Source organism: Streptomyces sp. NPDC020917, assembly GCF_044333795.1.
Classification (GTDB): Bacteria; Actinomycetota; Actinomycetes; order Streptomycetales; family Streptomycetaceae; genus Actinacidiphila.
On the sequence record NZ_JBIRRR010000003.1, the window covers coordinates 519042 to 634384 of the forward strand.

73 protein-coding genes and 6 pseudogenes (2 of these 79 cut by a window edge) are annotated in these 115343 nt (G+C 69.3%); 37 read left to right on the forward strand and 42 right to left on the reverse strand.

Annotated features, from left to right (window positions below):
* On the forward strand, window positions 1–59 hold the 3' portion of the coding sequence (locus ACH4TG_RS09215) for a fumarylacetoacetate hydrolase family protein (RefSeq protein WP_398241540.1). It extends 847 nt beyond the left edge of the window; the window shows 59 of its 906 coding nt (coding positions 848–906); its start codon lies off the left edge, out of view; its stop codon occupies window positions 57–59.
* Entirely contained in the window at window positions 56–907 is an 852-nt protein-coding gene (locus tag ACH4TG_RS09220; RefSeq protein ID WP_398241541.1) for an SMP-30/gluconolactonase/LRE family protein, read from the forward strand. Before ACH4TG_RS09215 ends, ACH4TG_RS09220 begins: the two co-directional genes overlap by 4 nt.
* Before the next feature lie 216 nt (window positions 908–1123).
* Here the strand turns inward: ACH4TG_RS09220 and ACH4TG_RS09225 are convergent, their stop codons facing one another.
* From ACH4TG_RS09225 to ACH4TG_RS09250, 6 genes are all read right to left on the reverse strand, one after another.
* On the reverse strand, window positions 1124–3046 hold the full coding sequence (locus tag ACH4TG_RS09225; protein WP_398241542.1) for an alpha-L-fucosidase: 1923 nt from the start codon (window positions 3044–3046) through the stop codon (window positions 1124–1126).
* Between the two features lie 194 nt (window positions 3047–3240).
* Window positions 3241–4770, reverse strand: coding sequence for a sugar ABC transporter ATP-binding protein (locus tag ACH4TG_RS09230; RefSeq protein WP_398241543.1), 1530 nt, complete (start codon window positions 4768–4770; stop codon window positions 3241–3243).
* A complete protein-coding gene (locus tag ACH4TG_RS09235; RefSeq protein ID WP_398241544.1) occupies window positions 4767–5822 on the reverse strand; it encodes an ABC transporter permease in 1056 nt (351 codons plus the stop codon). Before ACH4TG_RS09235 ends, ACH4TG_RS09230 begins: the two co-directional genes overlap by 4 nt.
* Window positions 5819–6907: an ABC transporter permease gene (locus ACH4TG_RS09240; RefSeq protein ID WP_398241545.1), complete on the reverse strand. Its 1089-nt coding sequence runs from the start codon at window positions 6905–6907 to the stop codon at window positions 5819–5821. The genes ACH4TG_RS09235 and ACH4TG_RS09240 overlap by 4 nt, the downstream gene beginning before the upstream one ends.
* The gene (locus tag ACH4TG_RS09245) at window positions 6904–7992 is read right to left on the reverse strand and encodes a mandelate racemase/muconate lactonizing enzyme family protein (protein ID WP_398241546.1); all 1089 of its coding nucleotides are present in this window, start codon (window positions 7990–7992) and stop codon (window positions 6904–6906) included. Before ACH4TG_RS09245 ends, ACH4TG_RS09240 begins: the two co-directional genes overlap by 4 nt.
* A gap of 73 nt (window positions 7993–8065) precedes the next feature.
* Window positions 8066–9136, reverse strand: a complete 1071-nt coding sequence (locus ACH4TG_RS09250) for a sugar ABC transporter substrate-binding protein (RefSeq protein WP_398241547.1) — start codon at window positions 9134–9136, stop codon at window positions 8066–8068.
* A 326-nt stretch (window positions 9137–9462) separates the two neighbouring features.
* On the opposite strand from ACH4TG_RS09250, the gene ACH4TG_RS09255 reads away from it, so the two are divergent.
* Window positions 9463–10137: a GntR family transcriptional regulator gene (locus ACH4TG_RS09255; protein WP_398241548.1), complete on the forward strand. Its 675-nt coding sequence runs from the start codon at window positions 9463–9465 to the stop codon at window positions 10135–10137.
* A 103-nt stretch (window positions 10138–10240) separates the two neighbouring features.
* On the opposite strand, the gene ACH4TG_RS09260 is transcribed toward ACH4TG_RS09255, so the two are convergent.
* Together ACH4TG_RS09260 and ACH4TG_RS09265 are read right to left on the reverse strand one after the other, a co-directional pair.
* Window positions 10241–13051 carry a galactosylceramidase gene (locus ACH4TG_RS09260; protein ID WP_398241549.1) on the reverse strand — a complete coding sequence of 937 codons (2811 nt, stop codon included), beginning with the start codon at window positions 13049–13051 and terminating at the stop codon, window positions 10241–10243.
* A gap of 556 nt (window positions 13052–13607) precedes the next feature.
* On the reverse strand, window positions 13608–14807 hold the full coding sequence (locus tag ACH4TG_RS09265; protein WP_398241550.1) for an ROK family protein: 1200 nt from the start codon (window positions 14805–14807) through the stop codon (window positions 13608–13610).
* 165 nt (window positions 14808–14972) lie between these two features.
* On the opposite strand from ACH4TG_RS09265, the gene ACH4TG_RS09270 reads away from it, so the two are divergent.
* From ACH4TG_RS09270 to ACH4TG_RS09295, 6 genes are all read left to right on the forward strand, one after another.
* Complete coding sequence (locus ACH4TG_RS09270) at window positions 14973–16265, forward strand: ABC transporter substrate-binding protein (protein WP_398241551.1); 1293 nt, start codon at window positions 14973–14975, stop codon at window positions 16263–16265.
* A gap of 143 nt (window positions 16266–16408) precedes the next feature.
* Window positions 16409–17275 carry a carbohydrate ABC transporter permease gene (locus ACH4TG_RS09275; protein WP_398241552.1) on the forward strand — a complete coding sequence of 289 codons (867 nt, stop codon included), beginning with the start codon at window positions 16409–16411 and terminating at the stop codon, window positions 17273–17275.
* Complete coding sequence (locus ACH4TG_RS09280; protein WP_398241553.1) at window positions 17272–18096, forward strand: carbohydrate ABC transporter permease; 825 nt, start codon at window positions 17272–17274, stop codon at window positions 18094–18096. Before ACH4TG_RS09275 ends, ACH4TG_RS09280 begins: the two co-directional genes overlap by 4 nt.
* A 45-nt stretch (window positions 18097–18141) precedes the next feature.
* The gene (locus ACH4TG_RS09285; RefSeq protein WP_398241554.1) at window positions 18142–19455 is read left to right on the forward strand and encodes a Gfo/Idh/MocA family protein; all 1314 of its coding nucleotides are present in this window, start codon (window positions 18142–18144) and stop codon (window positions 19453–19455) included.
* Between the two features lie 148 nt (window positions 19456–19603).
* Window positions 19604–22828: an NEW3 domain-containing protein gene (locus ACH4TG_RS09290; RefSeq protein WP_398241555.1), complete on the forward strand. Its 3225-nt coding sequence runs from the start codon at window positions 19604–19606 to the stop codon at window positions 22826–22828.
* Window positions 22829–23080: 252 nt separating this feature from the next.
* Window positions 23081–25765: a GH92 family glycosyl hydrolase gene (locus ACH4TG_RS09295; protein WP_398241556.1), complete on the forward strand. Its 2685-nt coding sequence runs from the start codon at window positions 23081–23083 to the stop codon at window positions 25763–25765.
* A gap of 199 nt (window positions 25766–25964) precedes the next feature.
* Here ACH4TG_RS09295 and ACH4TG_RS09300 read toward each other — a convergent pair whose 3' ends face one another.
* Together ACH4TG_RS09300 and ACH4TG_RS09305 are read right to left on the reverse strand one after the other, a co-directional pair.
* Window positions 25965–29330, reverse strand: a complete 3366-nt coding sequence (locus tag ACH4TG_RS09300; protein ID WP_398241557.1) for a hypothetical protein — start codon at window positions 29328–29330, stop codon at window positions 25965–25967.
* A 663-nt stretch (window positions 29331–29993) separates the two neighbouring features.
* Window positions 29994–33605, reverse strand: a complete 3612-nt coding sequence (locus ACH4TG_RS09305; protein WP_398241558.1) for a glycoside hydrolase family 3 C-terminal domain-containing protein — start codon at window positions 33603–33605, stop codon at window positions 29994–29996.
* 1185 nt (window positions 33606–34790) lie between these two features.
* Between ACH4TG_RS09305 and ACH4TG_RS09310 the strand changes: the two genes are divergently transcribed.
* The 7 genes and pseudogenes from ACH4TG_RS09310 (at window position 34791) to ACH4TG_RS09340 (ending at window position 44878) form a co-directional block, all read left to right on the forward strand.
* Window positions 34791–37565 (forward strand): hypothetical protein, encoded by a 2775-nt coding sequence (locus tag ACH4TG_RS09310; RefSeq protein WP_398241559.1) that lies wholly within the window; start codon window positions 34791–34793, stop codon window positions 37563–37565.
* 449 nt (window positions 37566–38014) lie between these two features.
* Window positions 38015–38218 (forward strand): cold-shock protein, encoded by a 204-nt coding sequence (locus ACH4TG_RS09315; RefSeq protein WP_398241560.1) that lies wholly within the window; start codon window positions 38015–38017, stop codon window positions 38216–38218.
* A gap of 216 nt (window positions 38219–38434) precedes the next feature.
* Complete coding sequence (locus ACH4TG_RS09320; RefSeq protein WP_398241691.1) at window positions 38435–39517, forward strand: fatty acid desaturase family protein; 1083 nt, start codon at window positions 38435–38437, stop codon at window positions 39515–39517.
* A 92-nt stretch (window positions 39518–39609) separates the two neighbouring features.
* Window positions 39610–39852 carry an SCO5918 family protein gene (locus tag ACH4TG_RS09325; protein WP_398241561.1) on the forward strand — a complete coding sequence of 81 codons (243 nt, stop codon included), beginning with the start codon at window positions 39610–39612 and terminating at the stop codon, window positions 39850–39852.
* Window positions 39853–39968: 116 nt separating this feature from the next.
* Window positions 39969–40330, forward strand: a pseudogene (locus ACH4TG_RS09330) (transposase); the annotation flags it as partial.
* An 804-nt stretch (window positions 40331–41134) separates the two neighbouring features.
* Window positions 41135–41590 carry a hypothetical protein gene (locus ACH4TG_RS09335; protein WP_398241562.1) on the forward strand — a complete coding sequence of 152 codons (456 nt, stop codon included), beginning with the start codon at window positions 41135–41137 and terminating at the stop codon, window positions 41588–41590.
* Between the two features lie 78 nt (window positions 41591–41668).
* On the forward strand, window positions 41669–44878 hold the full coding sequence (locus ACH4TG_RS09340; protein WP_398241563.1) for an NEW3 domain-containing protein: 3210 nt from the start codon (window positions 41669–41671) through the stop codon (window positions 44876–44878).
* Window positions 44879–45069: 191 nt separating this feature from the next.
* Here ACH4TG_RS09340 and ACH4TG_RS09345 read toward each other — a convergent pair whose 3' ends face one another.
* From ACH4TG_RS09345 to ACH4TG_RS09355, 3 genes and pseudogenes are all read right to left on the reverse strand, one after another.
* Window positions 45070–45546, reverse strand: coding sequence for an SDR family oxidoreductase (locus ACH4TG_RS09345; RefSeq protein ID WP_398241564.1), 477 nt, complete (start codon window positions 45544–45546; stop codon window positions 45070–45072).
* A gap of 52 nt (window positions 45547–45598) precedes the next feature.
* Window positions 45599–45802, reverse strand: a pseudogene (locus ACH4TG_RS09350) (SDR family NAD(P)-dependent oxidoreductase); the annotation flags it as partial.
* An 8-nt stretch (window positions 45803–45810) separates the two neighbouring features.
* The gene (locus ACH4TG_RS09355; RefSeq protein ID WP_398241565.1) at window positions 45811–46176 is read right to left on the reverse strand and encodes an MMPL family transporter; all 366 of its coding nucleotides are present in this window, start codon (window positions 46174–46176) and stop codon (window positions 45811–45813) included.
* 184 nt (window positions 46177–46360) lie between these two features.
* Between ACH4TG_RS09355 and ACH4TG_RS09360 the strand changes: the two genes are divergently transcribed.
* The 3 genes from ACH4TG_RS09360 (at window position 46361) to ACH4TG_RS09370 (ending at window position 47853) form a co-directional block, all read left to right on the forward strand.
* On the forward strand, window positions 46361–46648 hold the full coding sequence (locus ACH4TG_RS09360) for a hypothetical protein (protein ID WP_398241566.1): 288 nt from the start codon (window positions 46361–46363) through the stop codon (window positions 46646–46648).
* A 405-nt stretch (window positions 46649–47053) separates the two neighbouring features.
* The gene (locus ACH4TG_RS09365) at window positions 47054–47629 is read left to right on the forward strand and encodes a helicase associated domain-containing protein (RefSeq protein ID WP_398241567.1); all 576 of its coding nucleotides are present in this window, start codon (window positions 47054–47056) and stop codon (window positions 47627–47629) included.
* Window positions 47630–47691: 62 nt separating this feature from the next.
* Entirely contained in the window at window positions 47692–47853 is a 162-nt protein-coding gene (locus ACH4TG_RS09370; protein WP_398241568.1) for a hypothetical protein, read from the forward strand.
* A 443-nt stretch (window positions 47854–48296) separates the two neighbouring features.
* Here the strand turns inward: ACH4TG_RS09370 and ACH4TG_RS09375 are convergent, their stop codons facing one another.
* Window positions 48297–50447 (reverse strand): alkaline phosphatase family protein, encoded by a 2151-nt coding sequence (locus ACH4TG_RS09375; RefSeq protein WP_398241569.1) that lies wholly within the window; start codon window positions 50445–50447, stop codon window positions 48297–48299.
* A 1096-nt stretch (window positions 50448–51543) separates the two neighbouring features.
* Between ACH4TG_RS09375 and ACH4TG_RS09380 the strand changes: the two are divergent.
* A pseudogene (locus ACH4TG_RS09380) lies at window positions 51544–51711 on the forward strand (IS5/IS1182 family transposase); the annotation flags it as partial.
* Between the two features lie 21 nt (window positions 51712–51732).
* Here ACH4TG_RS09380 and ACH4TG_RS09385 read toward each other — a convergent pair.
* The 11 genes and pseudogenes from ACH4TG_RS09385 to ACH4TG_RS09435 form a co-directional block, all read right to left on the reverse strand.
* A complete protein-coding gene (locus tag ACH4TG_RS09385) occupies window positions 51733–53553 on the reverse strand; it encodes a beta-xylosidase (RefSeq protein ID WP_398241570.1) in 1821 nt (606 codons plus the stop codon).
* A gap of 1 nt (window position 53554) precedes the next feature.
* A complete protein-coding gene (locus ACH4TG_RS09390; RefSeq protein ID WP_398241571.1) occupies window positions 53555–55462 on the reverse strand; it encodes a TIM-barrel domain-containing protein in 1908 nt (635 codons plus the stop codon).
* Between the two features lie 186 nt (window positions 55463–55648).
* Window positions 55649–56410, reverse strand: a complete 762-nt coding sequence (locus ACH4TG_RS09395; protein ID WP_398241692.1) for a carbohydrate ABC transporter permease — start codon at window positions 56408–56410, stop codon at window positions 55649–55651.
* 113 nt (window positions 56411–56523) lie between these two features.
* Window positions 56524–57495, reverse strand: coding sequence for a carbohydrate ABC transporter permease (locus ACH4TG_RS09400; RefSeq protein ID WP_398241572.1), 972 nt, complete (start codon window positions 57493–57495; stop codon window positions 56524–56526).
* Window positions 57496–57508: 13 nt separating this feature from the next.
* Window positions 57509–58699, reverse strand: coding sequence for an extracellular solute-binding protein (locus ACH4TG_RS09405; protein WP_398241573.1), 1191 nt, complete (start codon window positions 58697–58699; stop codon window positions 57509–57511).
* Window positions 58700–58880: 181 nt separating this feature from the next.
* Complete coding sequence (locus ACH4TG_RS09410) at window positions 58881–59924, reverse strand: LacI family DNA-binding transcriptional regulator (RefSeq protein ID WP_398241574.1); 1044 nt, start codon at window positions 59922–59924, stop codon at window positions 58881–58883.
* A 483-nt stretch (window positions 59925–60407) separates the two neighbouring features.
* A complete protein-coding gene (locus tag ACH4TG_RS09415; protein WP_398241575.1) occupies window positions 60408–61565 on the reverse strand; it encodes a sugar ABC transporter permease in 1158 nt (385 codons plus the stop codon).
* An 89-nt stretch (window positions 61566–61654) separates the two neighbouring features.
* Entirely contained in the window at window positions 61655–62434 is a 780-nt protein-coding gene (locus ACH4TG_RS09420; protein WP_398241576.1) for an ATP-binding cassette domain-containing protein, read from the reverse strand.
* A 79-nt stretch (window positions 62435–62513) separates the two neighbouring features.
* Window positions 62514–63614 carry a sugar ABC transporter substrate-binding protein gene (locus ACH4TG_RS09425; RefSeq protein WP_398241577.1) on the reverse strand — a complete coding sequence of 367 codons (1101 nt, stop codon included), beginning with the start codon at window positions 63612–63614 and terminating at the stop codon, window positions 62514–62516.
* Window positions 63611–65332: pseudogene (locus ACH4TG_RS09430) on the reverse strand (SpoIIE family protein phosphatase); the annotation flags it as partial. The pseudogene ACH4TG_RS09430 and the gene ACH4TG_RS09425, both read right to left, overlap by 4 nt.
* Window positions 65333–65869: 537 nt before the next feature.
* The gene (locus ACH4TG_RS09435) at window positions 65870–66796 is read right to left on the reverse strand and encodes an aldo/keto reductase (protein WP_398241578.1); all 927 of its coding nucleotides are present in this window, start codon (window positions 66794–66796) and stop codon (window positions 65870–65872) included.
* 57 nt (window positions 66797–66853) lie between these two features.
* On the opposite strand from ACH4TG_RS09435, the gene ACH4TG_RS09440 reads away from it, so the two are divergent.
* From ACH4TG_RS09440 to ACH4TG_RS09475, 8 genes are all read left to right on the forward strand, one after another.
* Complete coding sequence (locus tag ACH4TG_RS09440; RefSeq protein ID WP_398241579.1) at window positions 66854–67234, forward strand: ABC transporter permease; 381 nt, start codon at window positions 66854–66856, stop codon at window positions 67232–67234.
* The gene (locus ACH4TG_RS09445) at window positions 67231–68226 is read left to right on the forward strand and encodes an ABC transporter ATP-binding protein (protein ID WP_398241580.1); all 996 of its coding nucleotides are present in this window, start codon (window positions 67231–67233) and stop codon (window positions 68224–68226) included. Before ACH4TG_RS09440 ends, ACH4TG_RS09445 begins: the two co-directional genes overlap by 4 nt.
* Entirely contained in the window at window positions 68223–69287 is a 1065-nt protein-coding gene (locus tag ACH4TG_RS09450) for an ABC transporter ATP-binding protein (RefSeq protein WP_398241581.1), read from the forward strand. Before ACH4TG_RS09445 ends, ACH4TG_RS09450 begins: the two co-directional genes overlap by 4 nt.
* 560 nt (window positions 69288–69847) lie before the next feature.
* Window positions 69848–70660, forward strand: coding sequence for a hypothetical protein (locus ACH4TG_RS09455; protein ID WP_398241582.1), 813 nt, complete (start codon window positions 69848–69850; stop codon window positions 70658–70660).
* A 504-nt stretch (window positions 70661–71164) separates the two neighbouring features.
* Entirely contained in the window at window positions 71165–72340 is a 1176-nt protein-coding gene (locus tag ACH4TG_RS09460; RefSeq protein WP_398241583.1) for a Gfo/Idh/MocA family protein, read from the forward strand.
* Window positions 72341–72615: 275 nt separating this feature from the next.
* Entirely contained in the window at window positions 72616–73944 is a 1329-nt protein-coding gene (locus tag ACH4TG_RS09465; RefSeq protein WP_398241584.1) for an ABC transporter substrate-binding protein, read from the forward strand.
* Between the two features lie 102 nt (window positions 73945–74046).
* On the forward strand, window positions 74047–74964 hold the full coding sequence (locus tag ACH4TG_RS09470) for a carbohydrate ABC transporter permease (protein WP_398241585.1): 918 nt from the start codon (window positions 74047–74049) through the stop codon (window positions 74962–74964).
* 133 nt (window positions 74965–75097) lie between these two features.
* Window positions 75098–75904, forward strand: coding sequence for a carbohydrate ABC transporter permease (locus tag ACH4TG_RS09475; RefSeq protein ID WP_398241586.1), 807 nt, complete (start codon window positions 75098–75100; stop codon window positions 75902–75904).
* A gap of 291 nt (window positions 75905–76195) precedes the next feature.
* On the opposite strand, the gene ACH4TG_RS09480 is transcribed toward ACH4TG_RS09475, so the two are convergent.
* Entirely contained in the window at window positions 76196–78343 is a 2148-nt protein-coding gene (locus tag ACH4TG_RS09480; protein ID WP_398241587.1) for a SpoIIE family protein phosphatase, read from the reverse strand.
* A 991-nt stretch (window positions 78344–79334) separates the two neighbouring features.
* Between ACH4TG_RS09480 and ACH4TG_RS09485 the strand changes: the two genes are divergently transcribed.
* Together ACH4TG_RS09485 and ACH4TG_RS09490 are read left to right on the forward strand one after the other, a co-directional pair.
* Complete coding sequence (locus ACH4TG_RS09485; protein WP_398241588.1) at window positions 79335–80108, forward strand: SDR family NAD(P)-dependent oxidoreductase; 774 nt, start codon at window positions 79335–79337, stop codon at window positions 80106–80108.
* Between the two features lie 96 nt (window positions 80109–80204).
* Window positions 80205–81191 carry an aldo/keto reductase gene (locus tag ACH4TG_RS09490; RefSeq protein ID WP_398241589.1) on the forward strand — a complete coding sequence of 329 codons (987 nt, stop codon included), beginning with the start codon at window positions 80205–80207 and terminating at the stop codon, window positions 81189–81191.
* Between the two features lie 147 nt (window positions 81192–81338).
* Here ACH4TG_RS09490 and ACH4TG_RS09495 read toward each other — a convergent pair whose 3' ends face one another.
* From ACH4TG_RS09495 to ACH4TG_RS09505, 3 genes are all read right to left on the reverse strand, one after another.
* Entirely contained in the window at window positions 81339–82679 is a 1341-nt protein-coding gene (locus tag ACH4TG_RS09495; RefSeq protein ID WP_398241590.1) for an L-fuconate dehydratase, read from the reverse strand.
* Window positions 82680–84268: 1589 nt separating this feature from the next.
* On the reverse strand, window positions 84269–86947 hold the full coding sequence (locus ACH4TG_RS09500; protein ID WP_398241591.1) for a SpoIIE family protein phosphatase: 2679 nt from the start codon (window positions 86945–86947) through the stop codon (window positions 84269–84271).
* Window positions 86948–87373: 426 nt separating this feature from the next.
* On the reverse strand, window positions 87374–88267 hold the full coding sequence (locus ACH4TG_RS09505) for an NADP-dependent oxidoreductase (RefSeq protein ID WP_398241592.1): 894 nt from the start codon (window positions 88265–88267) through the stop codon (window positions 87374–87376).
* 69 nt (window positions 88268–88336) lie between these two features.
* On the opposite strand from ACH4TG_RS09505, the gene ACH4TG_RS09510 reads away from it, so the two are divergent.
* The gene (locus ACH4TG_RS09510) at window positions 88337–88924 is read left to right on the forward strand and encodes a TetR/AcrR family transcriptional regulator (protein ID WP_398241593.1); all 588 of its coding nucleotides are present in this window, start codon (window positions 88337–88339) and stop codon (window positions 88922–88924) included.
* A gap of 330 nt (window positions 88925–89254) precedes the next feature.
* On the opposite strand, the pseudogene ACH4TG_RS09515 reads toward ACH4TG_RS09510, so the two are convergent.
* The 3 genes and pseudogenes from ACH4TG_RS09515 to ACH4TG_RS09525 all read right to left on the reverse strand — a co-directional run.
* Window positions 89255–89470 (reverse strand): annotated as a pseudogene (locus ACH4TG_RS09515) (DUF1254 domain-containing protein); the annotation flags it as partial.
* A 10-nt stretch (window positions 89471–89480) separates the two neighbouring features.
* Window positions 89481–93776 carry a carboxypeptidase regulatory-like domain-containing protein gene (locus ACH4TG_RS09520; protein ID WP_398241594.1) on the reverse strand — a complete coding sequence of 1432 codons (4296 nt, stop codon included), beginning with the start codon at window positions 93774–93776 and terminating at the stop codon, window positions 89481–89483.
* A 213-nt stretch (window positions 93777–93989) separates the two neighbouring features.
* The gene (locus ACH4TG_RS09525) at window positions 93990–95879 is read right to left on the reverse strand and encodes a kelch repeat-containing protein (protein WP_398241595.1); all 1890 of its coding nucleotides are present in this window, start codon (window positions 95877–95879) and stop codon (window positions 93990–93992) included.
* A 643-nt stretch (window positions 95880–96522) separates the two neighbouring features.
* Between ACH4TG_RS09525 and ACH4TG_RS09530 the strand changes: the two genes are divergently transcribed.
* Window positions 96523–98769 (forward strand): WD40 repeat domain-containing protein, encoded by a 2247-nt coding sequence (locus ACH4TG_RS09530; protein WP_398241596.1) that lies wholly within the window; start codon window positions 96523–96525, stop codon window positions 98767–98769.
* Window positions 98770–99007: 238 nt separating this feature from the next.
* Here the strand turns inward: ACH4TG_RS09530 and ACH4TG_RS09535 are convergent, their stop codons facing one another.
* The 3 genes from ACH4TG_RS09535 to ACH4TG_RS09545 all read right to left on the reverse strand — a co-directional run bounded on the left by ACH4TG_RS09535 (window position 99008) and on the right by ACH4TG_RS09545 (window position 105846).
* The gene (locus tag ACH4TG_RS09535) at window positions 99008–100252 is read right to left on the reverse strand and encodes a hypothetical protein (RefSeq protein WP_398241597.1); all 1245 of its coding nucleotides are present in this window, start codon (window positions 100250–100252) and stop codon (window positions 99008–99010) included.
* A gap of 227 nt (window positions 100253–100479) precedes the next feature.
* Window positions 100480–104484 (reverse strand): carboxypeptidase regulatory-like domain-containing protein, encoded by a 4005-nt coding sequence (locus tag ACH4TG_RS09540; RefSeq protein WP_398241598.1) that lies wholly within the window; start codon window positions 104482–104484, stop codon window positions 100480–100482.
* 444 nt (window positions 104485–104928) lie between these two features.
* Window positions 104929–105846, reverse strand: a complete 918-nt coding sequence (locus ACH4TG_RS09545) for a hypothetical protein (protein WP_398241599.1) — start codon at window positions 105844–105846, stop codon at window positions 104929–104931.
* A gap of 118 nt (window positions 105847–105964) precedes the next feature.
* On the opposite strand from ACH4TG_RS09545, the gene ACH4TG_RS09550 reads away from it, so the two are divergent.
* A complete protein-coding gene (locus tag ACH4TG_RS09550) occupies window positions 105965–106912 on the forward strand; it encodes a helix-turn-helix domain-containing protein (RefSeq protein ID WP_398241600.1) in 948 nt (315 codons plus the stop codon).
* Window positions 106804–107226: pseudogene (locus tag ACH4TG_RS09555) on the forward strand (MBL fold metallo-hydrolase); the annotation flags it as partial. The gene ACH4TG_RS09550 and the pseudogene ACH4TG_RS09555, both read left to right, overlap by 109 nt.
* Before the next feature lie 236 nt (window positions 107227–107462).
* Here ACH4TG_RS09555 and ACH4TG_RS09560 read toward each other — a convergent pair.
* The 6 genes from ACH4TG_RS09560 to ACH4TG_RS09585 all read right to left on the reverse strand — a co-directional run bounded on the left by ACH4TG_RS09560 (window position 107463) and on the right by ACH4TG_RS09585 (window position 111818).
* A complete protein-coding gene (locus tag ACH4TG_RS09560; RefSeq protein ID WP_398241601.1) occupies window positions 107463–107909 on the reverse strand; it encodes an NUDIX hydrolase in 447 nt (148 codons plus the stop codon).
* Window positions 107910–107952: 43 nt separating this feature from the next.
* Window positions 107953–108744, reverse strand: a complete 792-nt coding sequence (locus ACH4TG_RS09565) for an STM4013/SEN3800 family hydrolase (protein ID WP_398241602.1) — start codon at window positions 108742–108744, stop codon at window positions 107953–107955.
* On the reverse strand, window positions 108741–109247 hold the full coding sequence (locus tag ACH4TG_RS09570; protein WP_398241603.1) for a hypothetical protein: 507 nt from the start codon (window positions 109245–109247) through the stop codon (window positions 108741–108743). The genes ACH4TG_RS09565 and ACH4TG_RS09570 overlap by 4 nt, the downstream gene beginning before the upstream one ends.
* Window positions 109240–109875, reverse strand: a complete 636-nt coding sequence (locus ACH4TG_RS09575) for a thymidylate kinase (protein ID WP_398241604.1) — start codon at window positions 109873–109875, stop codon at window positions 109240–109242. The genes ACH4TG_RS09570 and ACH4TG_RS09575 overlap by 8 nt, the downstream gene beginning before the upstream one ends.
* The gene (locus ACH4TG_RS09580; protein ID WP_398241605.1) at window positions 109872–110897 is read right to left on the reverse strand and encodes a radical SAM protein; all 1026 of its coding nucleotides are present in this window, start codon (window positions 110895–110897) and stop codon (window positions 109872–109874) included. The genes ACH4TG_RS09575 and ACH4TG_RS09580 overlap by 4 nt, the downstream gene beginning before the upstream one ends.
* Window positions 110898–111320: 423 nt before the next feature.
* Complete coding sequence (locus tag ACH4TG_RS09585) at window positions 111321–111818, reverse strand: ATP-binding protein (protein ID WP_398241606.1); 498 nt, start codon at window positions 111816–111818, stop codon at window positions 111321–111323.
* A 177-nt stretch (window positions 111819–111995) separates the two neighbouring features.
* On the opposite strand from ACH4TG_RS09585, the gene ACH4TG_RS09590 reads away from it, so the two are divergent.
* On the forward strand, window positions 111996–113252 hold the full coding sequence (locus tag ACH4TG_RS09590) for a helix-turn-helix domain-containing protein (RefSeq protein WP_398241607.1): 1257 nt from the start codon (window positions 111996–111998) through the stop codon (window positions 113250–113252).
* Window positions 113253–113272: 20 nt separating this feature from the next.
* On the forward strand, window positions 113273–113629 hold the full coding sequence (locus ACH4TG_RS09595) for a hypothetical protein (protein ID WP_398241608.1): 357 nt from the start codon (window positions 113273–113275) through the stop codon (window positions 113627–113629).
* A 195-nt stretch (window positions 113630–113824) separates the two neighbouring features.
* Here ACH4TG_RS09595 and ACH4TG_RS09600 read toward each other — a convergent pair whose 3' ends face one another.
* Window positions 113825–114838: a LuxR C-terminal-related transcriptional regulator gene (locus ACH4TG_RS09600; protein WP_398241609.1), complete on the reverse strand. Its 1014-nt coding sequence runs from the start codon at window positions 114836–114838 to the stop codon at window positions 113825–113827.
* Between the two features lie 151 nt (window positions 114839–114989).
* On the opposite strand from ACH4TG_RS09600, the gene ACH4TG_RS09605 reads away from it, so the two are divergent.
* Window positions 114990–115343, forward strand: partial view of a M4 family metallopeptidase gene (locus ACH4TG_RS09605; protein WP_398241610.1) — the start only. The gene runs 2490 nt beyond the window's last position; only the first 354 of its 2844 coding nucleotides appear in the window; its start codon is at window positions 114990–114992; its stop codon lies off the right edge, out of view.

Genomic DNA, 115343 nt, shown 5'->3' on the forward strand with positions numbered 1-115343 from the left:
GGAGCGTGTTCGAAGGGCTGCTCAATGTCACCGACGAGCCGATCAGCGAGGGTCCGTGAAGCCTATCGAAGCCGAGCAGTTCACACGGAGCCTGACCCATCACGGCGAGGGGCCGGTCTGGCTCGGCCGCCATGGACTCGCGGTGATGGACATGCTGGCCGGCGACGTGGTCCTGGTCGACAACAACGGAGCGGAGACGCGTCGCGAGCACCTCGGTGAGGTGGTCGCCGCACTACGGCCACGCCACGATGGCGGATTCGTGGCGGGCCTGGAACGCGGGTTCTGTCTTCTCGACGACTGCTTCGCCGTGACCAGGACGGTCACGTGCTGGACCGATCCGAGCGTGCGTATGAACGATGGAGCCTGCGATCCCCTGGGCCGGTTCTGGTGCGGCTCGATGGCCTACGACCTCACTCCGGGCGCCGGGGCGCTGTGGCGCCTCGATGCAGAGGGGAGCGCCGTCAAGGTGATCGCGGACATCGGCTGCTCCAACGGGCTGGCCTGGACGCGGGCCGGAGCACGGGCCTACTACGTGGACAGCCTGACCGGCAGGGTCGACTTCCTCGAACTCGGCCCGGACGGCAGGGTTGTCGATCGCCAGCCGTTCGCGGACGCCGCTGGCGAGGGATTCCCGGACGGCATCGCCGTGGACCTGGCCGACGGAGTATGGCTCGCGCTGTTCGGCTCAGGACGGCTGGTGCACTTCGATCGCACGGGACGACGCGATGCCGAGATAGCGGTTCCGGCCAGACAGGTCACTGCCTGCACGTTCGCGGGCCCGGACTACTCCGAGCTCTTCATCACCACCTCGCGCTTCGGGCTGGGAGACCCGGAAGCCGCCGCGGGTGCCGTGTTCAAAGCGAAACCTGACGTGGGTGGCTTCGCGCCCCACGCCTTCGGCGGATAGCCGTCCTGACATGGAGCGGTGGCGCTGATGTCCCCGCACTTGTTGTCGTCCAGCCGGTGTATCACCAGATCGCCGGGACCAGCCCGCGGCGCTGGCCATGCTGGGTCTCGCAAAAGCGAGCCCGCTCCCCGGCGGCAACAGGCCGGGGAGCGGGTACGCGTGCCACCGGGCGTGTGGAGCGTTATGGCCCCCCTCGGCCGCCCTCCGCGCGTCGGGTCAGCGGGCGTAGACCTCGACTTCGGCCAGCGACAGCGGCGTCGCGTCCGCCTCCAGTTGGACCCGCACGTAGCGGCCGCGGCCGTTGAGGTCCACGGGGCGGACGTCGCCGTTCGGGCCGTCGATCCGGACGGCTGTGACGCCCGGCGCGGTGCGTGAGGCAGTCAGGTCCGCGGAGGTGAACTCGTTGTCGGAGGCCATCACCCAGAAATTGCTCAGCCGCAGGTTGTACGGCGTGTCCGTGCGGTTGTAGACCCACACCTGGCCGATGTCGGTCGACGCTCCCAGGTCGACCTGCCACCAGGCCTGGTTCGCCGTCTCCGACGTGTGGGTGACACTGCCGTCGGTGTAGGTGCCGTCGGTGTTGCCGTCGACCGCGCGCTCGGGCACACCGCCGTACGCGATCGAGTGCTGCTGCACGGGCTTGCCCTTGGCGAGGTTCGCGGTCTTGGGCTTGACGATCTCCCACGACAGCGCCTTACGGGTCACGTACTCCGAGGTCATGGCATGGGCGACGGTGAGCTTGATGCACAGGTCCGGTCCCGGCTTGGTGATCCCGGTGAGGTCCAGCAGCAGATCGCCGTTGGTGTCCTCTGTGAACGGCACGCGCCGGCCGTCGATGGTGACCGCTGCGCTCACCTTGGCGTTGAGGGCGGGAAGCCGGACGTTGAAGCCGACCAGATCGCCGAGGATGTGCACGTTGACCGTCGTACCGCGGTACGTCGCGCCGCCCACACCGCTGCGGGACGGGTACGGTCCGCCGCGCGTGCCGATGATCGCGGCGCTGTAGGTGCTCATCCACCGGCCGACCTGTTTCAGGGTCGTGGTGACGTCGTCCTCCAGGTAACCGGTGCTGGTCGGCGGCACGTTGAGCAGCAGGTTGCCGTCGTTGCCGGCGGACTGGACGAGCATCTGGACGACCGTCGGGTAGTCGGACGCCGGGTGGTTCGGCTGCCAGGCCCAGCTCCCCGGGGTGATGGTGATGCAGGACTCCCACGGCCGGATCGCGTTGAAGGCTCCGACGTACCCCTCGGGATTGGTGTAGTCCGCGGCCAGGGTGTCGGGCAAGGACTGGAAGCCCATGGTGTTGTAGCCGCGGTCGTTGACCAGGATGCCCTGCTGGAGCCCCCGCGGAACCGTGTTGAGCAAGGGCGGCCGGAATACCGCCATGTCCGTGTAGGGCATGTGGTCGTACCAGAGGAAGTCGACCTTCCCGTACTGCGTGAGCAACTGCTGGAGGTGCTCCATCATGTAGGTGAAGTAGGTGCTGTAGTCGCCCTTCGCGTAGTCGGGCTGGGTCCAGTCCCGCGGGGAGTAGTAGACACCGAATTTGAGGCCGGCCTTCCGGGCCGCGTGCGCGATCTCCCGCGTCAGGTCACGTCCGGATCTGCCGAGCGGTGTGTCGGCGAAGTCGGAGTAGAACGAGCGGGCCACGTTGGTCGCGCGGAAGTTCGGATACCCGTCGTGGTGCTTGGTGGTGAAGACGAGGTAGGTCATTCCGGCGGCCTTGGCGGTGGCGGCCAGCTTGGTCGCCCAGTCCGGCTCGGGCAGGAAGCTGCGGTACGCCGCGTCGTACACCGGGTCGGCCTTCACCGACGGGTCCTGGTACTGGTTGCCCGGCCCCTCGCCGGGACGGTAGGCGTTGCGCCCCCAGCTGATCTCCCGGCCGAGCAGCGACGACGGGTTGAAGTGCACGAACATGCCGAAGCGCAGCGAGGCCAGCACGTTGCCGGCGTTCGTCGGGTCCAGTCCGGCGGCGTGGGCTGCCGCCGCCTGCTGGGTACCGCTCTGCGCCCAGGCGGGGGAACCGGCGACGACCGGCACGGCGGCGGCAGCAGCCATGGTCGCCAGCAGCCCGCGGCGGCTGAACCCCGCGGGTCCGTTCGCGTCCGCTCCGGCACCGGTGGTGGGTGTGTGCGACATCTGACTCCTTCGATCGATGGGTGGTCAATCGCGGGGCATTAACGGTGATCCCGGTCGCTGCGCGGACGGCAGAAGACCGGAACCGGGGGGATGAGCAGCGGCGTTGACGGCGGTGCGGTCGAACGATCAGTGCGGTGGCGCCGGGTTTCTCGGTGGTGGCGGGTTGCGGCGGAGTGGGGCACCCGCCGGTGGTGTCATGCCGCCGGTCGTTCGGTCCTGTGGACCAGGGCGATCACGGCCTGGCTGATCCCCGTGTAGTCGTGGGTGTTGGGCACGGTTCCGGTGACGTGGAAGTCGCGCATGACGACGATGCGGTCGGCGAGGGTGACCATCTCCGGCAGGTCGCTGGTGATGAGCAGGATCGCCATGCCGTCGGCGGCGAGCTGCCAGATCACCTGGTGGAAAGCGGCCTTGGTGCGGACGTCGATGCCGACGGTCGGCTCGTCGATGATGAGGATCTCCGTGCGGGCGGCCAGCCACTTGGCCAGGCTCACCTTCTGCTGGTTCCCGCCTGACAGTTGTCCCGCGAGTTGCCCGACGCCGACGACCTTGATGCCCAGCCGCCCGATGTACTCCTCGGCCAGGGCGCGTTCGCGGGTTCGGGGGACGTAGCCCAGTGCCCGGCGGATGCGCTGCCAGACGGTGACCGCGATGTTCATGGTCAGCGGCTGGTCGAGGAACAGGCCCTCTTCCTTACGGTTCTCCGGGACGTAGCCGATGCGGTGGCTGTTCAGCGCCTGGCCGACGCTGCCGATGCGTACCGCACGCCCGCCGACGCGGACCTGTCCTGAGGTGATCCGGTCCAGTCCAAGGACGGCCTTCGCCAGTTCTGTCCGGCCGGCTCCCACCAGGCCGTAGAGACCCACGATCTCGCCCTTGCGGACGTCGAGGCTGATGTCGTGGTGCCCCGAGGCGGTCGACAGGGCGTCGAGTTCCAGGACGGGTGCGGACTGCCGGTCGAAGGAGCGCGCGGGGAAGTCGGCCTGCTGGTGGCTCCGGCCGACCATGAGGTCGACGACCTCGCTGCGGCTGTGCGCGGCCAGCGGGGCCGCTTCCAGCACCGACGCGCCGTCGCGCAGCACCGTGACGGTGTCGGCGACCGCGAAGACCTCCTCGAGTTTGTGGCTGACCAGCAGGATCGACGTTCCCTGGTCGCGCAGGCGCCGGATGACCGCCAGGAGCCGGTCGGTCTCGGCCAGGGTCAGGGCCGAGGTCGGTTCGTCCAGCAGCAGGACCGTGTTCTCCACCAGGAGGGCCTTGGCGATCTCGACGAGCTGGGACTGGGCGACCGACAGGTCCTTCACGGGGGTGTCGACGTCCAGTTCGAGGCCGATCAGGTCCAGGCAGCGGCGGGCACGGCTGCGCATCTCCTCGCGGTCGACCAGGCCGCGCCGGCTCGGCGTGCGATGGAGGGTGATGTTCTCCGCGACGGAGAAGCCGGGGACGAGGTTGCGTTCCTGGTGGACGACGCCGATGCCGGCGGCGACCGCGTCGTGCGGCGAGTGCAGGGACAGCTCCCGGCCGCCCAGCGTGAGGGTTCCCCCGTCCGGACGGTGCACACCGGTGAGGACCTTGATCAGGGTGGACTTGCCCGCGCCGTTCTCCCCGAGGAGGGCGTGGACCGACCCGGCCGCCATGCGCAGGGTCGCGCCGTCCAGCGCACGGACCCCGGGGAACCGCTTGACCAGGCGGTCGGCGACGAGGACGGGTTCGGCTGCGGTCACGACGGGCTCCCGGTGGTGGGCTGCGGTGCTCGGGCGGGCGAGCTCTTGGCCGCGCGATCGTGCAGCGTCTCGCGGACGCGTCCCAGGACCACGGTGCCCAGAACCACGGCTCCGACGGTGAAGTTGACCCAGCTCGGGTCGAGTGAGTACTGGGCGCGGGCCACGTCGACCAGGCGCACGACGAACGCGGCCAGGACGGTCCCGAGCACGGAGACCGCGCCGCCGGCCAGAGCGGTGCCGCCGATGATGGCGGCCGCGAAGCTCGGGAGCAGCCAGTCGCCGCCGATGCTGGTGTTCACGCCCGGTGCCGAGGCCGTGGTCAGGACGGCGGCGATGCCGACGATGAGACCGGACAGGCCGTGTGCCACGACGAGGGAGCGTTCGTTGGAGATCCCCGACAACCTCGCGGCCAGCGGATTGCCGCCGCTGGCGAGCAGCCTGCGCCCGGCGGTGACGCGGCGCAGGAAGAACGCGACGGCCGCAGCGGTCGCGAGTGCGACGAGGAAGATCGCCGGGACGTGCCACACGCTCGCCGATCCGAACCGGGTCAGGGTGCTGCCGGGGACCCCGATCGTCCGTGTCCCGGCGACCTTGTACTGGAGGCCGCCGAGGATCGTCATGGCGGCCAGCGTGACGATGAACCCGTTGATCCGGGTGGCGACCACGAGCAGGCCGTTGACCGCTCCGATCGCCGCGCCTCCGGCCAGGGCGACGACCACCGCGAGCACGGTGGGGGCGCCGTGGTCGGCCATCAGCGAGCCGATCGACACCGACAGGAAGCCGCCGAGCGCGCCCACCGCGAGGTTCATCTGGCCGACGGCGAGGACGACGAGCTGGGCGAGGCCGATCAGGATCGGCACGGTGAGGTAGACCAGCACGCCCTGGATCGCGTTGCCGTGCAGCAGGCCGCCGTGCGACCCGGCGACGAGAGCGGCGTATCCGAGGACGCCCACGGCGGCGAGGGTCGCCTCCGTGGAGCGGGCGAGCCCGGTGAGCGTGCCGCCGAGAGGCCGGCGTCGTACGTCCGCGGGGGAAGCCGTGGGTGAGTTCACGACGATGCCACCGTCCTCTTCGTCGAGACCGCGGTGCGGATCCGGTCGGTGGACAGCGCGACCAGCAGGATCACACCCAGGTAGATGTTGAGGTTCTCCAGTCCCGTGCCGAGTGTCGTAAGCCCCTGGCGGATCACCTGGACCAGCGAGGTGCCCAGCAGCGTCCCGACGACGGACACGACGCCGCCGGTGAGGAGCGTGCCGCCGAGGACCGGTCCCAGGAACGACGGGATCATGAACTCGCTGCCGATCCCGGCGGTGAACGACCCGGAGGCCACGGCGAGCATGAACCCGGCCAGACCGGCGAGCGTTCCGGACAGCGCGTGCGCGGTGACCACCCGGCGCCGGGTGGGGATCCCGGACAGTTCGGCCGCGGTGATGTTGGAGCCCACGAGCAGCAGTTCACGGCCCTGTCGGGTGCGGCTGTACAGGTAGCCGACCAGCACCATGGCGACGACGGTGAACAGCAGCAGTTGGGGGACGGCGGGCGAGCCGCAGAGGTTGCCCGCGCACAGGTCCGCCATCGAGTAGTCGCGCAGTGCTTCCATGCCGGCCGGCTTGGCGGTGAAGGCCGCGCCGGTGGCGAACTGCGCGTAGACCAGGGAGACCAGGCCGAGCAGGGCGAAGTCCATGGCCAGGGTCACCACGAACGAGTTGACCCCGGTCACCGCGATGATCCAGCCGGTGAGCGCACCGATGGCCGCGCCGGCGGCGAGGCCCACGGCCAGCCCGGCGTAGAGCGGAAGGTGCCAGTCCTGGTAGGCCAGGCCCATGAACATCGCGGAGAACGCGGCCATCCGGCCGACCGCGAGGTTCATGTGGCCGACGGACAGCACGGCCAGCTGCGCCAGGCCGACCACGGTCAGGGTCGCGATGTCCCGCAGCATCGGGAAGACGACGAGTTGCTGGTCCAGGAAGGCTCCGCGCAGCGAGGCGAACAGGGCGATCAGGGCGGCGATCACCACGAGCAGGCACACGCGTTGGGCGAATCCGGCGGAGCGGCCGAACGCGCGCGGTGACCGACCGGGGCGCGAGGCCCCGTCCTGGGAGACGTCTTCACCGCCTCGGGCACGAAGCGTGGTCATGCCGTCCTCCGGTCGTCGATCGCGTCGCGGTTCCAGTCGATGCCGAGGCCCGGCGCGTCCGGCGCGACGGCGTGCCCGTCCTCGATCCGCAACTGGCCGTGGGTGACCGCGCGGAGCTGGGGGATGTGTTCGACGTAGCGGCCGTTGGGGATGGCTGCGACCAGGCTGACGTGCAGTTCCATCAGGAAGTGCGGGCAGACGTGGACGTTGAACGTCTCGGCGAGGTGGGCGACCTTCAGCCAGGGGGTAATGCCGCCGACCCGTGCCACGTCGACCTGCACCACGGATGCGGCGCCTCGTGCCAGGTAGTCGCGGAACTGGGCGGCGGAGTACAGGGATTCGCCGACCGCCACCGGGATCGTCGTCGAACGGGCCAGGGCCACGTGGCCGGAGACGTCGTCGGCGGGGAGCGGTTCCTCGAACCAGGCCAGACCGAGCGGTTCGAAGGCCGCGGCCCGCCGCCGGGCTTCGGCATGCGTCATCGACTGGTTCGCGTCGACCATGATGTCCAGGCCGGGCCCCACGGCGTCGCGGACCGCGGCGAGGCGTTCGACGTCCTGGTCGACCCGCTCCTTTCCGACCTTCAGCTTCACGCCCGGCCATCCGGCGGCCCGCGAGGCCAGGGCTCCGCTCACCAGTTCCTCGGTGGACAGGTGCAGCCAGCCGCCCTCGGTGTCGTAGAGCGGCACGCTCCTGCGGAAACCGCCCGCCAGCTGCCACAGCGGTTCACCGGCCCGCTTGCACCGCAGGTCCCACAGGGCCGTGTCGACCGCCGCCAGCGCCAGCGAGGTGATCGCGCCGACCGTCGTCGCGCGGGTGGAGGCGAACAGGTCGGTCCACAGGCGCTCGACGAGGGTGGCGTCGGCGCCGATGAGGTGCGGCAGCAGGTGTTCACGCAGTAGGGCGAGCACCGAGGAGCCGCCGGTCCCGATGGTGTAGGAGTAGCCGGTGGCGGTGCAGCCGTCGTCGGTCGTCAGGTCGACGAAGACGGTCTCCTGCTTCACGAACGCCTGGACGGCGTCGGTGCGCAGCGTCTCCACTTCGATGTCGACCAGGCTGGCCGTCGCTTCGACGATCTTGGGCATGATGGGCGGTCCTCGGTTCGGTGGGCTCGGGCCGGGTCCGGCACCGGTCGGCCGGACGGCGGGGCGTCGCGGATCAGGAGCAGGACAGGACGCTGGTCTTGAACTGCTCGAGCAGCGCCTTGGTCTTGGCCTGCCGCTCGGTGTCGTACGTGGCGACGTTGGCGCTGGTCACGACGAACGAACCGGAGTCGATCTCCACCCCCGGGTCACGGTCGGTGCAGGTCCTGCTCTGCAGCTCCGCCAGCGCCCAACTGCCCACGTATGCCTGGCCGACCGGGTTCTGGGTGACGGTCGCGGCGACCGAACCGTCCTTGATGCCCGCGATGATCTTCGGATCGTCGTCGATGGCCACGACCTTGATCGGCAGATGGGCGGACCTGACGCCCGCCGCGGCGGCCACGGCCGGGTTGTAGGCGGTCGTGACGATCCCGTTGATCTGGTTGCCGTGGGCGGTCAGCAGGTCGGACACCGCCTTCTGCGCCGTCTGCAGGTCCTTGTCGATGTCGGTGACCGTGGTCAGGAGCTTGACCTTGCCGCCGGTCTCCGCGACGGCCTTCTTCACGCCGTCGATCCGGCGCTGCGTGTTGGAGTCGACGTTGTTGCCGGTGAGATGGACCAGGGTGCCGTGGCCGCCCATCGCCGCGATGGTTGCCTTGGCGGCCTTGTACGCCGCGACCTGCACGTCCGTCGACAGGCAGAAGTCGGCCTTGTCCGTGTCACCGGCCGGGCACGAGCCCAGTGAGGCCACCGCGAAGCCCTTCGACTTGAGGTCGGCGAACGTCGAGTTGATGTCGGTCGGCGACACGCCGAACACGCCGAACGCGTTGTAGCCCTGCGCGGCCATGGTCGTCAGGAGGCCGTTCTGCTTGTTCTGGTCCCACTCGGCCGTCTCGTTGAACTTCACGTCGCCGAGGCCGAATTCGGCCTTCGCCTTGGCTCCGGCGGCGGTCCACGACTGGAAGTAGGGGTGGGCCCCGCCGGGTACCAGCGCGACCTTGACGTCGGCCAGGGACGTCTTCGCCGAGGAGGTGGAGGTGCCGCCCGCCGGCGTCGCCCCCCTCGTGCTGCAGCCCGTGAGCGCCGCCGCGAGCACGACGGACACTCCCAGGGCGATCCGGGCGCGCCGGGAGACGGGTCGCTTCATGTGAGCCCTCCACGAGGAGACGGATCCTATATTTTCCCGAGAGTGTGGCCGCGACGAGGCAAGGGGTCAAGAGTCCTGACGGAACGAGTTCCGGACCGTGTGTGTCCGAGCAGGGAGGCCGTGCTACGCCTACTTTGCGGCGACTTCCGCTCAGGCCGCCTTGGTGGCAAGGCGGCGGGGTCCGCTCTACCGGTGGCCGAGCGACTGGTACATGACCCTGGCGAACCGCCGCGTATCGTATAGGATCGCGCTGTGCCATCCTGGCGTTCCGTTAACAGCAATCACGAATGGGAAGCGTCTTGACGTCAGCACCGCGGCGGCCGGGCTTGACCGACACGGTCTACGAGGCCATCCGGAAGCGCCTCGTGTACCAGGAGATCGGCCCCGGCGCGAAGATCAACATCAACGGGCTCGCCGCCGAACTGGACGTCTCACCGACGCCCGTCCGCGAGGCGCTGGCGCGCCTGGAAGCCGAGGGCCTGGTACTCAAGCGGCCGATGGCCGGCTACAGCGCGGCGCCCCTGATGAGTGAGGCGGATTTCGAGGCGCTCTTCGAGATGCGGCTGCTCCTGGAACCCGCCGCCGCGTCCTTGGCCGCCGAGCGCATCAGCACCGGGAGTCTGGAAGTCCTGGACGAGCACCTCCACGAGATGCGCGGAGCCCAGCACGGTGTGAGTCGGGACATGCGCCTGCTCTTCGTCCAGCAGGACGCGCTGTTCCACCAGCAGATCGCCGCATCGGCCGGCAACGCGCTGATGGCCGACACCCTGGAGCGCTTCCACGCCCACACCCACCTGTACCGCCTCTACTTCCGCGACGGCATCACGGAGACGACGTGCCAGGAGCACGAGCGCATCGTGGAGGCACTGCGGGCGGCGGATCCGGACATCGCCGCGGCGGCGATGCGCAGCCATCTGCGACGTGCCCAGCAGCGCCTCCTGCCGGCGGTCCGGAGCATGGGACGCGAGACGCCCGGAGGTTCCCGGGCAGAGGCCCCCTAGGGTCGTCCCGGCAAGGATCCGGCGCTGCCGGGGCCGTCCGATGCCGGGATGGCATCGGACGGCCTGTGGGCGTGAGTTCGCCGTGGTGGTGATCCGGCCTGGGTCAGCCGGTCTTGGGCATGAGCACGTGGACGGGTGCGGTGGGCTCGGAGAGCAGGCCGGTCACGGGGTCGAGGCCGACCGCGGTGAGCACTGCCTGGCCGGGCTGGAGCTGCGTGTCACAGCGCCAGTTCCCGTTCCGGTCGGTGCGGTGGTTGACGCAGACCGGCGTGCCCGAGGCGGAAACGGTGATCAGCTCGCCGGCGGGGGCGGTGCCCTCGATCCACACCTGCCCGGGGTGGAGGGTCGCCCCGTCCGTCGGGGTGGTGACGGCCGGCGCCGGGATTGATTTGCCGGGGGTGCTGACCTGCGCCGACGCGACGGAGGCGAAGGCGCCACTGGACGCGGGGTTCTTGGTGCCGGTGACGGTCACCGTCAGGGTGTGCTGCTTGGACGGGTCGAGGCCGGTGCGGGTGAACACCGAGGCCAGGGTGCTGGCGGCGCTGTAGAGGTCGACAGGCGTGGGGTTCTGGCCGTCCACGGACACGTTGACGATGCCGTTGCTGGGGTTGGTGATGGACTGCAGGCTGACCCTGTCGCCCTGGAAGGTCAGCGTCGCATGGTCGCCGGTGGTGTTGTTCCAGGTGTTGCCGCCGCCGGACTGCCAGGTGCCGCTGTACTGCCACTGGTTGACCGCGGCGCCGGTGGTGCCGTAGCCGATGTCCGTCACGGTCTCCGGGTTGTGGGTGCCTGACGGCAGTTCCACCGGGACCGCCAGGTCGGTGAGGGTGCTGACCTTGAGGTTGTCGTACTGCTCTCCGGCGAGGTAGCCGCTGGCGACGAGGCCGATCTTGCCCGCGGACAAGGTGGTGTCGGTGGCGGAGCCGACCGTGGTCCCGTCGACGGAGGCGAAGATCTGCGAACCGTCGAAGGTCAGGGCCAGGTTGTGCCAGGTGTTCAGCCCGGCGGCCGACGGAAGGGTCCCGGTGGTCAGCGGCGCCGCGGCCTTGCCGGAGCCGTCGGCGACGTTGATCGACCACGTGCCGGTGTCGCTGAGGGTCAGGGAGTAGTAGTGGACGTGCGAGGGGTCTTCCATGGTGCCGCCGAGGTTGCTCTGGCGGCCGAGGATCCCGACCGAGCCGGGCTGGGCGTTACGGACGTCGGCGGACACCTGGTAGTTGCTCCAGCTCTGGCCGCCGCCCACCGTGTAGGGGTACGGCGTCTGGATGTTGCCCTGCCACTCCAGCGGCTTGGCCGGGGTGTCGAGCTGGAGGCAGTTGCCGGTGCGGCCGGCGCACGGCTCGACGGTGAACGCGCCTTCCATGGTGGCGAGATAGCGGGCCTGCTGGCCGCGCGTGCCGGCGGTGAAGGAGTCGGAGTAGGGCAGCGGCAGCGGCTTGCTCGCCGGCACCGCGCTGTTCCCCTTGTGCTGCCCGGTCGTGGTGGTGAAGGTGTAGATGTGGTCGGGCTGCAGGGTCGCCGTCACGGTGCCGTTCGCGTCGGGCACGAGGTCCTGGCCGTGCACGAACCACTGCGAACGGTCGCCGGTGACCAGGTTGGTGCTCCACACGTGCACCGCGTGGGTGGACAGTCCCCCGCTGACGTTGAGCGTGACGGTCTGCGGGCCGGTGGCCCTGGTCGTCTCGACGACGGAACTCCAGTCCTTGCCGTCGGGCGACTTCAACGACACGTAGCTGCCGACCTTGTCAGACGTCTGGCCGGCCAGGTAGCCGCTGGCACCGTCGAGGTACTGCCAGCCGGGCTGCACGAACTGGGTCGTGTGGGCGGTGACCCAGGTCGACAGGCCGACGTCGTAATGGCCCGACCACGGCTCGTTGGCCATCACCAGGCCCTGGTCGGCGAAGCCGACGTCGGTGTAGGCCGAGGCGACCAGGGGCCAGTTGATCGTCGCGGTCATCCGGCCGTCGACGTAGTCGATGTTGTTCGCCCGCGCCATCGGCAGCCCGCCGGCGCTGTAGCTCATCGAGCCCTGCTCGCTGGCCCACAGCGGCGTGCCCAGTGCCTGCGCGGCCGCCGAAGACGGGCAGTGCGTCTCGACGTTCGGGTACTGGGAGATCGGCGTGGGGCCGTTCCACCCGCAGGGGTAGTGCTCGCCGATGACCGAGACGGCCTTGGCGAAGTCCGCGTCCTTCGCCATGGCGCCGCTGACGTCGGAGAACGAGCTCACCTGGTCCGCGGCCACCAGCTTGACCGAGGAGAAGCCATGCTGGTCCAGGGAGGCCCGCAGGTCCTTCCACCAGGCCGCGTTCCAACCACCCTTCTCGTTCCAGCCGCCCATGTAGGAGAAGTTCAGGCCGTGTTGCTTGGCGCAGCCGAGCCAGTCGTCGATGTACTGGATCCCGTTCTGCGAGTACATGCTGGAGCCCACCCAGCCGGGTGCGGCCCAGGTCAGCGCGGAGAGCTTGATGTGCGGGTTGCGCTTCACCGCCTCCTTCGCGAGCCAGAACTCGTAGCCCGCGTCGCAGTTGATCACCCCGCGGGTCTCCTCGACGGTCTGCTCGGCGCCGGAGGTGGTGTTCCCGTCGCCGCTGGTCTCGACCTTCAGGATCTGCAGGTTGGCGCCGTAGCCGGGCTTGAACAGGTAGTCCAGGATCGCGTTGCGCTGCGCGACCGGATAGTCGGTCAGCAGCCGGGTGTTGCCACCGCCACCGCTGATCGCGCCGATCCCGTCGAAGGTCCGGCCGCCGTCCTGCCCGTCCACCGCGATCGACGTGCCCGGCAGATCATTTGACGCCGCGCCGGCCGGGGCCGGGACCATCAGGACCGCGGCGGCCAGGAACACGGCCAGGAGGTTGGCAAGGGCGATGAGGCGGTTCCCTCCGCCCGTAATTCGTCGTTCTCTGTGCGCATGCATGGGCATGCCTCCTTGAAGATGACGTCCTCGTCGGGAGGACCGCATCTGGTCAGGTGGGGGGATGTCAGACATTCAGAAAAGTAAAACAAACTTGAACGAACTAATGTCACCAGATTCGCTCAGGCAGCCTGACGGTAGGCAGGCATGCGCGGTGCGTCAAGGGTTCGCACACGTAACGTGCAATCGTGATGTTCACTGAGCCAGTGACCCGGAGCGCTGCCACCGGGATGCCCGGGCCGATGGTGACGTGTGCGCGGTCGGCTTCGTTCGGCAACTTGCCTGCGTGAGCTGCGTATTGCGTGCGGTGAGGGTGACTGCGGTCCCGGTTTGCGTCACGGGACAGCAGCGGCGCAATGGTGCAACAGGTTGCATCTTCATGCACGGAAACCTTTGTCCGGACGCACGGATGAGCAAGGGAGATCCCGGGTAGTACCCCCACGAGGCATGGGCAGCCCACCTCCGGGATCCCTGGTGTGGTACCACCGGGGCGATCGTTGTGTTCGAATCTGTGAGTGTGCGCGGGCTCGGGCGATCGGCTCGGAATAGCGCGGCGTTGTCAGGGCGTCGAGAACAGGTCCGACTCGACCGCGTCCAGTGCCAGGCGCACGGCGCCGAGTGCCACGTTCTCGTCGCCCAGTCTGGAGGCGACGATGTCGGGAGCCAGCGGGCACAGCAGGCGCACGTGGCGGCGTACCGGTTCGAGGAGTTGGTCACCGGTGCGCGACAGGCCGCCGCCGACGACGACGAGTTCCGGGTCCACGGACAGCGTCATCGTCGCCACGCCTTTGGCGAGGGCCGCGGCGAAGCTCTCGACGAGCGCCGCGGCTTCACGATCGCCGGCTCGGGCCGCGGTGAAGGCGTGCTCGACCGGGTCTCCACCCGGGTGATGGGGGAAGCTCTGGTACGCCTCGGCCCAGCCGAGCAGGTCGAGCATGCCGATCTCGCCGGCCATGCCGTGGCGCCCGCGGTGCGGGCGACCCCCGATCAGGATGCCGGCTCCCATGCGGCGGCCGGCGTGCACGTAGACGACGTCATCCACGTTCGAGGCCGTGCCGCACCAGTGTTCGGCGATCCCGGCCAAGGTGATGTCGTTCTCGACTCGCACGTGGGTCCGCGCCGGCCTCGGAAGCAGGCGTGCCGCGGCGGCGCGCAGGTCCATGCCGTCCCAGCCGGGCAGAGCCACCGAGCGCACCACCGTCCCGTCGGGCGAGACGATGCCGGTCGTGCCGATGACGGTGGACAGCAGGGGGACCGCGCCCCTGCCTGAGGGTGTGACTTCCCCGGCTTGACCGGTGCTCCGCTGCCGCGCTCTGGCGGCCTTCCCCGCGTCCGCGAGCGCGACCGCGATGGCCTCCCCCGCGGCGTGCAGCCGCTGCGTCGCGGCCATCTCCGGATCGACCGCCTGCCGTGACGTCCCGACCACCTTCCCGCTCAAGTCGGCGACCGTCGCCAGGACTTTGTGCGCGCCGATGTCGACGCCGAGGACGTGCCCGGCCTCGGAGTGGAACCGGAAGCGACGCGCCGGCCGGCCGACGGTGCGGCGCGCCTCCGGGTCCGGGAACACCTCGGCGGCCCAACCCTGCGACAGCAGTTCCGTCATGACCTCCTCGCAGGTCGGACGGGACAGCCTGGAGATCCTGGACAGCTCGGTCAGCGTCACCGCTTCCGCGCTGTGCAAGTGCTTGAGCAGGGCAGCCGAGTTCAGACGGCGCAGTGCAGCCGTGTCGCCGCCCAGGAAGGCCCCGGTCCCAGTCATCCGATGTTTTCCCCTCTGACCCCTTGACGGGAGCTGTTGGCCAGCACTACAAACACCACCAGCACAGAATTATTAAAAGACCCTCCTTAAAAAATCGCAAGCAGTGGCCTCCGCCGATCGCTCACAGCTGGCCCCGGGCTCGCCCGGGCGAGAGAGGGAACACAGATGCGCAAGAGACTCCTGGGCGCCGCGGCGCTCGCCGCAGCGCTCGCGCTGAGCGCCTGTACGGCCGGCAGCTCGCCGAAACCGTCCGGCGCGGCCAAGGGCGATGTCACCCTGACCTTCCTGACCTTCGAGACGCCCAACCTGACCGCCAAGTACTGGGACGACGCGATAGCCCGCGCCTCGGCCAAGGTGCCCGGCGTGACCATCCGCAAGTTGGTCGCCCCGTCCGTCGACCGCACCGGCTACGCCAAGCAGCTCGCCGCGTCCGGACAGCTTCCGGACATCATGATCGGAGTCTCGCCCAACGGCTTCGCGCAGGCCGGGCAGCTGGCGCCCTGGACGGACCAGGAACTGACGGACTTCATCTCGCCGCACTCCAACCCGATCAACGGAAAGATCTACCAGCTTCCCTACAACACGCAGCCGACGCCGCTCGTGTACTACAACAAGTCCGACTTCGCAGCCGCCGGGATCGCCGCGCCGCCGAAGACCTACCAGGAACTGCTCGACGACTGCGCCAAGTTGAAGGCCAAGGGTGTCAACCCGTTCGTGGTCGGCGGCGGCGGCAAGGACACCTGGGCCGACATGTACCCGCTGATCGCCACGGTGGCCACCGACACCTACCGGCAGACCCCCGACTGGCTGTCGCAGAGGGCCGCGGGCAAGGTGAAGTTCACCGATCCGCGGTTCGTCAAGGCCGCACAGAAGGTACGCGACCTGGCCAAGAACGGCTATATCGACCGCGCCGGACTGTCCCGCTCCTATGCCGACGACGAACAGGCCTTCCGCGACAACAAGGGTGCGATGTACCCGATGGGCTCGTGGTTCGCGGTCTCGGCCGACTCCAAGAAGCCGAACTTCGACGTCGGCGTGTTCGCCTGGCCCTCCGACGACGGCTCGCTCGCCCTCCCCGCCTACACCGGCGGAGGCATGAGCGTCTCGTCCAAGGCATCGAACGTCGCACTGGCCAAGAAGTGGGCCCTGGCGTTCATGCTCGACAAGCAGACACTGGACGCCGGCGTGAAGACCGACGGCTCGATCATCGCGCTCAAGGACTACACCCCACCGACCGACATGGGGCCGGTCTACCAGCAGACCGTCGACCTGTACCAGAACGCGGTGAAGCAGCACGCCGTCGTCAACGCCTTCTCCATCGAGACCGGTGACGGCTCGCTGCCGGCCGGCGTCCCCGACAAGGCGGCAGCCGGTGTCGCCGACCTGATCAACGGCAAGATGTCGGCGTCCGCCTTCGCTTCGTTCCTTGACAGCGAATGGGCCAAGGCGACCCAGTGAGAGCCGAACCGGTCACCGAGAGCGCGGTGGCGCCGCCCCCGGGCGCCACCGCCGCGGGGGAACCCGTCACAGGCGGCACCCGAACGGGGCGCGGGAACAGCCGGGGCGGCCGCGGAGCGGGAGCACCGCAGAGCGGACGCCTGGTGAAGCTCGGGCACTTCCTGACCTTCGGCGCCCCCGGCCTGATCGCCTACCTGCTGTTCGTACTCGTACCGATCGCCATGACGATCAGTGCCAGCTTCACCAACCGCAATCCCGCGAACCCGCCGACCAAGTGGGTGGGGTTCCGCAACTACACCCGCCTGTTCAGTGACACGGACTTCACGGGCGCGCTGAAGAACACGGTGATCGTCACCGTCATCGTGACCGTCGCGGCCAACGTCCTCGGGCTGCTCATCGCGCAGTTGCTCGACCGGCGCGGCTGGCTCTACAACGCGCTGCGCAGCGTCTTCTTCACTCCGGTCGTGCTGTCCTCGGTCGTCGTCTCCGTGATCTGGCAGGCGGTCCTCCAGGACGACGGCCTGCTCAACTCCGCGCTGAAGTCGCTGGGTTGGCACCATCCGCCGGGTTGGCTGTCGGATCCCGATCTCGCCCTGTACTCCGTGGCCTTCATCATCACCTGGCAGATGCTCGGCTTCTGCGTCGTGGTCTACCTCGCCGGCCTTGCGGGCGTCCCGGCGGACCTGCACGAGGCCGCCTCCCTGGACGGCGCCGGCCGCATCGCGCGGTTCCGCAACGTCACCTGGCCGATGCTGGCCCCGGCGCTGACCATCAACACGGTCATGCTGCTCATCACCGGTTTCAAGGCGTACGACCAGATCCAGGTGATCACCAACGGAGGCCCGGGCAACGGCACCACCGCCACCGTCGCCTTCCAGGTCGTGCAGACCACCTTCACGGGCAACCACATCGGTTACGGCGCGGCCATGGCGACCACGATGCTGATCATCATCGCCGCGATCTCCGTCGTCGCCCTGCGCTTCCTCCAGAGGCGGGAGGTCACCCTGTGAAGGCCCACGCCTGGTTCCGCCCGATCGCCGCCACGTTCGTCACCGCGGTGTTCTTCCTGCCCCTGTACGTCGTACTCGTCAACGTGTTCAAGAAGGGCTCGGACATCACCGCGCACCCGGTGAGCCTGCCGATCCCGCCGGACCTCACGTCGATCAGGAACGTGCTGGACCGGCCCGACCACCTGTTCTGGTACGGCCTGATCAACAGCGTCGAGATCACCGCGGTCTCGATCACCGTCCTCACGCTGTTCTCGGCCATGCTCGGCCACTACCTGGCGCGCTCGAAGTCGCCGTGGGCCAAGGCCACTCTGGCAGTCCTGCTGTGCGGACTGATGATCCCGCAGGCGGTGATCCTGGAGCCGGTCACCGAGGTACTGCGCCACCTCGGCCTGATGACGACCGTGCCCGGCATGGTGCTCACCAATGCCGGCTACTACGTCCCGTTCGGCGTGTTCGTCTTCATGGGCTTCGTCAAGACCATCCCCATCGAGCTGGAAGAGGCGGCGGCGCTCGACGGTGCCGGGCGCTTCCGCACGTTCTGGCGGATCGTCTTCCCCCTGTTGCGCCCGGCCTCGGCCAGCGTGCTGATCTTCCTTGGCGTATGGGTGTGGAACGACTTCCTCAACCCACTGATCATCCTGGGACCGGCCAGCGGCACCACCGTGACCGTCGGCATCTACCGGGCGATCGGCGAGCACCAGAGCGACTTCGGACAGGTCTTCGCCCTGATGTTCCTCGCCACCGTGCCGATCCTCGCCTTCTACCTGGCTTTCCAACGCCACTTCGTCAAAGGCCTGACCGGCGGCGCCACCAAGGGCTGAGCCGCTCGACGCCCGGTCGTACCGCATTCTCCTGGGAGCACACTCTTGAACCCCATCACCGGCTGCGCGCCGGACCAGTTCATCAACGGCGCCTCGACGGCACCGATGGACCGTCCCCTGACGTTCGCCGTGCTCGGGGCCGGCGCCCGCGGCTCGGCCTACGCCGACCTCGCGCTCAAGCGTCCCGGACAGGCCGAGGTGGTCGCCGTCGCCGAGCCCCGCGAGAAGGTACGTGCGGCGTTCGCCGCCCGTCACGGCCTCGGGCCCGAATTCTGTTTCGCCGACTGGCGCCAATTGCTGGATCGGCCGCGCATCGCGGACGTCGCCGTGGTCGCGGTCCAGGACGCCGAACACCGCGAAGCGGCCGTCGCCTTGGCCGAACTCGGCTATCAGTTGCTGCTGGAGAAGCCGATGGCGACGACGGAGGAGGACTGTGACGCGATCGCCGAAGCCGCGCGCCGCGGCGGGGTGGCGCTGGCGCTCTGCCACGTCATGCGGTACACGCCCTACACCGTCAAGCTCAAGGAGTTGCTGCAGGCCGGCGCCGTCGGGGACGTCGTGTCCTTGGAGCACCTGGAGCCCATCGGCTACTACCACTTCGCGCACTCGTTCGTGCGCGGAAACTGGCGGCGCGAGGACGAGTCGTCACCGCTGCTGCTGGCCAAGTCCTGCCACGACATCGACTGGATCTGCGACCTTGTCGGGCAGCGGGTGTCCCGGGTGTCGTCGTTCGGCTCCCTCACGCACTTCCGGGCCGAAGCCGCTCCGGAAGGGGCCACGGATCGCTGCGTCACCTGCCCGCTCCAGGACACGTGCGCGTACTCGGCGGCAACGGTGTACCGCGAGGGCCTGCGCAAAGGCGGCACCAAGCAGTACTTCACGCACATCGCGGCCGCCGGGGAACTGACCGAGAGCGCCGTGACCGCCGCGCTGACCGACGGTCCCTACGGCAGGTGCGTGTACCGGAGCGACAACGACGTCGTGGACCACCAGGTCGTGGGCCTGGAGTTCGAGGGCGGGGTCACCGCCTCCTTCACGCTCACCGCGTTCACCCCGCTGGAGAACCGCCACACGAAGATCTTCGGCACGCGCGGCCAGATCACCGGCGACGGCCGCCACATCGAGGTCTACGACTTCCGCAGCGAGACCCGCACCATCCACGACACGTCCCTGGACGGCTCCGCCGCCGCCGAGGGGCATGCCGGCGGCGACGAGGCGATGTTCAACGCCTTCGTCGACGCGCTGCACTCAGGCCGCCCCGACCTGATCGTCTCCGGTATCGAGACCAGCCTGGCCAGCCACCGTGTCGTGTTCGCTGCCGAGCGCGCCCGCAAGAACAGGACGGTGGTCGAGCTGTAACGGCACGGGGGCGTTGCAGGCGTTCAGCACCGCCCGGTTCCCCTCACGGGACGCACCACCGGTACCACCACGCACAGACCACTCATCATCGAGAGGAAGCGTCATGGCACCTCCAGCCAGAACACGCAGACGACGAGTCAGGGCCGGCGTGACGGCCGTGCTGGCCACGGCCCTGGCAGTGACCGGGGCCGTCACCGGAACGGCCACCGCCGCCGGGCCGGACGGCTCCAAAGGCGTCGCGATCGACGCCGGATACCTCCATCTGAATCTGAGCGGCACCGGCCAGGTCACCGCCCTGACCGACAGCCGGACGGGCAAGAACTACATCGCGACCGGGCACGGCACCGCCCCCCTGGTCAGTCTGATGGTCGACGGTCATCAGGTGGAGCCGAGCAAGCTGACCCTCGGCGCCGACAACCAGCTCGTGTTCACGGGCGCCGACGGCTTCGAGATCGATGTCGCCGTCCTGGACAAGACGACCTACTCCACGTTCACCGTCACCAAGGCCGTCGCGCCCGACGGCGGCGACCTGCAGACGCTGCTGTGGGGCCCGCTGCCGACCGCCATCACCCAGACGCTCGGTGAAGCCGTCGGCGTCGTGCGCGACAACGGCTTCGCCGTCGGGATGAAGCCGCTGACCGACCGCACTGAGGGCGGCTGGCCACGCGAGGAGGTGAACACCCCCATCGGCTGGCAGAACGAGGTCGACTCCAACCCCTCCCACCTCCAGGTGTCGCCGGACGGGTTGGAGGAGTGGAGCGTGGGTGCCAGGACCCCCTGGGGGACTCTGCTGCGCGCCTTCACGTTCGACTACACCAAGCAGCGAGACCGCCAGACCACCATCAACAACAGCGACACCACCTACCCGATCCCGGAGGGACCGCTGCCCGGGAGCCAGGGCTCCGTCGTCGGCTCGAGCGTCGCGCTGTTCGGCACCACCCCGGACATGGCGCCCACGGTGCTGTCGGCGATAGCCACCGGCCAGGGCCTGCCGTACCCGACGATCAACGGACAGTGGCAGAAGACCGCACAGGCCACCTCCCAGTCGTTCCTGGTGCTGTCCGATCTGAACACGGGCGACGTGGACAAGGCCGCCGCGTACGCGAAGGCCGCCGGGATCAAGGTGATCTACTCGCTGCCGAACGCCGAAGGACCCTGGAAGTCCGCCGGGCACTACGAGTTCAACGGCTCCTTCGGCGGTACCGACAGCGCGGCCGCGGCCTTGGTGAGCCAGGCGAACGCCGACGGCGTCCAGGTCGGGACCCACACGCTGTCGGACTTCATCGACACATCCGACGCCTACGTCAAGCCGGTGCCCAGCCCTGACCTGGCGCTCGGGCAGAGCACCACACTGGCCCAAGGTTTGGCAGCAGGGGACACCACCGCCTACCTCACCAGCTGCGCACCGCTCGCGGACGGCGCCCTGGGCAACCAGCTGCTGATCGGCGGCGAGTTCCTCAGCTACGGCTCGTCCAGCACGGTCGGCGGGCAGTGCCAGGTCACGGGCCTGAGCCGCGGCCGATGGAGCTCCACCGCCACGGCCCACCCCAGTGGCGCAACAGCCTCGCGGGTTCCGGAGAACGAGTACGGCGGGGCTCTGGGCAACCTGAACATCATCAACGCGATCGCCACGCGCTTCTCGACGATCGCGAACACCACCGGTACCAAGGCGATGTCCTTCGACGGTCTGGAGTCGGCCTCGCAGGCGGGCTGGGGGGCGTACGGCATAGCGAGCCTGGTCAACGGCACGTTCCGCCAGCAGAAGGCCAAGGACGGCTTCATCTCCGAGACCAGCCGCATGGGGTCGAACTTCTGGGACGGCCTGTCCCGCGCCAGCTGGGGCGAGGTCGGCTCGACCAGCATGAAGCAGGTCTTCCTCAACAACGCCTACTACCAGGCCAACTACCTTCCCGGCATGCTCGGTTGGATCTCCCTGAACAACAGCGTCCAGACGGTGGAGGACGACCTGGCCCGGGGCGCCGGACTCAACGCCGGAGCGGGATTCCAGACCTCGGTCTCCAGCCTGAACGGCAGTTCGAGCACCGCCCAGCGGCTGGACGCCATCAAGCAGTGGGACACGGCACGCAACCTCGGCGCGTTCACCTCCGAACAGCGCGCACAGTTGCGGGACCAGTCGACGCACTGGCACCTGAGCGTCATCACCCCCGACCACTCCTGGTCGCTGCAGCAGCTCGACGGCTCCGGCAACCCCGTCGGCCCCGCGCAGACCGTGACGGCCCCGGCCCCGGCGTTCACCACGACCGGTCTGCCCGCGACGGCCGCGAACAGGCTTTACGAGGCGCGGGTGGCCACCAACAGCCCGGGAACGATCCGCTACTCGGTCACCTCCGGCAAGCTGCCCGAGGGTGTGACGCTCAACCCGGACACCGGCGGCATCACCGGCATCGCGAAGGACGACCGGCCGGCCACGTTCACCGTCACCGGTAAGGGCGGTCCCAGAGTCGCCGACGCCCAGGGCACCTTCACGACCGGGACCGTGGGCGCCGCTCCCGAGGTGGCGTTGGCGGCGGACAGCGGCTTTGCGGCCCCGGGCCAGTCGGTCACGCTGACCGCGTCCGTCACCAACCCCGGCACGAGGCCGATATCCAGGGTGATCGCGACTCTCGGACTGCCGACCGGCTGGACCGCCGCTGACGCGAGCGCGAGTGTCGGCACGATCCCCCCGGGAGCCACAGCGACCGCGTCGTGGACCGTCCGCGTCCCGGCCGACGCCGCCTCCGGCACGCAGACCAGCCAGGTGTCCGTCTCCTATCCCAAGGGCCCCGGCAGCACCGACGCCACCTTGGTGTTGCCCGTCGCCTTCCCCAGCCTCGCGGCGGCCTTCAACCACGTCGGCATCACCGACGACTCGGCGCCGTCACTGGGCGACTTCGACGGCTACGGCAACAGCTTCTCGGCGCAGGCGCTGGCCGCGGCCGGCGCGAAGGCCGGGGCGAGCCTGAAGTTCAACGACATCGCCTTCACCTGGCCGAGCGCCGCGTCCGGAACCAAGGACGACGTCGCCGCCGACGGCCAGATCATCGCCGTCTCCGGCACCGGCGCATCCCTGGCCTTCCTCGGATCCGGCATCGGAGCGCCCTCGGGGACCGTCACCGTCTACTACACCGACGGAACCACCTCGACCGGCACGCTCGGCTTCCCGAACTGGCTCAGCGACACCCCGACCCAGTTCGGCGCCCAGCCGGTCATCATCAGCACCTACCGCAACACCCCGTCGGGACCGGCCAACCACGGCTACCAGTACGACGTCTACTACAACAGCGTGCCGCTGGCCCAGGGCAAGACGGTCGCGGCGGTCCAACTGCCGCAGAACTCCTCACTGCACATCTTCGCCGTCGGCGTCGGCGGCTGACCGTGAAGTGATCCGAACGAGGTCGGGGAGCCGGAGCGGAGGATGAGCCACCGCACCGGCCCCCGACCAGTTTCGGCAACGGCCACTTACCGCCATACTGACAACGTTGTCAATCATCCACTCACTGGAGGCAGGATGCTTCTTCGAACGAGCCTCAATGAGAGGCTCAGACCTCTCAGCACGAGACCGGTCGCGCCCCGCGGCGTGCGGCCGTCGAGGCCGGTCTCGCGAGCGGCCACGATTCTGATGGCCTTGCTGGCCACGCTTGTCGTACCGGTCGGTGCGGCGAACGCGGCGGCCGCGGAGCCGTTGGGTACCCCGCACCAGGGTTCGAACGTGGACAACGTCGATCCCTTCATCGGCACGACGGGATCCAGCAGCACCGAGTACGGGGGCATGATCCCCAGCACGGCACCGCCGTTCGGCATGACGCGCTGGTCCCCGATGACGCGGGTCAACTACGTCAGCCGGCTGCCCTACCACCTCAACGATCCGAAGATCACCGGCTTCATCGGCACGCATCAGCCCGCGATCTGGATGGGCGACTCGGGATACGTGGTCGGCATGCCCGGCGTCGGTGCGGTCAAGACCGCGGAAGCCGATCGCGGCCTGCCCTACAGCCACAGCGACGAGACGGCATCGCCCGAGAAGTACACCGTGAACATGCACCCGTCGCCCGGGCAGACGCTGCGCGCCGAGCTCACCGCCACGTCGCGGGTCGGCATGCTGCGGCTGACGTACCCGCAGGGCGAGGCGTCGAACTTCGTGATGCAGGCGACACGGGCCGGAATCACCGGCAACGTCCACGTCGATCCGGCCACACGGGAGATCACCGGGTACAACCCCGACCGCCAGGACAGCAACCTCGGGCCCTTCAAGGCAACGGGCTTCAAGGGCTACTTCGTCGCGCGCTTCGACACCGCGTTCGCCAGCTACGGCACGGCGAGTGGCGCCACGCAGTACGAGGGGCAGGACGACCGCACCGACCAGAACGCGGCGGCCTACGTACGCTTCCCCGCCGGCACGGTGACGGTCGGCGTGCGCATCGCGACCTCGTTCATCTCGGTCGCCCAGGCGCGGGCCAACCTGGACGCGGAGATCCCCGACCACCAGAAGTTCGACACCACCGTCGCCAGGACCAAGGCCGCGTGGGCGGACAAGCTCGACCGCGTCGACATCAGCGGCGCGAGCCCCGGGCAGCGCGCCACCTTCTACACCGCGATGTACCACGCGCTGCAGTACCCGTCGGAGATGTCCGAGCACGGCCGCTACTACAGCGCCTACGACGACAAGGTCCACAAGGGGGTGAGCTACACCGGGTACTCCCTGTGGGACACGTTCCGGGCCGAGAACGCGTTCCTCACCCTGTTCGCGCCCGAGCGCATCAACGGCATGGTGACGTCGATGCTGCAGGACTACCAGCAGGGCGGCTGGCTTCCGATGTGGAAGAACATCACCGAGACCAACATCATGGAGGGCACGAGCGCCGACTCGGTCATCGCGGAGGACATCGCCAAGGGCTTCCACGGCTTCGACCTGAACCTCGCCTACCAGGCCGTGTACAAGGACGCCATGACACCGCCCGACCAGGACACCACGCTCTGGTACGGCGACCGCCAGCAGGGCACGCCGGTGGAGGCCCGAGCCGGGCTCACCTGGTACAAGCAGAACGGCTGGGTGGCGGCCGACCACACGGCGGAGGCCGGGACGCGGACCCTCGACTTCGCCTACGAGGACTACGCCGTGGCGCAGGTCGCCAAGGCAGCAGGCAAGGACTCCGACGCCGCGTACTTCCTGGACCGAAGCAAGAACTACCGGAACGAGTACAACGCCGGCACCGGCTTCATGCAGGCGCGCAACCTCGACGGCTCCTGGGCCGGCGGTGGCTGGACCGAAGGCGACCAGTGGGTCTACACCAACGACGTCATGCACGACGTCCCCGGCCTGATCGCGCTCAAGGGAGGCGACGAGAAGTTCACCTCATGGCTGGACAGCTACTTCGCGGGTGGTCACAACAACCACACCAACGAACCCAGCCACCACATCCCGTACCTCTACGACTACTCCGGCCGGCCCTGGCGGACGCAGGAGCTGGTCCACCAGATCGCGAACGCCAACTACAAGGACGCCCCTGACGGCCTGTCAGGGAACGAGGACTGCGGCCAGATGTCGGCCTGGTACCTGTTCTCCGCGATGGGCTTCTACCCCGTCAACCCCGCCTCCGGCCAGTACGCCGTCGGCAGCCCCTTCTTCGACAAGGTCACCCTCAAGCTCCCCGGAGGCCACCGCCCGCTGGTCATCTCCTCCCCCGGCGCGGGTGCCAACCCCTACGTCCAGAACCTGGCACTCAACGGCAAGCAGATCACCGAGCCGTTCCTGAGCCAGACCGACCTGACGCGCGGCGGGCACCTCGACTTCACCATGAACGCCGCACCGCAGGCATGGGCGGCCACGACCACTCCCCCGGCCCCCGACCCGGACCTCGCCCACTTCAAGCCGGTCACCATGCTCAACGGAACCCCGGCGACAGGGTGGGGCAAGCCCACCGAGAACGCGGTCGACGGGAATCCCTCGACCCTCGCGCAGTCGACCACAGGCGATCCCTGGAGCCTGCAGGTCGACCTGGGCGGGGCCACCACCGTGGGGCGGGTGTCCGTGGCCCCGGACTGGGAGAACTACCCGGTCGGCTACGACATCAAGGTCTCCACGGACGGCAGCAGCTGGACCACCGTCGCCAGCGAGGCGGACGCCGGGGGCACCGACGGCTGCGCCGCCCACGGCGTGACGAAGTGCGGCCAGTCACACACCTACGCGTTCACCCCGGTGAAGGCGCGCTACGTACAACTCAGCGTCAGCAACTGGGCCAGCGCCAAGACCGGCGCCCCGGCCACCGGTTACGGCTGGGCCCTCGCCGAGTTCGGCGTCTACGCCCAGTGACCTCCAGCCGCCCTTGAGCTCTGTGCCGCCGCATGGTCCTCACCGGCCATGCGGCGGCACCGTCCAGGGCGTTCCCCCTGATCCCTCTTCACTCGAGTCATCGGTCGGCGGGGTGCCGCAGGCGGAACGCCATGCGATGCCGACGAGCAGGGCGGGCCCCAGGCCGAAGCGGCCTGGGGCCCGCCTGGTCGAGGTGGCCCTACTCCACCGTCACGTCGTCGAAGTACGTCGTGCCGGACCGGCCGCCGGCCTGCCAGTTGCCCAGGGCGATCTGGTGGAAACCTGTCACCCCGGCCACTCCGCCTGATGGTGTGACCAGGACGCCGTCGATGTACATGTCCAGGTGTGTGCCTGAGCTGTAGTCCCACTCGAGCTTGTGCCAGCCCGTCGTGCGGGTGACCGTGGTGGCCATGCTGGCGGTGCCGACGCGAATGACGTACTTGGTGGGCGAGACCCGGGTGTTGACGCCGATGCCCCGCCAGCCGGTGGGGTCGGACCACGGCGTGGCGTCCGCTCTGGCCATGGTCTGGAGATCGCGGTCAGCGGCATTGTCGTAGAACTCCACCGTGGCCACCTTGTTCTGCCCGGGGAACGACCGGCTGATCACGGAGGTGCGCCCGCTTGTCGTGTAGCTCAGTCCCCGGGACAGCGGAGCGGTGGTCGTCGAGGGTGTCCCCTTGTCCACAGTCCACGCCCCGAGGCCGTGTTCGAAGTTCTCCACGACCGCGGAATCGTCGTACACATCGACGTCGTCGAAGTAGTACAGCCCGGCTCCGGACCACCAGTTGCCCATGGCCACCGTGGTGAAGCTCGTGATGCTGGGGTCGGACACGACCAGCGTGCCGTCGATGTACATGTCCAGCTTGGTTCCCGAGGTGTAGTCCCACATGAACTCGTGCCAGCCATTCGTCCTGGGGACGGTGGTCGGGGTGATGGTCGTGCCGATGCGGTAGACGTAGAAGCCGGCGCTGGATGTGCTGACGCCCAGCGAACGGGATGTGGTGCCGTCGCTGGCCGGACCGTTGTCGACGCGCCCCATGGCCTGCACGGTCTTCGAGCCGTTGTCGAAGAACCACATCGAGACCTTCTTATGCGTGCCCGCGCCGAAGTCCCGGTAGATGTAGTCCCGGTTGTCGTCGGTGACGAAGGCCGACTTCCCGCTGTGCGACCGCTGCCCGCTGGGGACGGGGAGGCCGGCTCCGGACGTCCAGTTCGACGTACCGTTCTCGAAGCCGTCGAAGAAGACCGTCCCCACCTTCGGCTCGACGGACGGGGTGGCCGGCTGCGGCAGCAGGGAGCCGCGGTCCGGGTTGGTCTGCAGGCCCATCTGGGCGAACGGTGGCGCCTGGAAGGGCACTGTCGCGTTCGAGAGGCCCTGCACGGGGTCGTCCACGCCGGTGGCGGTCTGGGACATCATCGGCGACGTGGACTTGACGGTGAAGTCCATGTGCGTGGGGTCGACGAAGTCCGAGTAGTTGCCCGTGACGACCTGGTTGTTCCAGGTCTTGTTCCCTGGGTTGACGTTGCTCGTGTAGAGCGATGCCAGGTACGGGTACGCGGTCTTGTACGGTTCCGTGGAGACGGAGACGCCGCGGAAGTCAGCGGGATCCGAGGTGTTCACGCGCGTGCTGATCAGCGGGTCGTTGTGCATGGCCGAGTACGCGGTGCTCGTCGAGTTCTGCACCAGATGCGTGGTGTCGATCGCGATGTTGTTCGGGGCAGAGGTGTTCCCGCCGCCGTTGAAGCCGATGACCTGGGGGTCGCCGTTGGTCTGGAAGAAGTAGTTCTGGGAGACGCTGTTGAACCCGGACTTGTCGTCGAAGGAGATCGCCTGCGGATACGACGGCGAGCTCTCCAGCAGGGTCCTGACGATGTGGTGGAAGAAGTTGAACTGGATCTTGTTGCCCACCTCGCTGGGGTCCCGCCCCATGTAGATGGCACCGTTCTCGTTCATGCCCTGGAGCGCGTCGTAGATCTGGTTGTACTCGATCGTGTGGTCGTTGCCGTGAAGATAAATCGCCTGACCGGCCACGTCGTGCAACAGGCTGTGAGTGATCCGGTTGCCGACCCCGTCGATGTTGACAGCCGCCTTGTAGGACTTGTCGAGACGGGTGACCTGGAAGATGTCGCAGTCGTCCACGAAGTTGCCCGCAGGGGTGAGGCTCTTGCGGTCGCCTCCGCCGAGGATGACGCCGCCCTCACCCGTGTTGTAGATGTCCGAGTTCTTGATGCCGTTGTCGGTCCCGCCATTGCGGTTCCAGGCGGCGTACCGGTAAATCCTGGTGTTCCAGTCCCCGATCGTGTCGGAGGCCGGCTGAGGCGATCCGTCCGCGGTGAAGGCGTCACCGCCGTACTGCCCCTCGGCGAGCGGAACGGTCCCCTGGCCGACCATGAGGCCGACCTGACCCAGGTTCCTGAGGGTCACACCGTTCAGGTAGTTGTCAGTGCCGCCTTCCATGTATGCGCCCATCCCGCGGGAGTTCTCGAACACCATGTGCGCGAACCGGGTGTGGTCAGTGTCGATCATGGACACCAGCGGGTCCTTCAGCATGGACACCTGGATGAGGGAGGCACTGAGGTCATAGGGCGGATAGAGGTAGAGCTTGCCGGTCTCCTTGTCGACGTAGTACTCGCCTGGAACATCGATCTCCTCCAGGAGGTTGACCGCGTGCCACTTCGACTCCGAGCCCTGCGCCACCCCGTACATGTGCGGAATAGCCAGCGTGATGGTCTTGGCGGTCGTGTCGATCTTGTCGATCCGGATCGAGTCGTCGGCGTAGCTGTGGTGGAACGTGCCGGAGGCGTAGGCGTCAGTGGCCTGCGCCCACTTGTCCACCCTCGTATCCGAGTAGCCGAACGTCGGCTTGTTCATGGCGTAGTCGCCGTTGCGAGGGATGCTCCCGGCGCTGACCACCTTCCCCACCGGGATGTCCGGCTGACCGACGTTGGGATACCGGGCGATGGTCTGAGGCCGCCCGTCGATGAACAACTCCAGAGGCGATGGCGTGTAGGCGCGGTTGAACCCACGGGGACCGTATTCGCCGAAGTCCCTGATGCCGCGGCGAGTGAGGTCTATCTGCTCGAGATGGGGCCTCGCCGCGGGCTCGACGACCCTGGCCAGCACGGACTGATCCGTCACCGGACGGACGTCGGAGGGGCTGATCGTCTTCCCGCCGTCGAGGTAGACCGTCTCACCGGGATAGCCCGAGTAGGTGATCGGCGCCGAGGCGGTGCCCTTGTCCGCGGCACTCAGAGCGAAGGTCGAAGTGCGGGTGTACCGGCCGCCCCTGAGATAGACGGTCACCCCGCCCGACGGCAGACCCGAGCGCGCCTTCAGCGCCCTGATCGCGTCCCGCGCGTGCTCCAGGGTCTTGAACGGGGCGCCGATCGTTCCCGGGTTCGCGTCCGAGCCGTTGGTGGCGATGTAGTAGGTGCGCCCGGGCGTCGCGTGCGTGATCGGCGAGGGCGGCGCCGCGTGCGCGATCGGGGAGGGTGCCACGATTCCCACCGCCGCCAGCAGCGTCAAGCTCGCAGCCCCCAACATGGAGTGTATTCGTCTGCGCATGCCCACACCTTTCACGCGGTCCGATGAGGTGCACCCACGGTTCCTTATCGATTATCGGGAGTGACGGTAAGTCACGAGTCTCTAGACGTCAACGACTTGCGCACACATAGCCCGAACCGACCCGCCACGCCTTGATGGGTCGCCGGGCCAAGCAACGATCCAGGACTGCCGCCGCGGTCGACCGCGGCGATCGACGCTCGCCGGCTGCCCTCACGCTGCGTATCCAGCACTTGCCCGACTATCGATGAATCTGGTCGCCATACGGCCGCGGACACCGACTCCGCGCGAAACAGTGCCACTACCGGCGGCAAAGCTCTGCCGGCCAGGACAGTCACGAGCGACTCCTGGAGTACCGGGACTCTCCCATGATTCTGCGACCTGACCTGCGGGTTCTACCGGACGGGTGGAGAGGGGCGGGGCGTTGAACGATCGAGGGGCGGTCTCGCGGAGACCGCCCCTCGATCGTGCGACTCGGTGGGGAACCGACCGCGGGCCCGAACGATTTCGTCTATCGATGGTTCGGACCAGATCATCTCGACCGCGCCGGGAAGGCCCTTGAGTCCGTCGCCGACCAGCCTCGGCGCATCGTCCGAGCCACGGTTCCTGAGCTACTCGCTTGGCGTCTCCGCGATCAACAGATCCGCCGTTTGCTGGACACCTCCATCAGCCGATCGCGAGCGAGAAGAGGTGGATGGCCACCTGGCCGCTGGCGGCGTTGGGGCCGATGTTCGGGAGGGTCACGTAGGCCACGGTCCTGCCCGGCTGGAGGGGGACGGTGGCGGCGTAGACGCTGACGTGCTGGTTGGCCTTGCCGGCCGGCTTGTTGAAGTAGGTGCAGGTGGCCAGGATGTCGCTGCCGGGGGGAGCGCTGTTGCTCCACCAGTCGTTGAAGGACAGTGTGTAGGTCTGGGTGGTGCCGTCCGTGTAGGTGATGAGGCCGTTGCCGGAGGCGTTGCCGTAGTCGGCCGTGCCGAGGAAGCCCAGGGTGGTGCCGGAGCCGGCGAGCGGGACAGTCTGGCCGCTGGCCACGATGTTGTCGGGCTTGCCGGTGCCGGTGGTGGGCCAGGAGAAGGTCAGGCCGTCGTGGGTGACGGTGCCGCCGGAGGTGATCCCCTGTGCGGCGAGGGCCTGTTGGGACAAGCTGGAGTTCCCGCCGTCGAGGTTGCCGGCGCCTGGGGCGGCGTCGTCACTGACGCCGATGTTGGTCACCACGTCACCGATCGAGGAGTACGGCACCACGACCTGCCCGTTGGCCGTGTCGCTCTCACCCGCGCCCCGGTAGCTTGCCGCGGCCTGTACGGAGTAGGTGCCGGTCTCGGCGTCGGCGGGAGGCGTGACGGTCCAGGTGGTCTTCACCGAGGCGCCCGCGGGGATGGTCGGGAACGTGGCCGGCGAGGTCGGTGTCGCGGCCCAGCCGTCGGGCACGGTCAGTGTCACGGCGGCGTCGCGCAGCACGGTGCTGCCGGGGTTGGCGTAGGTGGTGGTCACCGTGGCGCCCGAGCCGTGCCGGACGATCGCGGTGGCGTTGACGCTCAGCGGGTGCAGCACGCGTATCACCGCGGAACCGGTGACCCCGTTCACGGTGACGTCGATCGTGGCCACGCCGCTGCCGACCGCGGTGACCAGCCCCTTGGGGCTGACCGTGGCCACGGACGGGTCGCTGCTGCGGTAGGTGACCCGGGCCGCGGACAGGTCCAGGAAGGAGCCGTCGTCGTTGACCGCCTCGACGACGTGGTCGGCGGTGACGCTCATGTTCCGCCCGGGCTGGGCGGCCGGGTCGGTGTCGTCCTTGATCCACTGGTTGCGGGCGGTCAGGTCGACGGTGTCGCCGGCCTGGTACACGACGTTCTCGGGCTGCACCGTCACGTACCGCAGGTGCGGGGTGAGGCTGCCGCGGACGGCGACCGCCGCGGATCCGGCGGTGGTGGCGGAGTCCGGCCCGACGTCGAACCGGTAGGTGCCCTCGTAGACCACGTCCTTGGCCTTCTGACCGTCGTGGAAGGCGAGATCGGGGACGTTCACCCGCAGGGTGATGTGCTGGGTGGCGCCGGGCTGCAGGACCCGGGTCTTCCGGAAGCCGGCCAGGCGCTTCGCGGGCAGTTCCCGGCCCTGGACGGTGAAGGGGGTGGCCGCGTAGAGCTGGGCGACGGTGGTTCCGGGCACGCTGCCGGTGTTGGTGACGTCGAAGCCGACGTCGACCGTCCCGTCCGCGTTCACCGAGGAACGGTTGGCGTGGACGTGGGAGTAGGCGAAGGTGCTGTAACTCAGTCCGTAGCCGAAGGGGTAGCTCGGGGTGCCGGTGAAGTACTGGTAGGTGCGGCCCAGCCCGCCGGTACCGCTCGGGCTCAGGTTGTAGTCGGACATGGCGGGGAGCTGCGAGTCGTCCTTGTACCAGGTGAAGTTGAGGTGCCCGCCGGGGTTCTGCCTGCCGAACAGCATGTCGGCCAGGGCCGTGCCCTGGCTCTCGCCGTTGTAGCCGGAGAAGACGATCGAGGCGACCTTGCCGCGGTAGGACTCGAGGGAGACCGGTCCGACGGACTGGATGTCCAGCACCGTCTTCGGGTTGCCCAGGGCGGTGACCTGGTCGATCAGGCTGCCGTAGTTGCCGGGCAGCGCAAGGCTCGTGCGGTCGTGGCCCTCGCCGGCGGTGGCGCTGTCGGTGCCGACGGCGATCAGCACGAGGTCCGCGGTCTTGATGTCGTCCTGGGTCTGGGCACTCAGCGTCGCCACGCCGGTCGCGGTGGTGGAGGTGCCGGCCGGGTCGTAGACGACCTGGGCGTTGGGGTTGGCGGCCTTGACCTGGTCGGTGATGCCCTGGACGGCGTTCACCTTCAGCGCCGGGTCGCCGGAGTAGCCGCCGAGGGTGACCTTGCCGGCCTGGTTGCCGACGATGACAACCTTGTTCAGCGAGGCCGGGTCGGCGGGCAGCACCGGGGTGCTCGCTCCGGCCGGTGTGTCGTTCTGCAGCAGCACCAGCGCGTTGTCGGCGACCTTGGTGGCCAGCGCCTGGTGGGCCGGGGACTGGATCACGTCCTTGGTGATCTTCGTGTACGGCTGCTGGTCCACCGGGTCGAACTCCCCGGTCTCCATACGGGTGGTGAACAGGTGCACCAGGGCGTTGTCGATGACGCCCTCGCTGATGATCCCGGCCTGGACGGCCTGCTCCAGGTTGGGCAGGGTGGCCTCGCCGCCGGTGCAGTTGACGTCTGTGCCGGCCCGCAGCGCGTACGACTGGCCGCCGGCCGCGCCGGAGACCTTCTGGCCGGTCGCGGTGCTGGTCCAGGTGGCGCCGCCGCCCTTTCCGTCGGTGGTCCAGCCGGGCGGGGCCCAGTTGTGGCCGCTGGGGAAGCTGTTGTACGTGGTGCCGACCGCACCGCAGTCGGAGGTGATGTAGCCCTTGAAGCCGTAGGTGCGCTGGGCGATCTGGTTCGTGGTGTACGTGTTCGCCACCGACGGTGTGCCGTTGATCGCGTTGTACGAGGTCATCAGGCCCGAGACGTGCGCCTTCTCGATCAGGCTCTTGAACTGGGCGGTGTAGTAGTCGTAGAGGTCGTCGTCGGTGACGTTCGAGCTGATGCCCATGCGGTTGTTCTCGGTGTTGTTCAGGGCGTAGTGCTTGGCGGTCGAGGCGACCTTGAGGTACTTGCCCTGCGGTTTGCCGTCCTCGGTCTGCCCCTGGTAGCCGTTGACGAAGGCGCCGGCCATCTGGCCCACGAAGTAGGGGTCCTCGCCGAACGCCTCGTCGGTGCGTCCCCAGCGCGGGTCGCGGTCGAGGTTCACCGTCGGCGCCCAGTAGGTGAGCATGCCGTAGTCGTCCTTCGAGGGACCGAGGTTGTTCTGCCCGGTGCCCCAGAGCGACTTGTCCAGCAGACCTCGGGCCTCGTCGGAGATCGCGGTGGTCTCCTGGTACATGAGGTCCTTGTCCCACGACATCGAGGCGGCGAAGTTCGTGGGGAAGCTGGTGGCGTGCACGCCGCCGGTCACTGAGCCGTGGTTGGTGTCGCCGCCGTGCAGGTCGTTGATGCCGTGCTGGCCCTCGCTCCAGTACGTGTACTGCTGCACGCCCAGTCGCGGGATCGCGGGAGAGTTGTTGGTGCGCAGTTGCTGCACCTTCTCGCTCAGCGACATCCGCGAGACCAGATCGGCCGCGCGCTCGGAGAAGGAGTAGTGGGTGTCGAGGTAGATCGGCGTGGATGCCTGGTTCACGGCGGGCGGGCGGGCCTGTGCCGTGGCCGCGAGCGGGCCGACCAGGGCGAGTGAGCACACGGTCGCCATGACCGCGTTTCTGAGGGGGCTGTGCATCCGGAGCATCGCGCCTCCTAGCGCATCGGTGGACGGTGTCGGGCACGGCGGCGTCGAGCGTGCCCTCGGTCCGGGCGTGTGGCCGCGGCCTCGCGCAAAGGGGCGCGGGGCCGAGGCCGCCGGGGCGGCGCCGCCGGTCGGTCGTCTGTCAGGTCGCACTCCTCCAAGCCCCGATAGCCGTACTGTTGGCGATCAGACACGAGCCCCGGCGTTCCCGGCCGTCACGTACAGCCGTCAAAGGGGGCGAGGCACCGCCCCACTGGAAGGTGACCGTGGGGTCGCCCCCCCGAGGCCGGCGTCGAGCCGCCGAGCGAGATGCCGTTGGAGAACCGCCCGTACAGGCCGCTGCCACCGCCCTCGGTGGGAGGGCGAGTACGAGGTGTCGACGACCTCGCCGCCGGGTGAGCCGTAGCCGTGGCCCTGCGCGTAGTTGACCCTCGCCGAGCCGCCCGCGCAGCCGGTCACTCACTGGTCGGAGGTGACGATCAAAGGGGTCGCTACGTGTGCACCACCGCCGCCCGGAGTGAGGGCGTCGGGGGCCGATCGTCGGGTGATGACCTCGATCCTCGGTCGGCGTCGCTTCTTCGCCACGTGCCACTCCGTTCTCGGGGGATGTAGCCCTGGAGGTGCGATGCCCATCGAGAATTGTGTGGCAACTTGCGCAGAAGTCAAGGGAGTTAGTGCACAATCTCGCAACCATATCGCGCGAAGGTGGCCTCACCTGGTGCTGCGTGGAACATCCGACGGCTGATTACGTATCATCCTGGATCCACCGATGGGAAGTGGGCATCGGCCACGACGGTCACCTGTACGCCAGGGACTCCATGGCCCGTCGTCCGGCCCAAGCCGTTGCGGACATCCCTTCAATGATCCTATCTATCGACGCCCCAACGCTCGACAAACGCCGTCCCGCGCGGCTTCTAGCCAGCAGTTTCTGTTCTATGCCTGGACAGCGGAGTGTCGGAGTGCATTAATACCTCCGATGAGTCGGGGGTGACGGCCCCCGGGCGGTCCCGGCCCGATCCGGTTCCGTACGCGGGTCCGCTCCTTGGGCCCCCGTGCACTGCTTCACAGGCACCGGGGACCGCATCCACCCACACCCCCGATGGGAGCGTGTCATGAACAGACCGACGTGTGCGGTCGATGGGACGGCTGGTCATGCATAAGAGACCTGCTGTGCGGCGTCCGGCCACCGCCTGGGCGTTCGCCGTCGCCACTGGCCTGGCCGCCGCCTTCCTCGTTCCGGCCTTCGGCTCCGCCGCCGAGGCCGCCACCACCACGCTGACCCTCTACGCCGCGCCCGACGGCACAGGCACCAACTGCACGCAGACGGCGCCGTGTTCGCTGTCCGGCGCCCAGACCAAGGTCCGTGACGTGGTGGCCGGCGGCAGCGCCGGGGACGTCGACGTCAAGCTCGGGGACGGCACGTACCGCCTCGGCTCGACCTGGAAGTTCGGCGCCCAGGACTCGGGTACCGCCGGGCACCCGGTGGTCTGGGAAGCCGCGGACGGCGCGCATCCGGTGATCTCCGGCGCGACCCGCATCCACAAGTGGACCGACACGGGCACCGCGGGCCTGTGGTCGGCCTCGGTACCCGCGGGCAGCGAGTCCCGTCAGCTGTACGTCGACGGCCGCCAGGCGCCGGTCGCCCAGGCCACCCCCGCCCAACTCGGCTTCGCCGGCAGCTGGACCGGGACCACCGACGGCTACAACATCAGCGGCGACAGCGCCGCCAAGGCGTGGTTCGGCGCGCTGAGTGCCGACGAGCTGCAGCAGGTCGAGTTCGACTACCCGGGGGGCAACGGCCCCTGGACCGAGTCGCGCTGCCGCGTCGCCGGTTACGACAGCGCCACCGCCGCGCTCACCATGACGCAGCCGTGCTGGACCAACACCACCCGGCGCGCCTCGTTCAGCCATGCCAGCGGCGGCCTGCCGTCGATGAACCCGGGGACCAAGCCCTCCTTCGTGACCAACGCCAAGGCGCTGATCCGCCCGGGCCAGTGGTACCTCGACTCGGCCGCGAGCAAGCTCTACTACAAGCCGCTGGCTGGCCAGTCGCTGAAGAGCTTCGCCGTCGAACTCCCCCGCCTGGAGTCGCTGCTCCAGGGCGCGGGCACGCTGGCGACCCCGGTGCACGACCTCACCTTCAAGGGGCTCCAGTTCTCGTATGCCACCTGGAACGGCCCCTCCGGCGCGGCCGGGTTCTCCGATGTGCAGAGCAACCTGCGGATGACCGAGGCCCCGGCCGGCGGGTCCACCAAGGGCAACCAGGCCATGTGCGAGTTCTCGGCGCCCGCGGGCAGCTGCCCCTGGGGCGGACTGACCCAGCCGCAGGCCAACGTCGCCTTCAGCGCCGCGCACGATGTCACCCTCACCGGCAACCGCTTCGCCGAACTCGGCGGTGCGGGCCTGAGCGTGATGTACGGCTCGGTCAACACCCGCATCCAGGGCAATGAGTTCACCGACATCGCCTCGACGGGCATCCTGCTCGGCTGCACCTACGACCCGACGCCGGTGCTCCCGGTGGGCGCGACCAGCGCGCAGTTGTCGCCCCCCGAGGGGATCAAGCAGCACTGCACGCCGGACCCGGCTGCGGTCAGCGGTGACACCATCGGCGCCAACGAGATCCTCACCGACACCACCGTCTCGGACAACGTCATCCACCGGGTCGGTACGGACTACTCCTCCGCCTGCGGCATCACCTTGCTGTTCTCCCGCGGCACCACGATCACCCACAACAACCTCTACGACCTGCCCTACACCGCCATCACCGCCGGCGTGATCCAGGGCCATGTCGACCACGCCGGGGACGCGCAGAACTCGGTCAACATCAACGAGAACAACACCATCAGCAACAACCGCTTCCACGACTGGATGCAGCGGCGCCAGGACGGCGGGGCCATCTACGTGGAGGGCCACCAGGCCCAGTACCGGGACGCGAACGGCAATGCCGTCCCCGCCACCGGTGCCGTCGACCCCGCCCAGACCCTGGCGCACGGCCTCCAGGTGCATGGCAACGTCGCTTACAACAGCCCCCGTACCAACTTCACCTACTACGACGACGCCGGTTCGGAGTGGATCAACTGGCAAGGGAACGTGGCGTTCAACGCCGGTTCCAGATCGCAGGGAGGCTGTTCGTCCACGGGCCACTTCTGGACTAGCGACAGCTACTTCTCGGGCAGCACGGAGGCCTACGCCTGTTCACTGCCGATCGACTCGCACGTCTCCAACAACACGACAGTGACCTCCACCCCCGGCCCCGGCGACCTCTCCACCACGCCCACCGCGGGGAAGATTCCCGAATCCCTGTTCACCTCGGCCGGAGTGAGCGACGACCACGCCGCACTGGTGAAGTCCGCAGGTCCGGAGGTCTCGTACGTCTCCGCGGCCGACGGCAGCAACCACATCCTGGTGGCCGGTGAGGGCTTCGGCGCCAACCCGAAGGTGTACGTGGGCAGCAGCACGCTCAAGAACCGCGATGTCCAGCGGCTGTCGAGCGGCTTCCTGATCGCCACCGTGCCGCCGGGCACCCGCACCTACCAGGTCTCGGTGGGCCGCCCGGTCGACGACCCCACGCGCATCAACGACACCGACTCCACCATCACCTACAGCGGTTTCAGCACCAGCTCGGGCCGCGGCATGGGCGACTTCCTGGACGACATCCACTACGCCACCGCAAACGGCTCCACGATCACCTACACCTTCACCGGGACCTCGATCAAGGTCTACGGAGAGCTCAACTCCGACCAGGGAAACATCGGGATCACCGTCGACAACCAGGCCCAGCAGACAGTGGCCACCACCTCGGACGACGGGCAACGCCACACGAACGTCGTCGTGTTCTCCGCGGACGGGCTCAGCCCCGGCACGCACACGATCGTCATCGAGAAGCTGTCGGGCACCTACGCCACCTTCGACGGTTTCGGCGGCTGAACCCCTCACCCCACAGGCAATGCAACGGCCGGCACCGGACCTTCACGGCCCAGTGCCGGCCGGCGGGTTCCCGCACCGGTTCCGAAGGCATACCACTCGGGCTGCCACGAGGGGGGGAAGATTTTCCATCCTTGCCTGCCGAAATGCGGAACGGCGCTCAAAAATCGGCGTTCTGCGTTCCGGATCAACCTTGCGCAGGGATCCTGCATCACGAGAAGCGGTCGCGAAGAGACCCTGCTCCCGTTCCGTAGCCAGTGCCCATTCCGTCTCCACTCGTGCTACGGTCGACGAAGTTGCAGTTTTGGTACTCATGAGTGCTGTGTGCGCCGGACGGGATGTGACCCTCTGGGCGCATTTTTGTTGTTCCGGCCCACCCAGATGGGGTCAACGCAGCGACTCCGGGCCCGCGACGCGCGGGTCAGGGAAGTGTCCCGACCGGAGGAAACAGCATGGCAACTGGCACCGTGAAGTGGTTCAGCCCGGAGAGGGGCTTCGGCTTCATCGAGCAGGACGGCGATGGCACCGACGTCTTCGCCCATCACTCGAACATCACAGCCGACGGACTCCGCGAACTCCAGGAAGGGCAGAAGGTCAACTTCGACCTCGTGCAGGGCCGCAAAGGCATGCAGGCGGAAAATATCGTCCTGGCCTGACCTGGAAAAATGCACGACCATCGGATCCTTCACCTCCGGTGCGGGATCCGGTTCCTACTTTATCCGCACCATCATTTGATCGGCTCGTTCTACGGATCACCGTGCGATGACCCAGTGCGGAGTTCTTTTCCGGCACGCGCCGCCTTCGAGGAAGACTCCGCCGTGCAGGAAACGAATGACCAGATTCCTCTGCCCGCTGCTCCCAGCCGGGGCCGCATCGACCCCGCTGCCGCGGCGACCGGCCAAAGTCCGCACGCGACCGAGCCGGAGAACGTACCGAACGGCCAGGGCAGCGATTTCGCCACGCTGGCCCGCCGGATCACGGACTCGGGCCTGATGGCGCGGCGTCCCGGGTACTACCTTTCCAGGATAGGCGGCCTGGCGGTGCTGTACACGGGTACGTGGGTGGCGTTCGCGCTGCTCGGGCACACGTGGTGGCAACTGGTGACGGCGGTGGTGCTCGGCGTGCTGTTCGCCCAAGTGGCCCTGGTGGCACACGACATAGCCCACCGGCAGGTCTTCCGGCTGCGCCGGCCCAGCGAGGCGGCCGGCCGGATCGCCGGGAACCTGTGCGTGGGCATGAGCTACGGCTGGTGGCAGAACAAGCACACCCGCCACCACGCCAACCCCAACCACGAGGATCTCGACCCGGACGTGGTGCCCGACGTCCTGGTGTGGTCACAGGACCAAGCACGGGTGGCCCGCGGCGTGTCACGCTGGATAGGCGCCCGGCAGGCGTACCTGTTCTTCCCCCTCCTCACCCTGGAGGGCATGAACCTGCACGTGGCAGGGGTACGGGCGCTGTTCCGCCCGGCGTACAAGCAGCGGACCCTGGAGGCGGTCCTGCTCGGCCTGCACATCGCCGGCTACGGCGCCGCGCTGCTGCTGGTCCTCACACCCCTCCACGCGCTGGCCTTCCTCGCCGTGCACCAGGCAGTGTTCGGCGTCTACATGGGATGCACGTTCGCGCCCAACCACAAGGGCATGCCCACCCTCACCGGCGACGACCGGCCCGACTTCCTCCGCCGTCAGGTCCTCACGTCCCGCAACGTCCGGGGCGGACGCCTGATCGACGTCGTGCTCGGCGGTCTCAACTACCAGATCGAGCACCACCTCTTCCCCAGCATGCCCACCCCTCATCTGCGCCGCGCACAGCCGATCGTCAGGGCCTACTGCGCCGAAGCGGGCATCCCGTACACCGAGAGCGGCCTGATCGCCTCCTACGCCCAGGCGCTGAAACACCTCCACCACGCAGGGGCGCCCCTGCGGCGCCGCCCCTGCCCTGCCGCGGTCGTGTAACAGCTCCGGCGACACCCATCCCTTCCGGCCGGAAGCGCGAGGACGTCGACGGCTTCCGGCTCCGCCCCCTGACCCCTGACCCCTGTCGAGGCATGATGCGCGTCACGATCGCCCGCCAGCACTTCTACTTCCATGCAGCTGAGGTCGAGCAAGCAATGAACAGGACGATCCCTGAACCCCTCATCGGCACGACCGTGGCGATCGGCGGCATCCGCTATCCCCTCATGCAGGTCGGCGCCGTCCTCACCCGCCAAGACCGGCGCGACTTCAGTGTTCGGGAGGTCGAACGGGCGATGCGCATGCTCGGCTTCACCATCCACCCACCGGTCTTGTGACTCCGCGAGTCCACCCTCAAGGCGCTCCAGCATGACGGGTCTTGGGCAGCTGGGCAAGCGCCAGACGAACGGCGGGGATGTGGGCGGCAGAGGGGCGTCTGTTCCCGCGGACATCGCCTGCCGTGCTGATCGTGGTGGACGCCGGAGATGACGTGCCCGCCTGGCGTTCCTGCTGAAGGATCTGCCGGTGCATGTGCTGGGCCGGACGCACTCGGAGCGTGTCCTGCGCCGGGCGACTCCTCCACACCAGCCGGGCACCAGGGGCCGTCCGCCCCGTCACGGCGGCGAGTTCGTCTTCGGTGACCCGGACACCTGGAACGCCCCCGACACACAGGCAGTGACCCAGACCCGTCTGTATGGAACCGCCGCCACCCGGTCCTGGGACCGCCTCCGTCCCAGGCTCACTCATCGCTCAGCGTGGGTTTCCCAGCTGGGCGCACTGCCGGTCATCGAGGGCACCGTGATCCTCCTGCAGGTCCTGGATGTTTGGCATCTATTCGAACCTCCGCGCGACGGACAGAAGGATAGATAGGATGCAGCTCTTGACGGAAGAGCCCCGCGATCGCACACTTATCCCCGTCGCAGACCACACTCTGCAACCTATTCGAACAGGTGGGGACGGCCGGAGGGGAGCACCTGCGGCCTCATAGTCGCGTCGACTAGCTCGGATACATCGAAGTCAGCTGGTTGGCGATGTATCGACCACGGGCCTCACCGTCGACCCGGCAACCGGGCAACCGGGCAACCGGGCAACCGGGCAACCGGGCAACCGGGCATGATGCGGAGAAATACCCATCTCCGATAGGCCCGCCGTTGGGCACCACCTCGTCCAAAGGGCCGCCTCAAGCCCCGTGCCCATCAGCAACCGCTTCCCTGAGCCGTCGGAGGAAACACCATGGCACGTCCACGCATCGCCGCCATGAGACGTGCAGCTGTGGCCATGGCAGCAGGTACGGTCCTCACGACCTGCGGCTCCGGCATCTCGGCCGCGCCGACCTCGGCGGCCGGACCGGCAACTGTCGAATTCCGGAGCTAGGCGCCGGGCTATGACAAGGCTGTCGCTGCATTCAACGCGAGCCACAAGGACATCTAGGTCAAGTACGAGACGATCGCCTCCAGTTGGAAAGGGCTACGCGAAGATGCTGGCCGCGGTGAAGGCCGGCAACGGTCCGTGTCTGGGGCAGGCTGGCGACGAGTCGATCCCGAGCTTCGTGGTGGACGGCACCTTGATGGACTTCACGTCGAAGGCATCGCCTCAGAAGAACACGCTCCACCAGCCCCAGTGGCCTGGAACGGTGTGCAGGTCGGCGGCAAAGTGTACGGCATCCCGATGGACTCCTCGCCGATCGGAATGTCCTACCGCACTGACCTGTTCAAGACGTTCGGCATCCAGCAGGCCAAGACTACTTCCCCTGCGGTGGCTCATCGTCTCCTCCACCATGAGCAGCACCGCGCTGTTCAGCGGCCGGCCCTGTGGTTCTCCGACTTCGGCCTGGTCACCCACCTCGAACAACCCTTCACCATCGACGATGGGATCTCCGGCCGCTGGATGCTCAACACCGTGCTCTACGCCGGTGTCGGCGCAGCCGTGGCGACCCTGGTGTCGCCCACGGCCGGTCACACACTGGCCCATCACGACCTCACCGGATGGCAGGTCGTGTTCGGCGTGATGCTCGGAGCTGTCCTGCTCCCGGCGTCGCCGCTGGTGATGCCGCTGTACTGGCCTCCAGCGCCGTGAAGCTCTCACCCCAGGGGATCACCAACCCCCACTCAGGCCGCGCGCCGGGCCGACCGGCGCGCGCACAGAGGAGGAACCATGAGAAACCGAGTAACACCGGGGCCGCGACTGACGGCGTACGCCGTGGCCGCCGCCCTGGTCGCTGCGCCGCTGCTGACGCTGGCGCCGACCCCGGCGGTGGCTGCGGCCCCGCTGCGGATCACGGCCGGCTACCTGTCGATCGGCCTGAGCACGAACGGACTGGTGACCAGCCTGGTCGACCTGCGCACCGGCACGAACTACCTCGCTCCGGGCAAGTCGGCGCCGCTGGTGAGCGTCGTCGCCGACGGCCGGCAGGACCTGCCGACCTCGGTCAAGGAATCGGCCCACGGCACCCTGGTCTTCAAGGGCGCCAAGGCTACCGTCAAGGTCAAGGAGGTCCACTACCCGACCTACTCGACCCTGGAGGTCATCGGCTTGACGCCCGCACCCGGCGTCGACGTCGAGACCCTGCTGTGGGGCCCCCTGCCCACCGATGTGTCGGAGACGGTGGGGCAGGATGCCGGGGTGGTCTCGGACCGCTACTTCGCCCTCGGGCTCCACCCCCTCAACGACAAGACCGTCGGCGCCTGGCCCCAGGAGTTCGACTCGTCGGGATTCGGCTCGGACGTCCTGAACAAGCCCTACGGTGAGGCCGGTTCGCAGAACGACTGGGCCGCCGGGGCGAAGACGCCGTGGGGCAGCATGCTGCGCGCCTACACCTACGACTACAGCAAGACCCGGATCCGCGCGGGACAGATCCCGCTCGGTCCGCTGGCCGGGCCCGAGGGGCAGATCGTCGGCTCGAAGCTCGCGCTGTTCGGGACCTCGCCGGACATGGTGCTCAGCGTGTCCAGCCAGATCGCCCGGGGCCAGGGCCTGCCCTATCCCACGATCAACGGCCAGTGGGAGAAGACCGCCGAGGCGACCCGGCAGCCCTTCCTGTCGCTGGCTGACCTCAGCACCGGGAACCTCTCCCAGTACATCGGCTACGCCAAGCAGGCGGGGATCAAGAACGTCTACTCCGTGCAGGGCGCCGCCGGTCCGTGGACGTCGACCGGCCACTACCAGTTCAACGCGAACTTCGGCGGATCGGACGCCGCCGCGGCGCAGATGGTGTCCAAGGCCACCGCCGACGGCATGCGAGTCGGCGTCCACACCCTGTCGGACTTCATCACGGCCAACGATCCGTACATCACCTCGGCGGACCCCCGGCTGGCCGTCGGCGAGACGGTGAAGCTGACCAGGCCGCTCGCCGCCACGGACACCACCCTGTACGCCGACGGCGACTCCGGAGGCGGCGGAAACATCGGAGGCTCGCGGCTGCGGATCGGCGACGAGTTCGTCACCTTCAGCGGCAGGACCAAGGTCAGCGACACCGAGTGGCAGTTCACCGGCCTGAAGCGCGGGCAGTGGAGTTCCGCCGCCAAGTCCTACCCCGCCGGCACCCCCGCAACGCGGATCAACGAGGACGAATACGGCGGGGCGACCGGCAGCCTGCCGATCATCGACGAGATCGCCACCCGGCTGGCCACCGCTTACAACACCACCGGCATCCGCGACACGTCCTACGACGGACTGGAGTCGGCGTCCTGGAGCGGCTGGGGCGGCCAGGGCATGGCGCACATGGTCAACGGCGTCTACCGCCAGCTAGCGTCGAAGGACGGCTTCATCAGCGAGGCGGCGAACCCCTCGTCCAACACCTGGGACGCCCAGTCCCGGATCAGCTGGGGCGGCCTCGGCTGGTCGGACTCCAACTACGACCAGGTGACGAGGAACGTCAACTTCTACCGGGCCAACTACCTGCCGGCGATGGCCGGATCGCTCCCGATCTCCGGCAACGACTCCACGGTGAAGATAGAGACCGAAATGGCGCGTGCCGCCTCGCTCGGTGCCCGCTTCGGCTGGTACCAGACGAGTGCCAGCAGCCTGGCCAACGGCTCCAACACCGGCAACGTCCTCCATGCGATCAAGGTGTGGGACTCCGCCACCAGTGCGGGCGCGTTCACTCCCGCGCAGCAGAAGCTGATGGCCGATCAGAGCACCTACTGGCACCTCGGCGAGGTGACGGCCGACCGGCAGTGGTCGCTGCAGCAGGTGGACGCCTCCGGCAACCCGATCGGCCCCGCCCAGACCGTCACGGCCTCGACCCCGGCGTTCACCACGACCGGTCTGCCCGCGCTGGCCAAGGGAAAGCTGTACGAAGCGCGGGTGGCGACCAACAGCCCGGGAACGGTCCGCTACTCCGTCACCCGCGGCTCGCTGCCCGCGGGCCTGACGCTCAACCCCGACACCGGCGGCATCACCGGCATCCCGAAGACCTCGAAAGACGTCACTTTCACCGTCACTGGTAAGGGCGGCCCCGGAGTCGCCGACGCCCAGCGCACGTTCACGACCGGAACCGTGGGCGTCGCTCCGGAGGCCATGCTGACGGCGGGTAGCGGCGTCGTGAGTCCGGGCGGGTCGGTCACGATGACCGCGGTCGTCTTGAACCCCGGCACGACCACGATGTCCGGGGTCACCGCGACTCTCGGGCTGCCGTCCGGCTGGACCACCTCCACTGCGACGGTCGATGTCGGCACGATCGCCGCCGGAGCCGCGGCGATGAGGTCGTGGACGGTGCACATCCCCGCCGGCGCCGCTCCTGGCACACAAACCAGCGTGGTGTCGGTGTCCTACCCCAAGGGACCCGGGAGTACCGGCAGCCCCCTGGTGTTGACGGTCGCTCATCCGAGCCTGGCGGCGACGTTCAACAACGACGGCATCAGTGACGACAGCAACCCGGCAGCGGCCGACTTCGACGGCGGCGGCCGCAGCATCTCCGCCCAGACCCTCGCCGCGGCCGGCCTCACCCCTGGCGCCCAGGTCCGCCACGACGGCCTGACCTTCACCTGGCCCAGCACCACCCCAGGAACCCCGGACAACGCCAGCGCCGGCGGGCAGGCCATCGCCATGACCGGGCAGGGCACCACGCTCGGCTTCCTGGCCAGCGGCGCCGGCAACGACTCCGGCACCGGCACCATCACCTATACCGACGGCACCACCCAGGCCTACACCCTCGCCATCAGCGACTGGACCAGCACCACCGCGGCCGCCGGCAGTGACCTCCTCGCCACCCTTCCCCGCCGCAATGCCAGCCGCGGCGGCAGCACCAACATCCCCGTCCACATCTACGCCGCGACTGTGACCCTCCAGCCCGGCAAGACCATCGCCTACCTCACCCTCCCGAACGCGACTGGCATGCACATCTTCTCCACCGCCATCGGCTGACACCGGCAGCGGCCGGCGCCCGCGCGGCGCCGGCCGCTCCATGCCTGGTGGCAGTGGCAGTCCGTTCCTGTCGGTGACTAGGTGAAGATCGGTGGCCACACTGAAAGGGTTCCGCCGAGACATCGGGCGGGGGGGACGCCCCGGCACCGACAGTGAAGCCGGGCGCAGTGCCGGGGCGGCCGGTCACACAGTCACGCATCGTCCTTGGCAGGTGCCACGAGGGGCACCCCGGCGAGGAGTCCGCCGTCGACGCGCAACTCGACGCCGTTGACGTAGCTGGCCTGGTTACTGGCGAGGAAGGCGATGACCTCGGCGATCTCCTCCGGTTGGGCGACCCTGCCCGGCGGGTGCATTTCTCCCCATGCACGGACCACCTTCTCCGCCTCGGCCGGTGTGCCGGCGACCTGGGCTGCGGACGCCCGGAGCATGGGCGTGTCCATCGAAGCCGGCAGGATCGCGTTGGCCCTGATCCGGTCGGCGGCATAGTCGATGGCCAGGCTTCGCATGAGGCCGAGCATCCCCGCCTTGCTCGCCGTGTACGCCGTCACGTTCTTCTGCGTGGCGCTCGCCTGGACCGACGACACCAGGACGATCGATCCGGGCCCGCCGTCCAGCATGTGCTGGATGACCGAGTGCACGGCCAGGTTGGCACCCTTCAGATACTTCATCCCAGACTTGTTCACTGGTCGTCAGCGCCGTCCCGTACCGCTGGATTCCCGCGGAGTAGACCAAGATGCCGGGGGTGCCGAATCTCTGGGCCGCTCGGGCGGTGAAGTCGGCGATCTCAGTCGGGCTCCGTACGTCAACGGCTGCGCCCCACGCGTCGAAGCCCTGCTCGCCCAGTTCCCGTTCCAGGGCGTGCGCTTCTTCGGATCCCAGCCCCGCGAACGCGACCCTGGCACCGTCGCGGGACAAGCGCCGCACGGTGTCCGTCAAAGCGGAACAAACTCATGGCCACCCGCCTTGTATTGGACGTCCGCGATCGCGGTCGACCCGTCCCGGCTGACCTGGCCGCTCTGCTGCGGGGTATCGGAGCTCGCGACCTGCGGTGAACGAGCCGCCTCGGCGGCCACCTCATCGATGACCGGTTGATAGTGGGCGGCAGTGACCTTCTGCCCCTGGGGGGCGACGAAGACGATCTGCGCCGGAGCCCCGTTCGGGTTGGCGTGGAAGTGGACACGGATCAGGTCGTTCGCCTTCTGGAACTCCGCCCCCGGGATCGAGGACGTTTCCTTTCCGAGGGCGCCGCGGGCGCACGCAACCCCACGGCGAGCACGCCACCAAGCACCGCCAACCACAGAAACAGCAAAAGCCAGCGGCGCTGGAACGCGAACCGGCCCATGTGGTGAAGGAAGGAAGCCACGGCACGAACTCCATCGCTGAGCAGGGGCCGTCACTCGCGCTACGTGAAAGTCCGTACCCAGCAAGCCGCCTACAGCGAATCGCGTAGCCGCCAGGGACATCGCCAAGGACACCCGGCTCGTGGCTCAGCGGCTTGCCTTCGCGCTGGAGGACGTCGCCGAGCAGCCGGAGGCGAGCCGTCAGCGCCTCCAGGAGCGTACGCAGGCGAAGATGGCCATTTCAGCGTTCAGCGACGCGTTGCTGCGGTTGCCGCGCCCGGGGCTGTCGTGCTGGCTCGCCCCCCGGCACCATCTGCGAGCGCTGCCGCGGGTGGTGCCGGCCGTGGTCTGCAGCCGACGCCGCAGCACCCAGAACAGCACCTGCAGCCAGAGCGGTCGCAGCAAGACGGGAAGCGAGACGGGACACTGAAGTCCCCTTTCGTGCACGGCACAACACGGAGACTGCGCCGGTGGTACACGCCCTCGGCACGCTCGCCGAGGCGTCACCACGATCACCGGTCAGCCACTCAAAGCGACATTCAAGGCACGTTCTGTTATAGATCGGGGACATCGGCACGCCGCTACCCTGATTCGGGCCCGTCACAGCGTCAGTGGCAACCGGCACCTGGCCGTGTCCACCCGCCGCCGGGGACTTCAACACCACGTCGGCCCTCGCGGTCGAGCGCCCAGGCAAGGGCCTGGAGGAGTTCGCGACCGAGGCCGCGCGGCGGCGGCCGGCCCGTCCATCGGCAGCCAAGCACGGACGGCTCCTTCCACCCACCACCGCCACCAGGGAACGGCATCCCCATCGGCGTCTGGAGGGAGAACCATCCGAATGCGGGGCAGGAAGAGCGGCAGAAGCGAGGCGCGGCGCGAGGCCGGCCAGCCTGCCGGCTCCACCACCGGAGCACTCACCGAGGAACGCCGGGACGCGCTCGAAGCCATCGACCCGTCCTGGTGCCCCGCCTGGCGGCCAGTCGCCAGGCAGCGCTGCTACCGCCTACGCCGCACACTCATCACCACCCGGGCCCCGTACCCACCCAGCCAGGCCAGACCACCCTCCAAAGCGAAGACCTCGGCGCATGGGGCCAAGCCCAACGACTCAACTGGGGCCAACCGCAGCCCGCGCAGGCCTGGATGCTCGATAACATGCTCCACCTCTCCCCGGCGACACCCGACGAACGCCCACAGGCGCCCCGCACACAGGCCGACAAATGGGCCGCCAACATCGGCAGCCGCACGGCAGTTCCACACCCGCGAAGGCCACCTCCAGGTGCCCAGGAAGCACGTCGAAGAGGTCGACGGCGTGCCCTACAAGCTGGGCATGTTCATCGACAACGCCCGCAGGCGAGCCGACAAACTGAGCGAAGAACGGCACCAGGAACTGACCGCGCTCGGCATGCGCTGGTAGCGCGGCGTCCGGAGGGGGCGGCGAGTGTCTAATCAGCGGCGGATCTGACGATGGAGACCGCCGTGGAGAACGAGCAGGCCGAGCAGGTGGCTCAGGCACCGTCGCGTGTGATGTCGGACGAGCAGCTGGTGGCGATGCTGATTTACCGGGCCCGCAACGAGGGGCTGTCTGGTGTTCCAGCGGTACTTCGTCATGGGCCTCGCCCTGGAGCTACCCAGGGGTGAACTCCGATCGCCGAGGCTTTGGGGGGCCTTCGCTCGTTCGAACCGCACAAGCGGGTCGAACGAGCGAAGAACGAGGACCGAGAGCGGTGGTGTCACCGCGTCGGTCCCCGCTCCGGACAGCTGGTCGTCCGCCGTCCCACGGGCCGGCTGCCGGATGTTCAGCCAGGCTACGAGCTTGGCCGCGAGACCGGTGCGGGTGAACACCGATGTCGGGCCGCTCGCGGTGTCGCGGTGGAGGTCGACCACGGAGGCCGAATCGCCGTCCACGTCGGGCACGAGCTGCTGGCCCCGTGGGGGTTGGCCCGCCGCATAGTCGCTGGCGCCGTCCAGGTACTGCCAAGCAGGCCACGCCGACAGGCCGACGTCGTCGTAGCCCGACCACGGCTCGTGGCCCCGACTGGCACCGCGGTAGCGATGCCGGCCGGGGCCAACAGGCCAATTGGTCAGCCGATTGCGGTGGAGAAGATGTGCATACCCGCCGCGTTAGGGAGGGTCAGGTAGGCGACAGTCTTGCCGGGCTGGAGGGCCACGGTCGCGCCGTAGATGCGCACGGGAAGGTTCTGGACGCCCGCGCTGCGGTTACGGTACGGGAGGACGACCAGGGTGTCACTGCCGGGTGCGGCGCTGGTGCTGGTCCAGTCATTAATGGTGAGGGAGTAGGGCTGGGTGGTGCCGTCGGTGTAGGTGATGGTGCCGACACCCGAAGTGTCACCGGCGCCGGTGGCCAGGAAACCGAGCGTGTCACCGGGTCCGGTGAGCGGGAAGGTCTGGCCGTTGCCAACGATGTTGATGTTGTCCGGCGTGCCGGGGGCGGCGTTGGGCCAGGTGAACGTCAGGCCGTCGTGGGTGACCTTGGCCCCGGGGGTGAGACCGACTGCGGCGAGAGTCTGTGCCGAAAAGCTCCGGTTGCCGCCGTCGATATTGCCCGCGCCGGGCGTGTTGTTGTCGCTGATACCGACGTTGTTGCGTGCCGCTGCCTCCGAGGCGTAGGGCACGGTGATCCGCGCAGACGTCTGATCGCTGCTCGCCGCGCCCGCGTAGGTGGCCTGCATGGTCAGCGGGTAGCTGTCAGGTGCAGCATCCGCCGGCGCGGTGACGGTCCAGGTTGTCGTGGCCGATTTGCCGGGCGCGATGGCGGTGAAGTCGGTGGGAGTGGTGGCCTTTGCGGACCAGCCGTTGGGGACTGTGAGTCCGATGGAGGCGTCCTTCAGCGGGGTGGGGCTTGTGCTGTTGGTGTAGGTCGTTGTCACTGTTGCTGCGGAGCCGGGGTTGACCACCACTGAACCGCCGAGGGTGAGCTGGTGCGGCGGGACGAAGCTGGGCACGTGCCACTTCTGGCCGAGCGTGCCGTCGCAGTCCTTCAGATCCAACGCGGCTCCGTTGTTGATGCTCGCACCGGGGTCGTCCAGGCAGAGCCCGGATGCGGTGTTCATCAGAGAGCCGTCGTTCTGGGGCTGCCAGACCTGTGGGGCGGTGCCATCGCAGGCGGCGAGTGTGATCGCGGTGCCACCGCCTGTGGCAGTCATGCACTGGTCCTTCACACGGATAGTGCCGTCCGCATGCCGGATCCACTGCTGGTTGGCGGCAGACTCGCAGTGCCGCAGGCTCAGCGCGTCATGGCCCTCTTCACCGGTCGGTTGGTCCGCCGCGCACCGGCCGGCTCGGCCGCTGAGGTGCTCGGTCCTGGACAGGTCGAAGGCGTCGCTGACCGTGTTGATCCCGGCGTCGGCGGTGTGGTTGATGTGCGGCAGCCCGTACATGTCCAGCACCGTGCGCAGGACGCTGTAGTGGTTGACGTACTCGTCGTAGCTGCCGGCCTTGGCCATCGGCCCGACCATGATCGTTGGGATCTGGTTCGTCGGACCGCCGTCGTCCTCGTCGTAGGTGAGGATGAACAGGCTGTTGTGCGTCTTCGCCCAGTTGATGTACGAGTCGAACTTCGACTTCACCCAGGCATCGCTTTCCGCGATGGAGCCGTCGTGCGAGCTCTCGTGGCCGTTCCCCACCACGAACGAGACCGTGGGCATCGAGGCGAAGCCGTCCGGCGTCGAGGGGAACTGCGCCAGGCGCTTGTCCATGGGGTTGAGGTTCTGTGCGGTACCCGGCGTGGTCTTGAACCGGAACCACTGGGTGGGCCGTGCCTGGTCGGCGTAGTCCGAGAAGCTGTACCCGTGCGTCACCAGTTCGTTGGCCAGGTTGTCGGTATCCACGGACGACGGCGCCGGATAGTCGTTGGTGGTCACGATGTTCGACGCCGACAGCAGTGCGTAGTAGTTCGGCAGGCTCGGGTGCTGAATGCCGTGCGAGTTGGTCAGCGTCACCCCCTCGGCAGCCAGCGACCTCATGTACGGGTCCTGGTCGCCCGGATTGCCCGAGGGCCGTCCGAGGATCTGGTCGTAGCTCTTGTTCTCCATCATGACCATGACCACATGGTCCGGCCGCGGCATGGCCTCGGTCGACACCGACTGGCCGGCTGCGGGCGGGGGGTCGTCGGCCGCAGCCGTGGTGGCCACACCTGCAAGCGCGGTACACGCCAGCAAAGTGCAGGCCATCAGGGCCTTCACGCCGCGGCCCATCGGTCGCGGAAACTCCATGGTCGCACTTCTCTCTACTCGTATCCCAGAATCTGCGGATGGGTGGCGCACGGCACGCCACACCGTCGCACGACCCTGATGGGGCCGCGCGGAAAGTGGCGCACAAACCGGCACCACAGGGAAGACCACTGCGGTGCCGGAGTTGCTGAGGCACAGTCATTCCCGTCCCGCGGAATCGACCAGAACCTGGATGACGACGGGCTGGCGGGAATGGTGACCCTCAGGCAATGCCGCGAAGTGGGCGGCAGTTTTCGCCGAGCGAGGTCGCTTTTTCGACCGAGCGGCAGCCTACGCGCGCGCGGATCATGCAGGGTGAACTTGAGAAGAACAGGACGCGCCAAAAAGAACGGCGCATCATGCTCAGATGGGCAACGGAGCGAGCAGGCGAGAGTGGCGAGAGATTCTGTCCGGTAACGAACTCTCGGTTAGTAACGTTTCCTCCAGACCAGCCGTCGGCCACTAGTCAGACAGGAAAACGGGAAACCGCATGCCGAAAATCGAGTCGGCATCGTAAAAGAGGGCCGACTCACCATAGGTCACGAGGCGAAAAGTGGGCCGCGGTGAGCGACGACGCGACAATCGCCCACAGCGAGGTTCAGGGGTATCTCCTGGCTGCAGGTGAGGACGGGGATGACCCAGTCGCCGTGGTCGTTGCCGTTGCCGTCGGACATGACGAGGACCTGCCCGTCACCGGTTGGTCTCGGACAGGAAGGACAGGTCGCTGACCTGGCTGGTGCCGGCGGGCGACGGGGTGGGGAGCGACCCGACGATCCGTTCGTCTGTGGCGGTCTCCGCCCGCGCCGCGCTGGTCGAACCGCACGGTGGTGGTGAGCGGGTTCACCTTGCCGGGGGGGGTGGCCGGTGCGGTGACGTCCCAGGTGAAGGTGGCCGACGTTCCCGCGCGAACCGGGGCGGAGTCGGCGGCCGCCGGCTGCGGGTGACGGTCCACCCGCCCGGTGAGCTGCGAGCGCGGCGGTCACGTCGGTGTGGATCTTGAATTGGGATGATCATGGAGTGGTGCGAGGTGATCTGACGGACCGGCAGTGGGCCCTATGGAGCCGTTGCTGCCGGTGGGGAAGAAGCTCTCGACTCACGAGGCGGCCGACCGCCGGCCTTCGGCAAGGAGGACTACAAGGAGCGCCACGCGGTGGAGTGCAGGATCAACCGGCTGAAACGGCACCGCGCGGTGGCCACCAGATACGACAAGTTGGCCGTACGTTACGAGGGGACAGTGCTGGTCGCGGCCACCAACGAGTGGCTTTGACCAGCACTTTCGCAACAGACCTCAGTTGACATCGGCGCGGTCGAGGGCGATGTTGATGCCCTTGCTGGCGTTGTTGCGCTGACCGGTGTTGACGATGGTGACAGTGTGGGGTCCGGGGGTGAGCACAGGGCTGGTCCAGACGATGCCCGACGCGTTGCGGCTGCTGGCGTAGTTGTCGATGGTGATCGGCGTGCTGCCGTCCAAGACCACGGACATGATGCCTTGGTCGACGTCTCGGACCGCGTGGAGGGCGACCTGGCTGCCCTGGAAGTGCAGCGTGGCGGTCGCGCCGGCGGTGTGGGAGTAGTTGGCGGTCGAGTTGTACATGTCACTGATGCCTGTGGCTACTCCCCAGTTGGCGTCGTACGAGAAGTGGTCCGGGCTGTCGGCCCCCGTGTCGGCGCCGTCCACGACCACGGGGCCCGGCTCGGTCGGTCCGGACTTACCGTCACCCCGGGTCAGGGTCACGGTGTACGCGTCGGTGCCGCTGAGACGGTTGACCGGTACCTGCAGGGTGCTGCCGTCGGGGGTCAAGTCGCTGTCGAACACGGTGTATGGGGTCTTCAGCGGCATCTCATTGGGGATCCGCTGGATTTTGACGTGTACCTTGCCGTCTCGCACCAGATGGGGCGCGGCCTGGAGGTTTTGGAAGTCCACTGTGGTGGGGCCGCTTTGCCCGGAGCTGTTGCCGATGAGTGCGAAAGCCTTGTTCTCGCCTTGGCTCAGGCTAGCCGCGACCGCGATGCCTCCACTTGCCGTGGTGCCGAGCTGGTGGCCGCGGAGCTGGGCATACGCTCGGTAGGTCCACCATTCGCCGGTGGGTTTACCGTCGACCAGCATTCCGTCAAGCCTGCCGGCGACACAGCAGTCGTTCCAGATCGCGTGCGCTGCGGCGGTGACGCCTGAGACGGAGAGGCGGGACAGCAGCCACGCACCATTGGCGGGATTCTGCTGGGCAGAATGGGTGAACTCGTTCACGGTCATCGGGAGTGGGGGGATGCCGAGGGAGGCCACCAGTTGCCGGGCGTTGGCGGCGTCGACGGCGGGGTCACCCCCGAAGTGCCAGTTGAGCACGTCGGGGAGGGTGTCGTCGGTCTTGGTCTGGCGGAGGAAGGTGCTCAGCACGTTGCGGTCGTATGTCCACCAGGACGGGCCGACGATCTGTGCGCCGGGCTGCAGTCGCCGGATCTCACGCACCGCGGTGTCCCACACTTGGAAGTACTGAGCAGTGTTCATTCCGGGCGGAAAGAAACCGGCGCCGGTGGGCTCGTTCCAGATGTCGTAGCTGACCTTGACCCCGGATGCCTTCACGTCGGAGATGACCTGGTCGATGAAGGTCTTGTAGTTGGCGCAGTCGCCTTTGGCACACGGCCACACGGTGTTGGAGGGCTGCGTCGTGTCGGCGCCCCACACGTCGGACACGAGCAGGTGGTAGGTGGCGTTGTACGGCTCGGCGGTCACCCGCCGGGCCTGGGCAAGGGCGGAGTTGATGCGGGCCTTGTAACCGGGGCCAGCCTGGTAGTTGTCGCCGATCCAGCCGTGTCCGTCGATGCGGGCGCCACCGCCGCGGAAGAGAGTGGGCTTGAGGGGCTCGAGCAAGTCGTCGGCGGGGCCGGAGCCATCCTGGCTGAGGCCATACAGGAAGCCGGAGCCGGCATGGTTGGGGGCGGCGCCCTGGTCGGCGAGGTTGACGGACACCGTGGTCGTTGCCGCGACCGCCGTGGAGGTGCTGAGCGTCCCGAAGGTGAGGGCGGCGGCTGCGAGCGCGGCCAGCCCGGCCACCGCGCGGGAACGCCGACGGTCTCGCGAGGCAGGGTGGAGGGGCAGTTTAGGTCTGAACATGTCAGTCCTCCCTGAGAGGGTTGAAGGGTTCTGCCCCGTCCCGCAAGAAGATCGGGACGGAGTCGAACGGAGCGGGCACCGTCGTCCAGGTGCCGCCGCGGTGAACGACGCCGGTGGCATGGTCGGTCCAGTCGGCGCCGGCCGGCAGGTAGACCCGGCGCTCGCGCGCTCCAGGCCGGATGACCGGGGCCACCAGCAGGTCCCGGCCGCACAGGAACTGGTCGTCAAGGTCCCAGGCGTTCGGGTCGTCGGGGAATTCGAGCAGCAGCGGGCGCAGCAGCGGCAACCCCACGGCCCGCCCCGCCTCCAACTGCCGGTGCAGATACGGCCGCAGGCGCTCGCGCAGCTGGAGGCCGGTGGTCATCGCCTGCTCGGCACGCTCGCCGTAGGACCAGATCTCGTTGGGGCCGCCGCCGGTACCGATCGGGCCCTGGAACTGGCGCGGTTCGCGATGGCCGTGCAGCCGCAGCAGCGGGCAGAACACGGCGAACTGGAACCAGCGGACCATCAGTTCGCGGTAGTCCTCGTCGCCGGGGTCGCCGCCGTGGAAGCCTCCGATGTCAGTGGTCCACCACGGGATACCGCTCATGGCGACGTTCAGCCCGGCGCGGATCGAATCGGCCAGCGCCTCGAAGGTCGCCGGGATGTCACCGGACCACAGCGCGGTCCCGTACCGCTGCGAGCCCGACCACGCGGACCTGACCAGCGACAGCACTTCCGTCTCGCCCTGCTCCGTGAGGTGCTCGTAGACGCCCCGTGCGTGCTCGCGCGGGTAGAGGTTGGCCACCTGCGAGCCCGGGCCCGCGGCGTAACTGAGGTTGTGGGGGTGGCCGGGGAGCATCTCCGGTTCGCAGGCGTCCAGCCAGAAGGCGCGGATGCCGAGCTTGTAGTACTGCTCCTGCAACCGTGCCCACACCGCAGCGCGGGCGCCTGGGGCGGTCGCGTCGTAGAAGGCCACGCCTATGCCCCCGGGCGCGTCGTCAATGTCGGGCCAGTCGGCGTGCACGGTCGCGCCGTTGTACGTCGCCACCAGATGCCCGGCGTCGCGCAGTTCGGCATAAGCGGTCGACAAGGGGCTGACCGACGGCCACACCGAGACCGCCAGTTCCACCCCGAGCGAGCGCAGTTCGTCCACCATCCCGCGCGGGTCGGGCCAGTGATCTGGGTCGAAGTGCCAATCACCGAGGTGGCGCCAGTGAAGGTAGTCGATAACGATCACGGACAAGGGCAGCCCGCGCCGGGCGTACTCACGTGCCACGTCGAGGACTTCGGCCTGGTCGCGGTAGCGCAGTTTGCTCTGCCACAGCCCGGATGCCCAGCGCGGGAAGGCGGGAGCGTGGCCGGTCGCGTCGGCGTAGTTGGCCAGGATGTCGGCGGGGGTGCGGCCGGCAGTGACCCAGTAGTCCAGTTGCGCAGCCCGGTCGGCAACCCACCGGGTTCCGTTGGCGGCGAACTCCACCCGCCCGACCGCGGGACTGTTCCACAGGAAGCCGTAGCCGCGGCTGGAGACGGCGAACGGTACGGTCACCTCGCCATTGCGCTGCTGGAGCTCCAGCACGGTGCCCTTCTGGTCGAACCGGCCGTGCCCGTGCTGGCCCAGCCCATGGATACGCTCCCCGTCGTAGGCCGCGAACCGCTGCTCGATCCGGTAGGTGCCGCCGCCCGCCGCCTCGAAATGCCGGGCTCCCGGCCACCAGAAGTGCGGCGGCTCCTCTCGCAGCAGTTCCTCGCCGGTATCCGTGCGCACGGCCGTGACCAGGCCGTCGCGAGCCGCAACGGAGACGCGGAGCAATCCGTTGGTCACTGTCGCGCGGTCGGCGTGGATGGCGATGTCGCATGCGGCGGGGCCGGGGGGCAGTTCCAGCGCGCCGGGCAACCCCTCGGCGATGCCGTGCATGGCCGCTCGCACACGGATGCTGTCAAGACCCCACGGCTCGATCTGGAGCACATGGTGGCCATGTCGCCACTGGAGTCGGTTCGGGGTGCGAGTGAACGCGGGAGACAAGGTGGTTCTCCTCAATGGTGCCGAGATGGAGCGAGATGCACGGGTGGACGTGACCCCGCGGTGAGCGGCGGCGATCCGCCACGAGCCCGGTCAGTCCTTGACGGCGCCGCTGGTGACGCCGGCCGCGACGTACCGCTGGGCGACGACCAGTAGGACTGCCGCCGGCAGAGACGCGATGATTCCGGTGGCCATCACGCTGTTCCAGTCGCTGAGATGAGCGCCGATGAACCGGTAGATGCCGACGGTGACCGGGGCCCGGTCGTCCCGCGTGGTAAGGGTCACCGCGAACAAGAAGTCCGCCCAGGCGAACAGGAACGAGAACAAGCTCGCGGTGACCACCGCGTTCCGGCTCACCGGCAGGATCACCGACAGCAGCGTCCGCATCCGGCCCGCCCCGTCGAGCACCGCCGCCTCACTCAGCTCGACGGGCACCGCGCGCATAGCGGTCTGCAGGATGAGTGTGGCGAAGGGCAGACACAAGGTGGAGTCCGCCAGGATCAGCGCGATCGGCGAGTCGAGCAGGCGAAGGTGGTTGGCCGCGGTGTAGAAGGAGTTGGCCATCACCACGCCCGGAATCATCTGGGCGACCAGTAGGGCGAAGGTGAGTGTCCGGCTCCCGGGAGCCCGCAGCCGTGCCATGCCGTACGCCGCCGGGACCGCGACCAGCAGGACCAGCACCACGGTGCCGGCCGACACCACCATGCTCACCAGCAGGTGACCCCCCTGGCTGGACAGTGCGTTGCGGTAGCCCCGCAGCGTGCCGTGCACCGGGATCCACGTGGGCGAACTCTTGACCAGGTCGGTCGATGGCAGCAGGGAAGCGTTGAGCATCCAGTACAGCGGGAAGAGCATCACGGCCAGGATGAGCACCGCGATCAGGGTGTGCACGACCGTGGGGACTCGAAGGCCCCTGCCACGGGCAGGTGCGATGGCCGCCGGACTCGGTGGCCGGGGGGTGACGACGCTCATCGTGCGGTCCTCCTCTGCTCGCGGGTGCTGCGGAGGTAGAGCAGTGCGAAGACCACCGCGACCACGATCAGCAGATTGCCCACCGCTGCCCCCCGGCCGAACTCCAACTGCTGGAAAGACAGGTTGTAGGCGAAGGTGGTGAGTGTCTGCGAGGAGCCCGCGGGACCGCCCTGGGTGAGGATCATGATCACGTCGAAGACCTTGACCGTGTAGATCAGGCCGAGCGTGAGTACCACCGCCGTGACCGGACGCAGCAATGGCAGGGTGATGTACCGGAACCGCCGCCAGGCGCCCGCGCCGTCCAGCGCCGCTGCCTCGTAGAGCTCGCCGGGGATGCTCTGCAGCCCGCCGTAGAGGATCACCATGTTGAACGGGATGCCGACCCAGATGTTCACCAGCGTCACGGCGATCAGCGAGTCGTGGGTACTGGCCAGCCACGGAACGGGGTGGCCGACCAGGTGCAGGTGCAGCAGGACGTGATTGAGTACCCCGGAGTCGGTGTCCAGGATCCACCGCCAGGCGGTGCCGGACACCACCAGCGGCAGCAGCCACGGCACCAGCAGCAGCGACCGCAGGGGACCGCTCAGCGGGAAGCGCCGGTTGAAGTACACCGCGAGCGCGAGCCCGGCGCAGAACTGAAAGACCAGCGACCCGGCGGTGAACAGCACGGTGTTGAGCACGGTTTGGCTGAAGTGGCTGTCGTGCACGACGGCCCGGTAGTTGTTCCAGCCGACATACGGTGCCACCCCGGTGTAGAAAGAGGACACCGTGTAGTTCTGGAACCCCATCCGGACGTTGCTCGCCAGCGGGTACAGGTAGAAGGCCAGCACGTACAACCAGGCCGGCGCGGTGAAGGCCAGTGCGGCCCAGGGGGCCTTCTCGCGGATGCGGCTTCGTCGTCCGTCCGGCGCGGCATCCGGACCACGCGTTGCCGGACGGAACGCGGCACTGCGGAGGATGGTGGACATCGGGGGTTCCGCCTCAGTTCTGCGTCGTGCGCTGGGCCTGCGCCAGAGCGGACTGCGGGCTGGCGCTGCCGGCCAGAGCGGCCTGGATGGCGTCGGCGAGGGCCTGGCTGACCTTGGGGTAGGCGGCGCCGAGTTCGGTGGTACGGGCCTGGGCGGTGGCGATCTCCTGGACGAAGGCGGCCATCTGCGGCTGGCTCGCGGCGAGCTGCGCCGCGGCCTCCTGGTTGCTGGGGATGTAGCCGGCGTCCTTGGACCACTGGGCGCTCTTGTCCTTGCTGAGCAGGCACTTGACCACGGCTACCGCCTTGGCCTCACGTCCCGGGTTGCTGCGCCCGACCGTCCATACCTCGCCACCCAGAGGTGTCACCGGCTTCGCTGACGCGTCCGGGACGGGTATGGGCACGATGCCGAAGTGCAGTCCCTTCTTGGCGTTCAGTGTCGGGAGCTGCCACGGACCGTTGATCATCATGGCCGCGTTGCCGGCCATGAACTGGTCGTTGACGTCTGCCTGCGTCCAGGTGACCACCGACTTCGAGGCGTGGCCGGAGGAGACGAGGTCCTTCCACAGCGACAGGGCCTGGACGGCCTGCGGCGAGTCCAGCTTCTTCAGGTCCGCCCCCGCCGTCCAGAAGAACGGCTCGAACTGGAAGCTGCCCTCCTCGTTGCCGACTGCACTGAAGGCCAAGCCGTAGCGGGAACCCTGAGTCAGCTTCGCGGCGTCGGTGGTCAACTCCTGCCAGGTCTTTGGCGGCGTGAGCCCAGCCTTGGCGAAGAGGTCGGTGTTGTAGTAGAGCGCGAGTCCGTTGACGCCCGGCGCGATGCCGTATGTCTGCCCCTGGTATTGGCCGGCCTGCGCTATGGACGGGTACAGGCCGTCGGTACTCAGCCCCGCCTTGGACAGCGACGCCAATCCCCCGGTGGCGGCCAGCTGCTGCAGGTCCGGGTTGTCGATGAGGGCCAGGTCGGGCAGCGAGCGGGCGGAGGCCTGCTGGAGCAGCTTGGGCAGGAACTGCGTGCGCGGCACCTGCTGGTGCTTGATCTTCACACCCACCTGGGTGCCGCACGCGTCGAGAACGGAGGGCAGCTGGGTGTTCTGCGGGGCGGCGTCGTAGTAGTCGATCTCCGTCAGAGTGCCCGAGGCGGAGCCAGACCCGCCGGAGCCGGAGCCCGTGCCGCAGGCGGCAAGGGTCAGGGCCCCGGCCACGGCAAGGGCAGCCAGGGTGCTGGATCTGACCGGTGAGCGGTATGAACGGAGAAGACCCTTGGTGCGGCTCATGACATGCCTTTCACGTGTGGTGCAGAAGCTGGGCGGTTCAGAAGTTGAAGATTCATCGAATTGATTCGACAATGGGCCACGAAGCGGCAGTCGCCAATGGCTCTCGGCGCTACCGCTGGGAGTTCTTCGCGCGGTCCTGAACGGTGTCGCGTCGCGGACCCGTGCTGGCGCGGACCTTTAAGGCGGGGGCCAGCAGCGTCACGGCCGGCAGGTCCTCCCCTTCGATCCGGCGGGCCAGCAGGCCCACCGCCACCCGGGCGAGTTCCTCGGCGGGCAGTGACACCGAGGTCAGCGGCGGGGTGCACCGCTCCGCCTCGTCGTCCGGGCAGATGGCGATCAGGGAGATGTCGCCGGGTACGCGCGCCCCGAGTCCGGAGAGCCGATCCACCACCATGGGCAGCACGCGCTCGTTGTAAACGATCAGCGCGGTCAAGTCCGGTTCGAGAGCCAGCAGGCTGTCCAGGGCGCGGACGACCCCGCCGGGTGTGGGCTCACAGGCCGCCCACACCCCGCGCTGGCCGCGGTCCGCGAGCGCGGAGAGTACGGCCTCGCGCTCGCGGACCGCGTAGGCGACGTCCCTGCCGAACGCCTCCGGTGCCTGCCCGAGATAGCCGACCGTGGTATGCCCGAGATCGCGCAGGTGCTCGGCGCAAGCCCGGCCGGCCCACTCGAAGTCGAAGTCCACTCGGGGAAGCTCGTGCGGGTCGTCCGGGGTACCGACGACGACCACAGGGCAACCGAGTTCCGTCAGCAGCGGAATGCGCGGGTCGCTCCGCTGCACCTCCATCAGCATCACACCGTCGACGAGTGCTCCCCCGACTACGTCACGGATCGCAGCCTCGCCGTCGTCGTCGGTGAGCATCAGGATCTTCAGGCCACTGTTCTGGGCCGCGGACAGAGCCGCCCACACGTAGGGCATCTGCACCTGGTTGTGCGGGCCGTAGACCATGGGTAGTGCCATGGCGATCACGCCGGTGCGACGGGTCCGGATTGACTGGGCACCCAGATGCGGGCGAAAGCCCAGTGCCTTGATGCTCTCCTCGACCCGCCGAGCGGTCTTCGTGGAGATGCTCCGCTTACCGCTGAGCACGTACGAGACCGTACTGCGGGACACACCCGCATGCTTGGCGACGTCCGCGATGGTGACCGGCATGACCCAGCTCCGCTGTTGAATCAGTTCGACGCACGGAAGCTAGCACGGCGTTAATTCGCCCACAAGGGTCGTGACACGGGATCTGGCGACCCGCGCCCGCTCACGCCGGACGATGATGCGCGGGCCGGCGGGGTGCCCGGCCAGGTCGACCATGCCGGTCCGTTCTGCCCCCTCAGCGCCCGCCCGCAAGGTCCCATCTTGTTCCAGGGCGGGGTGCCAGAACCGGCCAGCCCACGGAGACCGCCGAGGGCATCCCCTGGCTCCTGTTGGACAAGTCCTCCTGCGTCGCCGGTGCCATCCTCAATCGACGGCGGCTTCCAGGCCAAGTAACAACCACGCAACGCCAACCCACCCCACCCGGAGCAACGCAAGGGCCCGCGACCACGCGCGCCGGGCTCGACTGCTGGTTTCTCCCAGCCGCGGAAGTAGGTCGATGGGTCTGCTTGATCCACGCTGCGTGGACCCACGAGTCCGCACCCTCCCTCAGGCCCGGCCGCGGGCCTGCTGGGCGCGCCGCAGCAGCGAGTCGACGATCACGGCCACCGCGAGTACCCCGCCGGTGATCATGAACTGGAGAGGCAGCCCGGTGCCCAGCAGCGCCAGGCCGGAGGCGATCGACTGGATGACCAGCACGCCGAGCAGCGCCGACCAGATGGTGCCGTGCCCGCCGAACAGGCTGGTGCCGCCGAGCACGGCGGCGGCGACGGCATTGATCAGCGTCTGCCCGTTGTCCGAGATCTGTGTCGCGGAGACGAACCGCGAGGTCACGAAGAGCCCGCCGACGGCGGCCAGGGTCCCCGAGACGATGAACACCGAGATCCGCGACCGGTACACGTTGACTCCGGCGCGTCGGGACGCCTCCACCCCGCCGCCCAGCGCGATGACCGCCCGCCCGTACAGCGTGTGGTGCAGGACGAAGTCGAGACCCGCGACGACGAGCAGGAAGATCAGGAGTGCCAGCGGCAGGCCCTGGAACCGGTTCAGCTCCCAGGCGGCGGCGAACGAGATCACCGCGAGGAAGGCGACCCGCACCCAGATCGCGCTGAGCGTCTGGCACGGCACTCCAGCGATCTTGCGGCGGCGGGCGCGCCGGAAGGCGGTCAGAAGGTACACGGCGACACCGAGCGCGGCCAGGCCGTATCCAGCCCACGCGTCCTGGAAGTAGCGGCTGGTGAGCGAGGCGACGATGCCGTGGTCGCTGATGTCGATGGTGCCGTTGGGGTTCAGCAGGAGCGTCAGGCCGATCGCGGCCAGCAGGCCCGCGAGCGTGATGGCGAACGCGGGCGCACCTGTTCTGGCGAAGAGAAACCCCTGGAGGGCGCCGGCCGCCGTGCCGGTGAGCACCCCCAGGATGACGGCCAGCCACTCCGGCACCCCGTTGTTGACGTTCAGCGCGGCGAACGCGGTGCCCGAGAGCCCGCTGAGCGAGCCGATCGACAGGTCGATCTCACCGATCACCAGCACGAAGATCAGGCCGGCGGCGATCAGTCCCGTGCCGACCATGTCCACGCTGATGCCCGACAGGTTGCGCGGCGAGAGGAAGTTCCCGTTGAGGCTCTGGAAGATCAGCCAAGTGACGCCGAGGCCGAGCACGGCCGGGAGCGCCCTCCGCTCGCCGGGGCGCAGGAGGCGCCAGGCCACTTCGGCATGTTCCCTGGTCAGCTGCGCTCTGCCGAGCGTTCCACCGGTCTGCCGGGCGGGTGGCGTCTCGTCCTGCCGCTTCCCGCCGCTCACGGCCAGGCCTCGTCCGGGTTCGTCGTACGCTGGGTCACCGCGTTGTCCGAGGCGCCGATCACGGCGGAGGTGATCTGTTCCTGAGGTGTGGTGTTCACATCGAAGACGCCGTTGTTGCGGCCGAGGCGCAGTACCGCGACCTGGTCCGCGATCGCCTTGATGTCACCCATGTTGTGGCTGATCAGCAGGACGCCGAGACCGCTGTCGCGCAGTTCCTCGATCAGGTCGAGGAGCCGGTTGGCCTGATCGACGCCCAGCGACGCCGTGGGCTCGTCGAGTACCAGCAGCTTGGGGCTGCCGAGCAGCGAGCGGGCGATCGCGACGATCTGCCGCTGGCCTCCGGGCAGGGACGCCACCGGGGCACGTTCGTCGAGGCCGCCGATGGACAGGCTGCTCAGCAGTTCGCGGGTGCGGCGTTCCATCTCGACGTCGTCGATGACGCCGGCGTGGTGGATCTCGCGGCCCAGGAAGAGGTTGCCGGTGACGTCGAGATTGCCGCACAGCGCGAGGTCCTGGTAGACGGTGGCGATCCCCAGGGACTGGGCGTCGTACGGGCGCCTGATCTGGACGTCGCGGCCCTGCCATGCGACGGTGCCCTGGTCAGCGGGGGTGACTCCCGAGATCACCTTGACGAGGGCCGACTTTCCGGAGGCGTTGTCGCCCACCAGGGCGACGACCTCGCCGGCGCGGATCTCCAGTTCCACGTCGACGAGGGCCCGGATGGCGCCGAAGCGCTTGCAGATACCGCGCATGGCCAGCAGGGGCTGGACGGGCACGGGACTCACCTCCCCAGCGGTCGGAACGGTCACGTGTTGTCCTGTACGAGCGGGTGCCCTCAGCCGCCCGCACGGAACCTCACCGGGTGAGCCCGACCTTGGCGCAGGCCGCCCAGAGGTTCGGGGCACAGATCTGTTCGACCGTGTACACGCCGTCCTTGACCAGCGTGTTCTTGATGGTGCCGGCGGTCACCGAGACCGGCGAGAGGAGGACGGCCGGGATGTTCTTGTCGGTGGAGTTGTCGACCGTGGTGCGGGCGATCTTGTCGAGGCTCTGGCCGCGTCCGAGAGCGACGGCCATGTCGACGGCGGTCCGCGACTCGAGCTTGAACGATTTGTAGACGGTCATGAGCTGCTCGCCGGTGACGAGTCGCTGTACGCCGGGAAGGTCGGCGTCCTGGCCGGTGATCGGGGGCAGTGGGGAGATCCGGGCGGCTTTGAGCGCCTTGATGATGCCGGTGGCGAGGTTGTCGTTGGCGGACAGTACGCCGTCGATGCCGTTCGGGCCCAGCGCGGCGATGGCGCTGGTCATGTTGTCGTAGGCATTCGACTGCTGCCAGTCGACGGTGTTGTACGACCTGCCGATCTTCGCCTTGCCTTTGAGGACGGACAGCGCGCCCCGCTTGTAGTCGCGCGCGTTCGGGTCGGTCGTGGAGCCGTTCATCATCACGATGTGGTTGCCACGGCCACGGTCGGCCATGGCTTTCAGCAGTGCCTCGCCCTGGAGCCGGCCGACCTGGATGCCGTCGTAGCTGACGTACCCCGAGATCGGGCCGTCGGCGAGCCGGTCGTACGCGACGACCGGGATGCCGGCGCGATGGGCCTGAATGACGGACGAACGCACCGAATGGGCGTCGACCGCGGTGAGGATCACCACCCGGACGCCACCGGTGATCATGGCGTCGAACTGCTGCTGCTGTGTCGCGGGGTCGTCCTTTGCCAGAGCGATCTTTATCCGGCAATCCGGGCACTGCTGCTTGATCCCCTGCTCGAGCAGGGGCTGGTCGAAGTTGCCGAAGCGGCCGAAGCCCCCGGCGGGGAGCAGCACGCCGACGGTGAAGTTGTCCTTGCCGCCGCTTCCGTCCCCGCCTGCACCTGCGCTGGCGCCGCAGGCACCGAGCACCAGGGCCGCGGTCACGGCCGCCGCGGCGAGTGCCGTGGTGCGGGCATGGATCCTCACGGTGAAGCCTCCCTTTCCGGCCCTTGTGCCGTCGGCTCGTGCGGCGGCACGGCGACCTCGCTCCACACCTGCTTGCCGCCGCTGACGGGGACGGTGCCCCAGGCGCCGGACACCGCCTCCACGAGAAGAAGACCCCGCCCTCCGGTCGACTCCCAGTCCGTGGCGACCGGCTTGGCGGGCGCGCGCGGCGACGAGTCGCTGACGGCGATACGCAGCTGGCCACCGGCGAGGGTGAGGTCGAGACGCACTGGACCCTGCGTGTGCATCAGGGCGTTGGTGACCAGTTCGGAGATGACCAGGAGGGCGGCGTCCGCAAGATCCTCGACGTCCGCCAGCTGCCATGAGCGCAAGGTGCGCAGGGTGAACCGGCGCGCGTGCATGACGGCGTCGGGCAGCCGCCACGCCACGAAGCCGGCCCGTACGGGTTGTACCTTCATCCCGTCGTAGCGCAGGAGCAGCAGCGCCACGTCATCGGCGGGCGGTCCGCGCTCGCTGATCAGGTCGTCGGCGATCCTCTCGATGTCGGACGGGTCGGCGGCGCCGAGCACCTCGCGCACCTGGCGCAGCCCGTCTTCCATGTGCAGCCGCGCGGACTCGACCAGACCGTCCGTGAGTAGCGCGAGGACCGTACCGGGGGCCAGCGCGACCGTGGTCATGGGGAACTCGGAGTCCGCCAGCACCCCCAGCGGCGGCCCGCAGTCGACGGTCACCTCCTGCGTGCTGCCGTCCGGGAGCCGCAGCAACGGCGGCGGGTGCCCGGCACAGACGAACAGGGCGTCGCCCTCTTCCAGGTCCAGGTCGACGTAGCAGCAGGTGGCGAACAGGTCGGTCTCCATGCCGACGAGCAGCCGGTTCGCGTGGGAGACCGCGACGTCTGGCGGGTGGCCCTCGGCGGCGTACGCCCGTATCGCGGTACGCATCTGGCCCATGATCGCCGCGGCGGCCGCGCTGTGGCCCTGGACGTCGCCGATCACCAGCACCACATGGTTCTCGGAGAGCAGGATGACGTCGTACCAGTCGCCACCCACCTGAAGCCCCTGCATCGCGGGCAGGTAGCGGGCGGCGGCCGCTCCGCCGGGCAGCGCCGGCAGCCGCTGGGGCAGCAGGGTGCGCTGCAGCATGGCGGCGAGTTCGTGCTCAGCGTCGTACGCGGCGGCGCGCAGCAACGCCTGGCCGACTAGATCGGCAGCCCGGACCAGCAGGGACCGCTCCTCGGAGTCGAACGTGTGCGGCCGGTCCCAACCGACCATGCACACGCCGACGCCTCGACTTTCCGCCGGAAGGGGCAGTACGGCCAGGCCGCCGGGGCCGATGCCGGCGAGGGCGGGTTCGAGGGCCGATGTGTCGGACCACAGCCGCGGGGTGCCGGAGCGCAACGCGGCCCGCAGCGTGGGCATGCTCCGGAGTGGTGGATCGGGCCACTCGGAACGCCATTCGGCACGCCACGCCTCGGGCCAGGCGACGGCCTGCGGCGGGTGCATCGCGGTGACCACCAACCGGTCGCTCTCCAGGCGGCCCAATGCCACCCGATCGGCACCCAGGGGCCCCCGCAGAGCGGCGACAACGAGACGGCCGACGTCCTGTACGGTCTGTGCCTGGGCCAGCGCAGACGAAAGCCGCCGCGCCGCGGACGCCTGCTCGCCGCCGGCTGCCGGCGCGGATACGCGAAACCTCCCGAGCCCGTTGTCACCCCGCATAATCTCCTCCGATCTCCCGTCCGTAAGGGATGATCGGGGGGGCGGGGGTCAAGAGAGCAGGCTGGCCGGCTGATGCTCACAGCATCAGACTCGCACATCTGGCATGACCTGCAACTTTCCGCCCGCCGGAGCCGGCCCGCCTCCTGCGGGCGTGCGGCTCGCGCAGCGGGCTGCCGGGAGCGGTCACGGCCTTCGCTATGGCCTCCGGATGTCCCCCGTCCTGTCGATGGTGGTCACCAACCCCGGCCGCATCCAGGGAGGCAACCGCTTCGAGGTGGCGGCGGTAAGCGCCTGGAGGGCGGGGCCGGGCGCTGTGCGGCGCGCCAGTCCGGGGCAGCTCGTGGGGGCAGGCGGCGTGGCACCTGATGGAGCGCACCGCTGTCCCCGGCCGCATCGCCGACCACACCCCTACGACTGCAACCACGTCGGCCGGATCGGCAGCGACGCAGGGGTCCCCCCTTCAAGGGGCCCAACGCCACCGGCATCCACCCGGTGGATGTGAGTAGTCAGCGGCCCGCATGCAGCAGGACAGGGGCCGACACGGGAGCTTCCGGGATGTCACGGGGCGTCGAGGTGGTCCCACAAGCGCGCAGGAACCTCGGTGGTCATCCACGCGCAGTCGGCCTGGGCTTCCAGCGGCGTGCGGACGCCCGCGACGACGCAGGCGGCAGCGGGGTCCCGCAACGGGAATCGCATGGCTGCGTGGGGCAGTGTGGTGCCGTGCTCGCGGCAGATCGCTGCCAGCCGGCGGGCGTGGGCCAGGACGTCCGCAGAGGCAGGGCCGTAGTCGAAGTAGGCGTCGTTGGGGGGCCAGGCGCGGGAGAGCAGGCCGGAGTTGAAGGGTGCGGCGGCGACGACCGAGACGCCGCGCTGCCGGCAGGCGGCCAGCAGCGGCGCGCCGGTGCGGTCTGCGAGGGTCCAGCGGCCGGCGAGCATGACGACGTCGACGTCGGTCTCGGTGACGACGCGCAGAAGCGGCTGCCAGAAGTTCATGCCGACGCCGATCGCGCCGATGACGCCCTGGTCCCGCAGTGCGATCAGCGCGGGGATCGCCTCCGTGACGGCCTGGTCGAGGTGCTCTTCCGGGTCGTGCACGTAGAGGATGTCGACGCGGTCCAGGCCGAGCCTGGTGAGGCTCGCGTCCAGGCTGCGCCGCACGCCGTCCCGGGAGTAGTCGTGCACGCGGGTCAGTTCGTCCGTCACGTCGAAGCCGCCGGCGGCCAGGTCCGAACCGGTGGGCGCGTGGTTGGGCAGCAGCAGGCGGCCGACCTTGGTGGATACGACGTAGTCGTCGCGGGGGCGGTCCGCCAGGGCTGCGCCGAGGCGCCGTTCGGAGAGTCCGAGGCCGTAGTGCGGTGCGGTGTCGAAGTAGCGCACCCCGCCGTCGTAGGCGGCGTCCACCGCGCCTCGCGCGGTCTCGTCGTCAACCCGGGTGTAGAGGTTGCCCAGGGAGGCGGCACCGAAGCCGAACTCGGTGACGTGCACTCGAGTCCGGCCGATCTGACGGCGCATCATGAGGCACCGAGCCGGTACCAGGAGGGGGTGGTCCGCGCAGTGGTCCTCTCACTGAGCGAGCGCGGCTTCGTCCAGGCCGCCCGGATGCTCGGCACCGCGCCGGTGCGCATCCTGCGCCGCGAGATCGTGCCGCACATCGCCCCCGCCGCGCTCACCTTCGCCTTCACTGCGACCACGGTCGCCATCGTGGCCGAGGGCTCACTCAGCTTCCTCGGTTTCGGCCTGCGCCCGCCCGCACCCTCCTGGGGCGGCATCATCGCCGAGGGCCGCACCAACCTCGGCAGCGCGCCGTGGATCTCGCTCGCCCCGGCCGCCGTGCTCTGCCTCACCGTCCTCGCCCTCAACTACCTGGGCGAACAGCTCCGTTCGCCCGGTCGGCCAGCCCCGTGGAAGGGAGCCGCCAGGTGACCGCCCCCGTCCTGGAGATCCGCTCGCTCGACACCATCCTGCACACCCCGGACGGCCGCCGGCTGCACATCCTTCGCGACGTCAGTCTCACCATCGCGGCCGGCGAATGCCTCGGCGTGGTCGGCGAATCGGGCTCCGGCAAGTCCGTGCTCGCCCGGACCGTCCTCGGCGTGCACCCGCGCACCACCCGCACCGAGTCCACCGGCGCCGTGCTGCTCGACGGTGAGGACCTGCTCGCCGCCGCTCCCCGCCGCCGCGCGGCACTCCTGGGCACCGGCATCGCCATGGTCCACCAGGACCCGATGACCTCGCTCAATCCCGTGGTCCGGATCGCCGACCAAGTCACGGAGGCGATCACCAACCGGCGGAGGCTCAGCCGCCGGGCCCGCCTGCGGACCGCCGCCGGGTTGCTCGCTGCCGTGGACGTGCCCGACCCGGACCGCCGCGCCCGCGCCTACCCCCATGAGCTCTCCGGCGGCCTGCGCCAGCGCGTCGGCATCGCTGCCGCGTTGGCCGGGGATCCGCGCCTGCTGCTCGCCGACGAACCCACCACCGCGCTCGACGTCACCGTCCAGCGCACCGTCCTCGACCTGCTCGACCAGCACCGCCACAACCGCGGCCTCGCCACCCTGCTGATCACCCACGACATCGGCCTGCTCTACGGGCGGGCCGCCCGGATCGCCGTCATGTACGGCGGCCGGATCGTCGAGAGCGGCGCCACCGAGGCCGTCACCCGCCGGCCCGCCCACCCGTACACCGCCGCGCTGCTGCAGTCCGTGCCGCGCGTCACCGGCCCGCTGCGCCGCACCCTGCCCGCCATTCCCGGCTCGCCGCCCGACCCCGCCGACCCGGCCGCGGGCTGCCCGTTCACACCGCGCTGCGCAGCCGCCCGCACCGTCTGCGCCACCAAGACACCGCCCGTCCACCATCCCGGACCCGGGCGGACGGTCCGCTGCCACTTCCCGCTCGACACCCTGGAGAGCGCCGCATGACCGCCGCCCCCAACCTCCCCGCCCCCGACAGCCCGGCCGCCCACCTGCCTGCCGCCGCGCCCGTGACCGCCGCGCCCGTCGGCCCCGCCCCGGCGACGGGCACCCACGCCCTCGGCGTGCCCGTCCTCGAAGCCACCGGCCTCACCGTCGTGCACCGCACCCGGTCCGGCCCGCTGCACGCCGTCAGCGGAGTCGATCTGACGCTGCGTCAGCGCCATACTCTCGCGCTGGTCGGCGAGTCCGGCTCCGGTAAGAGCAGCATCGCCCAGGCCCTGCTGCGGCTGCCCGCGCCCACCGCCGGCACGGTCCGGCTGGACGGCACCGACCTCGCCACGCTGACCCCCCGCGCCCTGCGCGCCGTCCGGCCCCGCCTCCAGATGGTGTTCCAGGACCCGCTCTCCTCCCTCAATCCGCACCGCCGGGTCCGCGACCTCGTCGCCGAGCCCCTCGACGCCCACCCCCGGCCCGACCAGGACCGCCAGGCCGCGGTGATCCGGCACCTGGAGGCGGTCGGCCTGCCGGCCGCCGTCTTCGCCGACCGCCGGCCCAGCCAGCTCTCCGGCGGCCAGGCCCAGCGGGTCGCCCTCGCCCGGGCCCTCGCCGCCGAGCCCCGGGTGCTGATCGCCGACGAGGCCGTCTCCGCACTCGACGTCTCCGCCCAGGCCACCGTCCTCAACCTGCTCCGCGAACTGACCGAGGAACGCGGGCTGGCCGGACTGTTCATCTCCCACGACCTCGGCGTGGTGCGGGCAGACAGCGACGAGGTGGCCGTGCTACAACTCGGCCGGATCTGCGAACAGGGGCCCACCGAAGAAGTGCTGGCCGGCCCGGCCCACCCGTACACCGCCGCACTGCTCGCCGCCGTCCCCGAACCCGGCAGACCGCTCGGCGATTCCGGACTGCTCCCGGCCGACCCGCCCTCGCCGCTCGACCCCCCGTCCGGCTGCCGGTTCCGCACCCGATGCCCGCTCGCGGACGGCCACTGCACCGCCGAGACGCCGCAGTTGCGCGAGGTGGCCCCGGGCCGAACGGTCGCCTGCCACCACCCGCTGCTCACCTGACAAGTTCCCAGTGGTGGCGACCCGGGCCCGGTCCTCCCGAGTGGCGGGTGCGGCCAGGCCCGGTCCAAAGCCGCTCGCCGCCCGCCGAGGCGATGATCCGATGTTCTAGGCCGGCGGGGTCGCACAGAATCGGCCCCAGGCAGTCGTCGGTGAAGCGCACCGCGCTCATAGGGCAGGTCGGCCCAAAAGGCAGGGCGGTCGTCGTGCAGCGTCGTCATGAGTGATCGTCGTCGTCGGTCGGTGAGTGGTGCCAATGCAGATGGCGTTTGGGGTGGCGGAACCGGCAAAGAACCTTGATCCGCCGCACGTTGCTGCTGAGCACCACGAATAGGAAGGCCCGGCAGCGAACCCGGCCGTTGCGGACCCCAACCGGCCCGCGCGGACGGGGCGCTCAGCGCGGAATCACCCAGCCCGGTACCCAGGTCCCAGGGGCGTCGTGGCCGGTTGTCGTGGCGGCGAGGTGGATGCGGAGGGTGGCCATCCCACCCTGCCACGCCCTGCCTGCGACGGCCGGGCACCAAGACGTCTGACGCACGTGTTCCTCCCCCACGCCGCCTGCCGTGGACACCGGGCCGCAGCACTTCCGCCGGCCGGTACGATGGCGGCCGACCGCGGACTGGAACGTGCTGCAGGTCACGGACATGACGGCCTACCGGTGGCTGCGGTACGTCGGCCCCTCCGGCGGCCGGGCGCAGACCGGGGAGGTGCAGTTCCTGACCGCCCCGGCGAGTGCGCTGCAGGTATCGGTGCGAGCGCCCGCGAGCATGGACTTCACCGGCGGCAACACCGTGACCGCCGTCATCACCAACGGCGGCAGCGAGCGGATCAGCGGCGTGCGACCGCGGTTGAGCGTGGCGTCGGTGAACGACACCACGGCGCTGAGCTCCCACCTCCTGTCCGGGCCTGTCAATCTGGCCCCAGGACGGCAGGCGATCGTGCGCTGGCGGGTCTCGCTGCCACTGGCCGCGACAGTGGGCGGGTACCGTGTGCAGGTCGACGCCGCCGTACCGGGCTCGCCCGGCGCACGGGCGACCGCCACGACCCAGGTCGACGGCCCATCGGTGGACGCCGTACCAGGCCCGGTACGGCTTGCCCCGGGCGGCGCCGGGCAGCCGGTGAGCACCGCGATGCAGCTCACCAATCATTGGTCCAGACCAATCGTGGTGCAGTGGCGGAACGCCTCGCCTGACTACGTCGGAAGCGGAGTCCTGGAGCCGGGCCGGGTGACCGTCCCGCCGCATGCCACCGTCACCGCCCAGGTCATCGTGCGGCCGATCACCGCCGGCCCGCTCCAGGTACCGCTCACCGTCACCGACGTGACCGGCGCCGAGGCGGTCCGCTGGGACGTCCAACTCCCGATCGTCCAGGGCTGACCTCCGCCGATGCCGTGCGGCCGCCCCGATCAGGCGGCGGCCGCGCCGGGCTGCCCGCGCGGCACATGCGGCTGCTCGGCGTGACTGCTCGGCATGGAGCTGACCTTCAGTCAGCCGTGCGCAGCATGAGCGCGCTGGCGGCCAGGCGCGGGTCGGAGTCCGCGAGGTCCGGCGGCGCGGGCGCGATCGCAGGCGCCGGATGTCACGCCTGGACGAGCCGAAGGTGGCCGGGCCGGCCCCTGACAATTCTCGGGCCCCGCCCCACAGCGCCGGCGGCGCCGAGGAGCCGAAGGACTCCGCTACCGCCTGCTGCACGCAGCAGTCCACCTCGCCTGATGGCCGCCGCTCTCATGATCATCGTCTTTATCTTTTTGCGACGACATTCCATCTGAGAAGTAGCCTTCACCGGCAGCAAGGGCTAGACATCTCAGAACGGGCGACAACGCCGAGGCGCAGCACCGCCGGAACGGACCGCAAAGCCGTTCGCAATAAGAGGAATGTGAAATGAACGATCTCAGGCTCGGTGTCATCGGCCTGGGCGTACGCAGCGACCTCGTCGATCTTGCGCATCGGCCTGGGTCCGGGTCTCGCGTGGTCGCCTGCTGCGACAGGGATCCGGATCGCCTGGCAGGGCAGGCTCGCCATCGTTTCGGTGCCGATGCCCTCGCCGTGACCGACCATCGCGCTCTCCTACGGTCGGACCTCGACGGCGTGTTCGTCCTGACTCCCGACTTCACCCACGAGGCGATCGGCCTGGACTTCCTGCGGGCCGGCGTCCCGGTGTTCTTGGACAAGCCGCTCGCCATCACCACCGCGGGCTGCGATCTTCTGCTGGCCGCCGCCCGGGAACACGGGACGCCGCTGTACGTCGGCCACAACATGCGCCACATGCCGGTCATCACCGCCATGCGCCAGGTCATCACGGAAGGGCACATCGGCGAGGTAAAGGCGGTCTGGTGCCGTCACTTCGTCGGCCACGGCGGGGACTTCTTCTTCAAGGACTGGCACGCCGACCGGCGCAACACCACGAGTCTCCTGCTGCAGAAAGGGGCGCACGATATCGATGTCATCCACTGGCTCGCCGGTGGGTACTCCCGCCGCGTGAACGCCATGGGCGGCCTCGTGGTCTACGGGGACGTCAACTCCCGCCGGGAGCGGACCGGGGAACGGATGACGGACTGGCTCGCCCCGGAGGAGAACTGGCCGCCTCTGAGCCTGCGCGGCCTCAACCCGGTTGTCGATGTCGAGGACCTGAGCATGATGCAGATGCAACTGGACAACGGTGTGTTCGCGAGTTATGAACAGTGCCACTTCACCCCCGACTACTGGCGCAACTACACGGTGATCGGAACAGAGGGGCGGCTGGAGAACTTCGGCGACGCCGAGGGAGCGGTCGTCAAAGTGTGGAACCACCGCTCGGACTACCGAGCGGACGCCGACATCACCGTTCCCATCACCGCACAGCATGGCACCCACGGCGGGGCGGACCCTCTGCTGGTCCAGGAGTTCCTGTCGTTCATCACCAAGCACGGGGCGACCGTCACCTCACCCGTAGCGGCCCGTGAGGCGGTCGCCGCGGGATACGCGGCAACCGAATCATTGCGCAGCGGGGGGCAGTTGGTGGAGATTTCGCCGCCCGATCCGGACTTGGTGGCGTACTTCGACGGAGGCCAGTCCTGACGGGGACCCGGCTGACGTTCACCTGGCGTCACTGATCCACTCTGCACAGACAGTACGTCCGGGTGGCCGGGATCCCACTTCATGGTCGGCGGCGCGGCGCAGGTGCCCGAGCAGTGGCGCTCACGTCTCACGCTCAGCATGCGCCGAGCTTGCGCACAGCACGACTTCGCTGCGTCGGTCGCATCAACACACACGGCGAGCGTTGACACTTTCGACGCATTGCACTTATTGTCCCAATACGGGAGATTTCGCTAGGAATGCCACGGTGTGATTTCATGAGAAAGCTGAAACGGCCCACGCGGAAGTCGGTTCTGTGGGTGACGGCGGGCTGCTGTCTGGCCGTGCTCAGCGGATGCGCAGCAGGGGCATCCGCCGGGTCAGCGGCGTCAGCGGCCTCAACGGGCAAGAACGACAAGGTCACGCTGACCTTTCTGACGTTCGAGACGCCCAACCTGACGTCGACCGTCTGGAACCAGGAAATCGCCCGGGCATCCGCCAAGGTGCCCGGCGTCACCATCAAGAAGCTGGTGGCTCCGTCCGTTGACCGCACGGCGTACGCGAAACAGCTCGCGGCCACCGGTCAGCTCCCGGACCTCATGATCGGAGTCTCACCGGACGGCTTCGCCCAGGCAGGCCAGCTAGCTCCCTGGCCGGACGCACAGCTGAAGAACTATGTCGACCCGCACGCCAACCAGATCGGCGGAAAGGAATACCAGCTCCCCTTCAACACCCAGCCCACCCCGCTCGTCTACTACAACAAGAACGACTTCGCCAAGGCCGGCATCGCCGGCGCACCAAAGACCTACTCGGCACTGCTCGCGGACTGCGCGAAGCTCAAAGCGAAGGGCATTACCCCCTTCGTCGTGGGCGGCGGCGGCAAGGACACCTGGGCGGACATGTACCCGCTCATCGCCACTGTGGGCACGGACGTCTATGCCAAGCAGGCCGACTGGCTGGCGAAGCGGACCGCCGGCGACGTGAAGTTCACCGACAAGAACTTCACCGGAGCGGCGGCCAAGGTTTCCAGCCTCGCGAAGAACGGCGACATCGACAAGGCGGGGCTGTCCCGCTCCTACGCCCAGACCGAGCAGGCATTCCGCGAGAACAAGGGAGCCATGTACCCGATGGGATCGTGGTTCGCCGCTTCCGCGGACGCCAAGAAGCCTCCGTTCGGCGTCGGTGTGTTCCCCTGGCCGTCCGACAGCGGCTCGCTGGTGATGCCCGCGTACACCGGCGGCGGCATGTCGGTGTCCTCCAAAGCCCCAGACATCGCCCTGGCGCAGAAGTGGGCCAAGGCGTTCATGGAGGACAAGCAGAACCTCGACACGTCGGTGAGGACGGACGGGTCGATCATCGCGATCAAGGGTTACCGTCCGCCGGCCGGGATAGGGCCCGTGTACAAGGACACCTTTGCCCTCTACGAGAACGCCCTCAAGAAGCACGACATCGTCAATGCGTTCTCCATCGAGACAGGTGACAACGCGCTCCCACCGGGAGTCGCCGACCAGGCGGCCCTCGGCGTCCAGGATCTGATCACCGGCCACAAGAGCCCGGCCCAGTTCTCCTCGTTCCTCGACGCTGAGTGGGCCAAAGCCACTCAGTAGCCCCAGCGCGGGAGCACTCCGCCAGGCGACCGTCTGTGAACGCGCACCCTTCAGGCCCCACCCCGGTGTCCGCACGGCGCCGTGGCCATCGAGAGAGTCGACATGACGCCGAGAAGTCGTCCCCGCGGCGGTGGCCGACGGCCCGTGGCGCTGGGCAGGCTCGGCGACTTCGCCCTCTTCGCGACGCCGGGCCTCGTCCTGTACGCGGTGTTCGTCCTGGCGCCCGTGGTCATGACCGTCGACTACGGCTTGACGAACCGCAACCCCTTCAACCCGCCGGTTCGCTTCGTCGGCCTGGAGAACTACAGGCTGCTGTTCCACGACAGCGACTTCCTGCACGCCTTGCGCAACACCCTGGTGATCACCGTGATCGTCACGGTCACGGCGAACGCAGGCGGGCTGGCGATCGCCCACCTGCTCGACCGCCGCGGATGGATCTACAACGCACTGCGAAGCGTTTTCTTCACTCCCGTGGTCCTCAGCGCCGTGGTGGTGAGCGTGATCTGGCAATCCATCCTGTCCGACGACGGCCTGCTCGACTCCCTGCTCCGGGACCTGGGCGTCCATCATCCGCCGGGCTGGCTCTCGGACCCCTCGCTGGCGCTCTACACGATCGCGTGGATCGTCACCTGGCAACTACTCGGCTTCTGCGTCGTGGTCTACCTCGCCGGGCTGCAGGGCGTGCCGAAAGAACTGCATGAGGCCGCCGCGCTGGACGGCGCCGGCCCCTTCCAGCGCTTCCGCTTCGTGACGTGGCCCCTGCTCGCTCCCGCACTGACCATCAACACGGTGATGCTGCTGATCACCGGATTCAAGGTGTACGACCAGGTGCAGGTCATCACCAACGGCGGCCCCGGCAGCGGCACCACCAGCACCATCGCCTTCAGCGTCGTGCAGACCGCCTTCACGGACAACCACGTCGGCTACGCCTCCGCGATGGCCACGGTGATGCTCGTCCTGGTCGTCTGCCTGTCCGTCGTCGTCCTCCGACTGCTGCAACGTCGTGAAGTGACGCCGTGACCCCCAGGTGAGGACACACAGGATGACGAGACGAGTCCCGTGTACAGGGAAGACTCCCGGAGGGCGCGGAGGGAATGACGAACCGGCCGGCACCTCGCAGGGACGCGGCGGCTTCCCCCGCGGGCGCGGCGGGATGCGACTCCTCTCCGCCCTCGTGGTCGGGGCCGCGTTCTTCCTGCCTCTCTATCTGATCCTGGTCAATGTCTTCAAGCACGGTCCGGACATCGTCCCCCACCCTGCATCTCTGCCGGTCCCACCTACGCTCGACAACGTCTCCGCGGTGCTCCGGCGCCCTGACCACCTCTTCTGGTACGGCCTGGCCAACAGCGTCGAGGTGGTGGTCGTCGCGGTGGCCGCGACCACCGGCATCTCCGCGATGCTCGGCTACTACCTGTCACGGGCCGGCGGCCTGGCTTCGCACGTGATCCTGGTGATTCTCCTGAGCGGGCTGATGGTCCCGCCCGCGGTGATCATCATCCCCCTGACCGTGCTGCTCCGGCACCTGGGCCTCATGACCTCGCTGCCAGGACTGATCCTTGCCGACGTCGGCTACTACGTGCCATTCGGCGTGTTCGTCTTCATGGGCTTCGTCCGCTCCGTTCCCCTCGAGTTGGAGGAAGCGGCCCGGATCGACGGGGCAAGCCGCCTGCGGATCTTCTGGCAGGTGATCTTCCCGCTGCTGCGGCCTGCCTCCGCCAGCGTCATGATCTTCCTGGGTACCTGGATCTGGAACGACTTCCTCAACCCGCTGATCATTCTGGGTCCTGCCACCGGCACGACGGTCACCGTCGGCATCTACCGAGCAATCGGCGAGCACCAGTCGGACTACGGAGCAGTCTTCGCGTTCATGTTCCTGGCCAGCCTCCCCATCCTCATCTGCTACCTCGTGTTCCAGAGGTACTTCGTCAAGGGCCTCACCGGCGGAGCCGTGGAAGGCTGACCGCCCCGAGTACCAGGCCCGACGCTCAGACTTCGGCAGGAACGACCCATCACCGCCCCCATCGACCGGCGACCGTCCGTCCGGCGCCACCGCTGATGCCGGCGCGCGGGATTCCCGGTGAACCGCGCGGCCGGGCTCAGGTGCGCGTTGGGGCGTAGGGCAGCGGGCCGGTCGCCACTGACCAGCGGTTTGGAGAGGACGTCGTAGCCGTCGCCGTGCTTGACGCTTCGGGCCTGCAGGCGGTTGGGGGTCCTGGTCGACTGCGACGAACGCCACTTCGCCGGGCGAGCCTCAGTCCATGGGCAGTTGCTGTTCGGCCCAGATGACCTTGCCTTCCGCCGTGTAGCGCGTTCCCCATCGGCGGGCCATACGGGCTACCAGGAACAGGCCCCTGCCGCCCTCGTCGGTGGTGCGGGCGTGCCGGAGTCGAGGCGAGGTGCTGCTGGCGTCGGTGACCTCGCAGATCAGGCTCGCGTGGCGGATCAACCGAAGCCGGATCGGGCCGACGGCGTGACGGATGGCGTTGGTGACCAGTTCACTGACGATCAGCTCGGTCGTGAAGTCCAGTGCGTCCAGCCCCCATATGCGGAGCGTATCCGTGCAGCAGGTCCGCGCCTGGCCCACTACCGCCGGGTCCTGGGGCAGGTCCCACGTGCTCACCTGGTCCGGGCCGAGCCCGTGGGCCCGGGCGACCAGCAGTGCGACGTCGTCGGAACGCGGGCGGGCGGGCATCGCGGCGACGAGTTCATCGCACACGGAGTCCAGGGAGCCGTCCGGCTGCCGGCGGACGGCGTCGTGCAATCTGAGCAGTGCCGCGTCCGTGCCCCCGGACGCGCTGTCCGAACCGTCTCCAGGCACGTGCTCGCCGTCGTACGCGGAGAGCAGTCCCTTGGTGAACAGGGCGAGGACGCTGCCGTCTGGGACATCGACGTCGGCGGCCTCGAAGGGCAGCGTCCCCAGGCCCAACGGCGGGCCGCTGGGCAAGGCGACGGGAACCATTTCACCCGACGGTCCCGCGACCACCGGGGCCGGGTGGCCGGCGCTGGCCACGGTGCAGCGCCGGGTCACCGGGTCGTACACGGCGTACAGGCAGGAAGCGCCCAGCAGGGAGGTGGCCGCGGCCTGGCCGTTGTCGGCGACCGGCCGCTCCTCCAGCAGCCGCAGCACCAGGTCGTCCAGATGCGCCAGCAGTTCCGCGGGCGCAGGATCGGTACTCGCCAGCGTCCGAACCGCCAGCCGCAGCCGTCCCATGGCCGCGGCGGCGTTGATGCCCCGCCCCACGACGTCGCCGACCACCAGCGCCATGCGGGCGCCGGACAGCGGGATCACGTCGAACCAGTCACCCGCCACGCCTGCGGCCGTCTGCGCGGGAAGATAACGCGTGGCGATGTCCAGGGCACCACTGCCGGCCGGTGGCCGGGACAGCAGGCTGCGCTGAAGCGCCTCGGCGGCAGTGTGTTCACGGGCGTATCGGCGGGCGTTGTCCAGGCACAGTGCGGCGCGGGAGACGAACTCCTCTGCCAGGGGGATGTCGCTGGGCTCGAAGCGTTCACTGCCGCTGCCGCGCAGTAGGAGCACCGCACCCAGGCATGCGCCGCGGGCGATCAGTGGCACGGCGATCACGGACCGCAGTCCGAACTCCTGGGCCAGTTCACTGCGGACGACGTCGTGGGCGTACCACTGCCCCAGCGGGGGCTCCATCGCCCGGTCCAGTACGGTGCGGCCCTCGGTCATGCAGCGGGCGATCGGGGAGTCGGTCGAGAAACCGGACGGTGCGCCGATCGGCACGGCGGCCTCCGGGCAACCTTCGCGCCGGGAGTGGTGGGCCACGCGCATCAGTGACAGAGCACCGGCAGGGGTCACCGGGCCCGGCTCGTCCCCGGCGAGGACCATCGGGAAGAGGTCCACCGTCACCAAGTCGGCCAGATGCGGAACTGCCGTCTCGGCCAGTTCCTCCGCGGTGCGGGTGATGTCCAGGGTCCGGCCGATCAGAGTGCCCGCCCGGGTCAGGAACAGCAGGCCGTCCTGGGCACGCTTGCGTTCCGTCACGTCGGTCCCCATGTAGCCCACGCCAAGGACCCGGCCTTCGTCGTCGTCCAGCCGGAAGAACGAGGTGGAGTAGGCCCTCTGGTGCTCGGTGTCAGCCGGGACGTGTCCGCGGTATTCATAACCCCGTATCGGGATTCCGCTGGTCAGCGCGTTCCTCAGCTGGTCCTCCATCGCGTTCGGCGCCAGCCTGGGCAGTACCTCCGTGATCCGCCGGCCGAGCCGCTGGCTCATCGATACGCCCGCCATCGACTCCAGCGTGTGATTCAGCCACATGTACCGCAGGTCGTGATCGAGCACAGCGATGCCGTACGGCAGGTCGGTCAGGAAGCGTTCCAGTACGGACTGGTTCAGCTCCCACCAGGGGGTGCGGGCGAGATCCACTGCGTACATCAGCCATACCTGACTCCGGGGTGGATCCTGAGCGGGGTACCCCGTGGTCATCGGACTGACGCGCACCCCCAGACGCACCGGGACTCCGTCCTTGCGGAACGCATCCAACACGCCGCTGAAGGGTCGCCCGAGAAGGGACTCCGCCGACAGGCCGAGGAGTCGGGTAATCGGCTGGCGCATGGCCTCGTCGGCCGAGTAGCCGAGAAGCCGCTCGCCGACGGGCGTCCAGCACACGACGTGCCCGTCCTCAGAGAAGGCCAGGGCCGCGGTGTCGGCCAGGTCCAGCGGCGGAGCCGGTACGCCTTCCTGTCCCGGGCTGCCGTCCGGTGACCCCGGCTGGTGCGCCCCGGCCCGAAGGCTCCTCGCCCACTGGGGTGCGGCCATGGCGATTGTCCTTCCCTGACCCCCTGATGACATTAAGTCCCAAATCTGAGCTTAGTCACAGGTCCGGTCACCATTCGCCCGTCGCTCTATGCTACCCAGATGAGGACAAAATACCCCAGGAGGGCGAACTCACGGCACAGCCTATAGGTCGGATGACTTCTGCGCCAGCTGGAGGAGATGCGCTGCGTTTGGAACACTCAGTCGATGATTCATCCTATGTGTACGCGAGTGCGGTCTTCCGTCAAGGGCGCGCGGGACTGCATCAGCGCCCACCTCCCCGCTCCAGCGAAAGGCGACGGTGCTCGCGTGGCTGCACAGATCCCGCGGATCACCTACGGTGTTGCCCATCTGCTCCTGCGACGACGGAACACCAACCCAGCCGGCCGTGGCACAACGGACGATCGAGTACGTCGACCACCTCCATGGGCACGTCACGACCCCGTCTTCCTCTGCGACGGGCGCTACCAGGCACCCACCACGCCCGGCTTCTCCTCGACCATGCGTCGCCAGCCGATCGGCGCGTACACCTTTCCCCACGGCGAGTGCGGGGCCGCCGTCCCCGCCGACCGCACCAACGGCGCCAGCCCCGACAACGAGTAGGCGGATCATGACCGACTTGAGCGGCCTGCGTGCCGTAGTGACAGGCGGCGCCTGCGGCATCGGGCGCGCCACCGCCGACATGCTGACACGGCGAGGAGCCCACGCTGCCGTGCTGGACCTCGATCCGTCAGGTGTGGACGAGGGCCTGATCGCGGTCAAGGCCGATGTCGGCGACGACGCCCAGGTACGCGCCGCGGTCGCGGAAGCCGCCAGCCGGCTGGGCGGTATCGACGTTCTCGTCAACAACGCGGGCATCAGCGTGATCGGCACGGTGGAGGACAACGACGACGAACAGTGGCGCCAGGTCCTGGACGTCAACGTGCTCGGCATCGTGCGGACCACACGCGCGGCGCTTCCCCACCTGCGCGCCTCCACGCACGCCTCGATCGTCAACACCTGTTCCGTCGCCGCCATCGCCGGGCTGCCGCAACGCGCGTTGTACTCCGCCAGCAAGGGCGCGGTGCTGTCCCTCACCCTGGCCATGGCGGCCGACCACGTCCGCGAGGGCATCCGCGTCAACTGCGTCACCCCCGGCACTGCCGACACCCCCTGGGTCAGCCGCCTCCTGGAGACCGCCGAGGACCCCGAGGCGGAACGCGCCGCCCTGATCGCCCGCCAGCCCATGGGTCGCCTGGTGACCGCCGAGGAAGTCGCCGCGGCCATCGTCTACCTCGCCTCACCCGCCGCTGCTTCGGTCACGGGCACGGCGCTCGCCGTGGACGGCGGCATCGCCGGCCTCCGAGTGCGTCCCCCCGGCTCGTCGGACGCCCGGCTCCTGTGAGTGGCCGAGCCTCCGGCAGGAACGTGGAAACCGCCGTCGAAGGCCAACCTGCCGCGGCTGCCCAGCCGACCCTCACCTCACGGAAGGCGCCCACGGATGCGCACGACCAGGCTGGGCCGCAGCAGCGTCAGCGTCACCAGCATGTCGTTCGGCGCCGCAGCGCTCGGCAATCTCGGCACCGCGGTCAGTGACGAGGACGCGCGTGCGGCTGTGGACGCCGGGTGGGCGGCCGGAATACGCTACTTCGACACCGCCCCCCACTACGGTCTGGGCCTGTCGGAGCTCCGGTTGGGGGCGGCCCTGCGGCATCGGCCGCGCGCCGAGTTCGTCGTCTCGACCAAGGTGGGCCGACTCCTGCGGCCCAAGACCGGCTCGGGCCGAGACGATGCGAACGGCTTCGCCGTCCCGGCCACGCACGAACGAATATGGGACTTCAGCGCACCCGGTGTGCGCACCAGCATCGAGGAAAGCCTCACCCGCCTCGGTCTGGACCGGATCGACGTGGTCTACCTGCACGATCCGGACGACCACGAGCACCAGGCCTTCACCGAGGCCTACCCCGAGCTGGAACGGCTGCGCGCCGAGGGAGTCGTGGGCGCCATCGGCGCGGGCATGAACCAGACCCGGATGCTCGACCGCTTCGTCCGCGACACCGACGTCGACGTGGTCCTGCTCGCCGGCCGCTACACCCTGCTCGACCAGACCGCACTGGACTCGTTGCTGCCAGACGCCTTCCGGCGCGGTGTCTCCATAGTCATCGGCGGTGTCTTCAACTCCGGTCTGCTGGCCGCTCCCAAGCCTGGCGCCACTTTCGATTACGCACCCGTGTCCCCCGCGCTGCTGGACCGTGCGTTGCACATGCAGGAGCTGTGCGAGAGCCACGGCGTTCCGCTGCGGGCCGCGGCTGTGCGCTTCCCCTTCGGTCATCCAGCCGTGGCGAGCGTGCTGGTGGGTGCCCGCTCGGCCGAAGAAGTACGCGACGCCGCCGCGCACTTCGCCCGGCCGCTGCCCGCACGGCTGTGGGACGACCTGCGCTCCACCGGTCTGGTCCCGGACGGAGTGCCCGTACCGAGCGAGCGATGAGCTCGCGGTTCACGCTGGTCCCGTCTCCCCCCGTTACGGCCTGAGCCCCGCCGAACGGCGACTCGGAGAGGCACGACGCAACCGTCCGCACGAGGAGCTCACGCCGTCCACCAAAGCGGGTCGGCTCCTTCGTGCCTCATTTGCCGCTCATGACCTGCCCGCCCTGGCGGTCTTGAGGTCGGCGGTCCAGAAGGTGCCGTCGGGAAAGCTGTACGTCGCGATCGACTTCTTATGCATCTGTGCGGAGAAGCCCGGAGCCGTGGGAGCGACGTAGTGTCCGTCGAGGATCTGGGCCGGGGTCAGGAAGTGCTCGTGCAGATGGTCGACGTACTCGATGACCCGGTCCTCGGTGGTGCCGGAAAGGGAGACGTAGTCGAACATCGAAAGATGCTGGACCAGTTCGCACAACCCCACTCCACCCGCGTGCGGGCAGACGGGTACGCCGAACTTGGCGGCCAGGAGCAGGATCGCCAGGTTCTCGTTGACACCGCCGACCCGGGCCGCGTCAAGCTGCAGAACGTCGATGGCGCCGGCCTGCAGGAGTTGCTTGAAGACGATGCGATTCTGCACGTGCTCACCGGTGGCGACCTTGATCGGTCGGACGCGCGTACGTATCGTCGCGTGGCCCAGGATGTCGTCGGGGCTGGTGGGCTCCTCGATCCAGTGCGGCTCGAACTCGGCGAGCGCGTTGGTCCAGGTGACGGCCTGGTCCACGTCCCAGCGCTGGTTGGCGTCGATGGCCATCCGCACCGTCGGCCCGATGGCCGCGCGGGCCGTTCGGCAGCGGCGCACGTCGTCGGCCAGATCCGCGCCGACCTTCAGCTTGATCTGTGTGAAGCCCTCGTCGACGGCCTGCTTGGCCAGGCGGGTGAGTTTCTCGTCCGAGTAACCCAGCCAGCCCGGAGAGGTGGTGTACGCGGGGTATCCCCGTTCCAGGAGGTGATCGGTTCGGGCCGCCCGACCGTTCTGGCCGCCCCGCAGCAGTCGCAGCGCGTCCTCACCGGTGAGAGCGTCGGTCAGGTAGCGGAAGTCGATCTGACTGACGAGCCACTCCGGTGTGGCCTCGGCCAGAAAGCGCCACACAGGCAAGCCCGCTCTCTTGGCCGCCAGGTCCCACACCGCGTTGATCATCGCGCCGATGGCCATGTGCATCACCCCCTTCTCGGGACCGAGCCAGCGCAACTGGCTGTCGCCGATCAGGTCGCGATGCAGAGATCCCGGGTCCGCGCACAGCTCGGCGACCGGGCGGCCGAGAACGTACTCACGCAGTGCGTCCAGCGCGGCGACCTGCACATCGTTGCCGCGCCCGATGGTGAACGTGAAGCCGTGCCCTTCCAGCCCGTCGCCCGCGTCGGTGCTCAGCACGACATAGGCGGCGGAGTAGTCCGGGTCGGCGTTCATGGCATCGGATCCGTCCAGCTCCCGCGACGTGGGGAAGCGGATGTCGTATGTGTCCACGGCGGTGATCCGCGACGGTTGTGCGGACATGAGAGGTCCTCTCGAAGTGCCTGTGCCGGCGGCGGGCGGGTCACGCCGCGGCGAAGGTCTGACGCTGGCTGCCGAGCCGGTCGCTGCCCAGCCCTACGACTCGCCAGGGCGCAGTGATGTGTGGCCGGGCAGGCCGGGTGCGTCGCCCGCCCCGTCCGTACCGACCGAACGGCGAGGAATCAGCACCTGGTCGTAACGTCCGACGTCTGTGCCCGGGTCCTTCACGAACTCCGTGGGACAAGGAGGGCTGCAGGCGCCGTCGATGTCATGAGTTACGGCCGACAGGTCCAGGAAACGGACACCGCCGTCCCCTACGGTGTCCACGGCTGCCGGACGTTCGTCCCTGACGGCGCCGACCCGCGTGAATCGCATGAGCACACACCTCAGCCATGGGGAGCAAGGGAAACCCGCGCGGGCGAACAAAGGCATCGGTGATCCCCGGCGAACCGAACTCGACCATACGGCTCAGGGCTGAGTAGCGCAAGGATTCATCGGACGACTCATTAAAGGCACTAAAGGAATATATTGGATTAATTCCCATGTAACAACCGCTCGACTGCTCTGATCGAGACCCCAACCTTTCGGTGTGCGTGCAATGGTGGGAGAGTGATCCGATGTCGTAGCGCTTCAGCACAGTGGGCTCCGTCATCCCCTGTGTCCCGCCTGACTCGTTCGAAGGAGGGCTATGGGGAGGCCAGGCAGAGGGAAGGATTAGCGCAGCCGTGAGCGTGAGCGGGACCGGCAGTGGGGGCGGTGATACTCGAACTGCTCAGCGAATGAGGGCCCTCACCGTGGAGGAACGACCTGCTGGACCGCGACATCGCCCGTATGGTGGCCCTGCGCGGAGGCCGCCACCGCCGCCGGGCAGTTCGGACGGATGACCGGCCACGCCCGACGGCGCTCGCCGTTGGGCAAGCGGCCGTTGTCGCGCAGCGCTCTGCGCCTCTCCTCCGTGGGAAACCGGTCGGCTTCGTCGCCGATGAAGACCACGACACTGACCGGTCACCGTCTCGGCTACCTTCCGGTGATGGCTACGTCGAGCAGGTCGCTCGTTGCCCCGTTTGAGTCGCCGTCGAACACCAACCTCACGTATTGGGCGTGTGCGCCAACTGGGAAACCGGCCGAAGAGGGCGCACGGCCCGGCTATGTGCCAGGCAGGCCACCCCTCGCCCACCTCCAGCACCTCCGGCCGGATCCTCTGCGCGGGCCCGCGAGCCCGTTCGGCCTGTTCAGCCGCTCGGACCTCGACTCGCTTGCCAGGAGGTCCCGGACAGCAAGGGCCCGCTGTTAGCGGGCGGTGGTTCGCGAAGGCAGTTTCCGCACGACGCGGCGAATTCCCTGATCAGGCCATGGCTGACGGGTTCGTAGAAGCGGAAGCGGAGGCCATCGGGCGCGGAACGCGCCCCGGCCGAGCCGGTGAAGGAAAGTAGTCACTGCGGTCGTGCTGGTACCGCAGGGGCAGCGATAGCCGCGGGGCTCGCGTACTCATCCGGCGGTACCCGGCGGCTCGCTCCGGCGACCCGTCTGTCACCCGGCCCGGGGCGCACGGGGGCTCTTGCAGGGGCAGCGCATCCGGGCCGGTGGGCGGCTCAGTCGTCCCATTGGTCGAGGAGGGCGTCGTCGACTGCGAGGGTGGGCGTGATGCCGTCGTCGTGGAGGGGCTGTTCGGTCCAGATGATCTTGCCGCGGGCCGTGTAGCGGGTTCCCCAGCGCTGTGCGAACTGGGCCACGAGGTACAGCCCGCGGCCGCCCTCGTCGGTGGTGGCCGCGCGGCGCAGGTGGGGCGAGGTGCTGGAGCCGTCCGCGACCTCGCAGATGAGGTGCCGGTCGTACAGCAGCCGCAATCGGATGGGCTGGGTGCCGTACCGGAGGGCATTGGTGACGAGCTCGCTGATGATCAGCTCTGCGGTGAAGGCGAGGCGTTCCAGGCCCCAGGCCCCGAGTTGACGGCCGGCCTCGGACCGGATGCGGCAGACCGCTTCCGGTTCGGAGGGGATGTCCCACTCGCGGACATGGGTGGGGTCGAGAATGCGTGTGCGGGCGACGAGCAGGGCGACGTCGTCAGCGGGGTGCTCCGGAAGGAGGGCGTCGATGACCGTCTGGCATGTCTGTTCAGGGGTGCGGTGGGAGTGGGCGAGGGCGTCTCGCAGAATGTCCAGGCCGGAGCTGAGGTCGCGGTCGCGGTTCACGACCAATCCGTCGGTGAACAGGGCGAGTTGGCTGCCTTCCGGCAGGTCGAGCGTGGCGGTCTCGACAGGGAGCTTGCCTCCGAGTCCGAGGGGAGGTGACACGGGCGTGTCGGGGAAGGAGACCGTCCCGTCGGGGAGGATCACGGCTGGGCCCGGATGGCCGGCCCGGGCGATGGTGCACGTTCCGGAGACCGAGTCGTAGATCGCGTACAGGCAGGTGGCCCCGGTGACGTCCAGGTCGGCCTCATCGCCGCTCTCGTCGGCGTCGAGGTGGGCGACGAGTTCGTCCAGGTAGCTCAGCAGCTCGTCGGGCGACAGGTCCAGCCTTGACAGGTTGTGCACCGCGGTGCGTAGTCGCCCCATCGTTGCCGCCGCGTGCAGGCCGTGGCCGACCACGTCGCCCACCACCAGTGCGACACGTGCCCCGGGGAGTGGGATGACGTCGAACCAGTCCCCGCCGACTCCCTCCTGCGCGGGCAGATAGCGCCACGCCACTTCCAGGGCGTTCTGTTCCGGCAGCCCCCGCGGCAGCAGACTGCGCTGCAGCGTCACGGCCATCGCGTGCTCGCGAGTGAACCGGCGCGCGTTGTCGATGCAGACGGCCGCTCTGGCCGCCAGTTCCTCCGAGAACGACAGATCGTCCTCTTCGAATTCCGGTGAATCGGCCGACCGCCAGAAGGTCACCAGGCCCAGTACCACGCCCCTGGCCTGCAAGGGAACGGTGATCAGCGAGCGCAATCCGCAGGCCAGCGCTCTCGCGGCGAGCTGCGGATCCTGCTCCTGCCACGCCTGGGCCTGCCCCAGGTCCGCCTCGAGCTGCGCACGCCCCGTTTCCAGCGCCTGCATCTGCGGTGTCGCCGCCGCGAACGTGACCGGCTCGCCCAAGGGGTTCACCGCCACGCCGTCCTGATGGCCGCTGACGGCGGTGCGCCGCATCTGCCGCCACGACTCCGGTGCCGGCTCCTGGCCCTGCACGACCGCGTCCAGAAGATCCACGACGGCGACGTCGGCGAACTGCGGCACGGTGACCTCGGTCAGTTCCTCCGCGGTGCGCACGACATCCAGCGTGGTCCCGATCTTCACACCGGCGTCGTACAGCAACGTGAGGCGCTCCCGCATGTCCGCCGCCCGCCCCGACACCGCTGCGAGTTCCGTGGTGTCCCGCAAGGTCACCACGCTGCCCCCCTGACCTCCGTAGGGGGCGACAGGGCGCTTGTTGACCGCAAGGAGCCGGTCGCCGGCCAGGTGCGCTTGATCCGTGACCGGCTCGGTGGACCGGAGAAGCCGCGCCGTCCCGCTGTCCAGACCGACGTCGCCGATGTCCCGCCCCTCGGCATCCTTCGGCAGATCGAGCAATCGCCGCGCTTCGTCGTTGACGAGCAGCAGCCGCCCGTCGGCTCCGATGATGAGCACGCCCTCCCGAACCGCGTGGAGCACGGCGTCGTGGTGGTCGTACATCCGCGCCATCTCGACCGGGCGCAGCCCGTGCGTCTGCCGGCGCAGCCGCCGGGCGACCAGCACGGTCCCCGTGGTGGACGCGGCAAGGACCCCGGCGCCGGCACCGAGGATGATCGGCAGCTGCTGGTGGACCAGGCTCGTCGCGTGTTGCACCTTCAGCCCGGCGGACACCGCGCCGGCGACCGAACCGTTGGCCCGGAACACCGGGACGATCACCTGGATGGACTTCCCGCGCGGTCCGGGCAGGCTGACCTGGCTCGGCGTCGGAGTGAGCTCTTCGATGACGACATGACCCGCCAGTGCGGGCCCGACGTTACCGACGAACTTCTTCCCGATGGCCGTCGGGTTGGGATGGGTGAGCCGGATCCCGTGCGTGTTCACCACGACGATGAAATCGACACCCGTCCGCTTCTGAGCGGCTACGGCGCGTGGCTGCAGCACCGCCGTCGGGTTCCTGCTGTCCAGCGCCGCCGCCGTACCCGGCGCGCTGGCAAACGCTTGTGCCGCGGCCAGTGACTGGCTCCGGGCCTGACGAATGGCGGCCTGCTGTGAATACAGCACCAGGGCGGTCACTGCTGCGGCGACCAGAAGCACCACGATGAGGGCCTGCAGGGCCAGCACCTGGCCGGCCGCGCTGCGCAGTGAGAACAGGGAACGCGGCTTCGCGTCCGGCTCCGCTCCGGCGGCGCGATCGGATCCGCGTGGCTTCTTCCGGCCGGCACGTGTCGAATGCCGTGACGCGAGGCTTTGGCCGTCCGGCGCACCGCCGCGCCGCACGCCCGGCGCACGGCTCAGCGACCCCTCTCGATCGCCGGCGGAACGAACGGGAGGGTGGCGCGGGCGACGGTCCCGAGACCAGAACCTCCTCATGGGCCATTCGTACACTAATGTTCACTTTGTTGTGAACCCGAGGCTCATGACGAGCCCGGTTCGTGGACATCGCGCGCTGCCCCGTCGGCGCGGCGCCCAGCGGCGAGGTCGGCCGCAGGGCGGTTCGGGCGCCGCGTCCACCTCACCTCGCCGCTGTGCCGCCGCTCAGGGAACGGCTCAGACGACCACGACCCGGCGCCCGCGGGTGTGACCGGCCTGACTGTCGACGTGCGCGGCCGCGGCCTCGGCGAGCGTGTACGACCTCTCGACCGGGATGTGGAGCCTTCCCCGCGCGATGAGGTCGGCGGCCTCGGCGAGCGCATCCGGCACGCTCCCGGCCGCGCCGGAGAACCGGACGCCGAGCTCCGGCGCACCGAGATCGGCGATCGAGATCACCTTCTTCGGGTCCCCGGTCAGCTCGACGAGCTCGCGGATCACGCCCGAGCCGGCCAGATCGAGGGCCGCGTCGACATCGCCGAGGTGCCGGACCCGCTCGACCCAGCCCTCGCCGTACGTGGTGGCGCGGGCTCCCAGGCTGCGCAGATAGTCCTGGTTCGCGGCTCCGGCGGTGCCGATCACCGCGATCCCGCGGTCGTGGGCGATCTGCAGCACTGCCGATCCCACTCCCCCGGCCGCACCGCTGACCAGCATCGTCTGCCCTGGCCGCACACCGACCTCGCGGATGACGCGCAGCGCGGTCTCCACCACGGAGGGGTAGCCGGCGGCCTCTTCGAACGTCAGCCCCTCGGGCATACGAGCCCAGGCCGACAGCACGGCGAACTCGGCATAGGTGCTGGAGCCTTCGCCGAACACGTGGTCGCCGACCTCGACCCCTTCGACACTCTCGCCGACCTCGTCCACCACCCCGGCGGCGTCCAGCCCGACTCCGGCGGGCAACTCGATCGGATGGGCCTTGAGCACCTGCCCTTCACGGATCCGCCAGTCGACCGGGTTGACGCCCGCAGCCCGCACGGCGATGCGTATCCGACCGGGGCCCGCGTGGGGCTCCTCGGCATCTATGAGGCGCAGAACGTCCGGACCGCCGAACTCGGCGAAGCTCACTTTCTTCATGCGGCGACCGTAGCACTAACGGTTAGCGTTTTATCACTGTTCCAATTTTGCATCTGCTAGTGTGAGCGCATGACCGTGCCGTCCGGGCGCCGTGAGCGCAAGAAGGCCGCGACCCGCCAGAAGATCGCCGACACCGCCCTGCGGCTCTTCCTGGACCGCGGGTACGACGCGGTGGGGATCCGCGAAGTGGCCGCCGAGGCCGACGTGGCCGTCACCACGCTCTTCTCCCACTTCGCCTGCAAGGAGGCCCTCGTCTTCGAGCAGGACGAGGACTTCGAGCAACGCCTCACGCAGGCGGTCACCGGCCGGGCGCCGCACGAGCCGCTCATCCCCGCACTGCGCGGCGAGATCCAGGCCCTGGTACGACACTGCACAGCGGACAGCGCCGCCCCGATCTGGCACATGATCGACGGATCACCCGCCCTGCGGAGGTACGACGAGTCGATGCGGCTGCGCCACGCGGAGACACTGGCGACGGCCATCGCCGCCGACCCCGAGCTGTCACCGACCGCGACGGCGAGCCGGACGATCGCCAGGTTCGTGATCGACGCCTATGCGCTGGCCCGCGAAGCAGCCGAACCGGAGGCCGCGGTGGACGAGATCTTCGGGATGATCGAGGCGGCCTGGGAGGCCGCCAGCACTTCTCGACGTGGGTGATGGATGTTTGGTCGGCAGTTCACCGGCTTGGAGGTCGGGGGCTGCTGGGCCTGCACACAGCCTCAGTGGCCAGTGAGGTGAAAGCTGGTCTGCGCGGGCCGGATTCAGAAACCAGAACGGTCGGTGGACGTGACTGCCGGGGTGGGATGGGGCCAGTAGGCGCGCAGGTAGAGGGAGAACGGGCCGCCAGCGGCGGGGAGCCAGTTGGGCTTGTCGTGGTGAACGCAGCGCCTTTGCGCTGGGTGCTCCAGTGGTGGTCCAGTGGGATGCCGATGTTCCGGAACTCGAACAGTTCAGTTTGCCGGTGTACTCGGCCAGGGGATAGGCCATCGCCTTGTTGATCAGCTGCTGGACCGCGGCGCGGTCCTGGTCGGTGTCGTTCATGAAGACCCGGGGGATGACTGCGGCGATGCGGGTGTCGAAGCGGAAGACCCCGACGATGCCCTCGGGCACCTGCCCGTCCCAGTCGGACGGGGCCAGCAGGTAGCAGCGCCGGGTTCCGCGGGCGGCGCCCGGTCCTGGTGCCGACCCCCCGTGGGCCGGCACCAGGAGCGCGCTACGACGTGGGGAGGGTGAAGTCAGCCGTGGTTGTGGCTCCCTTCGCGATCCTCACGATCCGCAGTTGCGGCTGGTAGCCGTCCTTCCCCGCGGTCAGCGCCAGCGGGTTGTAGCCCTTGTCGAGCCACAGCTGGTAGTGACCCGCGGCATCGGTCCTGAGGCTGTAGGTGACCGCGCCGCACCCGAGGTTCTTGTTCCACATCGTGCAGACCTGCACGGACGCTCCGCGGATCGGCTGCCCGTCCGAGCCCGAGACCGTGCCGGTGAGCTTGCCCCACGACGCCGGCGGGTCGACCGTCATGGCCACGCTGATCCGGCCGTCCTGGTACGGCGTGTCCGTCTCGACGCCGACGGCGGCGGCGTAGTCCCCGGGCTGCGACACCGCGCTTGAGTCGGCGGTCACCGCCACGGTCACCGACTGCCCCGGGGCCACGTCGAACCCGGTGGTGCCCTCGTTGAGCCACGAGACGTCCCCGACGCCGCCGCACTCGTCGTAGCCGGGCAGGGTCTCGCTCGACGCGACACCGTAGAAGTTCCCGGTGGAGCCGCCGATCCGGTAGAGGCCGCAGGAAGCCGCCCCGCGGAACAGGGCGTTGGTGGAGTTCGGCAGCGCCGACCACTCGTCCCGGGCGGGGTCGTAGGCGAAGGCCTGGTTGGTCAGCGCGGTGCTGTTGTCGATCACCCCGCCCATGACCTGGAGCTGTCCGTCGGCCGCTGCGGATGCAGCGCCCCAGGCGTCCATCGGCAGGTCGGCCTCCCTGACCCACTGGCTGGCGCCGGGCACCAGGGCGTAGGTGGCGGTCAGCGCGGCGTTGGTGTTCGCGTCGAGGCCGCCGGTGCAGACCACCTCGCCGCCCACTCCCCCGCACGCTCCGAAGGCGATGGCCGTGGGGTACGAGGGTTCCCTGGTCCAGGCGCCGGCAGCCGGGTCGAAGCTGTAGACGGACTTGGCAGCCGGGGTACAGGTGTCGGTCGTGCAGCCGCCGACGATGTACATCCGGCCCTGGAGCACGGCGTGTCCGGCGACGCTGACGCCCGCCGGCAGGTCCGCGACCCGCGTCCAGCGGTCGTTGTCCGCGTCGTAGGAGTACACGTGGTTGCTGACGTCGCCCGCGGCGTTCCAGCCTCCCACCACGTACAGGGTCCGGCCCACGAAGTCCGCGGTGGCGCCGTGCACCGCTTCCGGCAGGGCGGCGATGGACTTCCACGACGCGCTCACCGGGTCGTACACGTTGGCGGCGGAGGACACCGTGGTCAGGTAGCTCCCGCCGACGACGTAGACCTTCCCCTCGCGGTAGGCGACGGCGTCGTCCATCCGCTTCGACGGGTAGTCGGCGATCGGCGTCCAGCCCGCCGCGGCCGGTCCCGCCTGGTCCGGCCGGGCCTGCGCGCCCCCGTCCGCAGGGACACCGCCCGTCCCTTCATCGGCTTGGCCCTTACCGGGGACGGCCGCGGGACTGACAGCGGCCTTCACCACCATCGCCGGGGCCCCGGGGGCCGCCGCCTGGTGCCGGCCGTCCATTGCGGTGAACCCGCCGTCGGACTCGTTCAGCGTGACGTGTACCGGTGCGGTCCCGTCGTTGCCGAAGGTCACCTGCTGGGACTTCGCCCGGCCCATCGGCTCGGTGACCGCGATGGAGGACCGGTCGACGGTCAGGTGTCCGGCCCGCAGCTGGAAGTCACGCCGGACGATCCCGTCGGCGGTGATGTCGACCTCGGCGTTCGTCGGGGTGTACTTCCCGTCCTTGACGGTGAAACCGGTCGTTCCTGTGTGGCTGGAGAACAGCCAGTAGTAGCCGTCGGAGAGCCCGGCGTCGGCGGGCGTGGGCGCGGTGATGCCGAACTGGCCGCTGTCGCCCGCCACCGTCGCCCCGTCGACGGGTTCGCCGGTGTTGTGGTCGTGGACCACGCCGGCCATGAGCCCACCGGCGGTCGGGCCGCAGGAGTGGTTGCCGACGAACACGTTGTCCAGTTGCCAGAAGAGCGACCACATGCCGGTGAAGTGGAACCGGACCCGGACGTCCGCGTGCCCGGCGGCCGCCGGGATCGGGATGTCCACATGCCCCTGGAAGCCCACGGTCGTCTTCTTCCAGACCGACGTCCAGGTCTGGCCCCCGTCGGTGCTCACGTCGACGCTGCCGGTCTGTCCCCAGGCCGCGTCGTAGTCGGTGTCGAAGGCGATCTCCGGGTTGTCCGCCGCGGACAGGTCCTCCTGGGGCGACACCAGACTCGTGTCCTGCACGTTGCCGATGCCGTACCGGTAGGAGTCGACGACGGCGAAGTTGCCGCTGCCGCCGGTCCTGTTGCCGCGGTTGCCCGGGTCGTCGAAGCCCCAGGTCTGGCCCTTGCCCTTGGCGTCGGTGACGGTCCACCCGGCCTGCGGGTCCTTCCCCGTCCACCCGTCGAAGTCGGTCAGCGACCCGTCGAGGGACCAGGCGTAGCCGGGGGCGGTGCAGGTGTTTCCGTCGATCTTCATACCGACGTCGGCCCGCACCGTTCCGGTCCCTGCCGTGAGGTCCAGCGGCACGTCGGACTCCCTGTAGCCCGGCAGGTCCGCGGACGTCGCGTGCAGGGTGTAGCGCGCGCCCTCGGGCAGGGACAGGGAGTAGCGGCCGGTGTAGGGGTCGGAGTAGGCGACAGCGCCCGGGGCGCCGTCGACGGTGATCTCCGTTCGCATCGGCCATCCGTGGCCCGAGGCGTCGGTGACCGTGCCCGACACCGTGCGGTCCGGCTCCCCGGTCAGCGTGAAGTCCGCGTCGGCCTTCTTTCCGACGGTGACCTCGACCTGGTCGGTCCGGTCCGCGTAGCCGAACTTCGACGCGGTCACCGTGTAGGTGCCGGCCGGTGCGTGCAGGTCGTAGGTTCCGTCCGTGCCGGAGGTCGCGGTGAAGGCGCTGCCTTCGGGATCGACCGCGCGGACGGTCGTGCCGGGCAGCGGGTGCCCGGAACCCGCGTCGGTCACCGTGCCGGCGATCTCACCGGTGCGGCCCTGCGCCAGTCCCGAGACCCCGTGCGGGGTGCCGAGCCCGGTGGGGCCGTCCCAGCCCGTACCGGCCTGGCACAACTTGGTCCCGCACGACCCGTTGACGCCGCTGGTCACGTCGAAGAACGTCGAGCTCGCCGCGTAGGGATACGACGCCGGGTAGGTGCCCGGCGTCGGCGTACCGGCGAGCGCGTACATGCCGGCCACCAGCGGCGACGCCAGCGACGTGCCGCCGTACTGCGCCCACCCTGACTGGCCCACCGTGTTGTACACGCCGATCCCGCTCACGGGGTCGGCGTCCGCGGCGATGTCCGCGGTGCCCTTGTGCTCGCCGCAGGTGGTGTCGACGCCCTGCTGCCAGTCGGGGCGCGGCTCGTAGAGCGAGCAGCCCGAGCCGGCGCCCGCGCCACCGGCCTGGGAGCCCCAGGCGCTCTCGGTCCACCCGCGCGTCGAGGCGTCACGGGTCAGCCGCGTGCCGCCGACCGCGGTCACGACGGGGCTCGTCGCCGGCCACGACTGGACGTTGCCGCTGTCGCCGGAGGAGACCGTCACGGCTATGCCCGGGTGGTCGTAGTAGCCGTCGTACGCCGCTTCCTGGGCGTTCTCGCCGTCCACGCCGTAGGAGTTGGAGATCGCCACCACACCCGGCCACGCGGCCGCGGTGTTCACCGCCGCGCCGAGGTCGTCCAGCCCGGCCGTGTCACCCTGCACCAGCAGGATGCGGCACTTCGGGCACACGCTCGACACCGCGTCCAGGTCCAGCGCCGTCTCGATGCTCCACCCGCCGTTGTCGGCCGGGTAACTCGTCCCACCCCGCTGGTCGACCTTGGTGAAGCACCCGCTCGCCGTCGTACAGGCCGGCAGCCCGTAGTAGCTGCGGAACACCGCCAGATCCGACTCGGCAGCCGAGTACCCGTAGGCGTCCACGATGGCCACCGTCACGCCCTCCCCACCATCGGGCAGGTCGTAGGCGCTCACCAGGTCGGAGGGGGTCAGCGCCGTGGCCGGCGGGGTGTCGTCGGCCTGCATCTGCTGCCCGGCCGCGTCGGTGTACCCCACGGCGAAGCACTTCGCCACCGGCACGCCGGAGCGCAGTTGCGCCGCGGTCGGCGTGGAGCATCCCGCCGCCCGATAGCGTGCCTGTGCGGCAGCCGGCGACGGGGCGGCGGCTCGTGGCGCAGTCGGGGCCGCCGAGGACGAACCCGTGGCGGCCTGGGACGCGGGGGCCGTCCCCAGCGCCATGCCCACCGCCAGTAACACGATCAACGACCAGGCGATCAGGATCCGCCTGTGCTCGGGCGTCGTGTCCATCACGAGATCTCCTCCGGGACCGGATCGCGGCGACGGACCGGGTGTGCCGGTCGGTTCGCCGCACTCCGAGATGGCAGTTCGGGAACTGGGCAGGTTGGACAGGGTGATCCCGGTTGCCGGGTCAGGACACGGGTTCCGCTTCCCGACGGGCCCCCGGACGGTTGTGTCCGGCAGTGGCGGGCACCGGTCGCACCGGTGCCGCAGCCGTGACGCCTACTGCTCGGCAAGGGTGAAGTCGGCCGAGGTCGTCTGGCCCTTGGCGACCTTCACGATCCGGAACTGGGACTGGTAGCCGTCCTTGGCCACCACCACCGCCAGCGGGCTGTACCCCCGGTCGAGCCACAGCCGGTAGTCCCCGCCGATGCCGGTCCGCAGCGTGTAGGTCACCGTCCCGCACCCGAGGTTCTTGTCCCACATCGTGCAGATCTGCACCGTGGCACCACGCAGCGGCTGCCCGGCCGAGTCGGTCACGGTGCCGGAGACCTGGCCCCACGAGGCCGGCGGGTCCACGTGCAGTGACACCGCGACCTGCCGGACGCTGTACGGCGAGTCCGTGCTGACCGTCAACGCGGCCGCGAAGTCGCCCGGTTGAGCCAGCTTGGCGGAGTCCACCGTCACGGTCACGGCCACGGACTGCCCCGGCGCCACGTCGAGGTCCGTGGAGCTCTCCCGCAACCACGGCACCCCGGACGCGCACTGGTCGTAACCGGGCAGGTTCTCCGCGGACGAGACGGCCTGGAACTGCCCGGTGGTGCCGCCCACCTTGTAGGCACCGCAGGCCCCGCCGCCGCGGTAGACGGTGTTGCCGGAGTTAGGAAGAGCGGTCCAGTCGTCCGCCGCCGGATCGTAGGCGTAGCCCTGGTTGGTGACCGAGGTGCTGTTGTCCACCGACCCGCCCATGACCTCCAGTTGGCCGTTCGCCGCCGCAGCGGCGGCGCCCCAGGCATCCATCGGCAGCGCCGCCCGGGAGGTCCAGGACTGCGCGCCCGGGAGCAGCGCGTAGGTGGTGGTCAGCGGATCGTCGGCATCGGCGTTCACTCCGCCCGCGCAGACCACCTCACCGCCCACCCCGCCGCACGCGGTGAAGGCCACCGGCGTGGGGTAGTCGGGCTGCCGGCTCCACGTGCCGGCGGCCGGGTCGTACTGGTAGACCGCGTTCGACGTCGGGGTGCACGCGCCGGTCGTGCAGCCGCCGACGAGGTACAGCTTGCCCTGCAGCACTGCGGTCCCGGCTGCGCTGAGTGCGGCCGGCAGGTCCGCGGTGCGGGTCCAGGTGTCGGTCGCCGGGTCGTACGCGTAGACGTGTTTGCTGGTGACCCCGGACGAGTTCCATCCGCCCGCGACGTACAGCGTGTCGTCGACGAACGCCGCGGAGGCTCCGTTCAACGGCTCCGGCATCTTCGCCACCGCCGACCAGCTACCGCTCACCGGGTCGTACACGTTGACATCGGCGTAGTTCACCGTGCCGTTGCTCCCGCCGACCACGTACACCAGGCCGTCGTGGGTGGCGACCGCGTCGTCCATCACCGGCTTCGGGTAGGCGGCGATCGTCTGCCAGGCCGAGCCGGGCGCGTCGGCCTGGGCCGGCTCCGCCTGCCGGTCGTGCACCGCGGCGGAGGGGCCCGCGGCCGGCTTCGCCCGGCTCTTGGCGGCCTGTACCGGGTCGGCATAGCTGGTGGTGGTCCTCTGCACCAGCTTCGGCGCCCCTGTCGGGCTGTACGCCTGCCCGGCCGTGGGGGCGGAGCCTCCGCCTGCGGTGTCAAGCCTCACGTGCACGGGGGCCGTTCCGTCGTTGCCGAAGACCAGTTGGCGTGTCTGGGCCTGGCCCAGCTTCTCGGTCACCGCCAGGGACGACGGGGTGACGGTCAGCCCTCCCGGACCCGCGGAAGCGTCGTGGCGCACGATCCCGTCCCCGGGGAGCGCAACCTGCGCCCGGTCAGCGGTGGAGCGGTCGCCCGACGGTGCGGTGGCGCCCGTGGTCGTCCGCCCTGCACCGGTGCCGGCCTGGGCGGGACCGGTCACGCCGGCACCGAGAGCGGCCGTCACGAGCCCGACGACGAGCACACTGGTCAGCCGGCGACGGTACCGACGTGTCACTGCCATATCAAGATCTCTCCTGAGCCGGGACGACACGCGCCGCACAGCCGGGGCCGCAGCGCGTCCAACGACGCTTGCCGCAGGGGACCTTGTCACGGCCGCGCAGGCAGCCTCAAGGGACTGCAGGTTGCATGTTCAGGACAGGTGCCCGGAACCGGATGGGCGCCGACATCGCCCTGTCCTCCGAGGCGCTACTGCACACCGAACTGCCCCAGCAGGTAGCGCTCATCGGACCGGCGGGCAACGAGGAAGCCGGCCAAGCTCCCTGCGGCTCGGGCAGAACCCGCAGAAGCGAGTCAGTGCAGAGTGATGGTCAGGTCGCGCGGGTCCGCTTGGGGCTGCGAGGTAGTCGGACCAGTCGTCTCCGCCAAACCTGGCCGGCGTTCGGCTGTTTCAGGCCGGATGCCGAAGAGGTCCGAGAGATCGATGGGCGGCAGATCGGCCAGCGCCTCCGTCACGGCGGTGTTGCGGGCTGCGCGGACGGGCAGGTCGTGCCGCCTCAGCTTCGCTGACAGGCCAGCCGGGTTGGGGGGGTGCCACGGGCTGTTGCCGGACAGCAGGTAGTGGCTGCCCCCCGGGCTGTCTGATGGGTTGCTCCTGTCCGGCCGCTGTCCCCCGCCACCGCGCCCCGCGCCGATACCGTCAGAACATGGTTGACGATCGGGATACGGCAAGCACGTGGTGGACGAACTTGGACACGCTGGTCAACGGCGACCCGAAGCGAGTGCAGGGGCTGCTCGACGAAGGGGCGGAGCCGCAGGCGCGGCTGGCCGCGGCGGTGTACCGGGCCTCGGCGCATCTGCATCAGGATGCTTCGCCACAGCAGCGCCGGCACCTGCTGGCACTGGACGCGGCCCGGTACGGCGACCGGGAGCTGGCCGGGCGGATCGGCGATGTCGCGGTGGCCGGGGCTCCGGCCCCGTGGCGGGTGGAGTGGGCCGTCGGCGCGAGCCTGGACGCCCGGCTGCGGCATCCCATGGAAGGCGATCGCCGCAGCATGTGGTCTGCGGCCACGACGGTGGTGGACGGTCGCCCGGTGGCCGTCACGGGTTCTCATTTCGGCGTGCTGGTCTGGGATCTGAGCACCGGACGGCAGATCGGCGAGGAGTTGGAAGGCCATGAGGAGCGGGTGTTCGCGGTGGGCACCGCGGTGCTGGACGGCCGGCCGGTCGCGGTCACCGGCGGCGAGGACGACACGATCCGGGTGTGGGACCTGCTGACCTTGGAACAGCTCGGTGAGGCCATCGCGCTGGACGACTCCGGCGACGAGGTCATGTCGCTGGCCACGACGGTGCTCGATGGCCAGCCGGTCATCGTCAGCGGCGGTGCGGGCACGCTGCGGCTGTGGGACCTGGCCACCCACGCACCCATGGGTGACCCGCTGACCGGCCACGCCGGCGGGGTCTCGGCGATGACCGCGACGACGCTGGACGGCCGCCCGGTCGTCGTCTCCGCCGGAGCTGACGGCACGGTGCGGCTGTGGGACCTGACGGCGCGCGAGCAGATCGGGCCGGCGTGGGAAGGCCACGACGGCCTGATCTCCGGGATCGCGACAGCGGTCGTGGACGGACGCGCGATCGTGGTCACCGGGGCGGAGGACGCGACGCTTCGCAGGTGGGACCTGGCCACCGGCGACCCTGTCGGCGCCCCGATGATCGGCCATGCCGAAGCCATTCGCGAGGTCGACACGGCGGTCGTGGACGGCCGCATCATCGCGGTCAGCGGCAGCATCGACCACACGGTGCGTTTCTGGGACCTGGCCACCGGCGAGCAGGCCGGCGTCCCGATTACCGCGCACGACGCCCCGGTCTGGGCCGTCGCGACCGCCGAGGTCGACGGCCGCCCGGTGCTCGTGACCGGCGACGCCAACGAGGATCTGGTGCGGGTGTGGGACCTGGGAATGGCGGTCGTGGCCGAGTCCGCGGCCCTCGGCGAGGCGCCGGCCGGGCACACGGACGACGTGTGGACGCTGGCGACGTCCGAGGTGGCGGGCCGCCAGGTAGCGGTGAGCGGCAGCAGCGACCGGACAGTCCAGGTATGGGACCTGGACGCCGGCGCTCCGGTCGGCGACCCGCTGACCGGCCACACATGGGCGGTGACGTCGCTGGTGACGACGACCCTCGACGACCGGCCCGTCGCGATCAGCGGCGGCGGACGCATCATCCGCACATGGGACCTGGCCACGCGCACCCCAGTCGGCGATCCGCAGCCCGCGGAGGACGGTCACACCATCTTGGGCACCGCGATCGTCAACGGCCGCCGGATCGTGCTGGCCGCCGGCGACAAGCTCAGCCGTCCCGGCAGCAGTGTGGCGTTCTACCGCATCCGCATGTGGGACCTGGCCACCGGCGAGCCTGTCGGCCGCCAACTCGCCGGCCACCCGCAGCGGCCCATGGGAGGCGCGACAGTGGACGTCGACGGCCGCCCCATCGCGATCACCATCTGCGACGACCGCTCGGCGAAGCTCTGGGACCTGGAAGCGGGCGAGCCCTATGGGCCGCGCCGCCTCCACATCGAGGAGTCCGCTCGGTTCGGCCACATCGCCGCGGCCACGCTGAACGACCGCCCGGTCGTCGCGACCACCGACCACGGGACCCTGCGAACGTGGGACGTGACCACGGGCAAGCAACTCGGTCCCAACATGACCGGCCACGACTGGCACATCGAGACCGTGGCCCTGGGCACCCTCGCCGGCCGCCCCGTCGCTGTCACCGGTGGCGGCCTCGGCGAGGCCGCAGTCTGCGTGTGGGACCTCGACGCTGGCGAACAGCTGGGCCCGGCACTGCTGTTCCCGACGCACATCCGCGCTGTCGCAGTGACGTCGGACGCGCGGGTGGTGGTGGGGTACGGGACGGAGATCGCGGTGCTGCGGTGGACGGGGACTTGGGCGGCCTGACCGGTCCAGGGCCTGATGACTATCGCTACGAAGAGCAGCGCTAAGGATCGGCCCCTTGATCATGGCTGTGGCCAGGGCTAGGAGTTCTTCCGCCTGTCCCCCGGGCAGCCCCGCCGCGCCATCTTGAAGATCACCCGATCGGTCGGTGATACCTACCAACCCGCCGTATTCAAGAGCCCAAGCCTTCGCGTCTGATGCCTACACCGAGGGTCCACCAAGAATGTCCCCCTGCGGCAGGTCACGGTAGCGGTGGGCGGGTCCCGGCAATTCCGGCGAGGGTAGGGCGGCCCAGTGCCTGATACGCCATGACGAGCAGTTCGTTGGCATACACCTCGCACTCCGGATCGCCGACGGAGGCCCAGCACAGGTCACGACCCAGGATGAGGGCTTCGTCCGGGTCGCCGACCGCGCAGCAGCGCCGGGCCTCCCTGACGCTTGCGCCCAGAACCGTGCCGTCCGTTGGTGCGAGCCGGCGGCGTGCCCGCCCCTGGGAGTCTGGGGTGGGCACGCCGCACAGTTGTCTCCTGCGTCTGCGGTACGCGCAGGGGCTGTCGGGCTTCAGGGTGAAGTCCTTCGTCGTGGTCTGGCCCTTGACGACCTTGGCTTTCGTGCCCTGAGGCGTCCAGCCGTCCTTGGCCACGATCATGTCGATCGGGTTGTTCCGGGCGTCGACCCACAGCGCATACCTGCCGGCCGTGTCCGTCTTGAGGGTGAAACTCTGGGCCCAGCTGTCGAGTTGGACGGTCGCGCCCTTGATCCCGGCCGGGGTTCCGCCGCAGACCGTGCCGGTCACCGTTCCGGTGATCTTGCCCCAGGTGGACGGCGGTTTGACCACCATGGCCACGGGGAGGGGGGTGATCGTGTACGGGGTGTCGTGGATCACCTTGAGCGCGGCTGCGAACGTGCCGGGCTGGGTGATCGCCGCACCGGACGCGTCCAAGGTGAGGGTGATGTCCGTGGACTGGCCCGGAGCGAGCGTCACGTCCGTCGTGCCCTCCGACAGCCAGGTCACGTCGGCCGCGCTGCCGCATTGGCCGTAGCCGGGCAGCAGTTCGGTGTTCCTGACCGGGTTGAACGACCCCGTCGAGCCGCCGATCTTGTAGAAGCCGCAGGCGCTGCCGCCGCGGTACACCGCGTAGTTGGAGTTGGGCAGTTCCGTCCAGCTGTCGGTCGACGGGTCGAATGCGGTACCCATGTTGGTCAGCGTGGTGTTGTTGGCGGTGACGCCACCGGACAGCAGGAGCTTGCCGTTCGCGCCCACCGCGGCCATGCCCCACAGGTCGAAGGGCAGGTCCGGCAGCGCGGACCAGGCACCCACCCTGGGGTCGAACGTGTATGCCTTCACGGTGGACGCACCTCCGGTGCTGCCGCCCGCGCAGTACAGCGCCCCGTCGAGCGCGTCGGCCTGCGCCGGCAGGGCGACGGTGAGGGCACCGATCGCGGCCGCAAGGCACACGGCGATCGTGCGTGCGCGGTCGCGCACGGGTCACATGGATGGGCGTGGCATGGGCCACCGATTTTTCGGTCCTGGAACGGGAGTGGCGCGTGTGGTGGGCGCCGGGCCCTGAGTGTGCTGGTTCCGGGCTGGGGCCGGCCGGTTCCGGGCTGTCAGGATGGGGACAGTTGCCGCATGCGGACACCGGGGAGCGGCTCGCGGCGTCCGGTGCCTGCTCACCGCCTCCCCCCGGCGGCGGTGAGCAGGCGGCTCGGCTACCGCGCGGTGACGTGCAGGGCGACCTTCACCGGCGGCTGGTTGTAGGGCGTGTCGGTCGCGACCGTGAGCGCCGCGCCGTATTCACCGGGAGCCGGGACCGCGGCGGTGTCCGCGGTGAGCCAGACCTGGACCTTGTGGCCCGGCGGTACGGTGAACGACGTGGTGTCCTCGCTGAGCCAGGACGCGTCCTGGCCGCCGTCGCAGCGGTCGTACCCGGGCAGCACCTCGGCGAGGGCCACCGGAGTGAAGCCGCCGCTGGCGCCGCCCACTTGGTAGAGGCCGCAAGCTGCACCGCCGCGGTAGAAGGCGCTGTTGGCGTTGGGCAGCGCGGTCCACCGGTCGGCGTCCGGGTCATAGCTGTACCCCTGGTTGGTCACCGCGGTGCCGCCGCTGACGACGCCGCCGATGACCTGGAGTTGCCCGTTGGCCACCGTGGCCGCGGCGCCCCAGTCGTCCGTCGGGAGGTCGGCCTCGCGGCGCCACCCGCCGAGGCCCGGCACCAGGGTGTACGTCGTGGCGAGCGACTCGCCGGTGCCCGGGTTCAGCCCGCTGGCGCACACCGATTCCAGGCCGATGCCGCCGCAGGCGGGATAGGCCACCGGGCTCGGGTACGACGGTTCCTGGGCCCACGCGTCGGTGGCCGGGTCGTAGCTCACGACGGCGTCCGACGCGGTCGCGCACTCGTTGGTCGTGCAGCCACCGATCACGAGGAGCCGGCCGTTGACGACCGCGCTGCCGGCGGCGCTGTGCGGACCCGGCAGGTCGGCCACCTTGCCCCAGGTGTTGCTGCCGGGGTCGTAGGCGTAGCTGTGGGTGCTGGCCACACCGGAGTTGTTCCAGCCGCCGGCGACGTACAGCTTGCCGTCGACGAACCCGGCCGCGGCGCCGTTCAGCGCCTCCGGCAGCGGTGCGAGCGCAGACCAGGACGACGTGCCCGGGTCGTAGACCCTGACATCGGCGTACTTGACGTACCCGTCGCTCCCGCCGACCACGTAGACCTTGCCGTCGTACGAGGTCACCGCGCTGTCCATGGTGGCCCTGGGATAGTTGGCGATCTGCTGCCATGGGGCGTCCTGCGGAGCCACCTGGTCCAGCAGCACCGCGTTGTCCTGCGAAGGCGTCTGCCGGCTGCCGGCGGCGCCCGCGGCCGAGGTGTCGGTCTTCACGACCATCGTCGGGGCCGCGGTCGTCGGGCGCTGCCCGGTCGGCGCGGCGGCGCCGCCGTCGTTCTCGCCGAGCAGCACCCGTACCGGTGCGGTGCCGTCGTTGCTGAAGGTGAGCTTGGCCTTGTCCGTCTTCCCCTGCCGCGCGGACAGTTCGACCGTGGACCGGTCGATCGTCAGCCGGCCGGCCTTCAGGTCGAAGTTCCGGTGCAGGACGCCGTCGTTCGGGACGTCGACCTTGGCGTGGATCGGGGTGTAGTTGCCGTCGGTGACGTCGAGGTTCGTCGCGCCGCCCGGGCGGGAGAAGAACGCGTAGTAGCCGTCGGACAGGTGGACGTCGTCCGGGGTCGTCCGGCTCAGGCCGCGGTCCTCGGGGTGGTCGGCGTTGGCGACGGTCGCGCCGTCGACCGGGGCCCTGGTGTTGTCGTCGCGGACGACACCGGCCACCAGGCCGCCCGGGGTCTCCTCGCACGACCGGCTGCCGATGAGGACGTTGTCGAGCTGCCACCACCAGCCGTAGTTCGACCAGCCGAGGTGGAACCGGACGCGCACGTGCGACTGGTGGGCGGCGGCCGGGATCGGGACCGTGACGTGACCGTTGGTCTCCGCGTCCTTGGGGCTGGTCCAGACCGTCTTCCAGGTCTGCCCCCCGTCGATGCTGAGGTCGACGGTCCCGACCTGGTCGCCGAGGCCGACGAAGTCGGTGTCGAAGCTGACCGCGGGGTCGGCGTCGGTGCTCAGATCGGCGACCGGCGAGACCAGGTCGGTGTGGTTGGCCCCGGTGGTCTTGGCGTACACCACGACCGCGAAGTTGCCGCTGCCGCCGGTGAGGTTGGCCTGCCGTCCGGGGTTGTCGAACCGCCAGGTCCGCGGGTTGCCGGAGTTGGTGTCGACGGTCCAGCCGTCGGAGGCGTCGCCGCCGGTCCACCCCTCGAAGCCGGTGTGGACGCCGGTGTACTTCCAGCCGTAGCCCGGTGCCGTGCAGGCGTTCCGGTCGATCGTCAGGCCGATGTCGGTCGCCGGCGCGGTACCGGTGGTGAGGTCCACCGGAACCTCGGCCGGCTCGTATGCCGTCAGGTCCGCCGAGGTCGCCTGCAGGGTGTACGCGCCGCCCTTGGGCAGCGGGATCGAGTAGGCGCCGGTGTAGGGGTCGGAGTAGGCGAAGACCCCCGGTTGGCCCTTGACGGTGATCTTCGCGCGCATGGGCCAGCCGTGACCGGAGGCGTCGGTGACCCGCCCGGACACGGGCGCCGTGTCCTGGACGTCCAGGCCGAAGTCCGCGTGGGCCGTTGTGCCGCGGACCACGCGCATCCCGGTGGTGGTCTTCTGGCCGTAGCCGAAGGCGGCCGCGGTCACGTCATAGGTGCCGTCCGGCGCGCGCAGGTCGTAACTGCCGTCGGACGCGGCGGTGGTGGAGAAGTTGCGGCCGGTTGCGTCGGTGGCGGTCACCGTCGCGCCCGCCACCGCGGCGCCGGAGGCAGCGTCGGTGACCTTGCCGGTGACCTCGCCGGTGAGGCCCTGGTTGAGACCGTCGACCCCGTTCGGCGTGCCCAGCCCGGTCGGACCGTCCCAACCCGGGCCTGCCTCGCAGAGCTTGGTGCCGCACGCCCCGTTCTTCCCGTCCGTGACGTCGTTCATCAGCGAGCTCGTCGCATAGGGGTACGATGCCGGGTAGGTGCCCGGGGTCGGCGTACCGGCCAGCGCGTACATGCCGGCGACCAGGGGCGATGCCAGCGAGGTGCCGCCCCACTGCGCCCAGCCGGACTGGCCGACCGTGTTGTAGACGCCGAGGCCGGAGACCGGGTCCGCGTCGGCGGAGATGTCCGCGGTGGCCTTGCGGCTTCCGCAGGTGGTGTCCACGCCGGCCTGCCACGGCGGCGCGGGCTCGTACTGGGAGCAGCCGGATCCGGCGCCGCTCTGGGCTCCGGCCGCGCCCCACGCCGACTCGTGCCAGCCCCGTGCGGAGTCGTCGCGGGTGAGCCTGGTGCCGCCGACAGAGAGGACGGTGCTGCTCGTGGCGGGGAACGCCTGGAGGTTCCCGGTGTCGCCGCTGGACGCGGTGACCGCGATCCCGGGGTGGTCGAAGTACTGGTCGTACGCCGTCTCGGCCGGGGATTCACCTTCCAGGCCGAAGGAGTTGGAGATCGCCACGACGCCGGGGATGTGCGAGGCGGTGACCTCGGCGGCGGCCATGTCGTCCATGCTGGCGGTGTCCGCCTGGACCAGGGCGATGTGGCACTTGGGGCAGACGCTGGAGACAGCGTCGAGGTCGAGCGCCGCTTCGACGGTCCAGCCGCGGTTGTCGGCGGGGAAGGCGCTGCCGCCGCGCTCGTCGACCTTGGTGAAGCAGCCGTTGTCGGTGGTGCACGCCGGCAGGCCGTAGTAGCTGCGGAACACGGCCAGATCGGCCTCCGCGGCGGAATAGCCGTAGGCGTCGACGATGGCGACGGTCCGCCCGTCACCGCCGTCGGGGAGCCGGTAGGCGCTCTGCAGGTCGGCCGGTCCCATGGCGGTGGCCGGCGGCCCGGCGTCGGACTGCAGCAGCCGGCCGGCCTGGTCAACATGGCCGACCGCGAAACAACGCACCGACGGGACGGCCGCGTTCACCTGGGCCGAACTGAGCTCGGCGCAGTCCGCGGACCGAAGGCCCGAGTCGAGGCCGGACGCAGGGCCGGCCGCGGGGGCCACCGCCGGACCCGCGGCGGGGGACGGCGACGGCGGACTCCCGGCGGCGGCCGGCGTGGCGCCGACCGTCGCGGTCAGACCGGCGACCGACAGCGCGATCGCGGCCAGGCCCACCGCGAGACGCCGGCCTCCCCGGCTTCTTCGATATGTCATAAGCATGACAAACCCCCTCTGACTCCTTCGCGACGGCGAAACCGCCGCACGGGCGCGCGGGCCTAACGGGCGCACGCACTGTGCGGCCGGCTCACCAGGACGGTTCCAGGTCGCACCGCCGGGCAGCAAGGATCTCGCCGTGCAGGTACCGGACAACCGCCCGGATCAGGACCGGCCGGCAGAGCCGTCTCGCGCTGGTCAGATCCACTTGTGGCGTGCTGCTTGAGGAGGAGGCGGACCCGGTGTGCTCGCTGGTCCCACCCGAGGTGGTCCAACCGCCCGCGGTGTAACAACGTGGTGCCGACGAATCCGGCCGAGGCGCCGGACCAGCCGAGTCGGTGGGCGATGTCGTGGGTCCCGCGACCACCTCAGCCGGTGGTTGGCCCCTCCTTTCGTGGCCTACGGGCAAGGGGAACCGCGGCCCGACCACTTCGCGACCACCGGCTACGCCCTCGACTGGTCGTACGGTCGAAGAACGCGCTGGACCAACCACAGTGCGAGGTGGTGGCGGGCCGCAGGGCCGTGCTGCCGGACCTTCGGCGGCCCTGCTCCGGCAACAGCGGGTACTGCTGGTGAACCGGAACCGTCCCCGGCGAAGGGGCCGGGCCCCCGGAGCGCCGACTCTCCAGGGGCCCGGCGTCTCAGGTGGTCGTAGGAGCGGTCGAAGGCGGCCACGCCCGGGTCCTCGCCGTCGAGGCCGTAGGAGTTGGATATCGCCACCACGCCGGGCCGCGCCGCGGCGGTGTCGACCGCGGTGCCCAGATCGTCGAGGCCCGCCGTGTCGCCCTGCACGAGCAGGATGTTGCACTTGGGGCACACGCTCGACACGGCGTCCAGGTCCAGCGCCGTCTCCACGCTCCAACCGCTGTCGTCCGGCGGGTAGTCGGTGCCGCCGCGCTGGTCGATCTTGGTGAGGCAGCCGTTGGCGGTGGTGCAGGCGCGCAGACCGTAGTAGCTGCGGTAGACCGCCAGGTCCGCCTCGGCGCTGGAGTAGCCGTAGGCGTCGACGATCGCACCCGTCATGCCGTCACCGCCGTCGGGCAGGTGGTACGCCTGCTGCAGAACCGCCGGGCTGATCGCGGTGATCGGCGGCGCCGCGTCCGGCGTCAGGTTCCGGCCAGCCGCGGCGGCCAGCGCGACCGCGAAGCATCGAGCCACCGGCACCTCAGCGCTCCGCTGCGCGGCGGTGAGCGAGGCGCACGCCGCAGGCTTGTACTGAGGGTCGGTGATCGGCGTCGGATCCGCCGAAGTCGATCCGCCCGGATCCGTCCCGCCGGGCGCGGCGATGCTCGGCACGGCGGTCCCGAGCCCCAGCCCGGCCACCACCACCCCGGTCAACCACTGCCACGCCCGACGCACCACTTTCCCCGCCACGCTCCTCGTAGAGTCCGACGGCGAGACGCTGTCACGACCTGACGTGCACAACAAGAGCATGTACGTTGCAGGTTCAGGACACCTGGCCTGAGGAGGAGGGGACAGCATGTGGGAAGCCGTGGGCATCGGGGAGCAGGACGCGCAGGTCTACGAAGCACTGGTGAGGTGCCGTCACGCGGACGCTTCGACACTCGCGGCGGAGTTGGCGTTGTCCCGCAACCAGATCGTCCGGACGCTGGCTGTTCTCGCCCGTCAGGGGCTCGCGACCCGATTGCCGGGCCGGCCGGCACGGTTCGCAGCGGTCGCACCCGACCAGGTCGCCGCCCCGCTGATCGCGGGTCGCGAGTACGAACTGCTGCAACTGCGTAAGCACGTGCAGGACCTCTCCGAGACCCACCGCCGGGCAGTCGCCACGTGGCAGCATCCGGCCGACCTGGTCGAGGTCATCGAGGGCCAGGCCAATGTGCGTAAAGCGATCACCCTGCTTCACCAGGAGGCACAGGAACAGGTCTGCCTCTTCGACCGGCCGCCGTACATCGGGGAGGACAGCGAGTACGAGGCGCAGGGACTGGACGTCCGCAAGATCGAGTTCCGGGTCGTCTACGACCGGTCGGCGATCGCCCTGCCGGGCCGCATCGAGGAGATCTGGAAGAGCGTACGGCGCGGGGAACGGGCCCGGGTCGGCGAGGTGCCGATGAAGATGCTGCTGTGTGACGGCCGGAAGGCGCTCATCCCGGCGGGTGACGCCGACGCGTCGTACCTGATACACGCGTCGGCCCTGCTGGACGCGATGTGCGCGCTCTTCGAGGCGGTCTGGGCCAAGTCGATCCTGCTGACCAACGTCGACGCCGGAGAACCCGACCCCGCTCTCGACGGCGGCGGCGAGGAACTGATGGGCCTGCTGGCCGCCGGCCACACCGACGACAGCATCGCGCGTACGTTCGGCTGGAATGTCCGCACCGTGCGCCGCCACGTCCACCGGCTGAGCGAACTGGTAGGCGCCCGTACCCGCTTCCAGCTCGGCATGGAGGCCGTACGCCGCAAGTGGATCTGACCGGGTGCCGCTACGGTGCGCGCTGCTTTGCGTACGCGGACAGCGTCGGGGGCCCGACGGCCGGTGCTCTCAATCCGAGTCTGTGGCGGCAGAGCCGGCTCGTGTCCGACCACGGGCTGTTCGAGGTGACTGACGGGATCTACCAGGTCCGTGGCTTCGACCTGTCGAACGTGACGCTCGTGGAGGGCGAACACGGCATCCTGGTGATCGATCCGCTGACCTCAGCCAAGACCGCGGCCGAGGCCCTTGCCCTCTACCGCAACCACCGCGGTGACCGGCCGGTGGCCGGCGTGCTGTACACCCACAGCCACCTTGCGCCTCACGCCATCATGGCCATCCCAGCGGGCCGCTGACTCATCCTGGAGGCATTGTGCCAACCGGGAGCCGCGTGCGCCGTGGGATCGCCCGGGGAGGTCCCATGCGTCGTTCCGCAACTGTCAGGGTCATCTTGCCCTCGATGTCGAGTCTGCGAGGAGGCATTCGCGACCATCCCCTCTCAGCGGCTGTCTGGAACCGCCAGGACAGAACGGCACCTCCTGCCCCCACGACCTCAGTCTTGTGTGTCTCGCTCGGCGAGCAGGAGCGCGAGTGGGCCGGCAGGAAGGAGGAAGCGGCCTCCGGCAGCGGCGTCCAGAGCTTCCTCCATCGACCACCAGGTGAGTTTGAAGTCGTGCTCGGTGGCTGTGAGTTCCTGGGGGCCGATAGTGAGGCCCCGGGCTTCGTAGAGGTGGATGCGGGCGGGAGAGGCGAGGGTGAAGGCATAGGAGCCGAGGGGGCGCCAGGTGCTGGCGATGATGCCGGCTTCTTCGCGTAGTTCGCGGGCTGCGCACTCCTCGTCGGTTTCGCCCGGTTCTTTGCGGCCGCCGGGGAGGAAGAGGTAGTCGCCTCCGTGGTCGGGGAAGTGGGCGCTGAGGAGGGCCACGAGGCCCTGAGCGTCGCGGGCGACGACGACCGAGGCGTCGCGGGTGCGGCCTCGGTCCGGTGGGGCTGTGCTCATACCGGGCGAGGCTAGCGGTGGTCACCGACATCCCTCTGGGCCTTCAACGGACCATGGCGGCATAGGGGACGTTCATGACGACGGGGTGGGCGATGCCGCGACCGCGGTAGCCGTCTTCACCGAAGGCGTCGCCGTGGTCGGCACACAGGATGATCAGCCAGCGGCGATGCGCTATGAGCGTGGTGATCAGCCGGCCGAGGTGGGCGTCGGCGTAGGCGAGAGCGGCCTGCTGGGAGGCGAAGGTGTCGCGGCTCTCCCCGAGGTAGTGGCCGTGCGGGACGTGGGTGGCCGATACGTTGACGAAGAGGTAGATCGGGCGGCCTTCGTAACGCTCGGCGATCTCCAGTGCGTGGTCGACCTGGTGGCGGGTGGAGTCGGGTTCGGGTGAGCAGAACTCCGGCCGCCAGTGATCCTCGTCGAAGAGATCGGGCAGGACCGAGCCGAGGGGGGTCTCGCGGGAGAAGTAGGTGACGCCACCGATGCAGATGCTGCGGTATCCGTGCTGGGAAACGCCGACCAGGAGGTTGGGGGCGTCGAAGACGAAGGTCTGTAGCGGAACGGTCTTGAACGCGGGGGGTCGGCACTCCCACAGGCGCGGCGGCTGCTCGGGCTGGGGCAGTTTGGGCAGGAAGCCGGCGAAGAAGGCCATGTGTGCGGGGAACGTGAACGTGCCGGGGGTCTGCCGGCGTTCCCACCCGCCGGGCGGAAGCAGAGTCTCCAGGTGCGGAGTCATGCCTGCTTCGTACGCGCTTCGGGCGGTGTCGTAGCGCAGGGAGTCCATCGTCACGAACAGGATGCTGGTCCGGCTGTCGATGATCTCGGTGGCGTCGATCATGCGGTGGCCTCCATCGCATCGAGGGGCAGGTGCTGGATGGTGCCCTTGGCGCTGTGGCTGACGGGGATCGGGACGCGGTCCTCGGCGATCATGCGGCGGATGCGGGCAAGTCCGGTGTCGTCCTGGAGCAGCAGGCCGTCGCGGGCGTGCAGGCGGATGTGGACGACGACCGCCCCGTACTCGCCGGAGGTTGTGGTCACGTAGGCGCCGGGTAGCGGATCGTGGCGTTGAAGGTAGGCGAGGAACGCGTCCTCGGTGATGCCGGAGACGGCGGTGACCTGGCAGGCGTGGTGGTGGGCGTTGATGGCGCCGTTGCACAGACGGCGGAAGAACTCGGCCGTGGCCGGCCGTCCGTCGCTCCCGACGGCCAGTTGCGTGGTGGCGGTGACGGTGACGAAGCAGGCGCCGAGCCACCAAGCGACGCCTTCGTGGATCTCGCCGGGGAAGCTGCCGACGGCGCCACCGTCGCGAATGACAGCCGTGGTGTCGATGGAGTTAAGCACCGTCAGCCTCCAGACGGGTCAGGATCCAATCGACCAGCTCCTCAGGGGATTTGCCATCGGTGTCCAGCGCGACAGCCGTGGGGTCGGCTGCCTGAACGGTCTGGAAGTTGCCCACCAGGCTTGCCAGCCGACCGGGCACGGCGAGCAGTTCCAGGTCGTCCCGTTTTGCGTCCCTCTTGGTCGCGAGGCGTTCGCGCAGGGCCGTTTCGGCGCAGGTCAGGTAGAAGGTGCGGGTCGGCGCCTCCAAGTAGGGCCGGAAGGGCTGGAGGAGCTGGGCGACCTCTCCGACGGGGATGTCGTGGACGGCGGCGTGGCAGGCGACCACGGAGGAGACGTAGCGGTCGGCCACGACCGGAGTGACCGACCGCGTGGCTCGGATCGCGTCTGCGGCGTGCAGCAGTCCGGACAGGTAGAACGCGAACTGCGGGAGCGAGCGCAGACGTGCGTTAACCAGGGCTGACCAGTCGGTGTGCGGTGGGGGGAGGGTGTGCAGTGACGTGGCGCCCAGTCGCTGGGACAGGGCGTGGGCGAGGGTGGATTTGCCGATGCCGGAGACGCCTTCGAGGACGACGAAGGGACGCGGTGGGCTGTCGAGGGACAGCGGGCGGTAGGCGGCCGGGAGGGTCACAGGGTTCCCTCCGTGAAGGCGGCCACGTGGCCGGCGACTGCCTGGGCGAGGTGGGCCGGGTCGGCCAGCAGATGGTTCACGTCGAGCCGTAGGTCATCGCGGAGCAGGCAGGGCTGGACGCTGCCCGCGTGGTCGACGCGGAGGGCCCAGAAGCCTTCGACGCATCGGGAGCGCAGGGGGCAGGTGCCGCACTGTCCGACGTGGTGGCGGCCGAGGTCGCGGTGGATGACGTCAATCTCGATGCCGTCGATGCGGAAGACCCTGCGGCCCTGGCCGACGCCGGCGACCTCGGTGTGCTCATCGCTCGTCAGGGTCCGCAAGTGCGCGATGATGTCGTCCGCCGACGAGGCGGACGTGGCACGGCGCTCATTGAAGTCCGTGCCGACGAGTTCGATGAACTGCACGGGCAGCCGGCGCTCCAGCGCGTAGTCCAGGATCTGCCGGACCTCGTGGGCGTTCTCCTGTTGAAGGAGTGTGTTCAGTTCGACCCGTTCGAAGATCTCGCGGGCGGTCTCGATGCCGTCCAGGACTGTGTCGATGGCGAGGTTGGTTCCCGCGATGGCCCGCAGCGAGGCGTCGGAGAAGTAGTGGAGCGAGACCTTGACCTTGTCCAGGTGGGTCTTGGCCAGCCATGCGCGGTGGGTACGGATCCGGGTCCCGTTGGTGATCAGCGTGTACGAGGCGTCCGGGCCGGGCTCAGGCAGCCTTTCCAGGATCGGCCGCGCGATCGGCGAGGTGAGCGGTTCGCCGCCGGTGAAGTACACGCGCTTCAGGCCGGCGTCCATGAGGGAGCCGATGAGGGTGAGGTAGCCGTCGGCGTCGAGCTGCCGCGGGCGAGGTTGCTGAGAGCGGTCCTGCCGGGTCAGCGGCGGCGGGACGTCGCCCTCGTTGTGGCAGAACCAGCAAGCGATGTTGCAGCGCGGCGTGAAGGAGACGCGGAGCTGCCCGCGGAGCGCGGCGAAGTTGTGCAGCGCCGTCCAGTCGACGCTGGAGGCGGGTAAGTGAGAGTGAGTCGTGGGCATGAGGTACTCCTGGCTGAAGGGGTGGGACGGTGCAAGGCCACGCCGTAAACCCGAATGGCGAGGTGGGAGTCAGCGGCGACGGTGCCGGCCCTGCGGCGGGCGCGGGTGTCTGGCCGAGCCGCGTGAGCCGACGTCCGCATAGCCGGTCAGTTCGTGACCGCCAAGATCGGCCGAGAGCTGGACACCAATGATCTGATCGGCGAGGGAGTGGACGCACGCGTCGCAGGCGAACAGGTCCGCAGTGATGCCATGCGCTGTGCCGGGGGCCGATCCACAGGACCCAGGCCGCCTCCCGACCGCACCACAGCCAGCACCCGCCCGTGGTCCAGCCGTTATCCTCGTCCTGCTCCGCAGACGGCGGCAGACGGGCGATGCGCAGGCCGACAGGGACCGGACCACGGGCGGAGGGCCGCATCCATCTCTTCACCTGGGCCCGGAAACGAACGGCGCCTGCCGGCTGTGGGGAGAAGGGTGCAGCTCGGTATTCTCGGCGGTCGCGATCTTTGCCCAAACGGCCTTGCCGCCTGACGGGTTCGGGTACGTGTACCCCCAGGCGAAGGAGAGTTCGTCGATGAGGTGGAGGCCGCGGCCACTTTCCCCGTCGGTGGCTGCCGCCTTGAGGACAGGTGGGTGTCGGTCCTGGTCGTGCACACAGATCAGCAGGTGGTCGAGCATGCACTGTAAGGTCAGCGCGCACACACGCGTGGGCCCGTTCTCCTGATCCGAGGCAGCGGGCAGTGCCGTGGCGTGGCGCACGGCATTCGTGACCAACTCGGAGACGACCAGCACCGCATCGTCGGCTGCCGCGGGCGCGATCTCCCACGTGGCGAAGACACCCCGTGCGTGGAGCCGGGCCCACCGAGGGGCTGACTGCACCGAGGCCAGGTCCAGTCTGCTGTGGAAGCGAGAGCTGGAGGTCACGGTCACACCTTTCGTTGGATCCCGACGAGGACTGCTTCACCGGGCGGACGTTGCGGTAGTGATAGGAAAGCGGCGTCGACGACCTGGGAACAGAACAGATGTGGCGCTCTTTTGATGCATACTCTGTGCATCAGTAGGCCTGACCTCGGGTTCTGGAAATGGAAGGAAGGGGTCGGCATGGGGGCACGCCGGGGTTTAGCCAGGCGTCGACGGGCGCTGGGCTACAGTCAGGAGCGGCTGGCGGAAGCCGTCAGCGTGGACAGGGTGACCGTCGGACGCTGGGAGCGCGGAGAGACAGATCCTCAGCCGAATCTCCGGTTGCGGTTGGCCGGCATCCTGCAGGCCACGGCCGCCGAACTCGATGATCTACTGAAACGCGAGGACGAGAGTCCTACGCAAGCCCAGGTTCCGGCTGTGTCCCCAGACGCCTCCGGGGCACACTCAGAGGCGGGGTGTCTAGACGACATGATGCGGCGGGAGTTCCTGCGGTTGGCCAGCATCACCGGCGCGCTCGTCGCGCTGCCCGCTGATGCCCCTGGTCAACTCCCCGTCAGGGAACTGCCTGACGTTCAGGCGATGACCCCGCAACTCTGGAGCGTCTACGGACTCGCCAGGAACAAGAGCAGCGTGTATCCGCTTGTGCGCGAGCAACTGGCCGACCTGACAGCGCTCCTGGGCCGCAGCCACCGTGACGCCGTGCACCGCGAGCTCTGTGGCCAGGCCGCAGACCTTTTCCAGCTCGCCGGCGAAATCCTCTTCGACGGAAACCGCTACACCGAAGCAGCACAGTGCTATGGGCTCGCTGCCAGCGCCAGCAGGGAAGCCGCTAACCCGGACCTTTGGGCTGCATCCCTCACCCGGCACGCCTTCATCGGACTGTACGACCGTCGATTCCGGGAAGCCGCCCCCATGCTCGACGCAGCCGGCCGGCTGGCGCAGAAGGGCGACCCGTGCCTGTCCACCCGTCACTGGATCGCCGCGGTGCAGGCACAAGTCCACGCCGGACTCGGCGATCTCGACGCCTGCAACCGAGCGCTTGACCAGGCGGAAGAGGTCCGTGACCTCGCCGAACCCTGCCCGGGTGGATGGCTTCGTTTTGACGGATCACGCCTGGCCGAGGAGCGCGGGAGTTGCTACGTGACCCTGGGCCGCCACGACCTGGCCGAGGAAGCCCTGGCCGACGCGCTGGGACACCAACTCTCACCGCGTCGGCGCGGCAGCGTCCTCATCGATCTCGCCGTCATCGGCGCGCGACGCCAGGACGTCGACCGCCTTGTCTCCTACGGCACCGCAGCGTTGGAGCTCGCGCAACGCACCTCGTCCGGCTACGTCGGCAAGAGGCTGGACGGACTTCGAGGCCACCTAGCGCCGTTCCTTGCCGACAGACGTGTCGCAGACCTGAACGAGCACATCTCGTCACTGACCGCCGCATAGCTCACGCTGGAGGGCACACCATGACCGACGCTGGCCGGATCTTCCGGGAAGCCTGGATCCAGGGCGTCACCACCCACTTCCCTGGCGAGCCGAAGCCGGGTTACGTCACCCCCTGGGAGGACACACCCGACTGGGAACGCCACGCGGCGGCCGCGGTGTTCGGGCAGGTGAAGAACTTCGTCACGGTCAGCGAGGGGAACGCGGCGAAGCTCAGCCGCGAGCAGAAGGGCCGATTCGTGTCGCTTTGCTGGATCGCCCAGATCTACCGGCACTTCCCCGAGCCGAAGCCCTCCTACGTCGCAGACTGGGCCGATCAGCCCGGCTGGCAGCAGGAGACCAACTCCGACATCTTCGAGGCCATCGAGAAACACGTCTGACGGCAGGCGACAGGGCGCGGATCGCGACGTCGACGAGGAGCCGTAGGCCTTAGAGGGCCTCACGGAACTGCTGGGCTGCCTCGCCGACCCCGATCCCGATTTCGCCATCGCCACCCCATGACGTGCGGTCCCACCCAGCACAGCGCACCTCCGGCGGAAAGCGCCGTCCGACACTGCCGGTTCGCCTGAGTCGGGCTACACCGTCAGCCAGCCCCTCGCTCCCGCCTGCACCCCCGCCTGGAACCGCGTCTGCGCGTTCAGCAGCTGCATCAGGCGGGTGATGCGGCGGCGTACCGTGTGGACGTGGATGCCCAGGCGGCGCGCTATCGCCTCGTCCTTCAGGCCCGCGGCCAGCAGGGTCAGCAATTCGCGGTCCTCGTCCGTGACCTGCTCGTCCGCTTCCGCGCTGATCGGCGCCGCCCGATCCCACAACGCCTCGAAGAGCGGCACCAGCGCGTTGCCGAGCAGGGCGTCGCTGACCACCAGCGCCGACGCCGTCGGGTCCGCCGCGTCCGTCGGGGGGAGCAGCGTGATCCGGCGGTCGACGGTGATCAGCTTGGTCGGCAGGTCCGTACCGACGCGGATCTGGACGCCTTGGCCCGAGAGGTCGTTGAGGCCCCGGGCCCGGCCGGGGAAGTCCAGACCCTCGCGGTCCACCACCACCCGCACCCGCACCCCGCGCCGCACGGGCTCGGTCACATCCAGCGGTGCCGGCATGCCGTCCGGCTGGCTGGCGGCGTACGGCGGGCGGTCGACCAGCGCCACCTCCTCGCGCGCCGACACCAGCAACGCGGCCACCCGCTCGGCGATGGCCCGGCCGCCGCGGACCGTCTCGATGCCGATGGCGCGCGGGTCCTTCGCGGTACTCAGCAACTGTGCGGCGATCCGGTCGACCGACCCGGTCAGCTCCTCCAACTCGGCCGATCGGCGCAGCAGTTGGGCCCGATGGTGGTGGAGGAGAACACGCAGCGCCGTGGCGGGAGCCACCGGGACCGGCACGAGCGGCAGGTCACCGCCCGGCCGGGTGAAGCCGTGCTCGGCGAGCTGGTCGAGGGCGGCCGTGACCCGGCGCGGCGGCAGGTCGAGTGAGCGGGCCAGCGCGGCGCGGGAGGCGGGTGCGGGCAGGTTCAACAGGGCCTCGTAGACCTGGAGTCCGTCGGCTCCGAGCCCGAGGGCCTGCCATTGCACGTCGAGTTCAGCGAGCCTCACGCCGGCGATTCTCGCCTCGTTCGTGCAGGCCACACAAGTGTGCACGTACACAAGTCGGCAAGGCTGAACCGTTGTTCGCACACCTGCCCAGGCATTTGCATGTCCGCATCCGAGATCCGTCCGCCCGCCAAGGGCAGCGAAGAGGAGAGTTGTGCGGACTTCAGCGCGCAGGAGAGCAGACAGAACCGGCGGCACGGCCGTCGGCCAGGGAGCGGCGGCGCTCCTCGCCGCCGCCGGGCTCCTGGTGACCGGCATGACGGCCGCCCACGCGGACAGCATCCCGGCGGCCACCCCCGCCACCGCCCCGGGCTCCGGCACTGCCACGCCGTCCCTTGTCACCGGACTGCACGAGGCGGCCGCCGGCACCGGCAGCGCCGCCGACGCGGCACGCGGGCACCTCAAGGCGAAGAAGGGCCGCTACCACATCGCCGACACGTCGGCGACCGGCCTGTCGACCGTCAGCACCGACAGCGAGGGCGGCAAGGAGACGGTCCGCCTCCAGCAG

What these genes read in the sequence shown, in the direction of transcription:
- ACH4TG_RS09225 (WP_398241542.1), bottom strand. Translation starts at nt 3,046, where the DNA reads ATGTCGCACACACCCACCACCGGTGCCGGAGCGGACGCGAACGGACCC.
- ACH4TG_RS09240 (WP_398241545.1), bottom strand. Translation starts at nt 6,907, where the DNA reads ATGACCACGCTTCGTGCCCGAGGCGGTGAAGACGTCTCCCAGGACGGG.
- ACH4TG_RS09245 (WP_398241546.1), bottom strand. Translation starts at nt 7,992, where the DNA reads ATGCCCAAGATCGTCGAAGCGACGGCCAGCCTGGTCGACATCGAAGTG.
- ACH4TG_RS09250 (WP_398241547.1), bottom strand. Translation starts at nt 9,136, where the DNA reads ATGAAGCGACCCGTCTCCCGGCGCGCCCGGATCGCCCTGGGAGTGTCC.
- ACH4TG_RS09260 (WP_398241549.1), bottom strand. Translation starts at nt 13,051, where the DNA reads ATGCATGCGCACAGAGAACGACGAATTACGGGCGGAGGGAACCGCCTC.
- ACH4TG_RS09265 (WP_398241550.1), bottom strand. Translation starts at nt 14,807, where the DNA reads ATGACTGGGACCGGGGCCTTCCTGGGCGGCGACACGGCTGCACTGCGC.
- ACH4TG_RS09270 (WP_398241551.1), top strand. Translation starts at nt 14,973, where the DNA reads ATGCGCAAGAGACTCCTGGGCGCCGCGGCGCTCGCCGCAGCGCTCGCG.
- ACH4TG_RS09300 (WP_398241557.1), bottom strand. Translation starts at nt 29,330, where the DNA reads ATGCGCAGACGAATACACTCCATGTTGGGGGCTGCGAGCTTGACGCTG.
- ACH4TG_RS09305 (WP_398241558.1), bottom strand. Translation starts at nt 33,605, where the DNA reads ATGGCGACCGTGTGCTCACTCGCCCTGGTCGGCCCGCTCGCGGCCACG.
- ACH4TG_RS09310 (WP_398241559.1), top strand. Translation starts at nt 34,791, where the DNA reads ATGCATAAGAGACCTGCTGTGCGGCGTCCGGCCACCGCCTGGGCGTTC.
- ACH4TG_RS09315 (WP_398241560.1), top strand. Translation starts at nt 38,015, where the DNA reads ATGGCAACTGGCACCGTGAAGTGGTTCAGCCCGGAGAGGGGCTTCGGC.
- ACH4TG_RS09325 (WP_398241561.1), top strand. Translation starts at nt 39,610, where the DNA reads ATGATGCGCGTCACGATCGCCCGCCAGCACTTCTACTTCCATGCAGCT.
- ACH4TG_RS09340 (WP_398241563.1), top strand. Translation starts at nt 41,669, where the DNA reads ATGAGAAACCGAGTAACACCGGGGCCGCGACTGACGGCGTACGCCGTG.
- ACH4TG_RS09345 (WP_398241564.1), bottom strand. Translation starts at nt 45,546, where the DNA reads ATGAAGTATCTGAAGGGTGCCAACCTGGCCGTGCACTCGGTCATCCAG.
- ACH4TG_RS09365 (WP_398241567.1), top strand. Translation starts at nt 47,054, where the DNA reads ATGCGGGGCAGGAAGAGCGGCAGAAGCGAGGCGCGGCGCGAGGCCGGC.
- ACH4TG_RS09375 (WP_398241569.1), bottom strand. Translation starts at nt 50,447, where the DNA reads ATGGAGTTTCCGCGACCGATGGGCCGCGGCGTGAAGGCCCTGATGGCC.
- ACH4TG_RS09385 (WP_398241570.1), bottom strand. Translation starts at nt 53,553, where the DNA reads ATGTTCAGACCTAAACTGCCCCTCCACCCTGCCTCGCGAGACCGTCGG.
- ACH4TG_RS09395 (WP_398241692.1), bottom strand. Translation starts at nt 56,410, where the DNA reads ATGCTCTTCCCGCTGTACTGGATGCTCAACGCTTCCCTGCTGCCATCG.
- ACH4TG_RS09400 (WP_398241572.1), bottom strand. Translation starts at nt 57,495, where the DNA reads ATGTCCACCATCCTCCGCAGTGCCGCGTTCCGTCCGGCAACGCGTGGT.
- ACH4TG_RS09410 (WP_398241574.1), bottom strand. Translation starts at nt 59,924, where the DNA reads ATGCCGGTCACCATCGCGGACGTCGCCAAGCATGCGGGTGTGTCCCGC.
- ACH4TG_RS09450 (WP_398241581.1), top strand. Translation starts at nt 68,223, where the DNA reads ATGACCGCCGCCCCCAACCTCCCCGCCCCCGACAGCCCGGCCGCCCAC.
- ACH4TG_RS09460 (WP_398241583.1), top strand. Translation starts at nt 71,165, where the DNA reads ATGAACGATCTCAGGCTCGGTGTCATCGGCCTGGGCGTACGCAGCGAC.
- ACH4TG_RS09465 (WP_398241584.1), top strand. Translation starts at nt 72,616, where the DNA reads ATGAGAAAGCTGAAACGGCCCACGCGGAAGTCGGTTCTGTGGGTGACG.
- ACH4TG_RS09470 (WP_398241585.1), top strand. Translation starts at nt 74,047, where the DNA reads ATGACGCCGAGAAGTCGTCCCCGCGGCGGTGGCCGACGGCCCGTGGCG.
- ACH4TG_RS09475 (WP_398241586.1), top strand. Translation starts at nt 75,098, where the DNA reads ATGCGACTCCTCTCCGCCCTCGTGGTCGGGGCCGCGTTCTTCCTGCCT.
- ACH4TG_RS09480 (WP_398241587.1), bottom strand. Translation starts at nt 78,343, where the DNA reads ATGTACGCAGTGGATCTCGCCCGCACCCCCTGGTGGGAGCTGAACCAG.
- ACH4TG_RS09485 (WP_398241588.1), top strand. Translation starts at nt 79,335, where the DNA reads ATGACCGACTTGAGCGGCCTGCGTGCCGTAGTGACAGGCGGCGCCTGC.
- ACH4TG_RS09490 (WP_398241589.1), top strand. Translation starts at nt 80,205, where the DNA reads ATGCGCACGACCAGGCTGGGCCGCAGCAGCGTCAGCGTCACCAGCATG.
- ACH4TG_RS09495 (WP_398241590.1), bottom strand. Translation starts at nt 82,679, where the DNA reads ATGTCCGCACAACCGTCGCGGATCACCGCCGTGGACACATACGACATC.
- ACH4TG_RS09505 (WP_398241592.1), bottom strand. Translation starts at nt 88,267, where the DNA reads ATGAAGAAAGTGAGCTTCGCCGAGTTCGGCGGTCCGGACGTTCTGCGC.
- ACH4TG_RS09510 (WP_398241593.1), top strand. Translation starts at nt 88,337, where the DNA reads ATGACCGTGCCGTCCGGGCGCCGTGAGCGCAAGAAGGCCGCGACCCGC.
- ACH4TG_RS09520 (WP_398241594.1), bottom strand. Translation starts at nt 93,776, where the DNA reads ATGGACACGACGCCCGAGCACAGGCGGATCCTGATCGCCTGGTCGTTG.
- ACH4TG_RS09525 (WP_398241595.1), bottom strand. Translation starts at nt 95,879, where the DNA reads ATGGCAGTGACACGTCGGTACCGTCGCCGGCTGACCAGTGTGCTCGTC.
- ACH4TG_RS09530 (WP_398241596.1), top strand. Translation starts at nt 96,523, where the DNA reads ATGGTTGACGATCGGGATACGGCAAGCACGTGGTGGACGAACTTGGAC.
- ACH4TG_RS09540 (WP_398241598.1), bottom strand. Translation starts at nt 104,484, where the DNA reads ATGACATATCGAAGAAGCCGGGGAGGCCGGCGTCTCGCGGTGGGCCTG.
- ACH4TG_RS09550 (WP_398241600.1), top strand. Translation starts at nt 105,965, where the DNA reads ATGTGGGAAGCCGTGGGCATCGGGGAGCAGGACGCGCAGGTCTACGAA.
- ACH4TG_RS09560 (WP_398241601.1), bottom strand. Translation starts at nt 107,909, where the DNA reads ATGAGCACAGCCCCACCGGACCGAGGCCGCACCCGCGACGCCTCGGTC.
- ACH4TG_RS09565 (WP_398241602.1), bottom strand. Translation starts at nt 108,744, where the DNA reads ATGATCGACGCCACCGAGATCATCGACAGCCGGACCAGCATCCTGTTC.
- ACH4TG_RS09580 (WP_398241605.1), bottom strand. Translation starts at nt 110,897, where the DNA reads ATGCCCACGACTCACTCTCACTTACCCGCCTCCAGCGTCGACTGGACG.
- ACH4TG_RS09590 (WP_398241607.1), top strand. Translation starts at nt 111,996, where the DNA reads ATGGGGGCACGCCGGGGTTTAGCCAGGCGTCGACGGGCGCTGGGCTAC.
- ACH4TG_RS09595 (WP_398241608.1), top strand. Translation starts at nt 113,273, where the DNA reads ATGACCGACGCTGGCCGGATCTTCCGGGAAGCCTGGATCCAGGGCGTC.